Below are 115343 nucleotides of genomic sequence, written 5' to 3'. Positions count from 1 at the left end.
GGTTGTCGACCGTGCAGGCGCGCACCACCGGGCGGGAGCCGCCGCGCACCTCGATGCCCACCGCCGAGCGGGTGACGACCCGCAGCCCGGTCAGCTCGGGGGTGCCGTCCTCGATCAGCAGTGCGGGGGCGGCGGAGTCCTGGCCCTCGATGTGCAGGTCCTGGAGGATCGCGGAGGCGCGTACGGTGAGGGCGACACCGTCCGGCGGCGCGATCCGGACAGCGCCGCGGGAGCCCTCCGGGCCGCGCAGGGTGACGGCCCGCGTCACGACCAGGTTCTCCCGGTACGTCCCCGCGGCGACGGTCAGCACATCGCCGTCACCGGCGGCGTCCAGGGCCGCGCCGAGGGAGGCGTACTCGCCTGTGCGGCGCCGCCACCGCGAAGTGCCGGTGTGCGTCACCTGGACCGTGCCCTGTGGTGCCATGCTGCTGACGTGCCCCCACCTCGTGCGTGTGCTTCATCGCGTACGGCTGTACTGGCGCTCCACCGTAGCGTGCGCGGGGCGGGGCAGTTGACCGCTCAGCGGCCTGTGCCGGTCCTGCCCCAGTCCTGACCGGCTCGTTCCCACGCCTGGTCCCACCGGGTGTACCGCCGATGCATGAGACGCCATACGACGAGCCGTCGCACGGCCTCCACCAGAGCCGCCGTGGCGGCCGCGGCGCCGGCCCCGGCGAGCACCGCGTGCGAGGTGGCCGTGGACAGGTCCATCGGCCGGGGGACGATGCGCCCGCGGGCGTCCGTCCACAGCCGGAACCGGTCGCCGGGCGTCACCGCCCTGGGGGAGATCGACGGGCCGGTCCGGACCCTGCCGTCGGGGGCCCGCCAGGTGGCCACCACCCGGTGGTGCGCGTCCCGGGCCGAGGCGGTCTCCGGGTCGGGGTCGATCGGCGGATGCGGAACCCGGCGCACCACGGTCGCCGTCACCAGATGGCGGGCCTGGCGCTGGTCCTGCACCCACTGCGCCAGCCTGTCGTGGACACCGGTCCCCACGGCCACCCCGACCGCGGGCGCCCCGACGACGATCAGCACGGCCGCCAGCAGCGCGAACCAGGTCTCGGCGGTGTCGGTCCTCCGGCGCAGCGGGTTCCGCCGCCAGCGCCAGAGACCGGATATCACGCGCACGGTCATGCACCCCCTTCCGTGTCTGGAATGACCGCACACCCCACGGCAGATGTACGGGAAGGTCCAACGCAGAACGACATCCCCCGCCCTGTTACCCGGTCACCTCCACCGGGTCACCGATCCGGATCGTCCCGGTGTGCTCCGGGACCAGGTTCTGGCCGAAGACCAGCTGGTCGCCGGAGCGCCGGTGGCGGGCGAGGGTGCGCAGGGGCTCCTTGCCGCGGTCGCCGGTCCGCTGGTCGGTCGTGGTCATCACGCAGCGGCCGCAGGGCTTGGCGACGCGGAACGTCACCTCGCCGATCCGGACCCGGGACCAGCCGTCCTCCGCCCAGGGGGCGGTGCCGTCCACCACGACGCTGGGCCGGAAGCGGTTCATCGGCAGCGGCCCCTCGTCGGGGTGGTCGCCCTGCGCGATGAGCGAGTTGAGCGCGTCCAGGGAGGCCGTGGTGGTCAGCAGCAGCGGGAACCCGTCGGCGAAGCTCACGGTCTCGCCGGGCCGCCCGTACTCGGGGTCCACCGGGCGCCGGCGGGCCGGGTCGTCCAGATGCACCAGGCGAGCGTCGGTGCCGAGGTGGCTGCTGAACCACTCACCCGCGGCAGCGGCGGCGGGCACCGCCTTCACCGTGTCGCGCCAGACCTCCACAGCGGTCGGTGCGACGGGCTCCGGCACCTCCACCGTCAGCGGCTCCATGCCCGGCGCGGTGAGCCGGACGCCCCCGCCCGGCAGTGGCTCGGCGGCCACCAAGGCCAGGCGCGGGTGGGCCCGTTGCGTGATGAACCGGTCGGCGGTGTCGACCAGCATCCACCTGCGGTCCCCGGCGAGCCCCCACGGCTCCACGGCCGCCTCGTCGGGGTTGCAGCCCGCCACCGATTTGACCGGGTAGACGTGGACCGCTCGGAGCACTGGATTCGGCATGAGTCCAGTCTGCCAGCAGGATCGGACAAATGACCGATCGGTGGGGCCGTTCGGGGCAGGTCAGTAACCGCGCCCCTGGTACGGGCGGCCGTACTGGTCCTCGTACGGCGAGGGCGCGGGCCGGGGAGCCGCCGGACGCGGCGCGGCGGGACGCATCTGGTCGTAGCCGTTCCCGCCCGCCGGGGTCTGGTACTGCTGCGGCCCCGGATACCCGCGCGGCGCCCCCGCCTGCTGCGGAATGTACGGCGCCGGGGCGCTCTGCAGCGGCTGGGGCTGCGGAGCGGCGGCCGGATAGCCGTAGGACGGCGCCTGCTGCGAGGGGCCGGAGGGCAGCGCGGGCAGCGCCGACGGGAGAGCGGGCAACGAGCTTCCGCTGTCGTAGGCGGAAGGCACCCGGATCGGGGCGATCTGCGGGGTTCCCCGCTCTGCGACGAGGCTGTCGTAGATCGGAGTGTCCGGGAAGGAAGGCGCGGAGTAGTAACCGCCGCCATAGGTGGAGCGGGGGGAGGTCATGCTCCATAAGTTAAGCCCACGATGTGCTGATTGGGGAGACCGATCAGGGGGTTGTTTCACGAGTTCGGAGCGCGGATGGATCGCCAATGGGGATGAACTCGGGGAAAACGGGCTTCTTGTCGCGTTGAGATCCTGTAAAGGCCTTGCGCCCGGCGGGTTACCGCGGGTCGGAGGAGGTGTGGAAAGGGCTTGCTGTCGAGCGGCGCCGTACCGCACACGAACCGGCGGGCATAGGTTGTTCCCGGACATCACGGAGGCCGGACGTCCGGCACGGCGGCGAGGGGGAGAGCATGACGATGCGCAAGGGTGCGAACGTTCCGGTTCCGGCCGCGGCGGTGCGGGTCGAACTGGGCTGGCGCGCCGGGCCGGGCGTGCCCGACGCGGACGCCTCGGCGCTGCTGCTCCAGGGCTCGGGCAAGGTCCGCTCCGACGCCGACTTCGTCTTCTACAACCAGCCGGCGCACGCCTCCGGCGCGGTGCGGCACGAGGGCAAGCGCACCTCGGGGGAGGCGGTGACCGACACCCTCTCCGTCGACCTCGGCGCGGTCGAACCCGCCGTCGAGACCGTCGTGCTGGCCGCCTCCGCGGACGGCGGCGGCTTCGGCCGGGTGCCGGGGCTGCACATCCGGGTGCTGGACGCGGCGGACGGCGCCGAGCTGGCGCGGTTCGACAGCGCGGACGCGACGGTGGAGACGGCCTTCGTCCTCGGTGAGCTGTACCGCCGGCAGGGGGCCTGGAAGTTCCGTGCCGTGGGGCAGGGCTACGGCTCCGGACTGGCCGGGCTGGCCACGGACTTCGGGATCTCGGTGGACGACCCCGCGCCGCTGCCCGCAGCGCCGGCGGCCGCCGCTCCGCCTGCTGCCCCGGCGCCCGCGCCCGCCGCCGCGCCCCTCCCTCCGGCGCGGCCGGCGCCCGCTGCGGCGGTACCCGCCCCCGCCCCGCCCGCCGCTCCGGTACGCCTCAGCAAGGTCACGCTGACCAAGGACGCCCCGGCCGTGTCGCTGACCAAGCAGGGCGGCACCTCGGGCGCACTGCGGGTGAACCTCAACTGGGAGGTGCGGAAGCAGTTCAAGGGCTGGGGGAACAAGCTCGGCCGGGCCATGGCCCTGCACGCCGACCTCGACCTCGACCTGTGCGCGCTGTACGAGCTCACCGACGGCAGCAAGGGCGTCGTCCAGGCCCTGGGGAACTCCTTCGGGTCGCTGCACCACCCGCCGTTCATCCACCTCGACGGCGACGACCGGACCGGAGCCATGGCGTCCGGGGAGAACCTGACCGTCAGCCTCGACCACAAGGACCGCTTCCGGCGCATTCTGATCTTCGTCACGGTCTACGAGGGCGCGCGCAGCTTCGCCGACCTCCACGCCACCGTCACCCTGCAGCCGCAGCACGGCGCGCCGGTCGACTTCTCCCTCGACGAGTGCACCGTCCCCTCCACGGTCTGCGCCCTGGCGCTCATCACCAACACCGGCGGCGGCGAACTCGTCGTCCAGCGCGAGGCCCGCTACCTCGTCCCCGAGCGCGGGGTCAGCCCGCAGCGCACCGTCGACCGGGCCTACGGCTGGGGCATGAACTGGGCCCCCGGCCGCAAGTGACGCCTCACGGCCCCGCGCCCTCCTCGGCGGCGCCGGCGCTGGTGTGTGCGTCCGGTGTCCCGGGCCGGGCGGCGGTGTCCGGCGTCCCGGGCCGGGCGGGTGCGGCGTCGGCGCGGACGGGTGACGCCGTGGTGCCGGTCCGGGCGGGCGCCGGATACGTCCGCCCCTTCCAGGCCGCGCCGCGCCCCCGGTGGTGCTGCACCGCCGAGTCGACCGTCATCAGCAGATAGAGCGCGGCGGTGAACGGAAGCAGTGGTGCGTACCAGGGCGGTTGGCCGTAGCAGCGGAGCATCGGCAGATAGCTGCCCGCCATGACCGCCCACGCCCCCGCTCCGGTCACCGCCGCCACGAGGTTCCCGGACAGCGCTCCGCCGACGGCCGCGGCCGGCGGGGCCAGATACACCACGGCCAGCCCGCCGACCGTACCCGCCAGCAGCAGCGGACTGTGCCGCAGTTGGGCGTAGGCGGTGCGCGACACCATCCGCCACAGCTCGCCCAGGCGCGGATACGGACGCACGCTGGCCACCGGTCCGGCGAGGCCCAGCCAGATCCGGCCGCCGCGGCGCTTCACCGCCCGGGCCAGTGCCACGTCGTCGATGACGGCGTCCCGGATGCTCTCCGGGATCCCCGCCCGCGCGGCGGCGGCGTCCCGCAGCAGCACGCAGCCGCCCGCGGCCGCAGCCGTCCGCGCCCCCGGCCGGGCCACCCGGCGGAACGGGTAGAGCTGGGCGAAGAAGTAGACGAACGCCGGGACGACCAGCCGCTCCCAGAACGTCACCACCCGCAGCCGGGCCATCTGCGACACCAGGTCCAGCCCGGCGCCGTGCGCGGCGGCGACCAGCTCCCGCAGGCTGTCCCGGTCGTGCCGGATGTCGGCGTCCGTCAGCAGCAGATACTCCGGCGCGGGGGTGCGGGTGCGGGCCAGGGCGATGCCGTGGCGCAGCGCCCACAGCTTCCCGGTCCACCCCGGCCCCGGCTCACCGGGGGAGGACACCGTCAGCCGTGGGCCCCCGGCGCGTGCGGCGAGTTGCCGCGCCAGCTCTCCGGTGCCGTCCGAGCTGCCGTCGTCGACGAGGAAGATCTCCACCGGGCCCGGATAGTCCTGGGCGAGCAGCGAGCCGAGACTCGTCGGCAGGACCGCGGCCTCGTCCCGGGCGGGCACGATCACCGCCACGGCCGGCCACAGCGCCGGCGCCTCCCGCGCCGGCAGCCGCACGTCGGTGCGCCAGAACCACGCACGGCCCAGGAGCAGCCACATCCACACCGTGAGCGACCCCACGGCGACCCAGCTCAGCGCACTCACCCGGGCAGTCTGCCGGACCGTGCGCGGTGGCAGGGCGCGGCACCACGGCGGTTCGCCCCTTTGCCCCGCCCCGCTGTTCCGCCGGTCGTCCCCGCTCCCCGGGCGCCGGTTCGGCGGCCACCGGCTCCCGTTGTCCGGCGCCGGGGGCCAGGGCGCCGTGCCGTCACGCCGCTTCGCCCCCGTACGGGCCGGTGCGTGGCGGACCCGACGGCGGCGTTGCCCCGATCGGCCCATCGCATAAGGTTGCCGGGTGAAAATCGCGCTCATGGACTCCGGTATCGGGCTTCTGGCGGCCGCCGCCGCGGTGCGTCGGCTGCGCCCCGACGCCGCACTCGTGCTGTCCTCCGACCCTGATGGCATGCCATGGGGCCCCAGAACTCCGGAATATGCCACCGAGCACGCCCTGGCCTGTGCGGAGGCCGCCGCCGCCCACCGGCCCGACGCGCTGATCGTCGCCTGCAACACCGCAAGCGTCCAGGCCCTGCCCACGCTCCGCGCGGCACTGGAGCCCGGGCTGCCCGTGATCGGCACGGTGCCGGCCGTCAAGCCCGCGGCGGCGGGCGGCGGGCCGGTGGCCATCTGGGCCACCCCGGCCACCACCGGAAGTCCCTACCAGCGCGATCTGATCGCGGAGTTCGCCGACGGTGTGGCGACCACCGGCGTGCCCTGTCCGGGTCTCGCCGACGCCGTGCAGCGCGGCGACGAGGAGGCGATCGACGCCGCCATCGCCGCGGCGGCGGCCCTCACCCCCCGCGACGTACGGGCCGTCGTCCTGGGCTGCACCCACTACGAGCTGGTCGCCGAGCGCATCCGGGAGGCCGTGCAGCAGCCGTCCGGGCCCGCGATCGCGCTGCACGGCTCCGCCGGGGCCGTCGCCGCGCAGGCCCTGCGCCGGATCGGTGCCCGGCCGGCGCCCGCCGCGGACCCGTCCGACGACCTGACGGTGATCCTCAGCGGCCGGGAGAGCACCCTGCCCGAGGTCGCCCTGACCTACGCCGAGGGCCGGCTCCTCGCGGCCATGAGCCCCGCCGTGGGCTGACGCCCCACGGACCGCCCGGCGCCTGCCGCGCCGCTCCTCGGCCGGGACCTCCGCCGGGCCCGGATCCGCCGTCCCGCGGAGGTGCCGGCCGTCGGCGCGTGGCGGCTCCGGCGCGGATGCACCGCGGCGTGTGCGCCGTGGAGCGGCCCGGTCACGCTCTGCTGTCGCGGGGGAACGCGAGTACGCTCGCTTCATGAGGGACGACCTCCACCACGACGATCCGGGCGGCCGGGCCGAGCCCGTCCCCGCGGTGTGGACCGGGCGCGCGACCAACCGCGCGCAGTGGCCGCTCGCCGCCCTCGGCGTCGGCTGCATGGCCCTGGGGGTGGAACTCGCCGTCGAGGCCCCCTGGACGTCCGGCATCGTGCCCCTGCTCATGTCCGTGATCGGCTGCCTCGCCGTGGGCCTGCTGGTGCTCTACGGCACGCTCGCCTTCGTCCACGTCCATGTGCGGATCGAGGACGAGGTCCTGGAGGTCCGGTGCGGCCACGTCGGTCTGCCGCGCCGTCGCATCGCGCTGGAAAACGTTGTCGGCGCCGAGTACGTGCCCCGGGTGACCCCGCACGAGTGGGGTGGCTGGGGCTGCCGGTGGCGCCCCGAGAAGGGCACCGCCGTGGTCGTCCGCCGGGGCGAGGGCCTGCTGCTCCGGATGGGGGACGGCCGCCGGTTCACGGTCACGGTCGACGAGGCCGAGGTCGCGGTCCGGGTGATCCACGACCGGCTGCGCAGGATGACGTCGACCCACGATCCCGCCTGACTGCCTCCTGCCGCCCCACGATTCCGCCTGACGCCTGACGCCTGACGCCTGACGCCTGACGCCTGACGCCTGACGCCTGACGCCTGACGCCCGACGCCCGACGCCTGACACCTGGCGCCTGCCTGCCTCCCGAGCCGGGCGCCTGCGCGTGCCGCCGCCGGGCAGTACCGCACACCCGATCCGTACCGCACACCCGATCCGTACCGGGGAGCCGGCCGGTGAGCCGCCCGGGCCGGCTCCGCATCTGCCGGGTCGGCTCCGTCAGGGCGGAAAGGCGCCCTGGACCCGGGGCCAGGACCCGGTGGCGGGAGCCGCCGCGCCGCCGCCCTCGCTGAGCGGGCGCGCCGCGGCGAGGCCCGCGAGCAACCCCGCCGCCGCCGTCACCTGCACAAAACTCAACGCATTGGTGGCCACCGACAGCAGGGCCAGCACCGTCAGCGCGGCCCCCGCCGTGAGGGCGACCCCGGTGGACCGCTCCGACCGCCACAGCGAGTGGAGCACCCACCCGTAGGCCGCGGCCAGCAGCAGCACCCCGGGAACCCCCTGCTCCGCGGCCTGCTTCAGCACCGCCGAATGAGGCTTGCCGTCCGAGTTCGCCGTCTGCTGCACCGTCGCGCTGAGGTCGCCGAACCGGTCGGGGCCGGCGCCCAGCACCGGATGGTCCTCGGCGAGCCCCACCGCGTCCTGCCACAGCAGCATCCGGTGCTCGGTCAGACGCACCTCGGCCCGGGCCAACAGCCCGTCGGGGAGCCGGCCCTCCGCGAGCGCCCACGAACCGCCGGCCGCACAGGCCACCAGCACGGCCGCCCCGGCGAGGGCCGGCAGCCGGTGCCGGGCCGGCCCCGCCGCCAGCGAACAGACCAGGACCACCAGCGCCGCCACGCAGCCCGCCGCCGAACCGAGGACCAGCGCCGCCGCGGCGACCGCCAGCGCCAGCAGCCGCAGCGCGGGCCTGCGGGTGGCCCAGGCGGCGCAGCACGCGGCACCCGCGGCCAGCGCCAGCTGAGCGGCGGTGGCACCGGTGTGTCCGGGAGTGGGCCCCACGGCCGGGCCGGGCAGGTCGTACGGAGTGCCGGCGGCCAGGGCCACCCCGGCGAGCGCCGCGCCGACCGGGGCGGCGACCGGGAGCAGCGCTCCGCCGATCCGCCCGCAGGCGTACCCCGCCGCCACCGCGAGCAGCGCGAGCAGCATGCCCTCCGGGCGGGACTCACGGCCGGCCGCGCTGATCAGGGCCCAGGCCGCGCAGCACCCCAGGACGACGACGCCGGTCACATCGGCGGTGCTGCCGCGCTCCCGCGCGGCGGGTTCAGCGACAGACGGTGCCATCCCGTCGACCCCCCAGTTCTGACGGGCACCGCTCGCGGCACTACGGGTGCCGAGCGGGCACATGGTCGGCCTACCGTATCGGCTGGGATGCCGGGCTGTGGAGCCCTGTGCAGGAGCAATGCGGCGACGGCGGGGCGGAACGCGGGGTGACGGCGCCGGGCGCCGCCGGGGTGCCGGGCTCAAGATCGGGCCGACCGTTAGGCTCGTCGCATGGCAACGCCCGACTTCATCCTCGCCCTGCGCGAAACCGCCGGCCACCAGCTCCTCTGGCTCCCCGGCGTCAGTGCCATCGTCTTCGACGACGACGAGCGAGTGCTGCTCGGCAAGCGCGCCGACACCGGACGCTGGTCCATCATCGGCGGCATCTGCGAACCGGGGGAGCAGCCCGCCCGCACCGCCGTGCGCGAGGTCCTCGAGGAGACGGCGGTGGAGTGCGTACCGGAGCGGGTCGTGCTCGTCCAGGCCATGGACCCGATGGAGTACGCCAACGGCGACCGGTGCCAGTTCATGGACGTCACGCTGCGCTGCCGCGCGGTCGGCGGCGAGGCCCGGGTCAACGACGACGAGTCGCTGGAGGTGGGCTGGTTCTCCCTGGACAGCCTGCCCGAGCTGGAGGACTTCGCGCTGATGCGGATCAAGCAGGCTCTGGGGGACGGGCCTGCCTGGTTCGATCCTGCCGTCGGGGACTGACCGTTTCCCGGCCGGCCGTTCCCATGACTGACGGTCCCGCCGCTGACCGATTCCGCCGGTGACACGGGGCCGGGCCGGCCGGTGACCGGTGTCCGAGGTGCGAACCCGTGGTGCCTGCGGCAGCGTGGACGACGGACATCAGCATCCGCCGACAGGAAGGCGGCTCCCATGAGAGAGCGCACCGGCGGCGGCCGTCACGGCCCCGCGGACAAGTGGAAGGGCAAGGCCAAGGAGATGGTCGGCAAGGTCACCGGCGACGAACGTCTCCGTGGCGAGGGCCGGGCCGACCAGATGAAGGGCAGGGCCCGGGAGGCGATGCACGACGTCAAGGAGAACCTGGCGGGCGCCCGGGAATCCCTCAAGGACAGGAACCGGCGCAAGAAGAGCTGAGCGACCGACTCCGGCACCGCCGCGGCCCGTGACGGTGAGCGTTGCGGGACCGCGGTGCCGGGGCCTCGAGGGCCGTCCCGGCTTGGCGCGAGTCCGCCCGTCCACCGATGGCACGGCACGGGATCATTCGACGGCCTCGGGATGTCGACCGTCGCCCCGTGGATCGCGCAATTCTCCGGTGCTCGTCGGACTTCGGGGCGGAATGCGTCCACGCCCGGGCGGTGACGGCTGCGATTTCCCGAAATGCCACGTGCCGCGTCGATCAGTCGACGCATGGGAAGGACCGGTATTCCAGCGGGCGGGAGAGCGGACGGAGTTCGCGAAGCGGGAGTAGCTGGGAGCCTTCCCGGCTGTTGCTTGTGCTCCCCGCAGAGTTGCTTGTGCTCCCCGCAGAAAGAGGTGCAACCCCGGCGGTGAACAGCGCGCGGGTGCATGTCCTCCTGCCTGTTCGGGCGGGGTGCACCACTGGGATCGTCCTGTTGCATCGCACAGTGCGCAAGGGACAGAGACATGCTGACTTCGGCGCCGAAAGGTGCCCGGAGGCGGACGAGTCGAGGGGAGGAACAGCGAGGAAGGCAAGTGAAGACGGCAGAGGCTCCGGCGGCCGGTACAGAAGAGGAATCGTCGGTTGCCGGTAACCGGAATTCGCTATTCCAAGGCGTCGACGGCCGGCGAATCAACAATCTGGAGGGCCCTCTTGGCTGCCGATATGCTGTGGCCATGCTTCCCTCCGCCCCCCATGCGCCGGTGCCCGCGGGTGCCTCCCGGCTCGCCAACGTCGGTTCGTCGCCCGTCCGGGAGATCCTGGCGCTCACCGAGCGCCCCGAAGTGATCTCCTTCGCGGGCGGTCTGCCCGCGCCGGAACTCTTCGACACCGCGGGTATCAGGGCCGCCTACGACGGCGTGCTGGCGGAGGAGCCGCAGCGGGCCCTGCAGTACTCCACGACCGAGGGGGACGCGGAGCTCCGTACCGCGATCGCGGACCGGCTGACGGGGCGTGGCCTCTCCACCGGGCCCGACGACTTGCTGATCACCACCGGGTCGCAGCAGGCACTCACCCTCATCGCCACGGCGATGCTGGAACCGGGCGATGTGGTGCTGGTCGAGGACCCCTGCTACCTGGCCGCCCTGCAGTGCTTCGGCTTCTCCGGCGCACGCGTGGTCCCGGTGCCGACCGATGACGACGGCATCGTCCCCGCCGCCCTCGAGGAGATCGTGGCGCGCGAGCCGGCCAAGCTGCTCTACCTGGTGCCGACCTTTCAGAACCCCACCGGGCGGACCCTCCCGGCGGAACGCCGCACCGCGGTGGCCGAGGCGGCCGCCCGGCACGGCTTCTGGATCGTCGAGGACGACCCGTACGGGGACCTGCGGTACGACGGGGACCGGGTGCCGTGGATCTCCGGCGCCGAGGCCGCGGCCGACCGCACCGTGCTGCTCGGCTCCTTCTCCAAGATCATGGCGCCGGGGCTGCGGCTCGGCTACCTCCGCGCGCCCGCCGGTCTCCGCCGTTCCTGCGTCATAGCCAAGCAGGCGGCCGACCTGCACACCTCGACCGTCGACCAGGCCGCCGCGGCCCGCTATCTGCGGGACAGCGACCTCGACGCCCATGTCCGGACGATGTGCTCCGCCTACCGGGACCGCCGGGACGCCATGCTCGACGGACTCCCGGCGGCGCTGCCCGCGGGCAGCCGGTGGAACCGCCCGGAGGGCGGCATGTTCATCTGGGTCACCCTCCCCGAGGGGTACGACGCGACGGAGCTGTTGAAGGTCGCGGTCGGGCACGAGGTGGCGTACGTCCCGGGCGCGCCGTTCTTCGCAGGCACTCCCGATCCGGCAGCGATGCGGCTGTCGTTCACGACCCACTCGCCCGACGAGATCTCGGAGGGCCTGCGCCGTCTGGCGAAGACCTTCGTCTGAACCCTGGTCCGCTTCCCGGGGCGCTCCCGAGGGGCGGCAGGGTGCCCGGCGCGGCGGCATGCGCCGAACGGGGCAGGGCAGCCGCGGGCCGGTTGGCCGGGATTCGGCCGTCGTGGCGATGCCCGGCGGTGCCCGACGCGTTGGCCGGGTCCGAGGGCCCCTGTCTGGGACGATGCGCTCGCCACCGCCCGCCGACGAGCGCTCAGGGAGAGACCATGGCAGGAAAGTTCGAAGCGACCGTTGAGATCGACCGGCCCGTGGACGAGGTCTTCGCCTTCCTGGCCAACGGCGAGAACGACCCGAAGTTCAGTCCCCGGGTGCAGCGGATGGAGAAGACGACCGAGGGGGCGACGACGGTGGGCACCGTCTACCGCAGCACCGTCAAGGACGCCGGGATGACCACCCACCGGGAGTTCCGCATCAGCGAGTTCGAGCCGCCCCGGAGAATCCGCTGGACCGAGATCTCGAAGAACCTGGTGACGGCCCCCGAGGGCGGCTACGACCTGGAGCCCACCGTGGACGGCCGGACCAGGCTGCACGTCTTCAACGTCCTGGAAGGGCAGGGGCTCGGCAAGCTGGTCGCGGGCCTCGCGCTCGGCGCCGCGCGCAAGGACGCCGACGCGTTCGCCCACCGGATCAAGGCGGCCGTCGAGGCATCCTGACCCGCCGCGCCGGGCAACGGCCCCCGCACGCCGCGGGGGCGGGACGGACCCGGCACGGACCGGGCGACGCATGCGGTGCGCAGCCGCGGTGCGGTCGCGCTCGGCACGGGCCGCCGGAACCGGAAGCAAGCCAGGGGCCCGGTGCCGTCGCCGGCACCGGGCCCCTGCCCCGTCACGAGCCGTTCACCGGCCCGTTCCCCTCCCTCGGGTGACCCGTGTCAGCCCGTGGCCGGGCCGACCATGGCAGCCAGCACCGACCGCCAGTCCTCGCCCGGCCGTTCGGTGAGCACCGGCGCCAGCCGGTCCGCCCGGTACCGCCAGTGGTGGTCCAGGTCGCGGTGCGTCCCCGCCCCGAACGTCACCGCGCTGCCGCTGCCCAGCAGGGCGGCCAGCTCGGTGGCGAGGTCCGGCCAGGCCACATGGCCGCCGATCGCGTTGACCACCCCGTTCACCGGCTCGTCCAGGCAGGTGACCAGCGCGCGGGCGAGCGCGGCGGCGTGCACCCAGGGGGCGCCGTACCAGCCGTGCTCCCCGTTGCCCGGGTCCGGCAGGACGAGCGGGTCCCCCGCGAGCGCCGCCTGGTACAGCGCCCCGGTCGCACCCCAGCGCAGCTGGTCCCGGAGCCGGTCGTGCGCACCCCAGACGATGGGGGAGCGCACAGCGGACGCACCGCCGCGGCCCTCGCTCCCGGCCGCGTCCAGCAGCAGCCGTTCGCAGGTCACCTTGGCGCTGCCGTACGCGGTCAGCGGCTCGCGGGACGGCGCGCCTTCGGCCACCTCGGCCTCGGCCGGGTGCCCGTAGGCGTCCACGCTGCTGACGAACACGAACGGGCCCTGCCGCCAGGCGGCCACCAGCGCCTCCATCGCCGCGATGTCCACCTCCGGGCGGGTGAAGGTGCAGGCCGCGTGGATGACGGCGTCCGCTCCGGAGCAGGCGGCGCGCAGGCTGTCGAGATCGGTCAGGTCGCCCTCGACCACCTCCACGCCGTCCCCGCTGACCCGGTGTGCCGACTCGGGGCGGGCCAGCGCCCGTACGGGCCGCCCGCGCCGGACGAGCTCCCGCACCACGAACGCCCCCACGCCACCGGTGGCCCCGGTCACCAGGACGGTGCCGGTCCGGGTCGCGGACGGACGGCGGGCCGGGGCGGCCGCAGACGCCGCGGCCCGTTCGGCCTCCCGGGCGTCCAGCAGTGCCGCCAGGGCCCGGGGGGTGCGGCGCTCCATGACGTCCAGGCCGGTGAGCGGCAGCCGGAGCCGTTCCCGCAGCCGTTCGGCCAGCTGGACCGCGGTCAGGGAGTGGCCGCCGAGCACGAAGAAGTCGTCGTCCGGGGCCGGTTCCTGGGCCAGCAGCTCGGTGTAGGCGGCGAGGACGGCCCGTTCCCGCTCGCCGGTGAACGGCTTCTGCTCCGGTTCCGGCGCGGGCGCCGGGGCCATGGGCACCGCCGGCAGTCCGGGCAGCCGCGTCCGGTCCACCGTCCCGTCGGCCGTGAGGGGCAGCGTGTCGAGCAGGGTCACCGCCGCCGGGACCGCGGAGCGCTCCAGCCCCGCGCGCAGGTGCGACCGCAGCTGCGACGGGCTCGGCCCGCCGGCGCGGGCGAGGACCGCCCACGCCAGCGGCGGCCGGCCGGCGAACTCCACGACGACCGCGCTCGCAACGTCGGGGTGCGCCCGCAGACGCTCCTCGGCCGGATGGGCCGCCGCGGTCCCCGCCGCCCCGGTCCCCGCCGGCCCGGCGGCGTCCTGCCGGCCGGACGTCAGCAGCCCGCCGGGCAGCGCCGCCGCACGCAGCGCCGGGTCGGCGGCGACGGCCACCAGCAGCTCCCCGAACGCGTCCGCCAGCCGGGCGCCCGTTCCGTCGCCCAGGACGGCCGCGCTGTGCTGCACCAGGGAGGCGGCGCCCTCCGCCTCGGCGACACCGAAGGACAGGTCGAACTTGGCCGTGCCGAGGTCGAGTTCGACGGCCTCGGCCGTGGTGCCGGGCAGCAGGAGCGCCGTGGGCTCCTGGAGCAGATCCGCGGTGACCCGGACCAGCGCGGTCCCGTCGCCGCCGCGCGCGGCGGCGCCGAGGCGCTCCACCACCAGGTCGAACGGCACCTCGCGGTGCTCCTGGGCCTCCAGCAGCGCCGTGTGCACCCGGTCCACCAGCGTCCCGAAGGCGGGATCGCCGGACAGATCGACCCGGACGGGCAGCGTGTTGACGCACAGCCCGACGAGTCCGCGCATCGCCGCGCCCGTACGGTGACTGCTCGCACAGCCGATGACCAGGTCGTTCTCCCCGGTGGCCCGGTGCAGTGCGGCGAACGCCGCGGCCAGCACCACGGTGAACAGCGTGGTCCGCCGTTCCTGGGCCAGGGCCCGCAGCGCGGGCAGCACCTCGGCGCCCAGCGGCGCTTCATGGATCCGGCCGGAGCGGGCCGCCGGACCGGACGCGCCGGTCCCGTCCGCGGCCTCGGTGGCGGTTCCGTCCGCGGCCCGGTCCGGACCGGGCAGGACGAGCGGGGCGGCCCCGTCGAGCCGGCGCAGCCAGTGCTCCAGGCCGGGCGCGAGCCGTTCGGCGGACGCGTGCTCCCGGCGGGCGAAGTCCGCGTACTGCGGGGCCGGGGCCAGCCGGTCGGCACGGCCCTCGCACGCCGCGGCGTAGAGCTCCGCGATCTCCGTGGCGACCGTACCGAGCGAGCCGCCGTCCACCGCGATGTGGTGGAGGGTCAGCAGCACCGTGTGGTCCTGCTCGGCGTGCCGGACGACCAGCGCGCGCAGCATCGGCCCCGTGGCCAGGTCGAACGGGCGGGCCGCCTCCCGGAGCAGCTGCTCCGTGCCGTCGCCGGCCACGTCCACCACCGGGACGGGAACCGGCGCCGGGTCCATGACCTGCTGGAACGGTTCGTCCTCGCGGTGGCCGTACCGGGTCCGGAGGATCTCGTGCCGCCGGACCAGCCCGTCCAGGGCGGCGCCGAGCGCCGCGGTGTCCAGCGGGCCCCGGACGCGGGTGGCGAACGGCACGGCGTACAGGGCGCCGCCCTGGCCGAGCCGGTCCATCAGCCACATCCGCCGCTGCGCGCGGGAGAGCGGCACCGGACCGGAACGGTCGGCGGCGTCCGGGCCGGCGACGGCGCCGGGAACCGGTGCCGGGCCGCCGGTACGGGTGCGGGCCCGGGAACGGGCCCGGCGCAGCAGCGCTTCCTGCCGGGCGACGGAGGAGAGTGCGGGATCAGTGGCCATGGAGGTCCTCCGTCGGCAGGTCGTGGCGGGCGCCGTCGTGTCCGGCCGCGCCGGGGAGGCCGGAGCCGGCCTCCGGTGCTCCGGACGCCTCGGGTCCGTCGGTTTCGTCCCCGGGCCCGGCGTCGTCCCCGAGCTCGGCCAGCAGGGCGCGTTCCAGGACCGCCGCGTGGCCGGCCACGGTGGGGGCGGCGAAGAACTCCGCCAGGGGCAGCTCCACCCCGAGCTCCTCGTACAGGTCGTCGACGACGGCCAGCGCGAGCAGCGAGTGGCCGCCCAGCTCGATGAAGTCGGCGTCCCGCTCGGTGACCTCCCGCCCGAGGGAGAGGCTCCAGGCGCGGGCCACGGCCTGTTCGATGGGACCCAGCGCCGCATCGCCCACCGCCGGGGCGGCGGTGTCGAGCGCACCGGACCGGGAGCCGTCGAGCTCGGCCAGGGCACGCCGGTCCACCTTGCCGGAACTGGTCAGCGGCAGCCGGTCGACGACCGTCCACATGTCCGGAACCAGGTGCGCGGGCAACCGTCCGGCGAGCCGTGCCCGCAGCGTCTCGGCGCGCGGCACCGGCCCCGGAGCGGCCACGACGAACGCCGCCAGCCGGGCGTCGTCCGCGCTCGGCCGACGTACCGTCACCGCCGCGTCGTCCACCTCCGGCTCCTCGCGCAGCGCGTGCTCGATCTCGCCCGGCTCGATCCGGAAGCCCCGGACCTTCACCTGGTCGTCGGCGCGGCCGTGGAAGTCCAGCACCCCGTCCGGACGGACGGAGACCAGGTCGCCGGTGCGGTAGAGCCGCCCGTGCGCCGGATGGTCGACGAACCGCTCGGCCGTCAGCTCGGGCAGGCCGACGTAGCCGAGGGCCAGCCGCGTCCCGCCGACCCACAACTCGCCCTGCGTGCCCGGCACTACGGGGTTCCCGTCGGCATCCAGCACGTGCGTGGTGGCACCGGCGACGGCGCGCCCGATGGGCACCTGGCCGTCGCAGTCGGCGTCCGTGACGCGGTGGACGGTGGCGAAGGTCGTCGCCTCGGTCGGGCCGTAGGCGTTGACCAGCTCCAGCCAGGGGAAGGCCCGCAGCACCGCGCGGGCGTGGGCGGCGGCCAGTGCTTCGCCGCCGGTCACCACGGTGCGCACCACGCCGAACAGCCGCGAACGGCGCACGGCCAGCTGGTGGAAGAGCGCGGTGGTGAAGAAGGCGACCGTGACACCGTGCCGCTCCACCTGCTGCGCCAGATCCTCCAGCGAGGGCCGTTCGGCGGTGCAGACGGCGACGGACGCGCCGTTCGCCAGCGCCCCCCAGAGCTCGAAGGTCGACGCGTCGAAGGTGACCGGCGAGTGGAACAGGACCCGGTCCCGCGGGGTGACCGTGGCATAGCCCGGGTTCCGCACCAGGTCCGCGATCCCGCGGTGGGTCACCGCCACGCCCTTCGGGCGGCCGGTCGAGCCGGAGGTGAACAGCACCAGCGCGGCACCGTCCGGGCCGGCGGCGACGGGCTCCGCCACCGCTGCCGGCTCGGCGTCGGGCAGGGCCCCGTCGGCGGGCAGCACCAGGACCTTCTCGGGGCTCAGGTCCGAGGACTCCAGGAGCTTGCCGTCGGTCAGCGTCAGCACGGCCTCGGTGTCGGCGAGCATCCGGGCGGTACGGGCCGCCGGGTGCGCCGGGTCCAGCGGCACGCAGGTCGCGCCCGCCCACCACACCCCGAGCTGGGCGACGACCGTCCGCGCGGAACGCGGGACGAGCAGGGCGACCCGGTCACCCGGCCGCACCCCGCGGTCCCGCAGCCGGCCGGCCAGCGCCGCGGCCGAGGAGACGAGCTGCCGGTACGTCAGGGTGGTCCCGCCGTCCAGCACCGCCAGGTCGTCGGGGCGCCGGGCGGCGTGCCGGGCGATGAGGACGGGCAGCGAGCCGTCCCCGTCGGGTGTCCGCCCGTGCGGGGCGGTCCCGGAGACCGTCCCGGTGCCGGTGCTTCCGGTGGCAGTGGTGGTGACGGCGGTTCCGGTGACGGCGGACGCGGTCGCCGGGGTCCCGCCGTCGGAGGGCCGGCGGCTGTCGAGGAGCGCCGCCACCGCCCGCAGATCGGGCTGCCGCAGCACCTCGGGCGCCCGCAGCCGGACCCCGCTCTCCTCCCGCACCGCGGTCAGCAGCCGGGCCAGCGCCAGGGAATTGCCCCCGGCCTCGGTGAAGTTGTCCGTCAGCCGGATGTCCGGGGCGCCGAGCAGATCACGGCAGAGCCGCAGCACCAGCCGCTCACCGGCGCCGGCCCCCTCGTCCGCGCCGGCGCCGTCCGCCGTGCCGGTACCGTCCGCGGCTGCCGTGGCGGGCGCGGACTCCCCGGTGGCGAGCAGCGCCGCGCGGTCCACCTTGCCGTTGGCGTCCAGCGGAAAGCCGTCCACGATCGTCAGCGAGGCGGGCACCGCCTGCTCGGGCAGCCACGGCCGCACCCCGCTGAGCACCGCGCTCGGGGAGAGCCCGTGGCCCGGTGCGGCCTGGACGAACGCGGCGAGCCGCGCGTCACCCGCGGGGGTGCGGCGCACCGCGACCACGGCGGCGGCGACCCCGGGGTCGCGCTCCAGCGCCGCCGCGACCTCGGCGGGCTCGATCCGCACCCCGCTGATCTTCACCTGGTCGTCCAGCCGGCCCAGGAACTCCAGCTCGCCGTCCTCGCCCATCCGCACCCGGTCGCCGGTCCGGTAGACCCGGTCGGTCTCCGGCGCGCCGAGGCCGTCCGGAGCGGCGGTGAACCGCTGCGCGGTCAGTGCCTCGTCCAGGTAGCCGAGCGCCAGCAGCCGTCCGCCGATGCGCAGTTCACCGGCCTCGCCGCGGGGCAGCAGGACACCCTGCTCGTCGGTGACGCACACGGTCACCCCCGGAAGGGGCAGTCCGATGGGCGGAGCGCCCTCCGCACCGCCGGCCGCACCGGGACGCATCGCGTACGTCGTGGTGACGACCGTCGACTCGGCCGGGCCGTAGGCGTTGTGCACGGTCACCGGCAGACCGGCGGCCGGCCGGCGGCGCATCCGGTCCCCGCCGACGACCAGATGACGCAGCGCCAGACCCGACGGCCACGGCCGGTCCAGCACCGGCTCGGTCATCGGCGTGGCGGCGACGGCGACGGTGACCCGGGCGTCGCGCCACCAGTCGGTGAGCACCGCCGGGTCCCAGCGGACCGCGTCGGGGGCGGGGCAGAGGGCCGCACCGCTCGTCAGACCGGCCCACAGCTCCATCAGGTGCGGGTCGAACGCGACGCCGATCAGCAGGCTCTGCCGCTCACCGGGGCCGACCCCGGTCTCCGCGCGGTACCAGTCCAGCAGCGTGCCGAGCGCGGGCTCGGCGACGGCGACGGCCTTCGGCGTGCCGGTGGAACCCGAGGTCAGGACGGCGTAGAAGGCGCCCTCCGGGGCGGCCGACGCGCCCTCGGGCGGCGTGGTGAACGCGGCCACCGCCGCGGCCGGCGCGTTGGCACCCCGGCCGGGCAGGGCCAGCGCCAGCTGCTCACCGGTGCGGTGCGCCTCCGGCAGCAGGGCGGGCTCCCCGATGAGGCAGCCGACCCGGACGTTCTCGGTGACGGCGGCGATCCGCCGCTCCCCGGGCCGGGGTCCGAGCGGCAGATAGACGGCGCCGAGCCGGGCCAGGGCGACCGCGGTCACCACGAGCGCGGCGGACCGGTCCAGGCAGACGCCGACCAGGTCGCCGGGGCGCACCCGGTCCCGCAGCGCGGCGGCCACGTCCGCGGCGGCCGCGTCGATCTCGGCGTAGCTCCACCGGTCCTCGCCGTCCAGGACGGCGGGGGCGTCCGGCGTCCGGCGCACCCACTCCTCGTAGTGGGCGAGCACGGAGCCCGCCGCGGGGGAGGGAGCGTCCCCGTGGGCCACGCTGAGCGGGGGACGTGACGGTGCGGTGGCGTCGGACGGGGTGCTGGTGAGGTGCTCGCTCATATCGACTCCGAAGGCGCGGCCGTCGTGCCGACGGCGGTCAGGGCGCGGGCCTGGTCGGCCAGCACCGGGTTCTGGAAGAGGAGGCGCAGCGGCGGCCGGTCGCCCAGCCGGGGCTCCAGCCAGGCCGCGAGGTGCGCGGCGAGCAGCGAGTGCCCGCCGATCCGGAAGAAGTGGGAGGACTCGGAGAAGCGCGCGTGGCCCAGGACTTCGCGCCAGCCCTCGGCGAGCAGCGCCACCTCCGGGTCGGCGAACGCGGCCGGGGCCTCGTCCACCGGCTGCCGGACGGGCGTGAGGCCGGCGGCGGACCGGGCCAAAGCGGCCCGGTCGGGCTTGCCGCCGGGGAGCAGCGGCATCGCGTCCAGCCGCACCCAGCGGCCCGGTACCAGCGCCCCGGGCAGCCGCCCGCTCAGCGCCGTGTGCAGGGCCTCCTGATCGGGCTCGGTGGTGCCCTCGAGGAAGCCGATCAGCCGGGGACCGCCCGCCGCCTCACGGTCGAGCACGACCGCGCAGGACCGGCCGCCGAGCTCCGCCGACGCGGCGGCCTCGATCTCCTCCAGCTCGATGCGGTAGCCGCGCAGCTTGACCTGGTTGTCGCGGCGGCCGAGGAAGTGCAGCCGCCCGGACCGGTCGCGGTAGCCCAGGTCGCCGGTCAGATAGACCCGTTCGCCGCCCAGCGCCTCCGGGCGCACGAAGCGGGCGGCCGTGGTCTCCGCGTTGCCTACGTAGCCCTCCGCCAGGCCCGCGCCGCTGATGGCGAGTTCGCCCACCGCGCCGGCCGGCAGCGGCCGCAGCCCCGCGTCGAGGACGTGCACGCGCTCTCCGGGCAGCTCCGTGCCGAGCGGGACCTCGGCGCCGTCCACCAGGTCCGCGGCGGTGATCTCGTGCACCGTGGAGCTGACCGCGGCCTCGGTCACCCCGTACACGTTGAGCACGGTGGCGTCGGTGTCGCCGAGGAACTCCCGCAGCGCGTCGGCCGGGATCCGTTCACCGCCGAGCACCACCAGCCGCGGCGCCCAGCGCCGTTCCCGCAGCGCCGGCCGCAGTTCCGCGCGCGTGGCGAGGAAGTAACTCGTCGGCAGGTTGGCGACGGTGACCCCGGTGTCGGCGAGCATCCCCGCCAGTTCGGTGCCGGTGGGCACCTCGCGGTCCGGCACGACCAGACAGGCTCCGGCGTGCAGCGAGGGCAGCACCTCCTCCAGCGCCACGTCGAAGGAGGGCTGGGCGAACAGCAGCACCCGGTCGTCGGCCACCAGCCCGAACCGGTCCGCCGCGCCGGTCATGTGGTTCTCCAGCGCCGCCCGGCCGACGGCGACCGGCTTGGGAATGCCCGTCGAGCCGGAGGTGTGGATGATGTACGCGGCGCCGTCCACGGTCCGTGCCGGATGGGCGAGCGGGAACACACGGTCGCCGACCGGCGCCACCGGCAGGGCCGTCGACGGCAGTTCCGCACCGCCGTCGGTCAGCACCAGCGCCGGAGCGAGCCGCTCCAGCAGCAGGCCGAGCCGGGCCGCCGGGTCCTGCGGGGAGAGCGGGGCGTACACCGCTCCCGTCCGCAGACAGGCCAGCAGCGCCACCACGGAGTCGGTGCCCCGCGGGAGCACCGCCGCCACCGGCTGCCCCGCGGTCACGCCGCAGGCCCGCAGCCGTTCGGCGAGCTCCGCCACCCGCCGGTCCAGCTCCCCGTAGGTCAGCCGCAGTTCACCGGCGTGGACCGCGGGCCGCGCCGGGTCGTGCCGGGCGACCGGGTCCAGCAGGTCGCCCCGCGCGCCGGACACCGAAGGCGCGGCCTCCGGGCGGGAGTCCGTTCCGGCCCCTGCCAGCGCGGCCAGCGGCGCCTCGGGGTTCTCCAGGTAGGACCGGAGGAGGTCCAGCAGCCGTCCGGCGAGCAGCTCCGCCACGTCCTCGCCGAACAGGTCGGCGTCGTAGTCCCACACCAGCGTCATACCGGGGGCGCCCTGCCGCGGGCTCACCCCACGGCGGTCGTCCGGCAGCAGCACCACATCGAGGTCGAAGCGCGTGGTGCCGGTGTTGAACCCCTCGAACAGGGTTACGTCCAGACCCGGCACCTCGATCTCCGGGAGCGCCGCGTCATGGGCGCTGAACATCACGCTGAACAGCGGGTTGTCGGCCCCCGAGGTGTGCATCCCGAGCGCCCGGGTCAGCTCCTGCACCGGGACGTCCTGGTGCGGGAGCGCCCGGATCAGGGTGTCGGTCACCTCGTCCATCACCGCGTCGGCCGGGGCGTCCGGGTCCGGCGCCAGCCGCAGCGGGATCGTGTTGACGAACATCCCGACGGTCTCCTCGAAACCGCGCGGGCGGTTGCCCACCGCGGTGCCGATGACCATCTCCGACCGGCCGCTGTGCCGCCGCAGCAGCTCCGCGAACAGGCCGAGCAGCGCGGCGAACGGCGTGAGCCCCCGCTCCCGGGCGTGCTCCCGCAGCTTCCCGGCGAGGTCCGCGCCGATGGACTGGCGGAGCTGGCCGCCCCGGTGCCGGCGCCGCGCACCCGGCCGCGCCAGGCCGGGCAGCGGCATGTCGAAGGCGGCCGAGCGCAGTTCGTCCTGCCAGTGGGCGAGGCTGCGGTCGCGGGAGGCGACGGCGTCCGGCGCCGCCGCGGCCCGCACGTGCTCCTCGTAGGAGGGCGCGGGCCGCAGCGCGACCGGCTCGCCCAGGACATGGGCCCGGTAGACGCGGAACACGTCGTCGAGCAGGATCGCGAACGAGTGGCCGTCGTGGATCAGATGGTGCTCGACATGGATCAGCCGGTGCAGGTCCGGCGCGAGCCGCACCAGCGTCCAGCGCAGCAGCGGCGCCTCGCAGGTGTCCAGCGGGGTCTCGGCCTCGGTGCGCAGCAGCCGGGCGAACGCCTCCTCGGGGTCCGGCTGTCCGGAGAGGTCCACGGTGCGCAGCCGGGGCGGGCACGCCGGGGCGACCCGCTGGCCGGGGATCCCGTCGGTTCCGGGCACGAGCTCCAGGCGCAGTCCCGGATGCCGGTCGAGCGTCGCGGCCAGCCCGCGGCGCAGCGCCTCCTCGTCGAGCGCGCCCCACAGGTCGAGCGCTCCGGTGAAGTTGTAGGCGCGGCTGCCCGGCGTCACTTGCTCGTGCAGCCAGACGATCTCCTGCGACGAGGAGAGGGGGAACATCGGCCATCCCTGGGGTAGTCGGGGTTCGGTATCGGTGAAACGGTCGGCCGGGAGCCCGGTGTGCGGGCCCTGCCGAGCGGGCGGCCTCCGCGGGTCGCGCGGTGGGCCGCCGCAGTGGTACGGCGTGTTACGCAGTGGGGCTGTGCCCGGCCGCAGTGATGACCGGCCCGGCCGCTCCGGACGGCAGGCCGGAGCGCACCCGGGCGGCCAGCGCCCCGAAGGCGTCACGGGCCGCGGCGTCGTCGATCAGGGCGCGGTCCCAGACCATCCGCAGCTCCACGTCCGAGCCCTGGCTGACGGAGACGGCGAACGGGGAGCGCACGGGCCGCCCGTCCACGCTCACCTCCCGCCCGTCCACCCCGGCGAGCCGCAGGGGCGCGCGGCGGCTCCGGTCCTCGACGGTGAGCATGGCGTCCATCCGGCCCGACCAGGCCGCCGCGCCGGCGGCCCGCGCCGCGCGCACCACCTCGTCGAACGGCGTGTCGGCCCGGTCCAGGTCGTCCCACCAGGCGGTGGCCGCGTCCCCGGCGGGGTCCGCCGGGGCGCCGGTCGCCGCGGGGAAGACCACGGTGTTGAGGAAGCAGCCGAGCACCGGCTCCGCCGCGGCCGGCCGGCCACCCCACGGGTACCCGACGGGAACCACATGACCGGGGCCGTGCAGGGCGCCCACGGCGGCCCGGCACGCCTCCAGCAGGGCGGGGAACGGGAGCGCGGCGCCGTCACCGGCCGGGACCGGGATCCGGACCTCGGCCGCACCCGTGGGCAGCCCCGCGGGCACGGGACGTGCGCCCGCGGCGGGTGTCATGTCCTGTACGCCGCGGAGCCGTTCGGCCCAGTACGCGAGGGCGGCCGGTGCGCTCGCCCGCTCCTCGGCGGCGAGCTGCAGCAGCACGGCCTCCCGGTAGGCGCGCAGTTCGGCGGCCACCCGGCCCGGGTCCACGTCCGCCGGGCCGAGCCCGTCACGGTAGGCGGCCGTCAGCTCCTCGGTGATCCTGGCCAGCGACTGTCCGTCGCACGCGGCGTGGTCCAGGGCGACGGCCAGCACCTCCTCGGCCGCGTCCGGACCGTCGTCGGCGAGGTACAGCCGCAGCGGCGGGCCGTCCGGCGTCCACCGGCCGAGCGCCCGGCGCAGCGCGGCCTTCGCGTCCTCGCCCGGCGCGGACTCCACCCGCTCCGCCGGCACCTCGGCATCGCCGAGCCGCTGCACGGGAGTTCCCCGCAGCACGGCCGTCCGGGCGCGCAGCGCGGGGTGCAGGGCGGCCAGCGAACCGGCGGCCGCAGACAGCCGCGTCAGATCCACGGTGCCGCGCGGGAACGCGAAGAAGAGCGGCACGACATCCGGCCGTCCGGCCGGGTCGAGCGAGCGCACGAGGACGAACCGGCGCTGCGCCCCGGTGACGGGCAGCAGACCGCCGCTCTCGTCCAGCCGCTGATATCGGGTGAGGTACTGGCCCGTGATGCTGGAGTGCACCGGTTCCTCTCTGGTCGGCGTCCGGTCCGCGCGCGGCGGGCAGGACAGGGAGCGGGGGCGGAGAGCCCCCGTGCGGGCGGTGGTGCGGGGTGGTGCGGTGGTGGTTCAGGGGCCTGCGGGTGGTTCCGCGACAGGGTGTTCCTGCCGGGCCGCGGCGGCTGCGTGCGGGCGCTTCCGCCGACGCGGCGCGTGGAGGCCGGTCCTCCCGGAGGGCCCCCGGACGAACTGGCGGTGGCGCCGCTCCGTCGAGGGCCCATGAGGGCACGGCCGGGAGCGCTGCCGTGACCGGGCGAGGGGCGGACGGACGGTCCGCCGGCCGGTGTCCGGCCCTGGGCGGGCCGGTGCCGCCCCATGGTGCTCAGCCGACCGGCGTGGCCTCGGTACTGCCGCCGTCCGCGGCCGCTGGCACCGCGTCGGCCGCTTGCTCGTCGGGCACCGGCGCCGGCAGGTCGCGCATCCGGCGCAGCGGGGAGAACAGCAGCGGCAGCGGCACCAGGAGGAAGCCGACCGCGCAGACCCACACGGCGGCGCGCGGCCCGGCGGCGTCCGCCACCGCACCGCCCACCAAGGCGCCGAGGGGCATGGTGCCCCAGACCAGGAAGCGCATGGTGGCGTTCATCCGGCCCAGCAGCCGGGGCGGGCACAGAGTCTGCCGGAAGCTCACCTGCGCGACGTTGTAGACGACCGCCCCGAAGAAGACGACACCGGACCCGATGGCGAAGAGCGTGGCCGCGGCGCCGCTGCCGGCCAGCGGCCACAGCAGCGCGAACGGGCCCGTGACCAGCGAGGACAGCCAGATGATGCGGGCCTGTCCCAGGGCGCGGGCGAGCGGGCCCGCCGCGAGCGCGCCGGCCAGTCCACCGACCGCCGCCACCGACAGCATCAGCCCGACCGCGGCGGGGCTCAGACCGAGCACCCGCACCAGGAACACGGTCTGTACGGCCATCAGCAGCGCGGTGAAGAAGTTCCCGAGCCCGGTGGTCGCGGCGATGACCCGCAGCAGCGGACGCCCCAGCACGAACCGCAGTCCCTCGCCGATCTCCCGTCGCAGCGAGGCGTCGGGCACGGGCTCGGGTGCGGGCTCGGGGCGGCGGATGCCCAGCAGGAACAGGGCCGAGAGCGCATAGCCCACCGCGTCGGCGACGATCGCCAGGTGGGCGCCGACGAGCTGGACGAGCCCGCCGCCGAGTCCGGGACCGGCGATCTGCGCCGACGAACGGACCGTCTCCAGCGCCCCGTTCCCCGCCACCAGCTGTTCCTGGGGGAGCAGCCGGGGCAGGTAGCTCTGGTGGGCGACATCGAAGAAGACCGTGGCCACACCGGTGATCAGCGCCACGGCGTAGAGCTGCGCCATGGTCAGCACGTCCAGGGCCGCCGCGACCGGGATGCCGGCCATCGCCACGGCCCGCACCACATCGGCCCGGATGAGCAGCGGCAGCTTGCGCATCCGGTCGACCCAGGCCCCGGCGGGCAGCCCGACGAGCAGGAACGCGGCGGTCTCCGCGGCGGTGAGCAGCCCCACCTGGAAGGCGGAGGCGTGCAGTTCGAGCACCGCGACCAGGGGGAGGGCGACCAGGGTGACCTGGGCGCCGACCTGCCCGGCGGTGGCGCCTGCGAGCAGGAACCGGAAGTCGCGCATGCGCAACGGGCCGCCGGGCGCAGCCTGTTGGGAGGAGTCCATGCGCATGACATTCGCCAACAGTTGGTCAAGAGTCAAAGTGGGAAGACCATTTTCGGTCACTACTTGCTGCCGAATCCTCATTCGGCAGCAAATTTTTGATGATACGGGGTGGACAACCGCATGAATCACGGTGTGATCACAGGCTGTTCGCCCCTGTTTCCGCACGGTTGCGTACCGCGGAAGGCCATAACGGACCTGCATGGTGTGCTCTCAGTGCACGCTTGTCCGAAAAATGCTGGTGTAGCGGCGCGAGAACGCCATTTCGGATGGATCCGAATCGTCGGATGGCCTGCCCGACGCCGCCCGCCCGGTGGACCATGACTCCTGCGGCGACCCGTGACCCTGTCGTCGCCCCGCCGTGCCGCGCGCCGCTGGGATCCGGCCCGCCGTGCCGGGCGGAAGGGTGGTGCACGGGGAGGGTTCCGGCGCTACCGTCGCGTGGGTCGGGAGCCGTGCGCTTCGGGCGCTGTGCGCTGCGGGGCCGTCCGCTGCGAGGTGCCGGGCGCTTCAGGAGCGCGACGGCGTGCGGCGCGCCGATGGCGCCGTCGGGGTGCCGAATGCCTCGGGGCGTGCGCCGGCAGCACCGGGAGAGCGCCGCCGGGAGAGTGCCGGGAGAGCGCGAACGAGTACTGCGGGACCAACGGGAGAGGGAGAGCCGGATGCCGGTCGGGAGCCGACGAACAGTCACCGCCGCCGCCGTGGCGGTCGGGGTGGCGCTGCCCGCGCTGTACGAGGCGGCGGTGGGCGCCCTGGTGCGCCACAACGCGCGGCGGCTGGGCGAGGGGGACCTCGCACCACAACTGCGCACGTACGCCGACGACGTCCGGTTCGTCTTCCCCGGACGGAGCTCATGGGCCGGGGAGTTCCGCGGGAAGAAGGAGGTCGAGCGGTGGCTGCGGCGGTTCGTCGACGCCGGGCTGAAGATCGAGTTCGACGACGTCCTGGTGTCCGGACCGCCCTGGGCGACCCGGCTCTGTCTCCGCTTCCACGACTACTGCGAGGACGAGCACGGCGAGACCGTCTACGCCAACGAGGGCACGATCTACGGCCACGCCCGCTGGGGCAGGCTCACGCACTACGTGGTCTTCGAGGACACCCAGCGGGGCGAGGAGTTCGACACCTACCTCGCCACCGTGGGGAAGTGACTCCGGCGGGGGCCGGCCTTCAGGCGGGCCCGGACCCACCGGCCCCCGCCGTTGAGGCGGGCCCGGAGTGCCCGGAGCCCGGCGCCGCCCCGCGGCTCATCGCGGGCCGGCCCCGGTCTCCGGATGTCCCCGGTCACCCGGCCGCCGGATCCTCGTAGCGGACCGATTCCGGGGCGGGGCGAAGGCTCAGCGCCCCCAACGCAGGCCCGGCGTCGCCACGGGCGCGTCCCAGAGCCGCAGCAGCTCCTCGTCGATCTGGCACAGCGTCACCGAACAGCCGGCCATGTCGAGCGAGGTCACGTAGTTGCCGACGAGTGTCCGGGCGACGCTGACCTGACGCTCGGCCAGCACCCGGTGCACCTCGGCGTTGAAGCCGTACAGCTCCAGCAGCGGGGTCGCGCCCATGCCGTTGACCAGGAGCAGGACGGGCGCGTCCGGGCGCAGGTCGTCCAGGACGGCGTCGACGGCGAAGTCCGCGATCTCCCGGGACGTCATCATCGGGCGCCGCTCGCGGCCCGGTTCGCCGTGGATGCCGATGCCCAGCTCCAGTTCACCGGAGGGCAGGTCGAACGTGGGGCTGCCCTTGGCCGGGGTGGTGCAGGCGCTGAGCGCCACCCCGAAGCTCCGGGAGTTCTCGTTCACCTTCCGGGCGACGGCCTCCACCCGCTCCAGCGGAGCGCCCTCGTCCGCCGCGGCTCCGGCGATCTTCTCCACGAAGAGCGTCGCCCCGGTGCCGCGCCGGCCGGCGGTGAAGAGGCTGTCGGTGACGGCGACATCGTCGTTGACCAGCACGCTGGCGACCTGGATGCCCTCGTCCTCGGCCAGTTCGGCGGCCATGTTGAAGTTCATCACGTCGCCGGTGTAGTTCTTCACGATGAACAGCACGCCCTTGCCGCTGTCCACGGCAGCCGCGGCGCGGGCCATCTGATCGGGCACGGGCGAGGTGAAGACCTCCCCCGGGCAGGCGGCGTCGAGCATCCCGGGCCCCACGAACCCGCCGTGCAGCGGTTCATGCCCCGAGCCTCCGCCGGAGATCAGCCCCACCTTGTCGGTCACGGGTGCGTCCCGGCGTACGACGACCCGGTTCTCCACATCGACCGTGAGCTCCGGGTGGGCGACGGCGATCCCGCGGAGCGCATCGGCGACCACGGTGTCCGGAACGTTGATCAGCATCTTCACGGGTACCTCCTGATAAGGCTAAAAGCAAGCTTCTGGGCTGCGTTTCCGCAGGTCGCGGTGGCTGTGCCCAGCTCTCGATCTTGGCGGTCCTGACGGTCCGAAGCGGCCTCCGGCGGGTCTGATGCTGACTCGATGCTGACTTCCCTGACTGGGTGTCAGGATCGAACGGTACCCCTGAGCGAGCTCCACCGGAACGTCCGACTCCAGTATCTACCGAGCGGCCGTCGAGGTCACGGATCACGACGGAAGGTGTCCGCTGCGCGTGGGGCTGGTGGGTTTGGCGGGGGTGTGGTGGCAGATGGGGTGGGGGAGGCGTGTTCCCTCGCGGACGGACACCCGAAGGGCGCCCCGGGGCCCGGGCGCGGCCTCGGGCCGGACGGCTTGCCGGCTCGGCGTGGATGGTTCATGAGCAGGGCCGGAATGCCTTCGCGCCTCGGTCTCCGGAGGTTCTTGCCACTACAGCAACGACGTTTGCCGTCCCGGGTGCGGTGGTCGCAGCCTGATGCTCGGTCAAAGACCTGCGACAACAATGAGGAGACCACGCGATGACCACCCACGAAGCCGTCGGATCCGCCGTGAGCGCAGACGGCAGCGCGCCGCTGGGCAACCGCGTCCACCACGTTCGGGCCGGTGAGCTGGATGGCCATGCCGCCATCAGTGGCGGCACCGTCGGCTCGAAGAGGCTCTGGATGGGCCTGGTGGAGAATGCGCCGCTCAGTTCAACGGACAACCACCATCACGGCGAGTCCGAGGCGGGAATCTACGTGGTCAGCGGTCACCCCGTGTTCTTCTTCCACGACGGCGTACAGGAGGTTCGGATCGCCGCCGGTCCCGGCGACTTCCTGCTCGTCCCCCCGTTCGTCCCGCATCGCGAGGAGAATCCCGACCCCAGCGAGCCCGTGGTCGTCGTGATCGCACGGACCACTCAAGAGCCGATCAAGGTCTCCGTGCCCGAGCTGTACCACGTCAAGGAGACAGGCACGCGGTAGGAAGAAGACGTGGGCCGAGGTTCGCTGTTCATGTCCATGGGGCTTCCGCACCCCGCGACGTCAGGGCTCCCGGGGCCGGTCCTCTTCACGGCTCCCGGGGCGCTGCCCCGGTCGGCGGCTCGGCGACGTGGTCGGCGGCGTCCGACCGGAACGCGGACCTCCCCCGTGCGATCTGCCGGTATCGGTCCCGCCCCGGGGCGACGAGCGCGTCCACCGCCGACAGCAGATCCCGCGGCCCGGAGGCCAGGACCGACAGACCGGCCGCGGCCATCTCCCGTACGCCGTGGGCGCCGTGGCCGGCGAGGGGGCGGTACCCGATCACCGGGAGCCCCGCCGCCAGGGCCTGGACCGCCGTCTGGCCCGCCGCGTTGTCCACCAGCAGCCGGGCCGCCGCCATCAGCCCCGGGAGATCCGCCACCCAGCCCAGCGCCAGGACCCCCGGCAGCCGGGCCGCCCGGTGCCGCAGCCGCCGGTCGTGGCCGCAGAGCAGCACCGGGAGACACCCGTGGCCGGCCAGCGCTCCCGCCGTCTCCAGCAGCCCCGGGCCCACCCCCCAGGCGCCCGCCGAGAGCAGCACCGCCGGCCGGCCGTCGGCGCCCACCGGCGAGTCCCGCCACAGCGGGGAGGGCGCGGGAGCGTGGAAGCCCGGCGGCACCACCGGTCCGCACGCGACCGCGGGCCTGCCGGTGCCGGACCGCGCGGCCCGGGCGCCGGCCTCGGTCAGGCAGAGCTGGAGGTCGTTCCCCGGGTGCAGCCAGCCGCGGTGCAGGGCGAAGTCGGTCACCACGACCGTGCTGCGCACCCCGAGGGCCCCGCGCGCCCGCAGCCGTCCGGTGACCTGCGCCGCCAGATGGAAGGTGGACACCACCCCGTCCGGCCGCCACCGGTCCACCACCTCCCGCACCGGCCGCTCGGCGACGGCGGCCAGCGGGGAGACGTCCGGCCGCGGCCCCGGCCCGCCCGCGAGGAACGTCCGGTAGATCCCCGCATAGAGCCCGGGCAGCCGGCGGACGGCCGTGCGGTAGAAGGACCGCAGGGCCGGACCGGCCCCGGCGGGCAGCAGCGCGAGGAGGTCCTGCCGCAGCACTGTGTGCCCCCGGTCGCGGAGCCGCCGCGCCAGTTCGTCCGCCACCGCGTCGTGGCCCGCGCCCATGCTCGCGCTGATGAGCAGGTATCGCCGCTCCATGGGACCCACCATGCCCAAGGGACCGCGCCGGAGGGCCGAATGCCGCACCCGGATGGTGCGCGGTCGACCTGTTCGGGTGGATGAACCCGGCGACCGTGAACAGGCGGGCGGGACGGGTAGCCAGGATTCTGGAGGAGCCACTGCCCGGCCCTTCCGAGCCCCCGGAGGATCGACGATGCCCTACAGGTCCCGGCGCCCGTCCGCGGGCGGTGCGGTACGGCCGGTGGCGCTGATCACCGGGGCGTCCTCGGGCATCGGGGCCGCCGTGGCCGCGCGGATCGCCGCCGAGGGCGGCTGGCGGCTGCTGCTCAACGGCCGGGACGAGGAGCGGCTGACGGCCGTCGCGCAGGAGACCTCCGGCATCCCGCTGCCGACCGACCTCACCGACCCCCGGGGCCGGGAATGGCTCGCGGCGCGGGCGCTGCACCGGGAGGGCAGGGTGGACGCGCTGATCGCCGGGGCGGGGATCGGCTGGGCGGGCCCCTTCACCCGGATGCCCGCCGGTGCCCTCGACGCCGTCCTGTCGGTCAACCTGTCGGCCGCCCTGCACCTGGTACGGCTCGTGCTGCCCGGGATGGTCGCCCGGGGGACCGGCCACATCGTCCTCATCGGCTCCATGGCGGGCTGCGTGGGCGTCCGGGAGGAGGCCGTGTACGCGGCGGCCAAGGGCGGTCTGATGTCCTTCGCGGAGAGCCTCCGCTACGAGCTCGCGCGCACCGGGGTCCGGGTGTCGATGATCCTGCCCGGCGCCGTCGACACCCCGTTCTTCACCCGCAGAGGGGTCCCTTACCACCGCAACAGACCCCGGCCGGTCCCCGCATCCCGGGTCGCCGACGCCGTGTGGTCGGCCCTGGCCGCCGGGCGGGACGACGCGTTCGTCCCGCCGTGGCTGGCCCTCCCCGCCCGGGTCCACGGACTGGCCCCCGGGGTCTTCCGCGCACTGGCCCGACGCTTCGGCTGAGGAACGGGGCCACGGGGTGCTGACGGTGCTCTCGATCTGCCTGGCGCTGCTCGCCGCACTGGGCAACGCCGTGGCGTCGGTGCTCCAGCGCCGCGCCGCCGCCGACGAGAAGGCGGGCCGGCCCACCCCGAAGGTCTCCTGGCTGTTCCATCTGCTGCGCCGGCCGGTCTGGCTGTGGGGGGCCGGCGCGCTCGCGCTGTCCGGCGCGTGCCAGGCCGCCGCGCTCGCCACCGGTCCGCTGGCCGTGGTGCAGCCCGTGATGACCACGGAACTGCTGTTCACGCTGGTGGTGGGCAGTGTGGTGTTCCGCAGCCGGCCCGACCGGCGCACCCGGTGGGCGTTCGTGGCCATGGCCGCCGGGCTGGCCGCCTTCCTGGCGCTCGCCTCGCCCTCGGGCGGCCGGTCGACGGTGCCCGGGAACCGCTGGCTGGTGGTGGCGGCGTCGGTCTCCGCACTGGTGCTCGTCCTGGTGGTGACGGCACTGCGGCTGCCGTCCTCCCCGCGGGCCGCGGTGCTCGGCACCGCGACCGCCATCGGCTTCTCCTGCACCGCGGCGCTGATGAAGGACGCGATCGGCCGGCTCACCGACGGCGTCGGGGCGCTGCTGACGGCCTGGCAGACGTACGCCGCGCTGGGGGTCGGGCTGCTCAGCTTCCTGCTGCTCCAGGCCACCCTGCGGGCCGGCACCCTGGTCGCCTCCCAGCCCGCCCTGACCCTGGGCGACGCCCTCCTCAGCGTCGTCCTCGGCGCGGTGCTCTTCGACGAGGAACTCGCCCTCGGCCTGCGGATCGTCCCCGAGGCCGCGGCGCTGACCGTACTCGCCCTGGGCAGCGTGCAGCTGGCCCGGTCGCCCGTCGTGGCGGGCCAGGGAAAGGAAGACATGTGGTGAACGCGCCCCTGCTCCGCCGGGCGGCCGCCGGTACCGTCCTCGCCGCCGCGGCCTGGCACATCGGACCCGCGGCCACCTGGCTGCCCGCCGTCCGCAGGACCCTGGGTCCGGCGCTGGACGGACAGGGCGACCACGGCCATGTGGCCCTCACCTTCGACGACGGCCCGGACCCCCGGAGCACCCCGCTCTTCCTGCGGGAACTGGACCGGCTGTCGGTGCGGGCGACGTTCTTCGTCCTCGGCAGCGCCCTGGAGCGGCACCGCGCCCTCGGCCGGGAGATCGTCACCGAGGGCCATGAACTCGCCGTCCACGGCTGGCACCACGAGCACCCCTGGACCCCCCGCCCCCGGCGGGACGCCCACGAGCTGCGGCGCACCGTGGAGGCGGTCCGCCGGCTGGCGGGCCGACGGCCCCTCTGGTACCGCCCCCCGTACGGCATCCTCACCGCCGGGCGCTGGGCCGCGGCACGGCGGGCCGGGCTGCAGCCGGTGCTGTGGTCGGCCTGGGGCCGCGACTGGACCGCGCGGGCCAGCCCGGACACCGTGCTGGCCGAACTGAACCGGACCCTGCGCGGCGGCACGACGGTGCTGCTGCACGACTCGGACAGCACCGGCGCCCGCGGAGCCTGGCGCGCCCCGCTGGGCGCCCTGCCCGATCTGATCGCGGCCTGCCGCGAACACGGCCTCGCCGTCGGGCCGCTGGCCGAACACGGGGTGCGGGGACACCGCGGCCCGGTACGCCCGCCCGTGGCCCGCGCGGGTGGGATGCCGCTGCTGTGGCGATGACGAGGTGCGGCCCACCGGAGGGAGGCGTTCCGTGCAGCTGACGGCGAACGGCCGGGGCGCCGTACGGCTCCGTCCCGGCGGCCCGCTGCGGCGGCCGCGCCGCGGCCTGCGCCGGGGCGGGTCCCAGCTGATCTGCGCGCTCGCCGGGTTCTTCGGCGGTCTGTTCGCCCACCGGATCCCGGTGTCGCCCGAGGTGGACGGCGAACGGGTGGCCGGCCTGCTGTTCACCGTGGGCTTCGGGGTCGTCAGCCTGGTGAGCCTCCTGTTCTCGGTGCTGTATCTCGTCGTGCAGTGGGCGTACAGCAACCTCACCCCGCGCCTCGGGCTGTTCCGGAACGCCCCCATCGTCTGGCGCACCTTCGCCTTCGCCATCGGGGTGTTCGTCTTCTCCGTCACGGCCGGGCTGACCATCGGCGCCCGGGACCGGGTCACGGTCGCCGTACCGGCGATCGACATGCTCCTCGCCCTCGCCGCCCTGGCCCTGATGCGGACCCTCCAGGTGCGGGCGTTCGACTCGATCCAGCTGGCCCCGACCCTCGACGCGATCACCCAGCGGGCGTACGCCGTCCTGGAGGCCCGCCACCCGCATCCGTTCACCGGAGAGGAACCGCCTCCCGGCTTGCCGCCGGACCGCGAGCGGGCGGGGAGCGTCGGGACGGGGGGTGAGCGGGACGGTGGGGTGTGGACGGGTGGTGAAGGAGGGGGTGGTGACCGGCCGGCCGGTGAGCGCACGGACCTCTACTGGAACCGTCCGGGCGCCGTCCTCCAGCAGGTCGACGTGGAGCGGCTGCTGACGGCCGCCACCGCGCACGACAGTGTGGTCGTCCTCCGGCCCCGGACCGGCGGAACGGTCGGCCGCGGCACGGTCCTCGCCTCCGTCCACGGCGGCCCGCTGCCCGCCCATGAGGTGCTGCGGTCCGTCATCACCGGCCCGGAGCGGACGTTCGACCAGGACCCCGGTCTGGCGTTCCGGCTGCTGGCCGACATCGCGCTGCGCTCGCTCTCCCCGGCGGTCAACGACCCGGCCACCGCCGTCCAGGCGCTGGACCACACCGAGGAACTGCTGGCCCTGGCCGCCGTCCGGGACCTGGGAACCGGGCGGCTGGCGGACGCCCGCGGCCGGACGCGACTCGTCATGGACGTCCCGGACTGGCCGGACTGGCTCGGTACGGCCGTGGACGACGTCATGGTGGCGGCCGAGGGCTCGCCCATGGTGCTCCTGCGGCTGCGCGCCCTGTTCCACCGGCTCGCCCGCGAGTGCCCGGAGCCGCGCCGGGAAGCCGTGGCGGTGCGGCTGCGGCAGGTGGAGGCGGAGTGCTCCCGCCGTTACCCGCTGATCTGGAACTCCGCCACTGCTCGCTGAGCTGGAACGTCCGCACTGTTCCTGCTGTGCGGGGTCCGCACCCGTTCCCGCTGTGCGGGGTACCGCCCGGCGGAGTGTCGGAAGTCGGCCAACATCCGGACCCGCATCGCGTCTTCCGGATTTATGGAACGCGTTCTACTCTGTGCGCCGCCGCAGCGACAGGACTCCACGACAGCGACAGGACTCCGGGACAGGACTCCAGAACAGGGCTCCAAGACAACAGGGACAGGACTCCGGGAGGGGCCGTGCATCTCGAATACACCCCCGAACAACAGCAGCTCCGTACCGAGCTGCGCGGCTACTTCGCCGAGCTGGTGCCCGACAACGCGTACGCCCGGTACGGCGATCCGGCCGACCAGAAGCGCTTTTACCGCCGGACCGTGCGCCGCCTCGGAACCGACGGCTGGCTCGGCGTCGGCTGGCCCACCGAGTACGGCGGCCGCGGCATGAGCCCCATGGAGCAGTTCATCTTCTTCGACGAGGCCGCACAGGCCGGCGTCCCGCTGCCGCTCATGGCCCTCAACACCGTCGGGCCGACGATCATGCAGTTCGGCACCGAGGAGCAGAAGCGCTCCTTCCTGCCGAAGATCCTCGCCGGGGAGATCGACTTCGCCATCGGCTACAGCGAACCCGACGCCGGCACCGACCTCGCGTCGCTGAAGACCCGTGCCGTACGGGACGGGGACGACTACGTCGTCAACGGCCAGAAGATCTGGACCACCAACGGCGATACGGCGGACTGGGTGTGGCTCGCCGTCCGCACCACCCCCATCGAGCACGGAGTGCCGCCGCACAAGGGCATCAGCATCCTCCTCGTGCCGACCACCGACCCCGGCTACTCCTGCACCCTCATCCGGACCCTCGCCTCCCACGACACCACCGCCAGCCACTACGAGAACATCCGCGTGCCCGTCAGCCGCCGGGTGGGGGAGGAGAACCAGGGCTGGCGGCTCATCACCACCCAGCTCAACCACGAGCGCGTCACCCTCGCCGCCCACGGCACCATGGCGATCCGCGCCCTGCACAACGTCCAGCGCTGGGCCGCCGACACCAAGCTCACCGACGGCCGCCGGGTCATCGACCTGGGCTGGGTCCGCAGCCGGCTGGCCCGCACGCACACCCGCCTCGACGCCCTGAAGCTGCTCAACTGGCAGATGGTGGACGCCCTCCAGCGCGGCGCACTCACCCCGCAGGACGCCTCCGCCGTCAAGGTCTACGGCAGCGAGGCACGCCGGGACGCCTACGCCTGGCTGATGGAGGTGGTGGCCGCCGCCGGCCCGCTGAAGGAGGGCTCCGCGGGCGCCGTGCTCCACGGCGAACTGGAACGCGGCTACCGCAGCGCAGTGATCTTCACCTTCGGCGGCGGCAACAACGAGATCCAGCGGGAGATCATCTCCTGGATCGGCTTGGGAATGCCACGGGTGCGGCGGTAGGCCCCTCTGACTCTGCGTTCCGGTCTCCTGAGTCAGGAGACCAGCCGCCTGCTGCGTTCGCAGTTCAGGGCCAGTGCGAGCGGACTTGAGCAGCCGTCGTCAAGGAGGCTCGGGCGGGCTGTCCCTGTGCGTGTAGGGCGAGCACAGGGGCGACTAGGGTGCCCCTGGGGTGGCTGGGGCAGTCTTGAAGCGGGACCAGACGGCTTTGCCCGTCACTCCGCGATCTTCGATGCCCCAGTCATCGGAAAGCATGTCGACGATGTGCAGGCCGCGGCCGGAGGTGTCGTCGTCGGTGGGGCTTCGGCGCTTGGGCCGGTGGGGGCTGGAGTCCTGGACCTCGACGCGGACGATGTCGTCCTCGACGCTCATCGTGACGTGGAAGCCATGGCCGCAGCATGTGCCGTGCGTGAGGGCGTTGGTAGCCAGCTCGGAGACACAGAGGCGGACGTCTTCGGCCCTCCCTTCCAAGCCCCAGGCGGCGAGGGTGCGGAGGGCGAAGTCACGGACCTGACCCACGGATTCGGGGTCGGGCGCAAAGAATCTCTTGATGGCATCGGGCATGGCAGCCTCATGTCTCGGTGTCCACGGTAGGGGCAGAGCTGGGAGTGCTGCGGCGACAGCGATCCGATGTCCGGCGGATCGTCCTGTTGCCGCGGGCGAGTATCAGCCGCACTCCTGAGCCGGTGATCTGCAGTCGCCGCTCGACGGCTATCGGCTTGGGCCCCAGATGGGAGGCGGCAGGCAGAACCACGCCATAGACATCCGGCAGGTCGAGCACATCCAGCAGGCCGGTGAACGCCGTGCTGAAGGCAGTCGCGGTGCTGTCGCGTTCGATGAAGATGGCACCCAGCACCAGCTCGTGGCTGTGGCAGTACTCCACCAGGGCCCCGGTCAGGGCCGTCTGCCGGGCGGCAGCCTGCTGGGGGAGCCGGAGGAAGCCGTAGACGGTCGGGCCGTTCACCGTGCGATGCTCCGTGAGGGGATCCACTTGTGTGTCCTTTCGAAGGATGAATGGAGGCGGGAGGCGGGGTCGGCCCGACGGGACCGGGCCAGCACTCCGAGAGTGGCCCTGTTCCAACTCCTGGAAAATGACTCGTTGTTGTACTTCCGTTGCACTTGCGTGCCCCATCTGCCTGCATCGTGCTTCGATGCTGTGCGGAAGGGAGTGACGTGTGGCGACCGTGCACCACTGGAGTGGCCTGGAGGCTCATGCCCTGCAGCTCGCGCTACGGATGAGCGTCAGGGTCTTTGCCCAACACCTCGGGGTCGCTCAGCGCACTGTCGCCAAGTGGAACAAGCTCCTCGAGTCCACCGAGCCGAGGGCTGACACGCAGGCGATCCTGGACACCGCGCTGGCCCGTGCAGATGCCACGGTGCATCTGCGGTTCGAGACACTGCTGTCCGAAGCAGGTCGCTCCGCGGCCGGGCCGGGACGGCGGGTGACTGCGTCCGGCCCACGAGCCTGGGAATACGAGTCCTGGGCCGATGACCTGGACCGGGTTGTCGTTGCGCTGTCCCGCCAGAGTTTCGCGTTCGCCGACAACCTGCTGAGCCGCTGGCTGGGCCGCTTCGAACCGGTCGAGCTGGACGACAGAGGCCTGTATCTGTTCGCCCGCTCAACGGCCCTGCTCGGTGATCTGCAGCGTGATCAGGGCGCCGTGCTGGGGCCGCTGTCAGCCCAGCACTCGTATGTGGGCGCGCGCTCGGCGTTCACCCAGCTCGACATCCCCCGCCGCATCGCACAGCTCGACCTGTCGCTCGCCGTGGTAGCCGAGATGTCCGGCAAACTGGAGACCGCTGCCCGTCACTACGAAACTCTGGCGGTGGATGACCGGCTCTCCCGCCGAGACCGGGCCAGGGCCCGGCTGTGGGTGGGGACCGCGCTGAGCAAGGACGGCAACCATGACTATGCCGCTCGCGTCATGCTCGCCGCGACCCGTGACTTCGAGGACCTGGCCGAGCCCGACGACTGGTCCATCGCCCACCAGAAACTCGCCCTCGCCCATCGCGGCGCCGGCGACCTCACCAAAGCCCTGCAGTTCATCGACATCGCACGCAGCACCGCCACGACCGACTCACCGATGCAACGCGTGCGTCTGGACACCGCCCATGCTCACATCCTGCTCTCCGACCCGGCCACCCGGGATGATGGACTGCAGGTTCTCGACGGGGCCGCGAAGATGGCCGCGCAATACGGCATGAGCCACCAACTTCGCAGCATCGGGGGCATCCGGACCACGATCCAGGGGACACGACGTCCCAGGCAACGGTGAGCAGGGAGAAGCAGTGACGGAACAGCAGCGGGCCGTCTCCGAGGACCAGTGGCGCAACGCGAAACTGATCTGGGACTACCACCAGATGCATCACCAGCTGAAGCCTTGCGATGTGGCGATCGGGCTGGGCAGCCACGACCTGCGGGTCGCGGCCTTCACCGCCGACCTCTATCACCAGGGGTTCGTACCGACTCTCGTGTTCACCGGCGGCAACAGCCCCAACACCGCCGCCCGCTTCCCGCGCGGTGAGGCTGTTCACTTCCGTGACCACGCCATCGGCATCGGCGTCCCCGCCGACGCTGTCCTCATCGAGCCGGACGCCGCCAACACCGGGCAGAACATCGCCTTCACCCGTGAGGTGCTGGCCGCGGCCGGCATCATGCCGGCATCCGTGCTGTTGACGGCGATGCCCTATATGGAACGACGCGCCTATGCCACCTGCCGCAAGGTCTGGCCCGAGGTGGAGGTGATCTGCGCGTCCGAACCTCTGGAGTTCGACGACTACCTCAAGGCGATCGGCGACGAAGCCTTTGTCACTCACATGCTCGTCGGCGACATGCAGCGGGTCATCGAGTACCCCCGGCTCGGCTTCGCCATCGAGCAGGACGTCCCGGAGGACGTGCATGCCGCCTACGAATCCCTCATCCGCGATGGCTTCACCAGTCGCCTCCTCACCTGACCTGCCATTACCCGGCGGGCTGTGCGCGATCCACCAGCCCAATCTGTTCCCGCGGCTGACCACCCTGGCCAAGCTGTTCGCGGCGGACTGCTGGATCGTCCTGGACGACGTCCAGTTCACCCGCCGCGACTACCAGCATCGAACCCGCCTCGCCTCCCTGCCCGACGCGCAGGACCGCCGGTGGCTCACCATCCCCACCCACCTGCCCCACGGCCGTCGGACAGCCATCCGGGACGCACTGATCGTCGAACCTCTGCGGTCCCGGCGCAGAACCGCGCAGATGTTGCAGCAGTACTACGGAGCCAGCCCCCACTGGCCCGCCTTCCAGCAGGCCCTGACCTCGCTTCTCGACCTGTTCGACACCACCGAGAAGACCGCTGATCTAGCCGAGGCGTCCACCCGTATTCTTCTGAACCTGTTGGGCTGGACCGGCTGCGTCCTCCGCAGCAGCAGACTTCACGCCAGGATGGGCCGCTCAGAACGTCTCGCCGACCTTGCGGCCCTCACTGGTGCCAGGTCGTATCTGTGCGGAACTGGCGGCATGAGTTATCTGAACACCGCCCCCTTCCGCGCGCACGGTCTCACCGTCACTCCCTTCACCACCCCCGCCGCCGGCCTGTGGCAGACCGGTCGCGAGGCCAGTGCGGTCCGGGCGCTGATGCAGCTCGGGTGCAAGCCTCTGGCCGCCACTCTGCGAGCCGCCGCCGCCGGCCAATCAGGGCCCCAGCACGCACCATGAGCCCCCAGACCCCGATCCGTATGCCGATAGACCGCACCAGCGGGCCTGCATGTGCAGGGACGGCACGTACTCGGCCTGGTCACACCCTGCTCAGTTCTGCGTGACATTCCGAGCGCGACCCGTCGGCGACACCGGCGGACGTTCAGTGCGGCCGGCGGGCGTTGAGCCGGGCGGCCTGGCGGGTCAGGTGGTCGCGTTCGGCGAGGTTGGGTGCCTGGTGGGCCGCCTCGGCGTACAGCCGTGCCGCCGTCTCCAGGTCGCCGTCGCGCTCGTGGAGATAGGCCGCCACGGCGGTGTAGCGGGGCACGGGATGTCCCCTGCTCGAAGAGATCGGGTCGGAGTCCCTTCTGCTCGGTGAGCTCGGGGTGGGATCCCCCTTGCCCGACGTACCGGGGGAGGAGTCGCCCAGCTCCGCGAGTGCCGCCAGGCCGGCGCGTGGTCCGTCGGCCTCGCCGACGGCCACCGCGCGGTTGAGCCGGACGACCGGGCTGTCGGTCAGGCGCAGGAGTTCGTCGTACCACTCGACGATCTGCACCCAGTCGGTGTCCTCGGCGGTGGGCGCGTCGGCGTGGAGCGCCGCGATGGCGGCCTGGGCCTGGAACTCGCCCAGCCGGTCGCGGGCGAGGGCCGCCTGCAGGATCTCGATGCCTTCGGCGATCGCCGCGGTGTCCCACCGGCCGCGGTCCTGTTCGGCGAGCGGCACCAGGCTGCCGTCGGGCGCGGTCCGGGCGGCGCGACGGGCGTGGTGGAGCAGCATGAGGGCGAGCAGCCCCGCCACCTCGGGGTGGTCGTACGCGGTGGCGAGCTGCCGGGTGAGCCGGATGGCCTCGGCGGCCAGGTCGACATCGCCGGAGTAGCCCTCGTTGAAGACCAGGTAGAGGACGCGCAGCACGGTGGCGACGTCGCCGGGCCGGTCGAACCGTACGTCGGAGACGGTGCGCTTGGCCCGGCTGATGCGCTGCGCCATGGTCGCCTCGGGCACCAGGTACGCCTGGGCGATCTGGCGGGTGGTCAGCCCGCCGACAGCGCGCAGTGTGAGCGCGACGGCGGACGACGGCGTCAGCGACGGGTGGGCGCACAGGAAGTAGAGCTGGAGCGTGTCGTCCACCGCGGGCACGGGCCCGGACGCCGGCTCCTCGTCCAGACGGTTCTCGCGCCGGCGGCGGGCGGCGTCCGCGCGGGCGGCGTCGAGGAACCGGCGCCAGGCCACGGTGACCAGCCACCCCGTCGGGTCCCGCGGAGGGGTGGCCGGCCAGGCCCGGAGGGCCTCGACCAAGGCGTCCTGCACCGCGTCCTCGGCCGCCGCGAAGTCGGCTCCGCGGCGGACGAGGATCGCGAGGACGCTGGGCGTGAGGCTCCTCAGCAGGACCTCGTCCACCTCAGTGGCACTCCGTGACGGTGGGCGACGCGGTCAGGAACGGGCGCACCTCCAGCCACTCGTGGATCGGCTTCCCGCCCGCGCCGGGGGCGGCCGACAGTTCTCCGGCCAGCTCGACGGCCCGGTCGTAGCTGTCGACGTCGATCACCATCCAGCCGGCGATGAGGTCCTTGGTCTCGGCGAACGGGCCGTCGGTGACCGGCGGGCGCCCCTCACCGTCGTACCGGACCCACGCCCCCTCGGGGGCGAGCGCCTGACCGTCGACGAACTCGCCGGTCTTCTCCAGCCGGGCCGCGAAGTCCTGCATGTACTGCACGTGGGCCGTGATCTCCTCCGGCGCCCACTGGTCCATCGGCACGTCGTTGACCGCGGCCGGGGCGCCCCGGTAGTGCTTGAGCAGCAAGTACTTGGCCATGATGCTTCTCCTCGGTGCTGGTGCGACCCATTGTGGTCGCGTTCACCTCGGGGACGGAGCCGGCCACGGGTTCTCGACATCACCGAGCGAAGTTTTTTTCGGCGCCCTCGTGGATGCCCCGGATGAGCCGTCCCGCGGGCCCGGGTCGGGGCCCGTCGGGGTCCGACCCGGGCCCACGGCGCGGCGCGAGGGCCGGAACGAGGGACGAGGGCGGAACGGGCGCCGCCGAACCGGACCGCCTCACCGGCCGGACGGCGACCGCAGACACGGACGGCGACCGCAGACACGGACGGCGACCGGAGACCGGACGGCGACCGCAGACACGGACGAGACATGACCACGGCCTCCGGGACCGGGGTGGTCGGTCTCGGACGCCGTGGTGTCATGGGGGCGCGTGCAGCGAACTTCAGCTCGTCGGGCACTTCATCGGGCACTTCCGGTACTCGCCGGGTGGCATCCCGTAGACCGCCCTGAACGAGCGGTTGAAGTCCGACGCCCGTGAGAACCCCCACCGCGCCGCCACCGCATGCACCGGAACCTCCGTCAGCGCCGGATCCGTGAGATCGCGCCGGGCCGCCTCCAGCCTGCGCCGCCTGATCCACACGGCCACGGTCGTCTCCTCACCCTTGAACAGACGGTGCAGATAGGACACCGAGATGTGATGCGCGGCCGCGACGTCCCCCGGAGACAACTCCGGATCGTGGAGATGGGCCTGGATGAACTGCTTCACCTGCAATAACAGCGCCCGCTGCCGCGCCCCCTCCGGAAGGCACCGCTCCGCCTCCGCCGCGTGTGCGAAGAGCGCGGCCACCAGGTCCACCAGCACCGCCCCCAGCCGGGGCCCGTCCTCCGGCCGGTAGCGTGGCGCATCCGTGACGACCTGGGTCAGGAACTGCGTGGTCAGGGCCACCATCCCCGTGCCGGCCGGCGCCCGCCGCGGCACCCCGCGCCGGAGCAGCTTCGTCGGCAGCGGCAGCAGAGCCTTCGGGATCTCCACCCCCACCAGGGACACCGGCTCGTGCCCCGTGCGGATCTCCCATGGCACCGACGAGTCGTTGATGTGCAGGTCGGAGGGCCGGTAGACCGCCTCCTGGTCGTCCCAGCTCCCCACCCCGGAACCGTCGACGAGCACCGACAGGTGGAACAGTTCGGGATCCGACCGTCGCACCAGCCGCGGCGTGCGCCGGATCACCAACTGCTGGAACCTCGCCGGCCATAGGGTCACCGCGCCCAGATCCAGCACGCGCTGCACGGCCCGGAAGTCGTCCGCGTGCTCGCTCTCCATGCGCACCGGCGCGTGCGTCCGCCCGACCAGATCCGCCCAGTACGCCAACCGGTCCGGAGCCGCCACATCCTCGCTCCGGAGCAGAGTTTCGCTCAACATTCGTACCGACCCCCGTCTCACTCACGAATGGAACAGCACGACGGTAGTCCCGTCCGCGGACAGTCGGCGGGGCGGAGCGGATGCCGCACGGTCACGCCGTCCTCTCGCCGGGCGCTGCCGCGACGGCGATCACCGGGCGACGGGCATCGGCAGCCGCGCCGCGCCCGGCTCACCCGGCCTCCGGCGGACGAGCCGTTGCCGCGGCGCACGGGAGCACGCGCGCACCGCGCCTTGTCGACGTGCGCCCGCCGGCGCTCCGCCCCTCCGCCCCCCGGCCACGGCGACGGGACCCGGCAACCGCGGGCCGGGGGCCGGATCACGGCGGCCGGGAACCGGTGGTGCCGGCCGTCGCGGTCGGCGCTGCCGCCGGAGCCGTCGCGCGACCGGGGCCCGGCCACCCGCACGTCGCCCTACAAGCACCGCGAACCGGCCGCCATACTGGACGGACCGGGGAGAGCGCAGCGAACTGACGGGGGCGACGGCAGGCAATGGGGGACAGCAGGCTGATCCACGGCCGGTACCGGCTGCTCGACCGGATCGGGCGCGGCGGTATGGGCGAGGTCTGGGCCGCCCGTGACGAGTCGCTGGGGCGCCGGGTCGCCGTCAAGTGTCTGAAACCGCTGGGCTCGCCCCAGGACCAGTCCTTCACCCGGGTGCTGCGCGAGCGCTTCCGCCGCGAGGCGCGCGTCGCGGCCGCGCTCCAGCACCGCGGGGTGACCGTCGTCCACGACTTCGGGGACGACGACGGCGTTCTCTATCTCGTGATGGAGCTCCTCGACGGGCGCAATCTCAGCCAGCTGCTCCAGGACAACGGGCAGCGGCCGCTCGCCGTTCCCGAGGTCGTGGAGATCGCCGGCCAGGTGGCGGGCGCGCTCGCCTACACCCACCGGCAGGGGGTCGTGCACCGGGACCTCAAGCCCGCCAACATCATGCGGCTGGCCGACGGAACCGTGAAGATATGCGACTTCGGCATCGCCCGCCTCGGCGACGACATCGGGTTCAGCGGGCGGCTCACCGGCATCGGCATCGCCATGGGCACCCCGCATTACATGTCGCCCGAGCAGATCACCGGCGGTGGCGGTGTGGACCACCGCAGCGACCTCTACTCGCTGGGCTGCGTGCTGTACGAGGTCGCCACCGGGGCGCCGCCGTTCGACCTCGAGGACGCCTGGTCGGTGCTGGTGGGGCACCGCGACACCGTGCCCGAACCGCTCCGGGCGCACCGTCCGGAGATCCCCGAGTTCCTCGACCGCATCGTGCTGGAGCTGCTGGCCAAGGACCCCGAGCACCGGCCCCGGGACGCCGCCGTGCTGGAGGACCGGATCCTGTCCGCCGTCCACCCCCGGCCCGGTCCGGGGACGACCGCGCTGCTGGGCGCGCCCGGTCTCCTCCGGTCCGGGGTGCTGCCCCCGGAGGTGCGCCCCGCCCCGGCCGTCCGGGCACCCGCCCCCGACTACGCCGGCGTGGGCGCCGTGGCGACGGGAGCGCCGGGCGGGTGGGCCGCCGCCCCGGGCCTCCCCGGCTGGGCCCACGGCATGACCCTCGGCTCCCGGGCCCACGGCGGCCGCGGCACCGTCCTGCCCGCGGCGTGGACCGCGCTGACCGGGGAGTGGACCGCGCCCACCGACGCCCGCACCACCTCCCCGCCGGTGCCGGGCCGGTCGGCGCCGTCGCCGGAGCTGCTGGCGGGGCTCCGCGGCCGGCACAACGCGGGCCTCAGCCTGAGCCGGCTGGGCCGCTGGGAGGAGGCCGGGGAGGTGCACCGGGCGGTCGCCGCCGAGCGCGAGCACGTCCTCGGCCCGGACCACCCCGACACCCTGGCCAGCCGTTACGAGGTCGGCTACACCCTCAGCAGACTCGGCCGCCCCGGTGACGCGCTGCGCGAGTTCGGCCGGGTCGCCACCGGCCGCGATCGGACCCTCGGCGCCGAGCACCCGGACACGCTCGCCGCGCGCCAGGAGAGCGCGTACGCCCTCAGCCGGCTCGGCCGGCACTTCGAGGCCCACGAGCTGTACGGCGACGTGCTCGCCGCCCGGGAGCGCATCATGGGGGCCGACCACCCCGACACCCTGCGCTGCCGCCACAACCTCGCCTACAACCTGAGCCGGCTGGGCCGGCTGGAGGACTCGTACACGATGGCCCGTGAGGTGGCCGCCGCACGGGCCCGGGTGCTGGGGCCGCAGCACCCGGACACCCTGGTCACCCGGTACGAGGTGGCCTACGTCCTGGGCCGGCTCGGCCGCTGGGACGAGGCGCTGCTCACCTACCGCGAAGTGGCCGGGGCCCGCAGCGAGGCACTCGGCCCGGAGCACCCCGACACGCTCGCCGCCCGGTACGAGGTCGGCATCAGCCTGGGGCGGCTCGGCCGCAGCTCCGAGGCGCTGAAGCTCTATCACGCCCTGGTGGACGACCGCACCCGGGCGCACGGCCCGGAGGATCCCGAGACGCTGCGGGCCCGGCACGGCCGCGGCGTCAACCTCGGCCGCCTCGGCCGCTGGGAGGACGCGCTCGCCGAGGCCCGTGAAGTGTGCGCGGTGCGCGAGCGGGTGCTGGGCCCGGACCACCCGGACACGCTGGTCAGCCGTCGCGAAGTCGCCGTCGGCCTGGGCTGGCTGGGCCGCTGGGGCGACGCCCTGACGGTCTACCGCGAGGTCGCCGCCGCCCGGGAGCGGGTGCTGGGCTCCGACCACCACGATGCCCTGACCAGCAGGAACGACGAGGCCCACTGCCTGGAGCAACTCGGGCGCTCCGAGGAGGCGGTCGCCCTCTACCGCCGGGTCGCGGTGCTGCGGCAGCAGCGGGGCACCCCGGGTCTCTGAGCCGGCCCCCCCGCCCCGGCCCCGGCCCGAAACACTCTGCTCCGCCCCCACCCGGAACGCCCCGCTCCGCCCGACGGCGCCGGCCCCGCGCGCTCTGGCCGGGTACGGCGACGGCGTGGTACGCAGAGACATGGCTGCCAAGGACGCGTACGACGCAGTGATCATCGGCGGAGGCCACAACGGTCTCGTCGCCGCCGCCTATCTGGCCCGGGCCGGCCGCAGCGTGCTCGTGCTGGAGCGCCTGGACCGCACCGGCGGCGCCGCCGTCTCCACCCGCCCCTTCCCGGGGGTCGACGCCCGGCTCTCCCGATACTCGTACCTGGTCAGCCTGTTGCCGCAGAAGATCGTCCGGGAGCTGGGGCTGCGCTTCCGGGTCCGCAGGCGCAGCGTGTCGTCCTACACCCCTGCCGAGCGGGGCGGGCGTGCCACCGGCCTGCTGGTGCACAGCGGCGACCGGGAGCGCACCCGGGCCGCCTTCGCCCGGCTCACCGGCTCCGACCGGGAGTTCGCGGCCTGGGAGGACTTCTACGGCCGGACGGCGCGGCTCGCCGAGCGGGTCTTCCCCACCCTGACGGAGCCGCTGCCGGCCCGCGAGGCGCTGCGGGAGCGGATCGCGGACGAGCAGACCTGGCAGGCCCTGTTCGAGCAGCCGCTCGGCCGGGTGGTCGAGGAGACGTTCCGGGACGACCTGGTGCGCGGTGTCGTCCTCACCGACGCGCTGATCGGCACCTTCGTCGACGCGCACGACGCGTCCCTGCGGCAGAACCGCTGCTTCCTCTACCACGTCATCGGCGGCGGCACCGGCGACTGGGACGTCCCCGTAGGCGGCATGGGCGCCCTCACCGACGCGCTGGCCGACGCCGCCCGCGCCGCCGGAGCCGAGATCGTCACCGGACACGAGGCGACCGGCATCGCCACCGACGGCACCCGTGCGGAGGTGACGTACCGCGGGCCCGAGCGGGAGGGCACCGTGGCCGCGGCGCAGGTCCTGGTCAACGCGTCCCCGCGGACCCTGGCCGAGCTGCTCGGCGACGAACCCCCGGCCCCCCGCGCCGAGGGCGCGCAGCTGAAGGTGAACATGCTGCTGCGCCGGCTGCCCCGGCTGCGCGACCGGGACGTCGACCCCCGTGAGGCGTTCGCCGGCACCTTCCACATCGCCGAGGGGTACGAGCAGTTGGCGACGGCCTACCGGCAGGCCGCGGCCGGGGAGCCGCCGGCCGCCCCGCCGTCGGAGATCTACTGCCACTCCCTGACCGACCCCTCCATCCTGGGGCCGGAGCTGGCCGGCCGCGGCTACCAGACGCTCACCCTGTTCGGACTGCACACCCCGGCGGGCCTGTTCGAGCGGGACCACGACGCGGTGCGCGAGGACCTTCTGAAGTCCACCCTCGCCCAGCTCGACGCCTGCCTCGACGAGCCGGTCGCCGACTGCCTGGCCACCGATGCCGAGGGCCGGCCCTGTATCGAGGCGAAGACCCCGCTCGACCTGGAACGGGACCTCGGCCTGCCCCGCGGGAACATCTTCCACCGCGACCTCGCCTTCCCCTACGCCACCGGGGAGACCGGCCGGTGGGGCGTGGAGACCGGGCACGCCAATGTGCTGCTCTGCGGCGCGGGAGCGGTGCGCGGCGGCGGGGTCAGCGGGATCCCGGGGCACAACGCCGCCATGGCGGCGCTGGGGGAGTGACCCCGCCGGAACGCAGCCGGAGGGGTGCCCTCCGGCGGATCCGCCGCACCCGGCAAGAAAACTGACACTGCATCAGAAAATCTCTTCCCTCGGCCGTCGCCCTGCGGCATCCTGCGCCCCATGGAGACGGAGCTGAGCAAGAGACTGGGCGTGGAGCACGCCATCTTCGGCTTCACGCCGTTCCCCGCGGTGGCCGCCGCGATCACCCGCGCGGGAGGCCTCGGGGTGCTCGGCGTGGTCCGGTACGGCGCCCCGGACGAGCTCGCCCGCGACCTGGACTGGATGCAGAAGCACACCGACGGCAAGCCCTACGGCATCGACGTGGTCATGCCCGCCCGCGCGGTGGACGGCGTCACCGAGGCCGACATCGAGGACATGATCCCGGACACCCACCGCCGGTTCGTCCGGGACACCCTCGCCCAGCACGGCGTCCCCGAACTCCCCGAGGGCGAGGCGTCCGGCTGGCGGATCACCGGCTGGATGGAACACGTGGCCCGCTCCCAGCTGGACGTCGCCCTGGACTACCCGGTCCGGCTGCTCGCCAACGCCCTCGGCTCCCCGCCGCCCGACATCGTCCGCCGGGCGCACCAGCACGGGATTCTCGTGGCCGCGCTGGCGGGCAGCGCCCGGCACGCCGAACGCCACGCGGAAGCCGGCATCGACGTCGTCGTCGCCCAGGGGTACGAAGCGGGCGGCCACACCGGGGAGATCGCCTCGATGGTGCTCACCCCCGAGGTCGTCAAGGCGGTCGACCCGCTGCCCGTGCTCGCCGCCGGGGGCATCGGCACCGGCGAACAGATCGCCGCCGGACTGGCCCTCGGCGCCCAGGGGGTGTGGCTGGGCTCGATCTGGCTGACCACCCGGGAGGCCCGGCTCCGCTCCCGCGCCCTGACGCGCAAGCTGCTGGCCGCCGGATCCGGCGACACCGTCCGCTCCCGGGCGCTCACCGGGAAACCGGCCCGCCAGCTGCGCACCGAGTGGACCGACGCCTGGGACGACCCCACCGGCCCCGGGGCGCTCCCGATGCCGCTCCAGGGGCTGCTGGTCGCCGAGGCGGTCTCCCGTATCCAGCGGTACGAGGTCGAGTCGCTGCTCGGCACGCCCGTCGGCCAGATCGTCGGCCAGATGACCTCCGAGCGCCGGGTCCAGGCCGTCTTCGACGACCTCACCCGCGGATTCGAGCGTGCCGTCGACCGCGTCCAGCGCATCGCCGGACGCGCCTGACGCGCCGTCCGGCCCCGATCCCGGCAGGTATCCGTCCCGACCCGCGCCCTTTCCCCGGTGCGCAGCCCCGCCCGACGCGCACCCTCCCCACCGGCACGAGGCCCCCGGTACGAGACCTCGGCCCCGACGCAAGGCCCCGACCCGACGCGAGGAGGAGCACCATGACCCCGGCACCCCAGGGCTTCTGGGCCCAGGCCACCGCGGATCCGGACCGTACGGTCCTGGCCGCACCGGACGGCGCGGAGTGGACCGCGGCGGAGCTGCACGCGGCGGCGAACCGGCTGGTGCACGGGCTCCGCACGGCGGGGCTGCGCCGGGGTGACGCCTTCGCCGCCGTACTCCCCAACGGAGCCGAGCTGCTGACGGCTTTCCTCGCCGCCACCCAGGCCGGGCTGTACCTCGTTCCCGTCAACCACCACCTCGTCGGCCCGGAGATCGCCTGGATCGTCGCCGACTCCGGGGCCAAGGTCCTGATCGCCCACGAGCGGTTCGGGGAGCAGTCCTCGCGCGCCGCCGACGAGGCGGGACTGCCGGCCGGACAGCGCTACGCGGTCGGCACCGTCGACGGCTTCCGGCCGTACCGGGACCTCCTCGACGGGCAGTCGCCCGAGCCGCCCGCGGACCGCACCCTCGGCTGGGTCATGAACTACACCTCCGGCACCACCGGCCGCCCCCGCGGCATCCGCCGGCCCCTCCCGGGCCGGCCCCCCGAGGAGGCGTACCTCGGCGGATTCCTCGGCATCTTCGGCATCGAGCCCTTCGGCGACCACGTCCACCTGGTGTGCTCGCCGCTCTACCACACCGCCGTCCTGCAGTTCGCGGGCGCGTCGCTGCATCTCGGCCACCGGCTGGTGGTCATGGACGGCTGGCGGCCGGAGGAGATGCTGCGGCTCATCGACCGTCACCGGTGCACCCACACCCATATGGTGCCCACCCAGTTCCACCGGCTCCTCGCCCTGCCCGAGGAGGTCCGGAACGCCTACGACGTCTCCTCGATGCGGCACGCCATCCACGGGGCCGCGCCCTGCCCCGACCACGTCAAGCGGGCAATGATCGACTGGTGGGGGACCTGCGTCGAGGAGTACTACGCGGCGAGCGAGGGCGGCGGGGCCTTCGCCACCGCCGAGGACTGGCTCAAGAAGCCGGGCACCGTCGGCCGCGCCTGGCCCATCAGCGAGCTGGCGGTCTTCGACGACGACGGGAACCGGCTGGCGGCGGGGCAACTGGGCACCGTCTACATGCGGATGACCACCGGCGGCTTCAGCTACCACCGCGACGAGCAGAAGACGCGGAAGAACCGCATCGGCGATTTCTTCACCGTCGGCGACCTCGGCTACCTCGACGAGGACGGCTACCTCTACCTCCGCGACCGCAAGATCGACATGATCATCTCGGGCGGGGTCAACATCTACCCCGCGGAGATCGAGGCAGCCCTCCTCTCCCACCCGGCCGTCGCGGACGCCGCCGTCTTCGGCATCCCGCACGACGACTGGGGCGAGGAGGTCAAGGCGGTCGTCGAACCCGCGGACGGCCACCAGCCGGGGGAGGAGCTGGCCGCCTCCCTCCTCGCCCACTGCGAGGAGCGCCTCGCCCGCTACAAGCGCCCCCGCTCCGTGGACTTCGTCACCACGATGCCCCGCGACCCCAACGGCAAGCTGTACAAGCGGCGGCTGCGCGAGCCGTACTGGGAGGGGCGGGAACGGGCCGTCTGAGGGGCCGGTCCCCGCGCCTCGGAGTATCTCCGGCACCGTGGTCGAGGGCCCGGCCCGGTGCCGGAGCCGGGTACGCCCGAGGGCCGCATCTCCCGGCCTAAGGTGTGTCCATGATCAATGCAGCGGGTTCCCTCGCCCGGATCGTCGAACGGATACCGCCGCCCGTCGAAGCGGTCAACGGCCGCGGCGACTGGGACGACACGGAGCAGGCGCTGGGCACCCGGCTGCCGGACGACTACCAACAGCTGGTGGAGACGTGAATACAACGGCAGCCGACAGGACCATTTCATCGTCACCGGAACCGGCTGGCAGCTGACCTACGAGACGGCCTACACGCACCAACTCCGCGTCGCCTTCCCGCCCAGCGACAGCGAAGCGGCCCGGCACGCCGTCCTCACCGCCGTCGACCGCATGGGGTGCGCCGTACAGTCCGTCGGCACCGTCCACGGCACCTCGTCCTGGAACCCCGGCCCGGACCCCTCGGACCTGCTCTGACGCGGACCGGCCGGCTGCGGAGCCGGCCGGTGGACGACGGGGACCGAGCCCGCCCGATGGCTGAACCGTCCTGTGCCGCCCACCCGGTGTCCGTGCAGTGCCCTGACGGACACCGGACTCGCCGAACCTGCTCCCGACCCCGCCCGGTGCCTTGACCTCATACGGCGCGCGCCACAGGATCACGGAATGACCGGTGTACGCAGCAGCACAGTCGACGGCGTCCTGCGGCGCAGCGCCCGGCGCGTGCCGGACCGTACCGCCCTGCGGTACGGCGCCCGTTCCTGGACCTACCGCGAGCTGGACGAGGCGGTCTCGGCGGCGGCCGGCGTCCTGCGCGGGCACGGGCTCCGGACCGGCGACCGGGTCGCGTCCTACGGGCACAACTCCGACGCCTACCTGATCGGTTTTCTGGCCTGCGCCCGTGCCGGGCTGGTGCACGTACCGGTCAACCATCACCTCACCGGCGAGGATCTGCGGTACATCCTGCAGCAGTCGGGCAGTTCCCTGGTGCTGGCCGACCCCGGCACGGCCCCCGCCGTCCCCGACGGCTTCGCCGTGCTGCCGCTGCGCGACGCCGACGACTCCCTGCTCGCCCGGCTCCGCACGGCGCGGCCGTACCTCGCGGATCCGCCACCGGACACCGAGGACCTCGCCCAACTGCTCTACACCTCGGGCACCACGGCGCTGCCCAAGGGAGCGATGATGACGCACCGCGCCCTGGTCCACGCCTACGTCAGCGCGATCACCGCGCTCGATCTGCGCGAGACGGACCGGCCGGTGCACGCTCTGCCGCTCTACCACTCCGCGCAGATGCACGTGTTCCTGATGCCGTATCTGGCGGTCGGCGCGGAGAACACCGTCGTCGACGGACCGGATCCCGCCACGCTCCTCGGCCTGGTGGCGGCGGGTCGGGCGGACAGCCTGTTCGCGCCGCCCACCGTCTGGATCGCGCTCTCCGGGCACCCGGACTTCGCGGACCGCGAACTGTCGGCACTGCGCAAGGCGTACTACGGGGCGTCGATCATGCCCGTGCCGGTGCTGGAGCGGCTGCGCGACCGCCTCCCCGGGCTCGCCTTCTACAACTGCTTCGGGCAGAGCGAGATCGGTCCGCTCGCCACGGTGCTGCGGCCGGAGGAGCACGACGGCCGGATGGATTCCTGCGGCCGTCCGGTCCTGTTCGTGGAGGCCCGGGTGGTGGACGCGGCGGGGGACGACGCTCCCGACGGCACACCCGGTGAGGTCGTCTACCGCTCCCCGCAGCTCTGCGAGGGCTACTGGGAGAAGCCGGAGGAGACGGCCGAGGCCTTCCGGGACGGCTGGTTCCGCTCCGGCGACCTGGCCGTCCGGGACGCGGAGGGCTATCTGACCGTCGTCGACCGGGTGAAGGACGTGATCAACTCCGGGGGAGTGCTGGTCGCTTCGCGCCAGGTCGAGGACGTGCTGTACCAGCATCCGCAGGTCGCCGAGGTGGCGGTGATCGGACTCCCCGACGACCGCTGGATCGAGTGCGTCACGGCAGTGGTCGTCCCGCGCGGTGACATCGAGCCGCAGCGGCTCGTCGACCACGCCCGGGAGCGGCTCGCCCACTTCAAGGCGCCGAAACGGGTCTTCCTCGTGGACGAACTGCCCCGGAACGCCAGCGGCAAGATCCTCAAGCGCGAGCTGCGGGACCGGTTCGCCGCCGGCTGAACGACGCGGGCCGACGGGCGATACCGCCGTCGGCCTGCGGATTCCCGGCCTCGGGTGATCACCGGCCGGATTGCGGCGTCACCCGGCGGTGGGCCTTCCGGTTCGTGGGCAGAAGCGGCTTAATGGTTGAAGGGCCAATCAACCGCTGAGTCGCCAGGAGGACCAGGACATGCCTCAGCCCGAGGGAGCCGCGCTGGAACGGGTGCGCGCGCACCGTGAGGAACTGCGGGCCCGGTACCTCCACGGCCGCCGGAACCGGCCGGCCGCCACAGCGCGCGGCATCCACCACATCGCCTTCATCTGCCGGGACGTCGAGGAGACGATCCGCTTCCACCAGGAGTTCCTCGGCTTCCCCCTGGTCGAGATCGTGGAGAACCGCGACTACCGCGGCTCCACGCACTTCTTCTTCGACATCGGCCACGGCAATCTGCTCGGGTTCTTCGACTTCCCCGGGCACGACCACCCGCCGTTCACCGAGACCGTCGGCGGCGTCCAGCACCTCGCGCTCTCGGTCAGCGACGCCCAGTACACGGCGGCGCGGGAAGCGCTCGACGCCGCCGGCATCGAGTATCTCGGCCCGGACCGGGGCGTCGAGGACAGCCTCTACCTGCACGACCCGAACGGGGTGCCGATCGAGCTCTACCGGGAGCGGCTCGGCGTGTTCGAGGGTTCCACGCTGATCGACGACACCGACGACACCGACGACACCGACGACACCGACGACACCGACGACACCGACGACGCCGACGACGCCGACGACGCCGACGACGCCGACGGGGCCGGTGCGGCTGATGCGGACGGCCCGGACCGGACGGGCGGGGGCGCGGGCCCGGACCGGGGGTGATCCGGCGGGGACAGCGGGTGAGGCATCGGGCGTCCGGGTGCGGGCCCATGGCCGGCCGCGGCCGTGTCGCCGCTCACCGCGCGGGTTGTTTCATCCGGGTATGCCCGGGAAGTCGAGGGGGCGTGCGGCGACCGAGCCGAGCAGCCCGGCGCAGCACGACAAGCAGCGCGACAACCCGAGAGGACGTGACGAACGTGAAGGTCGCCTTCCTCGTGGCCCCCGAAGGCGTCGAGCAGGTCGAGCTGACCGAACCGTGGCAGGCCGTGACCGACGCGGGGGGCACCCCCGAACTCGTCTCCACCAGGACCGGCAGGATCCAGGCCTTCGACCACCTCGACAAGGCGGACACCTTCCCGGTCGACCGGACGGTCCCCGAGGTCACGGTCGCCGAGTACGACGGCCTGGTGCTCCCCGGCGGGGTCGCCAACCCCGACTTCCTGAGACTCGATCCGCAGGCCGTGGCGTTCGTGAAGGGCTTCTTCGACGGCCGCAAGCCGGTCGCGGCGATCTGTCACGCGCCGTGGGTCCTGGTCGAGGCCGATGTGGTGCGCGGGCGCACCCTCACCTCCTGGCCGAGCGTCCGGACCGACATCCGCAACGCCGGCGGCACCTGGGTCGACGAGGAGGCGCGGGTCTGCACCGACGGCCCGAACACGCTGGTCACCAGTCGGCGGCCGAGGGACCTGAAGGCCTTCGTGCGGGCCTTCACGGCGGAGTTCTCCAAGGTCGCGAGCTGAACCGGCCGGGCCCCTTCCCCGGCTGTCCGTTCAGCCGGCCCCGCCCGCCGCCACGGCGCGCGCCCACCGGTAGTCCGCCTTTCCGCTGGGTGACCGCTGTATCCGCGCCGTGACGACCAGGCCGCGCGGGATCTTGTACCCGGCCAGCCGGGTGCGGCAGTGCTGCTGGATCTCCTCCAGCGTCGGCTCCGCGGCCCCGTCCCGGAGTTCGACCACGGCCGCCACCCGGTGCCCCCACCGGGGGTCCGGTACGCCCGTGACCAGCGCGTCGTACACATCGGGGTGCGCCTTCAAGGCCTGCTCGACCTCTTCCGGATAGACCTTCTCGCCCCCGGTGTTGATGCACTGCGAGCCGCGGCCGAGGACCGTCAGCACCCCGTCCTCGTCCAGGGTCGCCATGTCCCCGAGCAGGACCCAGCGCGCCCCGTCCGCCTCGAAGAACGTCTCGGCCGTCTTCCGCGGGTCGTTGTGGTAGCCGAGCGGGACATGGCCGCGTTGGGCGATCCGTCCCGGCTCGCCCGGCGGCACCCGCTCGTGGGTGGCCGGGTCCACCACGGTGGTCGTCGGGCCGACCCGTAACCGGAAGCCCCTCTCCGGCCCCGCGTCCTCGGTGGCGGTGCCGTTGAAACCCGACTCCGACGAACCGAAGTTGTTGAGCAGCAGCGTGTGCGGCACCAGCTCCCGGAACCGGGCCCGCACCGTCTCGGACAGGATCGCGCCGGAGCTGCTGACGCTCAGCAGCGACGCGCAGTCGGTCCCCTTCAGCGGCCCGGACAGCGCGTCGACCAGCGGCCGCAGCATCGCGTCACCGACCAGGGAGACACTGGTGACGCGCTCCCGCTCCACCGTGCGCAGCACCTCCTCGGGTACGAACTTCCGGTGCAGCACCACCTTCTGGCCGAAGTGGAACGCGATGAAGGCCGTGAGGGTGGACGTGCCGTGCATCAGCGGCGCGGTCGGGAAGAACACCAGCCCCGCACCGCCCGCCGCGACCCGCTCGGCCAGCTCCTCCGGCCGGGACACCGGCTCGCCGGTCGGCGCGCCGCCGCCCATGCCGGCGAAGAAGAGGTCCTCCTGACGCCACAGCACGCCCTTGGGCATGCCGGTGGTGCCGCCGGTGTAGATGATGAACCGGTCGTCCCCGGACCGCGGCCCGAAGCCCCGCTCCGGATTCCCGGACGCCACGGCCTCGGCGAACGGCACCGGCGGACCGCCCGGCCAGTCGGCCTCCTCGGCGCTCCCGCCGACCCGGATCCGGTGGCGCAGCGACGGCGTCCGCGGCAGTGCGGCCACCACCCGCGCACCGAACTCCCCGTCGAAGACGAGGGCCGCCAGACCGGCATCCCGGTAGAGGTAGACCAACTCCTCCTCGACGTACCGGTAGTTGACGTTCACCGGCACCGCGCGGATCTTCAGGCAGGCCAGCAGCGTCTGGACGTAGGCCACGCCGTTGTACAGGTGCAGGCCGACATGGTCGCCGGGGCCGATCCCCCGGTCCAGGAGATGGTGGCCGAGCCGGTTGGCGGCGGCGTCCAGCTCGGCGTAGGTCAGGCGCCGCTCCGCGCCGGTGCCGGGGTGGTCCACGTACACCAGCGCCTCGCGGTCCGGGACGGCGTCCACGACCGACTCGAACAGGTCGGCAAGGTTGTACTCCACATCTCCTCCTCGCCCCGGCGGCGACGTTCGGGCCCGCGGCCCGGCGGTCATTAGAGCGCCCGGCGCCGGAGGGGGGAAGGGCACCGGCCAAGAAATCTGACTGTTAGTCAGAAAACTCTTGAACTGGCTCTCCGCTTCCTGCACCCTGTTCCGGTGCCGCGCCGGCGCGGCGGGGCGGACGGTCCCCGCCGGTGCCGGACACCACCCGCGGACCCGGTCCGCAGCGCTGCGCCGGCCCGCCGCACCACGTCCGGCGAGCGACCGGCCGGCGCGCCCCGACCCCGGCCCGGCCACGGGCCGACGACAGGAGGAAGCCGTGGGCGTGAAGACGGAACACCTCACCGAGCGGCGCGAAGGCGCCACCCTGGTGCTCACCCTGAACCGGCCGGAGGCCCGGAACGCCCTGTCGCTCCCCATGCTGGTCGGCCTGTACGACGGCTGGCTGGCCGCGGACGCGGACGACGCCATCCGGTCCGTGGTGCTGACCGGCGCGGGCGGAGCATTCTGCTCCGGCATGGACCTCAAGTCCCTGGCGGGCGACGGCTCCGGCGGGGAGCAGTACCGGGACCGGATGAAGGCCGATCCCGATCTCCACTGGAAGGCCCTGCTCCGGCACCACCGCCCCCGCAAACCGGTCATCGCCGCGGTGGAGGGCCCCTGCGTCGCCGGCGGCACCGAGATCCTCCAGGGCACCGACATCCGGATCGCGGGCGAGAGCGCCACCTTCGGCCTGTTCGAGGTCCGGCGCGGGCTCTTCCCGATCGGCGGCTCCACGGTCCGCCTGCCGCGGCAGATCCCCCGCACCCACGCCCTGGAGATGCTGCTCACCGGCCGCCCGTACAGCGCCGCCGAGGCCGAGCGGATCGGCCTGATCGGCCATGTCGTCCCGGACGGCACCGCGCTGGAACGGGCCCTGGAGACCGCCGAACTGATCAACGCCAACGGCCCGCTCGCCGTGGAGGCCGTCAAGGCGTCCGTCCACGAGGCCGCGGAGCTCGGCGAGACCGAGGCCCTGCGGCGCGAATTCGAGCTCGGCTGGCCCGTCTTCGGCACCGCCGACGCGAAGGAGGGCTCCCGGGCCTTCGCCGAGAAGCGGCCCCCCGTCTTCCGGCGTGCCTGACGACCGGCCCACCGGCACCGGCCCCTGGAAGGAGCCACGCCATGCCGTCCACCCCCGGCCCCGAGGTGCTGAGCGCCCCGCTGGTCCTCGAGTTCCCCTTCACCCGCTCCCTCGGCCCCGTCCGCGGCGCGTTCCTCACCGGCCTCCGCGAGCGCACCGTCCTCGGGGCGCGCACGGCGGACGGCCGGGTTCTCGTCCCGCCGGCCGAGTACGACCCCGTCACCGCCGCCGAGCTGCGCGAACTCGTCGAGGTCGGCACCACCGGAACCGTCACCACCTGGGCCTGGAACCCGCAGCCGCGCCGCGCCGGCCCCCTCGACCGGCCCTTCGCCTGGGTGCTCGTCCGGCTCGACGGCGCCGACACCGCGCTGCTGCACGCCCTCGACGTCCCGGGGCCGGAGCACGTCCGCACCGGACTGCGGGTCCGTATCCGCTGGGCCGCGGAGCGCACCGGCGCCATCACCGACATCGCCTGCTTCGAACCCGCCCCGGACACCGCCGGAACCGACCCGGAAGCGGCCGAACCCGCCCCGCACGACGGTGTGTTCGACGACCCGGTCACCGGCATCGTCGCCCCCGCCCGGCTCGACTACACCTACGCGCCCGGCCGCGCGCAGAGCCGCCATCTGGCCGCGCTCGCCGGCCGGCGCATCGTCGGGGAGCGGTGCCCGGCCTGCCGGAAGGTCTACGTCCCGCCCCGCGGAGCCTGCCCCACCTGCGGCGTCGCCACCGGCGAACAGGTCGAGGTCGGCCCCCGCGGCACCGTCACCACCTTCTGCATCGTCAACATCAAGGCGAAGAACCTCGACATCGAGGTGCCCTACGTCTACGCCCACATCGCCCTGGACGGCGCCGACCTCGCCCTCCACGGCCGCATCGGCGGCATCCCCTACGACCGGGTGCGGATGGGGCTGCGCGTCGAACCCGTCTGGACCGAGGGCAGCCGGCACCCCGACCACTACCGCCCCACCGGCGAACCCGACGCCGCCTACGAGACCTACCGGGAGCTGCTGTGACGCGGGACGTGGCCATCGTCGCCTTCGCCCAGACCGACCACCGGCGCAGCACCGCCGACGTCTCCGAGGTGGAGATGCTGATCCCCGTCCTGGAGGACGTCCTGCGCCAGGTGGACCTGCGCACCGGGGAGATCGACTTCACCTGCTCCGGCTCCAGCGACTACCTCGCCGGGCGGGCCTTCTCGTTCACCATGGCCCTCGACGGGGTCGGCGCCTGGCCGCCGATCTCCGAGTCGCACGTCGAGACGGACGGCGCCTGGGCCCTGTACGAGGCCTGGGTCCGGCTGCTCACCGGCGAGGCGGACACCGCACTCGTCTACGCCTGGGGGAAGTCCTCCCCGGGCGAGCTCCGGGACGTGCTCACCCGTCAGCTCGACCCCTACTACGTGGCACCGCTCTGGCCGGACGCCGTCTCCCTGGCCGCCCTCCAGGCCCAGGCGCTGATCGACGCCGGCGACACCGACGAGCGGGCCCTCGCCGGTATCGCCGCCCGCAGCCGCACCGCGGCCCGGGGCAACCCGCACGCCCAGGTCACCGGTTCGGCGCCGCCGGAGGGACTGCTCACCGAGGAGTACCTGGTGCGGCCGCTGCGCCGGCACGACGTGCCCCCGGTGAGCGACGGCGCGGCCGCCGTCGTCCTCGCCGCCGGAGCCACCGCGCGCCGGCTGTGCCCCCGCCCCGCCTGGATCCGCGGCATGGACCACCGCATCGAGGCCCACAGCCTCGGGGTCCGCGACCTGACCGACTCGCCCTCCGCCCGGCTCGCCGCCGAGCGGGCCGGAGCCTTCGAACGGCCCGTCGACACCGCCGAGATCCACGCCCCCTTCACCTCCCAGGAGGTCGTGCTCCGCAAGGCCCTGCGGCTGGACGACACGGTGACCGTGAACCCCTCCGGCGGCGCGCTCGCCGCCCACCCGGTGATGGCCGCCGGCCTGATCCGCCTCGGCGAGGCCGCCGCCCGCATCCACCGCGGGGCGTCCGACCGCGCCCTGGCCCACGCCACCTCCGGCCCCTGCCTCCAGCAGAACCTGGTCGCCGTCCTCGAAGGAGCCGAGCGATGACCCGAGAACCCGTGGCCGTCGTCGGCATCGGCCAGACGAAACACGTCGCGGCCCGGCACGACGTGTCGCTGGCCGGACTGGTCCGGGAGGCCGCCGTCCGCGCCCTCGCCGACGCCGGGCTGGACTGGGCCGACATCGACGCCGTCGTCATCGGCAAGGCCCCCGACTTCTTCGAGGGCGTCATGATGCCGGAGCTGTTCCTCGCCGACGCCCTCGGCGCCGTGGGCAAGCCGATGCTCCGGGTGCACACCGCGGGCTCCGTGGGCGGCTCCACGGCACTCGTGGCCGGCGGGCTCGTCGCCGCCCGCGTCCACCGGACCGTCCTGACCCTCGCCTTCGAGAAGCAGTCCGAATCCAACGCCATGTGGGGACTGTCGCTCCCGATCCCCTTCCAGCAGCCGCTGCTGGCGGGGGCGGGCGGCTTCTTCGCCCCGCACGTGCGGGCGTACATGCGCCGCTCCGGCGCGCCGTCCACCGTCGGTGCGCTGGTGGCCTACAAGGACCGGCGCAACGCGCTGAAGAACCCCTACGCGCACCTCCACGAGACCGGGCTCACCCTGGAGAAGGTCCAGTCCTCCCCGATGCTCTGGGACCCCGTCCGCTACTCCGAGACCTGCCCCTCCTCGGACGGCGCCTGCGCCATGGTCCTCACCGACCGGGCCGGCGCCCGGCGCGCCCCGCACCCGCCGGCCTGGGTGCACGGCGGGGCGATGCGCAGCGAGCCCACCATGTTCGCCGGGAAGGACTTCGTCTCCCCGCAGGCCGGCAAGGACTGCGCGGCGGACGTCTACCGGCAGGCGGGCATCACCGACCCGCGCCGGGAGATCGACGCGGTCGAGATGTACGTGCCGTTCTCCTGGTACGAGCCCATGTGGCTGGAGAACCTCGGCTTCGCCGCCGAGGGGGAGGGCTGGAAGCTCACCGAGTCGGGCGCCACCGAACTCGACGGCGACCTGCCGGTCAACCCCTCGGGCGGGGTGCTCTCCACCAACCCCATCGGGGCCTCCGGAATGATCCGCTTCGCCGAGGCGGCGCTCCAGGTCCGCGGCCGGGCGGGGGAGCATCAAGTGGCGGGCGCGCGCACAGCGCTCGGACACGCGTACGGCGGCGGCTCCCAGTTCTTCGCCATGTGGCTGGTCGGCTCCGAGCCGCCCCGGTCCTGATGTGCGCACGGCCTGTGCGCCACCGGTGACGATCGCTAGGCTGACCGGGCAGACGAACCGGGAGGAGCACGGACGTGGCCGACAGCACCACACAGCAGGCGCCGGCAGGATTCAAGAAGCCTCAGCTCGACCTGAGCAACGCCGAGTGGCAGTCCAGCAGCCAGGGGACGGGTGATGTCCAGATCGCCTTCATCGAGGGCTACATCGCGATGCGGGACGGCCGCAACCCGGAGGGCCCGGCGCTGATCTTCACCCCGGCGGAGTGGCGCGCGTTCGTCCTCGGCGCCCGGGACGGCGAGTTCGACCTCACCTGAGCGTCCACGGCGGGGCCGCGGGCCGGTAACGCCCGGGGCCCCGCTTCCGCGCCGCGGCCGCCGACGAGGCGCCGCGGCGCGGCGGCCGCCCCCCCCCCCGGGGGGGGGGGCCGGCGGCGACCCCCCGGGAGGGGCCCCGCCCGGGTCCCGGGGGCGGCCCCCGCGCCCCGGCGCCCCGGCCCCCCCCGGCCCCCCCCCCCCCGCCCCGCGCGGCGACCCCCCCCGCGCCCCGCTGCCCGGCGGCCCGGGCGGGGGGCGGGCGGCCCCGCGCCCCCCCCCCCCCCCCGGCGCCGGCCCACCCGCCGGGGCGGGCGGACCGGCGCATCCCGACGGTCAGGGCCACGGCCGGAGTCCGGGGAGCGGCCCCGGCTCCGCGTCGACCGGGCCCTCCGGGACCCGGCCCGCCAGCCACGCCGTCAGATCGGCCAGCGCCCCGCGCACGGTGACCGGCCGCTCGCCCGCCCCCAGCCCGCGCACCTCGGGACCGTCGGCCGCCACCAGCGTCAGACCGCCCTCGGGCGCCCGCGGCGCGAGGAAGTCCAGCGCGTGCGCACAGAACGCACGGGACCAGCCACGCGCCGAACACGCGCGGCGCCGGGACAGGACCGTTCCCGTTCCTGAGGCCGGCCCGGAGGAGTGAGCCCGCACGCGGAAGCCGGAACCGCGCCGTGGTGAACCACCGGAAGAGGGGCGGCACGTCGACGCGGCACCCGGCAGCAGGCCGTACCGCACGGAAGCGCCGACTCCGCCCAACGGCCCCCGGTCTGGCTCTTCAGGGGGAGGTGCCGCCTCCCGGCACGGACGTACTGTTCCGGCGTGCAGACGATGATGCGACCGCTGTTCGGCGGTGCCGTGTACCGAAGTTGGCTCCATGCGTGCCTCGGGGCGGCGTTGAGCCTGCCGCCCCTGACCGCCGTCCTGGCGGCGGCCGGCCACCCCACTCCGGCAGGAGTGGCGGGCGGCTGCCTCGCCACGGTCGTGGTGATCGTGGCCATGGGCGCGCCCGCCGCCGCCCGGCGGGGGAGCGTGCGACTGGCCAACGGCCTGCTGGGAACCGGACTCCCCGCCCCGGCCGCGGCCCCGCGGTCCCGCTGGGCCGACCGGCTGCGGACCTCGGCCTGGCTGCTGCCGCACATGGCGCTCGGCGCCGCGGTGACCGCGGTGACCGGGCTGCTGCTCTTCGCGGCCGTCGCCTTCGTCACGGTCTGGCTCGGCGGCGGAGGCGCCATCGACATCCACCGCACCGAAGTCCGGGTGGCGGCGGGCCCGCAGGGCCTGTGGACCCTGGGCGTCGCCGCCGCGTGCCTGGTGGCGGCCTGCGGCGTCACCGCCGGAGGAGCGGCGCTGCTGCGGCTGCTCGCCCCGGCTCTGTTGGACCTCCGGCCCGCCGAGCGGCTGGCCGCCGCCGAGGAGCGGATGCGTCAGGAGGCCCAGCGCAACCGGCTTGCCCAGGAGTTGCACGACTCGATCGGGCACACCCTCACCGCGGCCACCATTCAGGCCGCCGTCGCCAAGGAACTCCTGGGCAGCGACCCGCAGGCCGCCCTCAGCGCCCTGAGCAGCATCGAGGAGACCTCGCGCGCCGCGATGGACGACCTCGACCACGTCCTCGGCGTCCTCCGCGCGGAACCGTCCCCCACGGCACCCCGGCGCACGCTGACCGACCTCGGAGCTCTCACCGGCACCGTCCGCCGGGCGGGCGCCGAGCTGACCGTGGAGACCACCGGCGACCTCGGCCACGTCCCCGCCACCGTGTCGCGGGAGGCGTACCGGATCATCCAGGAGGGCCTGACCAACGCGTTACGGCACGGCGGGCAGACCGGACTCACCCTGCGGGTCGCCGTCCGCGACGGCCTGCTGGAGGTGGAGCTCACCAACCCCGTCGCCACCGCGGCGAGCCGCCCCTCCGGACGGCACAGGCACGGGCTCACCGGGATCACCGAACGGGTCCGGCTGCTGCGCGGCGAGGTGACCGCAGGCCCCGCGGACGACCCGGCCCGGCCCGGCGGAGGCGGGCGCTGGCGGCTCGTCGCACGGCTGCCGCTGCGGCCCGCGCCATGAGCGGCACCCCCGCGGCCCACGCTGCCGCCGAGGAACGGCCGGTCACCGTCCTCATCGTCGACGACGAGGAACTCACCCGCACCGGGCTGCGCACCCTGCTGTCCGCCAAGCCCGACCTGGACGTCGTGGGCGAGGCGGCCGACGGCGACGAGGTGCTCCCGCTCGTCACCGAGCTGCGCCCCGACGTGGTGCTGATGGACCTCCGGATGCCGCGGGTCGACGGCATCGAGGCCACCCGCCGGCTGCACGCGGAGCTGCCCCGTCCGCCCAAGGTCGTCGTGATCACCACCTTCGAGAACGACGAGCACGTCCACGACGCCCTGCGGGCCGGCGCCAGCGGGTTCATCCGCAAGCGCGCCCCGTCGCAGCAGATCGCGCACGCCATCCGGCTGGTCGCCACCGGTGACTCCGTGCTGTTCCCCGGCGCCGTCCGGCCACCGGCCCCCGGGCGGCTCGTCCGCCGGGACCCGGCCACCGGAGGTGCCGCGACGCTCACCAACCGTGAGACCGAGATCGTCCGCCTGATGGCCCAGGGGCTGTCCAACCAGCAGATCTCCACCCGGCTGACCGTGACCGTGGAGACGGTCAAGACCCACGTGGGGAACCTGCTGGCCAAGCTCAATGCGAACAACCGTACGCATGCGGTGATCCTCGCCTACGAAGCCGGACTCGTGGGTCCGGTGACGGAGGAACACCGGCCACCGGCCGCGCCACCACCACGGCGGTCCGGCTGACGGGCCGCCGGGCTGTTCGGGCGGTCCGTTCGGACGGCCGCGGCCCCGGCGCCGCCGCTCCCCGGCGTGCGGCCCCGCACCGGGCCGGTCGACCGCCGGTGCGCGCTCCCCGGAGCACCACGGCACGCTCCCGGCGGCGCCCCGGTGCGGATCGCGCTCGGTCGGCGGGCACGTACCATGTCGGCATGTCCTTCCTCCGCCGCCGCAGCGCAGCCACGCCCACCGGGCCGGACTTCGATGTCCTCGCGATGGATCCCAGTGACTGGCCGGGCAACCTCGGCGCGGGCCTGCTGCCTGCCCCGGACGGCAGCTGCCAGGGCGTCTTCCTCCGCTACGACCTGTTCGGCGGCCGCGGCCCGGCGATGATCATCGGCAATCTGCCCGAGGGCTCCCCGGCCCGTGAACTCGGTGAGGACCAGGCCCCCTTCGAGGTGGCCCAGCTCCTCGCCGCCCTGGGCAACGAGGAGCCGGTGCACGTCGTCGAGACCGAGGACACCCCGGTCATGCACGAGGACAACCTGCTGATCGTGCGGCGGATCAAGCTCTCGGAGAGCCGGATCTCCTGCGCCCAGTTCGACCGCAGCGACGGCGTGCTCGTCACCATCGCCAGCTGGGACCGACCGATCACCGACGACCTGTACCAGCTGCTCAAGCCGCTGCCCGCGGAGATGTTCCAGCAGAGCTGACCGCCCGGCCGTCCACGCGGAGCGGGGCAAGGGCCGTCACACGGAGCCGGCCCCGGCCGTCCGCGCCGAGCCCACAGCGGTGCCGCCGCCCCGCTGGTGGCGGAGCGGTGGCACGGACGATGCAGGCCGTCTCCCGGGTGGGCCGCACCCGAGCCCGCCGGAGCCGGATCTACTGGTCCGACTGGCGCACGGTCACGTCCTCGGCCTTCACGAACGCCACCCGGTGGCCGGCCTGGATCTGGTAGTACTTCTGCTTCCCCCGGACCACCCGGTGGCCCTTGGTGTCGAAGGTCGGCGCGTAGTAGTACTCACCGGTGATCTTCGGGCCCACGGCGTACTTCTCGCCGGCCCCCAGCTTGTACGGCAGCGGGGACAGCGGCTGGACGGGGATGTCCTTCGGGTAGGCGGCCGCCTCCGGGTACGCGCGCCCGAAGACCTCGACGGTCTTCCGGCCCGCCTTCGGGGTGGCGACCCGGCCCTTGGCGTTCACCGCGGTCGGTTGCTTGGCCGGGTTGTGGAACCAGGCCTTCTGTCCCAGGTACCAGACCGCCGTCCAGTCGCCCTTCCGCTCGGCGACCGCGAACTGCTGGCCGGTGGAGGCCCGCGCACCGAGATCGTTGACCCCGGTCGTCGAGTCGTCACCGTTCGGCGGATGCAGCCCGATGTCCTTGACCAGCGGCGCGTCCGCCCGCGGCGCGGTGTGCAGCCGGACGGCGCCGGAGCCGTGCGACGGGCACTTCTCCTTGCTGTCCTTCTTGCAGCCGGTGTAGACGGGCTTGTTCCGGGCGTAGTCGGGCCGGATCGTCACCAGACCGCCCTTCGCGTCCGCGGTCGACCGCAGCGGGGCGCCCAGCAGCTCGAAGTAGTGTGCCCAGTCCCAGTAGGGACCGGGGTCGGTGTGCATCCCGGGAATCGTCGCCGCCGTCGTGCCCGGGACGTTGTCGTGGCCCAGGATGTGCTGCCGGTCCAGCGGGATGTCGAATCGTTTCGCCAGATGCTGCACCAGCCGGGCCGAGGCGCGGTACATCGCCTCCGTGTACCAGGCGTCCGGCGCGGTGAGGAAGCCTTCGTGCTCCAGCCCGATGGACTTGGAGTTCACGAACCAGTTCCCCGAGTGCCAGGCGACGTCCTTGAGCGGAACGTGCTGGGCGACATGGCCGTCCGAGGACCGCAGGCTGTACTGCCAGGAGACGTACGTCGGATCCTTGATCAGATCGATCGTCACGTCCCACGGACCCTCGGTGTCGTGCACGATGATGTACTCGATCTTCTGGCTGCGGGGCCGGTCGGCCTTGTCGTGGTTGCCGTAGTCCCGCTCGCTCCCCTCGCCGAACTCCTTGTACGGAGCCGGAATCCACTCGCACGCCACCGCGGCCGGACACTCCGCCTTGCCCGCGGCCGTGGCCCGCAGACCCAGCCGCGGTGCCTGCTCGGTGGCCGGCTCCAGCCCGGGCGCACCGGGCAGCGCGACCGCCTGCCCGCTGTCGGTGGTGCGGCGCTCGCCGTGCCGGATCACCTCGAACACATCGTCGGCGTAGCCGGCCGCCGTGGCACGGTCGTCGGCGCCGGAGTACCGGGCCACGGCCGCGTACCACTGCGCAGGATCAGCGCTGAGCGGCAGACCGAGCGACTCCTGGGCGGCCGCGAGCAGCGCCGCGCCACCGCTGATGTTGGCCGCGTCGTCCTCCCGGAGCCGGTGCGGGGCGAGATCCGTCAGCTCGGCGGCCCGCTGGAGCGTCCGCAGCCGGGCCGGCACCTCCGACGGCTCCGGAACCTCGGCCGGCTGCTCGGGAACGGCCCGGCGCGACCGGGAACCGTCCCCGCGCGGATCCTCCTCGCCACCGTGCGCCAGGGGAGGGGCCTCCGCCAGCGCGGTCCGGGCGTCCGTCAGATGCATGGGGCCGTAGCCGGCGGAGACCGACGGCTCCCCGTGGTGGCTGTCCCACCGGGACTGCAGATAGGAGACCCCGAGCAGCACACTCCGGGGCACCTGGTACCGCTGCGCCGCGTCGGTGAACGCCTGCTCGAGTGAGTACGGGTCGGGCCGGGCGGCGGTGGCGGACGGCGCGGCCGCGACCAGGGGGATCAGCAGAGCGGCGCCGGCTGTCGCGACGACCGCCCGCCCCCCGAGCCGCCGGGTGCTTCTCGCGCCTTCGTGAGCGGATCCTCGCATGCAGCAGCCTCCTCGGGCTGGACCGTGCCAGGTGATGCGCAGACGGGATGGGGATGGCGTGGAACCCGACTACAGCTATCGCTAGTCAGACGATCCGTCAATCACGCTGCGGCGGAGGAGTGTGCACGTCATGGAGGTGGCGCCAGGGGCACGGAACACAAGGCCGAGAGGCTGTTGCGGGCCTGCGGAGTGGACCGGGGCGGGCCGCGGAGCGCCAGGTAATTTCGACCGATCGGCCCAGAGGGTTCACCCCGCGCCCATACGTCGCGTCCTCGGAGCACGCTGGATCCGTGGGGCGGGGTTAGGGCCTGGGGACGGTGTCGGGTGCGGGGTGCGGGATACAGGGGGCAGGGTTTCGGAGCGGGGAACGTGGTCCCGGAGTGGGGGGGGGGGGGGGGCCCCCGGGGGGGGGGGCCCCCCCCCCCCCCCCCCCCCCCCCGCCCCCCCCCCCCCCACTCCGGTCAGCGCGTGCCGACCGCCGCCCGTACGGCCCGGCGGGCCATGGCGCAGTCGTCGTGCAGCCGGCGGAGCAGCAGCCGCTGCTCCTCACCTGTCGCGCCGGCAGCCTGCATGGCCGGCGCCGGGTCGCGCATGGTCCGCTGCACGGCGGTCTCGTAGGTGCGGATCTCCCGCGTCAGCACCAGCATCAGATTCACCAGGAAGGCGTCCCGAGCGGCCGGGCCGGCGGCCTGGGCCAGCTGGCTGATCTGCCGACGGGCGACCGGTGCGTCACCGAGGACCGACCAGAGCGTCGCCAGGTCGTAGCCCGGGAGATACCAGCCGGCGTGCTCCCAGTCGACGAGGACGGCGCCCGCGGGGGACAGCAGCACATTGGAGAGCTGCGCGTCGCCGTGGCAGAACTGCGACGGGATGTGCTTCCCGGCGCCGTGCGCCAGCCCGTGCAGCAGCTTCTGCAGGTCGCCCATGTCGCGGTCGGTGAGCAGCCCCAGCTCGTGGTACCGCGTCATCCGGCTGGCGTAGTCGACCGGGGCCTCGAACAGGCCGGCCGGGGGCCGCCACTGGTTGACGCGACAGATCGCGCCCAGCGCCGCCCGTACGTCGGCGCGCGGCGGTGTCTCGGCCGGGTGCCTTTGCAGGGACGCCACCCGCCCGGGCATGCGCTCGATCACCAGCGTGCAGTTGTCCGGGTCCGCCGCGATCAGCCGGGGCACCCGCACGGGCGGGCGGTGCCGGACGAACGCGCGGTATGCCGCTATTTCCTGCCGGAAGCGCTCCGCCCAGGCGGGGGAGTGGTCGAGTAAGCACTTGGCGACGGCGCTGCTGCGGCCCGTCGTCCCGACCAGAAGTACGGACCGCCCGCTGCGCCGGAGCACCTGCACCGGATTGAACTCCGGACAGATGCGGTGCACCGCAGCGATCACCGTGCGCAGCTGAGCGCCCTGGGGGCCGGACAAGTCGATTCTCCCGCTGAGCGGTTGGGTGCCCAGCCCCGGCGCCCGCCGTGGCCGACCGCCGCCGACCGTCGCGGCGTGGGCCGGGTCGAGATACGGCCCGCTGCCGGTCGGCTGCGGGCGGTAGGGGCGGGGCGGGGCGGACACGGAGGACGATGCTGCGTACATGGGCGTGACAGATCCCTTCGTGTGCCGACGATGTGTTGCGCTCCCGGCCCCGAGGGCGGCCGGCACCCTGGGGAATGCGGGCCGCCCGCCAGGCCGGGGAGGCGCGTTCCTACAGGACACCCGGCCGCGGGTGGCACACCATCTGGCGCACCCTGGCGAACCCTGGCGAATAGTCGCCCGGCCCATGACGGCCGGTTACTGTCAACTCAGCCGAGGAACCTGGGGGCTTGACGTGACCAAGGAACCCAACACCCGACTCGCGGACCTGTTCGGCCTGGCCGGCTGGTCCAAGGGGGAGCTCGCGAGGCTGGTGAACCGGCATGCGGCGGCCATGGGCCATCCGCAGCTGGCCACCGACACCTCGCGGGTGCGGCGTTGGATCGACACCGGCGAAGTGCCGCGCGATCCCGTGCCGAAGGTATTGGCATCCCTGTTCACCGAGCGACTCGGTCGTGTCGTGACCATCGAGGATCTCGGGCTCGACCGACAGGGACGCGCAGGGAAACGGCAGTCCGCCGAGGGACTGCCGTGGGCGCCCGAACGGACCGCCGCGGTCCTCACCGAATTCACGGGAATGGACCTCATGCTCAACCGACGCGGCTTGGTGGGCGCGGGCGCCGCGCTCGCCGCAGGCTCAGCACTCACCGGCGCCATGCACGACTGGCTCCACACCGACCCGTCCCTCGCCGCCGACGGCGTCCGGGGCGGCACGTCCACTGTCGATCCGGCGGCCTTCGACCGGTACGAGGCGGCCCCCGTGGGGTCGCAGGAGATCGAGGCGCTGGAGCACTCGGTCGAAGTCTTCCGGGCCTGGGACGCCGCCCGGGGCGGCGGACTGCAGCGCAAGGCGGTGGTCGGCCAGCTCAACGAGGTGGGCGGCATGCTCGCCTACCGGCACCCCGACCATCTCCAGCGCCGGCTGTGGGGGGTGGCGGCCAATCTCGCCGTCCTCGCCGGCTGGATGTCCCACGACGTGGGTCTGGAACCCACGGCGCAGAAGTACTTCGTGATCGCGGCCCACGCCGCCCGCGAGGGCGGCGACCGGCCGCGGGCGGGCGAGGCGCTCTCCCGCGCCGCCCGGCAGATGGTGCACCTGGGCCGGCCGGACGACGCCCTGGATCTGATGAAGCTGGCCAAGTCCGGCTCCGGGGAGGAGACTCTCCCGCGCACCCGCGCGATGCTGCACACCATCGAGGCGTGGGCCCAGGCGTCGATGGGGCGCGGTCAGGCCATGCGCCGCACGCTGGGCGAGGCCGAGGAGCTCTTCGTCTCGGACAAGGGCGATGTCCCGGCGCCGAGTTGGATGCAGATGTTCGACGAGGCGGACCTCCACGGCATGCAGGCACTCGCCTTCCGCACCTTCGCCGAGCACGACCCATCCGCCGCCGTCATCGCCCAGCGGCACGCCAAGGAGGCGCTGCGGCTGCGGGAGAACGGCCGCCAGCGGTCGAAGATCTTCGACTACATCTCCCTCGCCTCGGCCTGCTTCATCGCCGACGACCCGGAACAGGCCGACCGCTACGCCCGGCTCGCGCTGGTGTCGATGGGGGAGACCTCCTCGCACCGCACCTGGGACCGGCTCCGCGAGATGTACCGGCTGACCGGGCAGTACGCCGGATACGGCAGGATCGAGGACCTGCGCGAGGAGATCCAGCAGGCCTTGCCGAAGGGCCCCGCCAAGGGCAGGAGCTCGACGGTGTGACGGGGCCCGCTCGGGACGGCGGGGCTCCCGTCCCTGATGCCCCCTGACGCGACGACAGCTCGGTAACAGACGCTTGAGCTTCAGAGACCCCCTTGAACTTCAGAGACCGAGGCTTCGCCGAGCTCCGGAGGAGGTCTCTGTCGCGGAGGTCGGTGCGGTAGAGGGCGTTGGGAAGGACATCGGCGCTGTGGTCGCCGGTGCCGGTGCTACGCGTCGATCCGGGCGATCATCACGCATGCGTCGTCCTCACGGTCCGTCTCACCGAACTCCTCGGCCACGATCCGCACGCACTCCTGCGCGCTGCGGGCGGCCGAGAGCCGGGGGCCGAGGGCCAGCAGCCGCTGGACCGCCGCGTCGCCGTCCGGGCCGGTGGGGTCGGAGAAGGAGGGTGCGAGGCCGCCGGTGTGCAGGACCAGCACGTCACCGGGGGCGAGCTGTTCCTCGGCCTGCCCGTACGAGGCTCCGGAGGTGGCGCCGAGGAGGACTCCGTCCGGCTGCGGCAGGGGGCGCCCCACCCCGTCGCGGAACAGCAGTGGTGCGGAGTGTCCCGCCTGCGACCAGGACAGAGCGCCGCTGCGGGAGTCGTAGCGGCAGCAGAGGGCGCTGCCCAGAGCGGGCTGGGCCGAGGCGTCGAGCAGCTGGTTGAGCCAGCCCATCAGCGCTCCGGGCGCCACGCCCGCGACCGCCATACCGCGCAGCGCGCCGAGCAGCATGGCCATCCCGGAGGTGGCGGCCACACCGTGTCCGGTGAGGTCTCCGACGCTGAGCAGGGTCTGCCCGTCGGGCAGGTGCAGGGCGTCGTACCAGTTGCCGCCGATGAGGGCGCCGGTGCCGGAGGGGAGGTAGTGGGCGGCCAGGTCGAGCGAGGCCTGACCGCCCTGCGGGAACCGCAGGGAGCCGCGCCAGGGAGGCAGCACGGCTTCCTGCAGCTCGACCGCAAGCCGGCGCTCGGTCTGCGCGATGTGCCGCTGGCGCTGCAGCGAGTCACGGGTCTCGCGCACCGCCCGCTGGCTGCGTCGCAGTTCGCTGACGTCGCGCAGCACGGCCCACATGGAGGCCGTGCAGCCGTCGGCGTCGAGCACCGGCTCGCCCATCATGTGGAGAGTGCGGACGGAGCCGTCGGCACGCACGATGCGGAACTCGCCGTCGATGGGCTTCCCGTCCACCAGGCAGTCCGTGACCATGGCGGTCAACAGCCCCTGGTCCTCCGCGAACAGCCAGGACGGCAGCTCGTCGAGGGAGAGCGGGCCGTCCTCGGGGGTGCGCCCGAAGATCCGGAACAGCTCGTCCGACCAGTCCACTTCGTCGGTGAGCAGATTCCACTCGGCGCTGCCCACCCGGCTGAGCAGGGAACCCCGCTCGGCGGGGGACGGCGCCCCGGCGGGCGGCGCGGGGACGACGGTGTCCGGCGCGGCATCGGCGGGGACGAGGTCGGGCGGCAGTCCCTCGCGCAGCTGCCCGAGCTGCTGGCCCAGGTCGTCGAGGTGGTGCACCGCGAGGTCGCAGAGCGCCCGCTGCCAGCGGAACCGGGGATCGTCCTCGGCCGATGCGGTGTCCCGCCGTACGGCGTCGACGCCTCCGCGTAAGCGGCGGGTCTGGGAGATGAGGGCGTCCACCGCGCCGCGCTCCGGCGGCTGAGCGGCTGGACGGTCCGCGAACGAGTGGGGCGGCATCACGTACTCCGATATAAGCGCGGCCGAGTCTGAGGGAAGGCCGGTTACGACTGTTGCACAGGGAGCGACGGCCCGTAAGGGATTTGGCAACACCCGATTCGGTGGTGCTTCCGGCATATGCCAGGGGCCTTGAAGGGCGGTTTCTCCGGTTCGTCGCCCCGGCTCGGCGGAATCATACGGTCCGGGTAGGCTGCGGCGCTCGGGTACGGAAATCCGCGCTGCTCATCAGGCGTAGATCCCGTGGTCACCGGCAAGAATGCCGGTCGGCGGAAATCCCGTTGCCAGCGAACCCACCGCACCGGATGCTGACCTCATGTTCGATCCAGACATAGCGCCCAGTGGCACCCTCCTCGGCCTCCTGCAGCGAGGCCGCGGCGACGGGACTCTGCATGCCCTCGCGGCGCCGCGGGCCGAGGCGCTCGCCGCGCTGCACCACTGTGTGCTGCACGACCCCCGGCACGACTGGCAGATCGAGAACCGCTCCCTCTACTACGCGCGGCTCCACCTCGAGCTCGACGGCGGGCTCGACCCGATCGAACAGCATCTGTTCCATCCCGACGACCTGGTGGACGGCTCCGAACAGCGCACCGGGCTCGCCCTCGCCGTCCTCGGCCACCTCGCCAGCTACGGGCGCACGGACGCCCTGCTGCTCCTCCGCCGCTACGCCGTCGCCGGCAGCAACTGGGCCTGGGCCCTGGACGAGCTGGCCCTCCGCGACGAGGACGACGCGCTGAAGGCCCTCGGCCGGGCGGTCGTCGCCCGGTTCCCCCGCACCCCGGAGGGCGAGGCGGACCTCGCCGCGGCCGTCCGGGACGCCTTCGAGCCCCGGCCGTGGCGGCTGTGGGCGGACGACCAGGACGACCCGGACACCGCGGCCCGGGTGCGCGCCGCCCGGGAACAGGGCAGCTTCGACCGCTGGCAGCGGCAGCTCAGGCCGAGCGGACCGCGGCCCGGGTGGAGCGTCGGGGAAGTCCTGGACTGGGCGCAGCAGGGTCTCGACCAGCACCCCTCCCAGCCGCGCCACGCGGCTGCCGCCCGCTGCATGACCGCCGTGGCCGGCCCCGAGGACCGCCCGGAGATCGTCGAAGCCGCCCGCTCGGGCCCGGACGGGGCCCGCTGCACCGCCCTGCGCCACCTCGCGGAACAGCAGGACCCCGAGGCCCTCGACCTGCTGGACGCCGCCGCGGCGAGCCCGTCGGCCGTCGTGGCGGAGGTCGCCATCGCCTCCTTCGAACGCATGCGCAGCACGGCCGCGCTGGAACGGGCCCGTGGCTGGGCCCGCCGGCCGGACGCGGTGGGCCGGGCGGCGGCGGGGATGCTCGCCTGCCGGGGCGGCCGTCAGGACTCCGAGCTCGTGCTCGCCGCCCTGCGCACGACCGTCCGCACCGAGGGCGCGGACGCCGCCGAGCTGTGGACGCTGGTCGACGGCGCCGGCCGGCTGTCGATCGCCTGCGCCGCCCCCGTGTTGCGCCACATCTACCGCGAGACCTCCTCCTCGCAGCTGCGCGGGCGCGCGGCCCGTGCGCTGGCCGCCACCGACCCGTCGTTCGCCGCGGGCTTCGCCGTGGAGTGCCTGTGGGACTGCGAGGAGACCACCCGCGAGCTGGCGGCCCGGCACGCCGCGATCGGCGACACCCGCGTCGTCGACCAGCTCCGCCGGCTCGCCGCGGACCCGGCGGAGGAGGCGGAGGTCCAGACGGCCGTCCGCAGCCGGTTCGGGCCGGACATGCCCGCCGTGTGACGCCTGCGGGCGGCATGGCCGCGCAAACGCTCATGGGACGTTCCCCCGGCGGAAAGGTGCCCGTGGCCGGGGGCACGTCCCGGCGGCCGACAACACCCGTATGCGTGTCGTCATCGTCACCGAGTCCTTTCCCCCCGATGTCAACGGCGTGGCCCACTGCGCCCTGCAGACCGCCCGGCACCTCGTCCGGCGCGGTCACGAACCCCTGGTGATCGCGCCGGCCGGGCCGCACGACGGCCCGGCCGTCCCCGACATCTCCGCCGCCGATCCCTGCCCGGTGGTCCGGGTGCCCTCGCTGCCGCTCCCCGGCTATCCCCAGGTGCGGGTGGCGCTGCCCAGCCGGCGGGTCGCCGCCTCACTGGCCGCGCACCGCGCCGACCTCGTGCACCTGGCCGGCCCCTTCGTCCTCGGGGTCCGCGGGATGACCGCCGCCGCACGTCTCGGCATCCCCGCCGTCGCCGTCTACCAGACGGATCTCGGCGGCTACGCCCGCACCTACGTCGGCGCCGGTGAGAACGCCGCATGGCGGCGGATACGCTCCGTGCACACCGCCGCCGACCGCACCCTCGCCCCGTCCTCGGCGGCCGTCCGCGACCTCGTGGAGCACGGCGTTCCGCGGGTGCGGCTCTGGCCCCGGGGCGTGGACACCGAGCGGTTCCGCCCCGCGCTGCGCGACCCCGGACTGCGCCGTTCCCTCGCCCCGGGCGGCGAACTGCTCGTCGGCTACGTCGGCCGCCTCGCGCCCGAGAAGCAGGTGGACCTGCTGGCGGGGACCGCCCTGCTCCCGGGGGTGCGGCTGGTCGTCGTCGGGGACGGCCCCAGCGCCCCGGGACTCCGCGCGGCGCTGCCCGGAGCCCGCTTCCTCGGCCGTCGCACCGGCAGTGAACTCGCGCGCATCTTCGCCTCGCTGGACCTGTTCGTGCACACCGGGCCGTACGAGACGTTCTGCCAGACGGTGCAGGAGGCGATGGCCAGCGGGGTTCCCGTGGTCGCGCCGGCGGCCGGCGGGCCCCTCGACCTGGTCGACCACGGCCGCACGGGGCTGCTCGTGCCGCCGCGGGACGCCGCCGCCCTGACCCGCGCCGTCCGGTCCCTGCTGGTCGATCCGGAGCGGCGGGCCCGGTTCGGGCGGGCCGGCCGCGCGGCTGTGGCGGAGCGCACCTGGGAGTCGGTCGGCGACCGGCTCCTCGGCCACTACGCCGAGATCCTCACGGCCCGGACGGCGGTGGCGGCATGACCGGCGCCATGACACGTGAGGGGCCGCTGCGGATCGTCCGGCTGGCCAACTTCGTCACCCCCTCCTCCGGCGGACTGCGCACCGCACTGGCCGAACTGGGCGCGGGCTACCGGGCGGCGGGGCATGAGCCCGTCCTGGTCGTCCCCGGTGAGTCCTGCCGCGACGAACGGACCGGCCAGGGGCGGGTGATCACGCTTCCGGGCACCCCGCTCCCGGCCACCGGGGGCTACCGGGTGCTGGCCGACCGCCGCCGGACCGCCCGGCTGCTGGAGAGCCTCGCCCCCGACCGGCTGGAGGTGTCGGACCGCACCACCCTGCGCTGGACGGGGGAGTGGGCCCGGCGTGCCCGCGTCCCCGCCGTGATGGTCTCCCACGAGTCGGTGGACGGCGTTCTGGGCACCTGGGGCGTTCCGGACGGCGCGGCACGGAAGGTGGCGGACCGGCTCAACCGGCGCACCGCGCTGTCCTATTCGCGGGTCGTCTGCACCACCGCGTGGGCGGAGCGCGAGTTCACCAGGATCGGCGCCCGTAATGTCGTACGCGCTCCTTTGGGGGTCGACCTCGACCGGCGCCGGCCCGGCCTCGGCGGAGCCGCGCTGCGCGCCCGCTGGGCAGCCCCCGGCGAGACGCTGCTCGCCCTCTGCTCCCGGCTGTCCGTCGAGAAGGGGGCGGGGACGGCGCTGGACGCGCTCGCCGCTCTCCGCCGCCGCGGGGAACCGGCCGTCCTGGTGGTCGCCGGGGACGGCCCGCTGCGCTCCCGGCTGGCCGAACGAGCCCGCGCGGAACGGCTCCCCGTCACCTTCCTCGGCCATCTCGCCGACCCCGATGAGGTGGCCGCGCTCCAGGCCACCGCCGACCTCTGCCTCGCCCCCGGCCCCGTGGAGACCTTCGGTCTCGCCGCGCTGGAAGCGCTGGCCTGCGGTACTCCGGTGGTGGCGCACGCCGGTTCCGCGCTCCCCGCGATCGTCGGTGCGGGCGGGGCGGTCGCGGCCGGTGACGGCGCGGCGTTCGCCGACGCGGCGCGGGCGCTGCTGGCCCGGCCGGAGGCGGCGCGGCGGGCGGCGGCCCGGGCCCGCGCCGAACGGTTCGGCTGGGCACCGGCCGTCGAGGCGTTCCTCGCCGCGCACGGTGCCGAGGTCCTGACGGCGGCCACCCGGCCGTGGCCCCGGGGCGCCGCCGCGTGAGCCGTTCCGTCCCCGGCGTCACGGCCGTGCGGCCCGCAACCGGAAGGTGTCCCGCTTCGCCCGTGAACTGATCGACTCTGCATAAGATGTGCTGTTTCATGGTGACCTTTGGTGGGATCGGGTAACCCCAACGGGCCGCACCGGCAGCGCGAACGGGCCCGCCCCATCCGCGCCGTTTCGGTCGTTGTCGGTCCGAGGATCTACTCTGTCCGTCGTGACTTCGCACGCCTCGGAACTCGCTCCGTCCCAGCTCAGCGCGGGGACCCGTGCTGCCCCGGGGCCCGCCGCCGACGAGGGGCTGGCCCGGCGGCTGCGCGCGCTCGCCTGCACCGCGCCGCTGCACGACCTCGACGTGCGCAAGGCCAACCTCGCCGGGGCGTACACGGTCTACGCGATGGCCGAGGTCGCACTCGCCGCCATCGATCTCGTCACGCTCAACATGGACTTCGACACCGGTGCCGACCACGAGCAGATAGTGGCCAGGCTGCTGCCGCGGGTCGCGGCCCAGGCACCGGAGCGTCCCGCGGGCGAGCACGAGCGGGTCGCCCGCTGGGTGCTGGAGAACCTCATCAACGTCGGCAGCGTGGACCGCGGATTCCGCGCCGTCTACGGCACGTTCGGCCCGGACGGCGCCTACGTCCGGCGCGACTACGACTTCAAGCTGGTCGAGGAGGTGCCCGGGCCCGGCGGCAGCGTGTACCTGCGCACCACCGACGAAGCCGTCAACGTCCTGGTCGGCGCCCTCGACACCGATGTGACCAGCGCCCAGATCGCCGCCGAGGTGAAGCTGGAGGTGCTGATCAGCCGCGGCCGGCTCGCCGACGCGCAACTCGCCGCCGAACAGGCCCGCTACCGCACGGTCCAGTACGCCGAGACGCTCCGCCGGACCCTCGACGCCACCCGGCGCAACGTCCGCGCCGTCGACTGGCTGCGCACCGTCCCCGACATGATCGCCGAGGCGCTCGACCACGTCGCGGACCGCTACCGTCACGAGAACGCCATCCTCACCAACATCCGCCGTGCCCGCGACGAAGCGGAGGAGCCGGAGCACAAGCGCCGGGCCGCCGAGCTGGTGGACATCGTCAAGGACTGCATCCGCCGCCACACCCAGCTCCAGTCGAGGCTGCTGGAGGCCGGGCCGCTGTTCCGCGCCGAGCAGGACCGGCAGGCGTTCGCCGCCCCCGCGGCCCGCGCCGGCCTCGACCTCTACGGGCAGCTGGTGGCCCCCGTGCTGCCCCTGGCGGTCGAGCGGGCGACCCGGGTCACCGACGCCTTCTTCGCCCGGGGAACCGGTCTGCGCACCCCGTCGGCCGTACGCCTCGGCGACCTGGTGGACCTGCTGTTCACCCCGCCCGTCGAACGCGACCACCTGGGCGCCGAGATGCCGGAGCCCGACCTGGTCGCGACGCCCGACGACAGCCGGTTCAGCGAGGAGCAGCTCGCCCGGGCCATGGAACTCCTCGACCTCCCGGCCGACGCCCCGCGGCGCCTCTCCGGGCTGCTCGCCGACGCCCGCCGCCGGGACCCCGAACTCCCGTACCTCGTGGCGCTGCTCGCCGTGCACGCCGCCAGCCCCCCGGTCGGCACCGCCTACCGGCAGGGCGAGCAGCGGCTGCTGTTCGCCGTCGACGACGGCACCGACCTCGACGACCCGGAGTTCGGCGGCGCCGACCTCATCGTCGGCACCGCCCTCCTCGACGCGGCCGGGATGGCCGCGGACCGTACGGAGGCGGCGTGACCGTCCCGTCCCCCGACCCCGCCGCCCACCGCAAGGAGCAGCAGCCGTGACCACGTACCGCCCCGACGGCGGCCCGCCCGGCGAACCCGCCAAGGCCGGAGCCGACTTCACCCGTGGCACGGAGGCCGCAGCCGAGGGGTCCCCGCCCGCCGGGGCGCAGGCGCCCTCCGCGGCCCGCGCACCCGCGTCCGGATGCACCCCGGCCGATGCCGCCGACGCCGCGCGGCTCGTCGCCTTCGGGCTGCAGCCCAAGCTGCAGCCCGCCCGCGACGCCGACTACACCGAGCTGCTGCGCCGGCACCGCGACGACCCGGCCTTCGCGCGGCTCGCCGACGCCGTCGCCACCGGGCTGGGGCTGGTGGTCCTGGAGGTGTCCACCCGCGCCGGCATGGCCGTGGCCGCCGCCGAGGACTCCGTCTTCGCGGTCCGCATGGGCGACTACGCCCGCCGCGCGTCCTCGGACTCCGCCGACCGGTTCCTGCACGGGCTCGCGCATCTCGCGGTCGCCGCCATGGCCTTTCCCCGCCCCGAGGACCTCGCCGACGACGGCTACATCGGCCGGATCACCGTCAACGGGGTCGAGGCCTTCGTCCGCCAGGCCTGCCGCCGGCTCGAGGAGCGCGCCGACGAGCAGGGCGAGAACACCGACCCCACCAGCGGCGCCCCCGGCCTGGAGGCCGCCTGGCGCGTCTACGCCCGGCGCAGCGCCACCGGGGCCACCAAGGACGCGCGCCGGCTCGCCGGTTCGACCACCGGCATCGTCGGCAAGGCCGTCGCCTTCCTCACCGACTCGGGCTTCCTGCAGCGCACCGGGGACGACGCCGGCGGCGCCTACCGCACCACCGCCCGCTACCAGTTGCAGGTCCGCGACCTCGCGGGCAGCGCCGCCATGGCCGAACTCCTGGAGCTCGGTGTGGTCCCGCTGAGCGACGGCACCGCCACCCTGCTCCCGCCGGACGACACCGACGACCTCGACCTGGCGGCCGACGCGGGCCTGCCGTTCCACTCCTGACCGCTCCACGCCACCCCACCACCCACCAGCACACCAACGAGAGTCCGCCATGTACGAGCTGTCCCGGGTCCGCCTCTACTCCATCGGGCCTGCCGGTGCGCGCTACGCCGACACCGTGCTCGACCTGCGCGGTGTCGGCGAGCCGGTGAGCCGCCCGGCACCCACCCAGGCGGACTTCTTCGAGGACGAGCCCACCGGCCCGCCGCGCCGCCCGGCCCCCGCGGGCGTGCTCTTCCTGGAGAACGGCGGCGGCAAGTCCGTCCTCCTCAAGCTCATCTTCTCGGTCATGCTGCCCGGCCACCGCAACACCCTCGGCGGCGCGAGCTCCGGTGTGCTGCGGAAGTTCCTGCTGGCGGACGACTGCGGGCACGTCGCCCTGGAGTGGCAGCACACGGTCACCGGCGAGTCCGTGGTCGTCGGCAAGGTCAGCGAGTGGCGGGGCCGCCAGGTCTCGAACGACCCCCGGAAGTTCGCCGAGGCCTGGTACTCCTTCCGGCCCGGCCCCGGGATGAGCCTGGACTCGCTGCCGGTCGCGGAGTCCGCGACGGTGCGCGCCCCGGCCGAGGGCGCCTCCGGGGCCCGGGGCCGGCGGCGCACGATGAAGGGCTTCCGGGACGCCGTCACCGAGGCCGGCAAGGCGTACCCCAACCTGGACGTCGTCTGGGAGGAGATCCACGAACGCTGGAACGAGCACCTCGGTGACCTCGGCCTCGACCCGGAACTCTTCCGCTACCAGCGGGAGATGAACGCCGACGAGGGCGAGGCGGCGGGCCTCTTCGCCGTCAAGAACGACTCGGACTTCACCGATCTGCTGCTGCGCGCCGTCACCGACACCCGCGACACCGACGGGCTCGCCGACCTCGTCCACGGCTTCGCGCACAAGCTCGGCCGGCGTGCCGAGCTGATGGCCGAACGTGACTTCACCGCCGGTTCCGTGGACCTGCTCGGCCGCATCGTCGACGCCACCGCGGAACGCGAGCGGGCCCGCGAGGTGCACACCGGCGCGGAGCGCCGCACCCGGACGCTCGCCCGCCGGCTGTCCGTCCGGGCCCGCCTGGAGCGGGGCCGCGCCGCGGACCTCACCCGGCAGGTCACCGACGCGGCGCAGACCGTCGCGGACGCCGAGGAGGCCCGCGCCCACAGTTCGCTCATCGGGGCCGAACTCGCCTACCGGCACGCCTCGCTGGCCCTGTCCGCCGCGGAGAAGGCCGCGGCTGCCCAGCGCCGCGAGCTCGGCGACGCCCGTACCCTGCTCTCCGCCTGGCAGGCCGCCGAGGCGGTGCTCCGCCACCGGGCCGCCGCCGACCGCTCCGCCCGGGTCGCCGTCGCGATCCGGGAGGCCGAGCGGGACGCCGCGCCCGCGCTCGCCGCCCGCGCGACGGCCGCCGCCGACCTGGTACGCGCCCTGCAGGCCGCCGCGGAGGACGGCGAACGGCTCGCCCAGGAGGAAGAAGAGCGCTCCGCCGCCCTCCAGGAGGCGGGAGAGGCGGCACACCGCGACGCCACGGCCGCCGCCACCGGGGCCCAGCGTGCCCGCAGCGAGACCGAGCACCTGCGCCAGCGGCTCGCCGAGGTCGAACAGGAGACCGCGGAGGCCGTCCGGGCGGGCTGGCTCGACGACACCACGCCGGACGCCGACCCGGCCCGGGCCGCGCTCGCCGCCAGCGATGCCGAGAAGACCGCGGTCGCCGCCTGGGAGACGGCCCGCGCGACCGCCGGGAGCACCGCCGAGCGGGCCAAGGACACCGCGGCCGCGGAGTCCCGCGCCGAACTCGCCGCCGCCCGCGCCGTGGACGCCGCGCAGGCCGCCGAGTCCCGCTACGACGCCGAGCGCCGCCAGGCGGAGTCCATCGGCGCCGACCCGCGGCTGGCCGAACTGCTCAGCCTGCCGCACGTCTCGGTGCCCGGCATCCCCCGGCCCCGCCGGAGCACACCCGCCCCCGGGGAGGCGCATCCGGGTGCCGCGGCGGACCCGTCGGCCGGTGCCGCGGAGTCCGGCGACGCCGGAGCCACGGCCGGTCCGCTCACCGCCGAGGACGTGGACCGCGGCGCCGACGGCCTCCGCGAGATGCTGGAGGAGAACATCGCCTCCGCCGAGCGGCAGCTCTTCGACCTGCGCACCGCCGCCGCGGACGACGCCCGGATCCTCGGGGCGCTCGGCGACGGCGGGCTGCTCCCGCCGGGGCCCGACGTCCTGGCGGCGGTGGAGTTCCTCGGCGAACACGGCATTCCGGCGCTCCCCGGCTGGCGCTACCTCGCCCAGGCCGTCGACCCGGCCGACCACGCCACCGTGGTCGCGGCCCGCCCCGAACTCGTCGACGGCGTCGTCATCACCGACCCCGCCACCCACGCCCGCGCCCGCGACGTGCTCGCCGGGGCGGCGCTGCTGCCCCGGTCCACCGTCGCCGTCGGCACCGCGGCCGCCCTGCTGGCGCCCGCCCCCGCACCCGGCGCGGACAGCGGCTCCGAGGTGTTCCTCGTCCCGCCCAACCCGGCCATGCACGACGAGCGCGCCGCCGACGACGAACGGCAGGCGCTGCGGGCCCGCGCGACGGCCCGCGAGGAGGAGATCCGGCAGCTCGCCGCCCGGCTCTCCGGCGACCGCGCCCTGGCCGCCCGGATCGTCTCCTGGCGCACCGGCTGCCCGGCCGGCCGGCTCGCCGAACTCGCCGACGCCGCCCGCACCGCACGGGAGGCCGCCGACACCGCGCGCCAGGGGCTGGCCACGGCCCGGGCGGCCCGTACCGAAGCCGACGAGGCCGCCGCCGAGGCGGCCCGGGCCCGGGACGAACGGCAGGAGGCCGCCCAGCGCGCCCGCCGCGCCGCCGACATCCTCGCCGGGCTGGCACACCGGCTCCGGGAGCGGGCCGGCTGGCAGAGCCGGGTCCGCGAACTCACCGAGGAGGCGGCCGAGTCCGAGGCCCGGGCCACCGCCTGTCTGGACCGGGCCCGGGCGGCGGACGAGGACCGCCGCGCCGCCCAGCGCGCCGCCGACGACGCCCGGCGCACCGCCCGCGCCCTGCGCGCCGAGCGGGCCGAGATCGCGGGCGCCCCCGACGACATCGGCGAGGACACCGCGCAGTCCCGGGCCGCGCTGCCCGCGCTGCGCGAGGCGTACCGCGCGGCCTCGCAGCTCTACGAGAAGGTCGGTGTCGGCGCCGACCTCCGCGCCGAGCAGGCCCGGGCCGAGAGCGACGAGAGCGCCGCCCGCGCCGAACTCGACCGGCTCACCAACAAGGTGCGCAACCGCGCCGCCCAGCTCCTGGAGGGCACCGACGGGGCCGACGGCCCCTCCCGCCAGGCCGCCGCGGCCCGCGCCGAGTCGCTCGTCCAGAAGCTGGAGTCGCGGGCCTCGTCCGCCAGTGAGCAGCTGGGCCGGCTGCGGGGCGACGCCGAACGCCTCGCGCCCGAGGACGGGGAGGCCCACACCGAGCTGCCCGAGGAGCTGGTGCCGGCCGACGCCGAGCAGGCCCAGACCCTGCTGCGCACCGCCACCGGCGAACTCGCCGCCCGTACCGACGCCTGGGAGACGGCCCGGGCCCGGCACACCGAACTGCTGCACGCCCACCGGACGGCCGAGGACGCCGCCGGCGGCTTCGAGGAGACCGCCGCGCTGCTGCGGGACCTGCTTCGCGACCCGGTGCCCACCGCCGACCAGGGGGACGGCGCCGAGCAGGAGCCCGAGGCGTACCCCGGCGGGCTCGACGAGGCCCGGCAGGCCGCCGCCGAGGCCCGCCGCTCGCTGCGCGGCTGCGCCACCGATCTCTCGGCCGCCGAGTCGACCGTGCGGGAGGCCTCGGACGTCCTGGTCCGGCACGCCAACTCCAGCCGCTACGAACAGGTCCGGACCCCGGCCCGGCAGCAGATCCGGGAGCTGCCGGCCTCCGCGCTCCCCGAGCACGCGGCGGCCTGGGCCGACGCGTTCGCGCCCCGGCTGCGGGTCCTCACCGACGAGCTGGAGCAGCTGGAGCGCAACCGCGACAGCATCGTCGACCGGCTCCGCGGGCTCGTGGAGTCCTCGCTGGCCACGCTCCGCTCCGCCCAGCGGCTCTCCCGGCTCCCGGAGGGCCTGGGGGAGTGGTCGGGCCAGGAGTTCCTGCGCATCCGGTTCGACGACCCGGACCACGCCACGCTCACCGAGAGGCTCGGCGAGGTCATCGACGAGGCGACCCGGGCCGCCGTGCGGAAGAACTCCGACCTGCGCCGGGACGGCATGTCGCTGCTGCTGCGCGGGGTCGCCGCGGCACTGCAGCCCCGCGGCATCGCCGTCGAGATCCTCAAGCCCGACGCGGTGCTGCGCGCCGAGCGGGTGCCGGTGGGGCAGATGGGCGACGTGTTCTCCGGCGGACAGCTGCTCACCGCGGCCATCGCCCTGTACTGCACCATGGCGGCGCTGCGCAGCAACGACCGCGGGCGGGACCGGCACCGGCACGCGGGCACGCTGTTCCTGGACAACCCGATCGGCCGGGCCAACGCCACCTACCTGCTGGAGCTCCAGCGGGCCGTGGCCGACGCGCTCGGGGTCCAGCTGCTCTACACCACGGGCCTGTTCGACACCACGGCCCTCGCCGAGTTCCCGCTCGTCATCCGGCTGCGGAACGACGCGGACCTGCGGGCCGGGCTGAAGTACATCAGCGTGGAGGAGCACCTGCGTCCCGGTCTGCCGCAGCAGAACGCGGGGGAGGAGACGGTGCACGGGGAGATCACCGCGACCCGGATGTACAAGCGCCCGCCGGCCCAGGAGACAGCACCGGCCCAGGAGACAGCGTCGGCCCAGGAGCCACCCGAGGTCCAGGAGACTGCGCCGGCCCAGGAGGCAACGGCTGCCCGGAAGGCACCTGCGGCTCAGGAGACGGCGGCGGAGTGAGGCCGCTCCGTCCGGCGCCGGTTCACTCCTCGGCGCCGGACGCAGCGCGCAGCTCCCGCAGGCGCTCGGCCACGCCGTCCTCCCGCCCGTACCGGCGCCGCAGCAGCTCCTCGATCCGGTCCCGGATGGCCCGGGCCCGGTGCAGATGGCCGTTCTCCCGGCGCAGGTCGCGGTCCACGCGCAGCAGTTCGGCGCTGTTGGCCTCCACGACGAAGCTCCGCAGCTCGGCGAGGTCCAGCCGGCGGTTGAGCTCGTGGACGGTGTCGCGCCACTCGTGCAGCAGGCCCACCAGCTCGCTGTGGCCGGGTTCGGCCAGCACCCCCGACACCAGCGCCGCATCCGTCGCCGAGAGCACCGGGCGCGGGAAGACCCGGTGCACCGGACGCGCGGGGTCGAGCGGCCCGAACCGCGGGTCGGCCAGGATCCCGGTGTTCTTCACCAGTTCGTCGGTGACGGCGTCCAGGGCCTGCCGCTCCCGCTCCTGGGCCGCCGCCCGGCGCTCGGCGAACACCCCGCTGATGGCTGCCACCAGTGCCAGCGTCTGGATCAGCGGCTCCCACTTCTGCCGGAACGGCGCGGCGGCCAGCCAGCTCACGCAGACGCCCAGGGCGAGCGCGAGCGCGCCGAAGGTCAGCACCGACCAGCCGGACCGCCGCATCGGACGGAGCGCCACGGTCAGCCGAACGGGTTCGGGGCGGGCGGCCGGTGCGATCCGTTCGGGGCGGGCGGAGAACCGGCCTGGAGCAGCACCAGATCCATCCCGAACCTCGGCTCCCCGATCGCCGCGTTGAACCCGGAGCGGGTGCGCCCCACCTCCACGGCCCCGGCGTCCGCGAGCATCTTCTCCAGCCCGGCCGGTGAGTACTTCCGGGTGATCAGCAACCGGATGGTGTCCTCGTCCGGGAACTCGACGCTGCTGCGGTCCGGGAGGGTGAGCCGCACCTGGCCGCCCGTGCGGTTCCGGTAGACCACCTTCACCAGCAGGGCACGGTCCTCCTCCACGACCGCCCCGAAGGACACGCTGTCCATGTCGATCCGCAGGTCCGTGTACTGCATGACGGCGCTGGTCACGAACTCGCCGAAGCGCGGGCTCGCCCGGTACTCGCGCGCCGCCGCCCGGGCGCCGGCCTCGTCCAGCTGCTCGGTGCTGGCCACTTCCAGCATGAAGCGGTCCTGCGGGCGCAGCAACTGCCCCATCAGCAGGGCCAGCAGCGCGGTGTCGTCCTCGAAGTTGGCGAGGGTGTTGCCGAGGAGTGAGTAGACCACCGGCTCGTCGCCCACCAGCCGCTCCACCAGCCGGCGCAGCCCCAGGACGTTCCGGGCGGAGGAGAAGTCGAGCTGGACGGGGACCACGCTGCCCGCCGGGATGTCCAGATTGCGCAGCGCCTCCCGCTGGCCGAGCCGCAGCATCTCCGGGCTGACGTCCACGGGTATGTAGCGGAGTTCGGGATGGCCGCGGCGCAGCCGCTCCAGCACGGCGTGGTCCTTGTGCCCGGTACCGGTGCCCAGGCTCACGTAGTGGAAGCGCTGTCCCTCCAGCGCGGTGCCGATCCGCTGCCACCGGCGGGTGAAGGACTCGATGCTCTCCCGCATCACCGGATAGAAGAGGTCGGAACAGGCGTGCACCCACGCCACGGTCGACTCCACGCCCCAGTACGAGAAGCCGGAGGAGATGCGCTTCCCGTCGCCCGTGCGCGAGAACGGTGCCCGCAGTTCACCCGTCAACTGGGAGAACTTCTGGGACTGGTCCTCGCCCACCATGCACAGGGTCCAGGAGAACCCCGGATCGGTGAGCGCTCCTTCGAGCCGTTGGACTGCCGGTTCCCGCAAGGCCATGGACGGCGCACCCCCCGCTGTGTGGTCCGACCCGTGTCATCCGAACGGACGGTGCGGTCACGGCCGTTGCCGTGTGCACCGTCCGTTTCCGAACCTACACGTTCGCGCCCGGTGAGGGGATGGATCAGGCCTGCGAGAGCCGCCGCCGGTCGGCGGGCCGGGACCGGGACCTGGCGGCCGTGCGGGCCGCGCGCCGGGCACGGCGCCGCTCGCGCCGCAGTGCCCGTGCCGTGCTGCTGGGCGCGGAGACCACGCCGTACCGCTGGTTCCACACCTGCCGGGTCACCCAGACATCGACGACGCTCCAGGTGGCGACGACGGTGCCGCCCACCGTGGCGAGCACGGCGGGGAAGGCGAACCACGACCCGGCCAGGGTGCACAGAAACGCGATCATGGCCAGAATCAGGGTGACCGAGCCGATGATGACCGCCCGCACCGCGGATGTCCGGACCGGATCGGGGAGCCGGGGCCGGGGCGCTGACTCCACCGTCCACAGCGGACGGTGGCCGCCGTCCTGACGGGTCTCGGCGGCAGTGGTGCGATGCGGTGCCTCACCGGAGGGCTCGGCGGTGTGCGCGGACGCTGGGCGACGTCGTTGGGTGTCCATCTGACCTTCACTCCCCCCACGTGGCGGACTGCTCGACGGCCGGGTGCGAGGTTCCCCGGCTCCGGGGCGGGTGCCCGGCAGGCGCCGTTCGAAAAGCGGGGTGATCGGGAAATCCCGTCCCATCCCCACTCAGGATCACGAACGCCGGAGGCGGGAGGTTCCACCGAGGCGGAACTTTTCAGCCAAATACCCGGTCGAACTGTGGCGATCCCCCTGGGTGGCGTGAGCCACAGCGAGGGAGGTGATGTCCGGGAATCGCCCGGACAACTGCGGACGCAACGCCTGCGCGTACAGCCATGGGCGTACGGACTGGTCTTCGAGTTGTCCCCGTCCAGTAGTAGGCTCGCGCCGTTTATTGACGGAACACCACCCCCGCGAACCGGGGTTGACATAGGGGAGGCCATGCGCTTTCGCGGGAAGTCCATCCGCAGGAAGATCGTGGGGCTGCTTCTGGTACCGCTGGTGTCCCTCACCTCCATCTGGTCCTTCGCCGTGGTCATCACCGGCCGGGAGGCGCAGCGGCTGCTGGACTTCGCCGCACTCGTCGAGTCGGTCGGCTATCCGGCCGAGAACACCGTCCACATGCTCCAGGACGAGCGCCGGCAGGCCCTGGTCCACCTCGCCGACCCCCGCAGCTCGGACGGGCTCGCCCGGCTGCACCGCCGGGAACGCGCCACCGACGCCGTCGTGGAGCGGCTGCGCGCCAGCGCCGCCGACCAGGAGATGCACGACGACGGACAGGCGGACGAGCAGCTCACCACCCTCCTGGACGGCCTGGACGGCCTCGACTCCCTGCGCCGCAAGGTCGAGGAGGGCACGGTCTCCCGCAACTACGCGTTCGCCGCGTACAACGCGCTGATCGACCCCACCTACGACTTCCTCGCGGCCGTGCACGCGCTCGAGGACGTCCAGATGGACAAGCAGGCCCGCGCGCTGATCGGCGTCACCCGCGCCCGCGAGGCGGTCTCCCGCGAGGACGCGCTGTTCGCCTCCGCGCTGGCCGCCGGGCATCTCAGCCGCCACGACCTGCGGCTCTTCTCCGACCGGGTCGCCGACCGCAAGCTGCTGTACTCCACCAGCCTGCCGGTGCTCCCCGCCGAGGAGAGCGCCGTCTACGCGAAGTACTGGAACAGCCCCGACACCGTCGATCTGCGGTCCGCCGAGGAGCGGATCCTCTCCGCGGGGCCCGGCCGGGCGGCCCTGGACACCACTGACGCCGCACGCTGGCAGGCCGCCGTCGGCACGGTCCTCGCGGACCTCGACCGGATGAACACCGCCGCCGGACACCGCTATCAGGACCGGGTCGAACCCGTCGCCATCGGCGTGCTCGTCAAGGCCGGTGTCGCGGGCGTCCTGGGATTCGCCGCCGTCCTGGTCTCCCTCGTCGTCTCCGTCCGCATCGGCCGCGGCCTGGTCCGCGACCTGACCCGGCTGCGCAAGGAGGCCCACGAGGCCTCCGGCGTACGGCTGCCGAGCGTGATGCGCCGGCTGGCCGCCGGGGAGCAGATCGACGTGGAGACCGAGGCGCCCCGCCTGGAGTACGGCCCCGACGAGACGGGTCAGGTCGGCCAGGCCCTCAACACCCTCCAGCGGGCCGCCGTGGAGGCCGCCGTCAAGCAGGCGGAGCTGCGCCGCGGCGTCTCCGAGGTCTTCGTCAACCTGGCCCGCCGCAGCCAGGTCCTGCTGCACCGGCAGCTCAGTCTCCTCGACACCATGGAACGCCGCACCGAGGACACCGACGAGCTGGCCGACCTCTTCCGGCTCGACCACCTCACCACCCGGATGCGGCGGCACGCCGAGGGCCTGGTGATCCTCTCCGGGGCGGCGCCGTCCCGGCAGTGGCGCAAGCCCGTCCAGCTGATGGACGTCGTCCGCGCGGCCGTCGCCGAGGTGGAGGACTACGAACGCGTCGAGGTGCGGCGGCTGCCGCGGCTCGCCGTCACCGGGACCGCCGTCGCCGACCTCACCCACCTGGTGGCCGAACTCCTGGAGAACGCCACGGTGTTCTCGCCGCCGCACACCGCGGTCCAGGTGCACGGGGAGCGGGTGGCGAACGGCTTCACGCTGGAGATCCACGACCGTGGCCTCGGGATGACCGCCGAAGCGCTGCTCGACGCCAATCTGCGGCTCGCCGAGACCCCCGAGTTCGAGCTCTCCGACACCGACCGGCTCGGCCTGTTCGTGGTCAGCCGGCTCGCCCGCCGCCAGGGGGTCCGGGTGTCGCTGCAGACCTCTCCGTACGGCGGCACCACCGCCGTCGTCTTCATCCCCGCCCCGCTCCTCACCGACCCGGCCGGGGACGGCGGCCCGGACGCGGCCGGCCGGACGGGCGACCGGGAGTCGGCGGGCAGCCGGGTGGTGGCGCTGGCCACGGCCCCGGTGTCGCTGCCGCCGGCCCGGCGGGGTCAGACGCCGGTCCTCGACGGACCGGTCGAACTCGAGGCGCCGCTGGGGTCCCTGGAGGAGGACGAGGAAGGGCTGGCCTTCCACCGGGGCCCGGCCGCCGAGGAGGAGCACCAGCAGGCCCACGACAGCGGCCCCGACGACCACCGGGCCGCCCCCGGCCGGTCCGCGGAGCCGCAGCACGACCGGGCCCCCCTGCCCCGCCGCCGCTCACCCGTCCTGGTCTCCGACCGTGGCCGGCGGGTGGAGGGGCGGGGAGAGCGCGGGACCGCCCGGCCGGAGGAGAGGACGCGCCCCGAGACGGCGGACGGTGCCGGGCAGGCCGGAGGGGGACTGCCCCGCAGGGTGCGGCAGGCCAGCCTCGCCCCGCAGCTCAGGACCGTCCCGCCGCCGCGGGGCAGCAAGGACGACGCGCCCGCCGGAACCGAACCCGAGCGGGACGCCGAGGAAGTGAGGGCCAGGATGGCCTCGCTTCAGCGGGGGTGGCAGCGGGGCCGTGCGCAGAACGGCGAGTACACGGCCCCCGCCGAGGACGCAGCACCAGGAACGAGAACTGAGGGAGACGGTCGATGACCGCACCGAACGCCACGGCACACAACGGTTCGAGCGGCGGGGCAGGTGAGCTCAACTGGCTTCTCGACGAACTCGTCGGACGCGTGCGCAGCATCCGCAAGGCGCTGGTGCTGTCCAGTGACGGCCTGGCCACCGGCTCGTCGCAGGACCTGACCCGCGAGGACGGCGAGCACCTGGCCGCGGTCGCGTCCGGCTTCCACAGCCTCGCCAAGGGCGTGGGCCGCCACTTCGACGCGGGCCGGGTGCGGCAGACCGTGGTGGAGCTGGACGACGCGTTCCTGTTCGTCACCGCCGCCGGGGACGGCAGCTGCCTGGCGGTGCTGGCCGACGCCGACTCCGACGTCGGCCAGGTGGCGTACGAGATGACACTGATGGTGAAGCGCGTGGGCGTGCACCTGGGCAGCGCGCCGAGGTCCGGTCCCGGCGCCGGAGGGTGACGGGACGTCTTGAGTGGAGACGGGGGGTCTCATGAACGGAGAGAGTCAGGACGCGGCACGGTGGTTCGACGACGCGGCGGGACCGGTCGTCCGGCCCTACGCCATGACCCGCGGCCGGACCCGCGGCGGGACCGATGACCTGGACCTGATCGCCGTGGTGGTCGTGCAGAGCAGCGCGCAGGACCCGGACGGCAGCGCGTCGGCCGAGGCCGCGGACCGGACACTGTCGCCCGAACACCTCGACATCGTCGACCGGTGCCGCGAGGAACCGCAGTCCGTCGCGGAGCTGGCGACCGGACTCGACCTCCCGGTCGGGGTGGTCCGGGTGTTCATCGGCGACCTGATCGACGCCGATCTGGTGCGGATCTCCCGTCCGGTGCCTCCCGCGGACCTCCCCGACGAGGAGATCCTGCGCGAGGTGATCACCGGTCTCCGGGCGCTCTGAGCACGTCCCGTCGCCTGCGGCAGCCGGTCCCGGCCGGGACCGGCCGCCGCAGACCTGGAGGAGGCCACGACGCCGCCGGCGTCGTGGCCTCCTCCGGTGACGACGGCGCGCAGCGCCGATGTCCGGACGTCCCTCGGTGGGACCTCCTCCCGGTCCGGACGTCAGCGCAGCGGCCGGCACAGCAGCGCGTCCGGCGTCCCCCGGGACCCCACGCGGGTGGTGAACGCGATCCCGGCCGCGTACTCCCCGGATCCGCACTGGCCCTTGTACCGGCCGTGCGCGAACTCCCCGCCCGCGGCGTCCGCCGGACGGTTGTCGCCGCGGTCGAACCACACGGTGCGGCCGTTCCCCGGCCGGGCGCCCGCCGCCGTGCACAGTGCCGCGGACACCGTCGCGCCACGGACGCTGTAACCCGTCAGCCAATGTCCCTTCGGGCACTGGAGTTTGGTGTATCCGGTGGCCCAGTCCCCGCCCGGCTCGACATGGCGTTCGTCGCGGACCACCTCGTACCCGCCGTCCGCGGGAGCACCGTCGCGCGCGGCGGTGTCCGTGCACAGGCCCCGGGCGCCGGTGTGGCTCAGCCCGATGAGCCGCTGGCCGTCCGGGCACGCCGCCTTGCGCGCCCCGCGGTCCCAGTCGCCCGCCGCGCGCATCCGCAGCGACTGGTCGAAGTCGCCGTGGTCCGGGCTGAGCATCGACCAGCGGTCCACGGGGGCGATCCGGCCGGTCCGGCCCTCTGTGCCGATCAGGTGCTTCCACGGCCCGGCGCGCCAGTCGTCACCGTCGAACAGGCCCATCCGGCGGCCCGCCGCATCCCAGTGCAGCAGGGCCCAGCCGTTGCCCCGGCGGTTCTGGTGATGGCCCACCAGCGGCCAGTAGGCGAAGTCGGCGTCCGCCTCGACGAGGAGGTCGACGAAGGCCCGGAACCAGGCCCGTGGCTTCTCGCCGGTCTCCTCCCGGCCCCCGACCCCGAACTCGCTGATCCAGACGGGGGCGGTGAAGTGCCGGTCCCGTCCGGCGCTGACGTAGAACGCCTGCCGGTGCAGCACGTCGGCCAGCTCCGCACGGCTCAGATCCTGGTAGCGGGGGTCGGAGGTCTCGCCGAGGCCGGTGGCGCCGCTGTGCCGGGGGCCCGTGTAACCGTAGAAGTGGGCCGAGTAGACGAGTTTCCCGGACCGCACGAGGGTGTGCGACAGCCGCTCGACCGGCTCCAGGGCGGGCCGTCCGTGGGCGAACCCGTCCACCGGGATCCCCGTCCAGTTGATGCCCTCGACGATCACCAGCAGGTCCGGGTTGCCCTCCTCAAGGATGCGGTCGCCCATCCGCTGGGAGGCGCGGAACCAGTCGTGGCGGTCGCCGAGCCCCCAGTTGGGGTCGTCGAGGACGTCCCGGCGCACCTCGTTGTAGAGATCGGCCCCCACCACCCGCGGGTTGTGCCGGTACCGGCGGACCATGAACAGCCAGTCGTCCTCCCAGGCCTCGGTGGAACGGCTGGAGTTCCACCGCTCGTTGCCGTCCACCCCGCAGCACCAGCGCGTCGTGCCGGTGTGGTTGTTCAGGATCACCGCGAGACCGGCGTCGGTCAGCGCGGTGACCACCGCGTCGTAGACCTGGAGCGGGGTCCGGCCGCGCAGCCGCGGCTCGGCCGCCACGGCATCGTCCGGGACGGGCTGCCGCTCGTGGATCATGGCGTTGGAGAAGGGCAGCCGCACGCTGTTCAGGCCGAGTTCGCGGAAGCCTTGGACGATCTCCCGCAGGGAGGCGCGGTCCAGGCCGAGGGGAACGCCGCCGGACTTCTCCCCGGCGTGGTGGTTGCCGGGGTCGGCGGGGTCGCCGGAGCCGTTCCAGGTGCCGCTCGCCCCGTGCCAGTTGCCCGACTTCAGCTTGAACCGGTCGCCGTCGGCGTCCACGATCCAGCGGCCCCGGGTGCTCAGCGGCGGGGTCCAGTCGGCTGCGGGCGGGGCGGGCGCCGGATCCGCGCGCGCGGTCGTCGCCGTGGTCGCGGGCGAGTCGGCCGCCGCGCCCGGCGCCACCGTGCCGGCCACCAGGACGAGTAACAGCGCGCCGATCAGCGCCGGTCCGATGTGGATCCTGTGCACCGGGTACCCCGATCTCATGATTGGCAGGTATGCGTCAGATGTGCGGCCCATGATGACGGCCGCCGAGAGGCGTGACCAGAAGGCCGGGTGCCGTGGCACCGGCCGTTCACTCGCCGAGGAACTGGGAGCAGCGGTACGGTCCGACCGGCGCGCCGTTGTCCGGCCGGAGCGTGACCTGGACATCGTCGGGGCGCACCCGCTTGTCGAGGAGCGACTGCGCGCGGGCGAGCGAACAGACGAGCTGCCCGGTCCCCATGCTCTTCGGGTCGATCTCGTCGGTCTCCGCCAGCGAGAGCACCACCCGGCTGCCGTCCGCCGTCGCGGAGTACGCGAGGTCCCGCGGCACCAGATTGGTCAGCCCGGTCCGCTGTTCCTCCTCCGTCGGGCCCGCCGAGAGGAGTTTCAACGGATCCCCGACGCTGCGCAGCTCGGTCTCCGGACGGGGGACCCCGCGCAGGCCCTGATCGGAGGCGAAGTACACCCGCATGCCCCGGGTGAGGCCGGTGGCGGGTTCGCCCGCGTCGATGACACCGGTCGGCTGGATACCGCAGCCCGCGAGCACCAGCAGCAGGGGAGCGAGAGAACCGATCCGGCGCCGCGTGACGGAGGTGGTCCGGCGCGGGGTGTAGGCGGCGGTGCGGCTCATTCCGGGTCCTCCGCGGGGTGGGTGGGCAGCCACAGGGTGAACAGCGCGCCGCCGCCCGGCCGGTCCCCGACCTCGAGGGTGCCGCCGTGCAGCCGGGCGTTCTCCAGAGCGATGGCCATGCCGAGTCCGCTGCCTTCCGATCGGGTACGGGCCGTGTCGGCCTTGTAGAAGCGGTCGAACACCTGCCTGCGCACCTCGGGAGGGAGGCCGGGGCCGTGGTCGGAGACCTCGACGGTCAGCCCGTCCGCCGTCGCCGCCAGCACGACGGCGACCGGGGGCGCGCCGTGCCGCAGCGCGTTGCCGACCAGGTTGGCGACGACGACATCGATCCGGCGCCGGTCGATGCGGGCCCGCAGCCCCGTCGGCAGCTCGGCCTGCACCGTGTCCGTCCAGCCGCGCACCGCCAGCGTGGCCCGGACCGTCTCGCCCACATCGGTGTCCCCGAGGTTGAGAGCGGCGGCACCGGCGTCGAAGCGGGAGATCTCGATGAGGTCGTCCACCAGCCGCGCCAGTTTGGCGGTCTCCGCGCTGACCGCACGGGCGGCCTGCGTGGTGTCCGGGGGCAGCCGCTCGGCGTCCTCGTCGAGGACGCTGGAGACGATGGTCATCGCGGCGAGCGGGGTGCGCAGCTCATGGGAGACATCGGCGACGAAGCGCTTGGCCTTCGCCTCCTGGTCGCGCAGCTCGGCGACGGACGACTGCAGGGCGGCGGCCGTCTCGTTGAAGGTCCGTGCCAGGCGGGAGAGCTCGTCCCGCCCCTTCACCGCCACCCGGGCCCCCAGCTCGCCGTGGGCCAGGTCGCGGGTCGCGAGGCCCAGTTTCCGTACCGGCCGCAGCACGGTGCCGGCGGCGGCCAGGGCCAGCAGGACCGCGAGGCCCACCACCGGGACGACACCGGCCCGCACGGTGCTCAGCAGCGCCTCGGTGTCCGCCTGCTCGTCGGCGAGGGACATGATCGTGAAGACCTCGACACCGGAGGAGAGGCCGTTCTCGGCGAAGGTGACCGGAGTACCGATGACCAGCCAGGGCTCCCCCCGCGCTTCCACGCGCTGGAAGGCGAGCCGGTTCGTGGACCGGACGGTGGAGCGCAGCCCGCTGGATATCCGGGTGCGGTCGGCGAGCGCGTCGGACGTGACCTCCAGGTTGCGGTAGCGGGCGACGACGACCGCGGACTGGAGTCGGGTGGAGACCTCCCCGGCGAACCGGGTCAGCGAGTCCCGGTCGGGGGGTACGTCGGTCTCGGCGGCCACGTCGCCGACGCGGGAGCGGAAGTCCTGCAAGGCGGACGTCTGCGCGCGGTCGAGGACGGAGGTGCGGGCCTCCCGGTAGGCGAGCGCGGTCGAGGTGACCGCGCTGATCAGGGCGACGAGGACAAAGGCGATCACGAGCCGGCCGCGCAGTCCGCCGACCCCGTGCACCAGCCGCCGCAGCAGCGGGCTCACAGCGGACCGAACCGGTAGCCGAAGCCGCGCACCGTCTGGATGTACCGGGGCCTGGCGGCGACGGTCTCTATCTTGGCGCGCAGCCGGCCGACCGCCGCGTCGACCAGCCGGGAGTCCCCCAGGAAGTCGTGCTCCCAGACGAGTTCGAGCAGCTGCTCCCGGCTGAAGACCCGGCCGGGGGCGGCCGAGAGCTCCAGCAGCAGCCGCAGTTCGGTGGGCGGCAGCCGCAGAGTGGTGCCGTTCCTGGCGACGGTCAGCCCGGCCCGGTCGATGACCAGCCCCTCGTACGTCTCCACGGGGTCGGTCCGCGGCGCGGGTTCCGCCCGCCGCAGCGCGGCCCGGATCCGGGCCTCCAGGACCCGTGCCGTGACGGGCTTGACCACATAGTCGTCCGCCCCCGCCTCCAGACCGCTCACCACGTCGAGATCGTCGCCGCGCGCCGTCAGCATGATGATCGGCATCGTGCTCCGCGCGCGGATGCGCCGGCACACCTCGAAGCCGTCCAGGCCGGGCAGCATCAGGTCCAGCACCACGATCTCGATCCGGCCGCCGTCCCGGTGCGCGAGAAGGCCCAGGCCCTCCTCGCCGGTGCCCGCCGCGTCGACCCGGTGGCCGTGGCGGCGCAGCACCAGCTCCATCCCGTCGCGTACGGAACGGTCGTCCTCGATGAGCAGCACATGGGGCATGCGAACGATTATGCGTGAGGGTTTGCCCAGTTCAACGGGGGTTCCGAAGGTCGTCAGGGGAGCGACGGGCATTGTTACGTTCTCATCATGTGGCCATCGAGTGCTCACCATGTGCCGCTTGGAGAGTTCTGGCCATGAGCACACAGACCACAGCCCGTACCTCCCGTTCCCTCCGCCTCGCGGCCGTGATCGCCGTCCCCGTCATGCTCTTCTCGTCGGCCTGCGGGGGCGGTGGGGAGAAGGACATCCGCAACGAGGGTGTCGCCTCCGCCGGTGACGCTCCGGCCGGCTCCGATTCCGGCTCCGATTCCGGCTCGGGCTCCGGGAAGGCCGGGAGCGGCGGCAAGGCGGGCAAGTCGGCGTTCTACGACGCGCAGCTGAAGTACACCCAGTGCATGCGCAAGGAGGGCATGACCGAGTGGCCCGACCCCAAGCTGAGCGGCTACGCGGACTGGCCGAGGATCGAGAAGATCCAGGAAGACGCCTCGAAGCAGGACGGCCAGAAGAAGTACCAGGCGGCGGCCAAGGACTGCGCCGACCCCATGCGGAAGGCCATGGAGCTCGAACCGAAGGTGGACAAGCAGAAGGTCTACGAATCGATGCTCGCGCACGCCCAGTGCATGCGGAGCCACGGCGTCTCGAAGTTCGCCAACCCGAAGATGAACTCCGCCGGCAATGTCGAGGGCGGCGGTGACCCCAACCCGGTCTCCCCGGAGATCGACCAGGACTCGCCCTCGTACCAGCGGGCCCGCACCGCGTGTGAGAGCAAGCTCATCGACGCCGCTGCGGGGCAGCAGTGAAGCGCAGCACCGTGTGGATCCTGCTCGCCGCCGCGACCGTCGCGGCGGCGGGCGGGTCCGGCTGGGTGCTCCTGGGCGACGGCGGCGGCGAGGCCTCCGCGAGCTCCGCGAACCCCCGCAAGCCACCGGCCACCACCGAGATCACCCGTGAGGACCTGGTCAAGAGCAAGACCCTCGACGGCCGGCTCGACTACGCCGGGCGCCGTCCCCTCAAGGCCGCGGTGGAGGGCACGGTCACCAAGGCCGCGGAGAAGGGCGCAACCGTCCGGACGGGACAGCGGCTGTACGAGATCGACGCCCGGCCCGTCATCCTGATGTACGGCTCGACGCCCATGTTCCGCGGCATGAAGGTGGGCACCCTCGGCCCGGATGTGCTCCAGCTGGAGCGCAACCTCCGTGATCTGGGCTTCGGAGCGGGCATCGTCATCGACAACAAGTACGACAACGCCACCAAGGCGGCCGTCAAGTCCTGGCAGCGCTCGCTCGGCAACAGCGCCCCCGACGGCAAGGTCGGCCAGGGCGACATCGTCTTCCAGTCGCGGCAGGTGCGGGTGGTCTCCGCGGACGCCGCCGTCGCCGACCGGGTCGGCCCCGAGAAGCCGGTGCTGACCATCGCCTCGAGCACGCCGGTCGTCCGCGTCGGCCTCGACGAGACCGATCAGGAACTGGCGAAGAAGGGCACCAAGGCGGAGATCGAGCTGCCCGACGGAAAGCGGATCACGGGCCGGGTCTCCGGTACGGTCCGGCCGGAGGACGCCGCAGCCGGAGGGGACTCCGGCGAGGAGAGCGCCGACGGCCTGCAAGTGGAGATCGGACTCGACAAGAAGGACGAGGTCTCCGGAGGCCGGTCGGGCACCCTCAGCGTCACCTTCGTCCAGGAGAGCGCCGAGGACGTCCTCACCGTGCCCGTCGAGGCCGTCGTGGCCCTGCGGGAGGGCGGCTACGGCCTGGAGGTCGTCCGCGGCCGGACCACGAGAACGGTGCGCGTGGAGACCGGCATGACCGCCGACGGCCGGATCGAGGTCTCCGGCGACGGCCTGGCGGAGGGCCTGACCGTGGGGACGGCGAAGCCATGACCGTGAGCACCACCCCGGTGATCGAGCTGCGCGGGGCCGGCAAGTCCTACCCCGGAGGCGTCCACGCCCTGCGCGGCGTGGACCTCCGGGTGGACCGGGGCGAACTGGTCGCCATCGTCGGCCCGTCCGGGTCGGGCAAGTCGACCCTGCTGAACCTCATCGGCACCCTCGACCGGGTGAGCGAGGGCGAGGTGCGGGTCGCCGGGTACGACATCGGGAGCCTCTCCGACACCAGGCTCTCCGCCCTCCGCGCCCGCCACATCGGCTTCGTCTTCCAGCACTTCCACCTGGCACCCGGCCGGGACGCGGTCGACAACGTGGCGGACGGACTCCTCTACGCGGGGGTGCCGGCGAAGGAGCGCCGCGCCCGCGCCCGCAGCGCCCTGGAACGGGTCCGGCTGGGCCACCGGCTGAGTCACCGGCCCAACGAGCTCTCCGGCGGCGAGAAGCAGCGGGTCGCCATCGCCCGCGCCCTGGTCGGCGACCCCGACCTGCTGCTGGCGGACGAGCCGACCGGCGCGCTCGACACCGCCTCCGGCGAGGTCGTCATGGAGCTGCTGCACGAGCTGAACGCCGCCGGAACCACCATCTGCGTCATCACCCATGACAACGAGATCGCCGACTCGCTGCCCCGGCGCGTCCGGTTCCGCGACGGCGAGATCGTCTCCGACTCCCGAACGACGTCCGGAGCGGCTGCCGCCGCGGATCCGGATCCGGATGCCCACCCCACCCCGTGTACCGACCCCGACCCGACCCCGGAGGTGCCCGCGTCATGAGCTCCCGCAGCCTCAGGCCCTCCCGGCTCTCCGCCGCCGACATCCTGCGGACCGGGGCCGTCGGCCTGCGCGCCCGGCGGGCCCGGGTGGTGCTCTCCGCACTCGGCATCGCGATCGGGATCGCCACCATGGTGGCGGTCGTCGGGCTGTCCACCTCCAGCCGTGCCCATCTCATGGCCCAGCTCGACCGGCTCGGCACCAACCTCCTCACCGCCGAGGCGAACGAGGCACCCGACGGCGGTCCGGCGAAGCTGCCCAGGAACGCCGTGGCGATGGTCGAGCGGATCGGCCCGGTGCAACAGGCCACCGCCACCGGGCAGATCAGCGCCCAGGTCCGGCGCAGCGATGCCGTCCCCCTGGACTACGCCGCCGGTGTCGGCACCCAGGCCGCCCGCCCCGACCTGCTGCGCACCCTGGGCGCCCGGATGGGGGAGGGCCGGTGGCTGGACCGGGCGGGCGAGCGGCTGCCGGTGGTCGTCCTCGGCCCGGTCGCCGCGGACCGGCTCGGCGTCACCGGCCCCGGCGAGAAGATCATGATCAAGGACACCTGGTTCGTGGTCACCGGCATCCTCGAACCGGTCGAGCTGGTGCCGGCCCTGGACCGGGTCGCGCTGGTCGGATACCCGGCGGCGGAGAAGTACCTCGGCTTCGACGGACACCCCACGACCATCTTCGAGCGGTCCTCGGACGATTCGGTGGAGGACGTGCAGGGCGTCCTCGCCCGCTCGGTCGATCCGGGCCACCCGGGCTCGGTCAGTGTCTCCCGGCCCTCCGACGCACTCGCCGCCAAGGCCACCACGGACGAGGGGCTCACCACGCTGATGCTCGGCCTGGGGGCGGTCGCCCTGCTGGTCGGTGGCGTGGGCGTGGCCAACACGATGGTGATCTCGGTGCTGGAACGCCGTCAGGAGATCGGTCTGCGGCGGGCGATCGGCGCGACCCGGGGTGCCATCCGTACCCAGTTCCTCACCGAGTCACTGCTGCTGTCGGCCCTCGGCGGGGTGGCGGGAGCGGCGCTCGGCGCCGCCGCCACCTGGGGCTTCGCCCGGGCCCAGGGCTGGCTCGTGGTGATACCGCCGTGGGCGCTGGCCGGCGGTCTGGGCGCCACCCTCGTCATCGGGGTGATCGCGGGCCTCTACCCGGCGGTACGGGCCTCCCGGCTGCACCCCACGGTGGCGCTCAACGCCACCTGACCTCCGGGACGAACGGCCGGCCCACCCCTCGGCCTTCCGGAGCCGCTTCCCCGACTTCCCCTCGGGAGCGGATTCCGGCCCGTCGGCACCGTTCCCGCCCCCGTGGGAGCCGCGTGCCCCGCTCGCCCCTGCCGGACACCCGCACCGGCAGGGGCGAGCCCGTTGCCCCGTTCGTCAGCGGCGCCTCAGGGGATGAGCAGCACCTTGCCCACGGTGTCGCGGCCCGCCAGCGCGGTGTGGGCGGCCGGTGCCATCTCCAGCGGGAACCGGTGCCCGATCACCGGGGTCACCCGTCCGATCGCCGCCTCGGCCAGCACACCGGCCTGCAACGCGTGGAAGCGTTGCGGATCCACCCCCGGATTGGCCCCGCCGAAGCCGATGACGGTCAGCCCCCGGCCGTAGGCCAGCCCGCCCGGGATCTCCGTCCCCGTGCCGGACGCGATCCCGTAGATGACGAACCGTCCGCCGGGCGCGAGGGTGTCGACCGCCTGTCGGCCGATCTCCCCGCCGACCGAGTCCAGCACGACGTTCACCCCGCGCCCGCCCGCGGCCTTGCGCACCTCCTGCACCCATCCGGGCCTGCCGTAGTCCACGGCGTGATCCGCGCCCAGCTTCCGGACCAGCTCCAGCTTGTGCTCGCCCCGGGCGGCGCCGATCACCGTCGCCCGAGCGACCTTGGCCAACTGCACCAGCAGACTGCCCACACCGCCGGCCGCCGCCTCCACCAGCACCGTCTCGTCCTCCCGGAGCCGGGAGATCTCGATGAGCGCGGCCGCGGTGAGCCCCTGGCCGAGCAGCCCGGCCGCGTCCTCCGTGGACACGCTGTCCGGCAGCACATGGAGGGCCCGGCGGGACAGCACCGCCCGTTCCGCGTACCCGCCGGCGTTCCCGGTCTGGCCGGAGACCCGCTTGCCGATCAGCCCCGCGTCCACCCCGTCGCCGACCATGCACACCACCCCCGCGACATCCCGCCCCGGCGTGTAGGGCCGTGGAACGGCGGCCGACTTCCCGGCGCGCACCAGCGTCTCCACGAACTGGACCCCGGCCGCGGCGACATCGACGAGCACCTCGCCGTATCCCGGCTCCGGGTCCGCCACGTGTTCCACTCGCATGACCTCCGGCGGACCGAACTCGGCGACACGGACAGCGCGCATGCTGGCTCCCTCGTATGTCCTGTTACCCGTTGGCTCGGACGGCCGCCTCCTCGGTGGGCTCCGTCCCCATCGCGGATTACGCGACTGACGTGCGTTTTCCTCAAGTGGCCGAGAACAGGGTGCGCAGACCGGCCAATCGGCGGGGCGGCCGGAGCGGGGGAGAAGGGCGGGCCGGCGGGGAGACACGCGGTATCCGGAGCGGACGGAAGGGCCGGGCCCTGGGCCGGCCCCGGGACATGCGCCGCCCGCCTCGTCCGCGGAACGGACGGCCTCCGCACCCCGGCAGGGACTCCGCACCCCTTCACGGGCCTCCGCACCCCTTCACGGGCCTCCGCAGTCCTTCAAGGGGCAATGACCCGAGACCGCCGGGCAGGTACACGACGACTCCGTTGTACTGTTCCTTGCCGAGGCCGACCGTTTGCTGACTGCCTGTGATCAGGGAGGCCTCCATCCCTCATCAGCCGCACACCGGGAGAAGAGATCCCATGGTCTTCGGGCGCTCTCAGCGACGCCGCAAGCCCGCCGTCGATCCGGTAACCCTCAAGATCCTTGTGGCGGGCGGCTTCGGGGTCGGGAAAACGACACTCGTCGGCGCGGTGAGCGAGATCAGACCCCTGCGCACCGAGGAACTGCTGACCGAGGCGGGCCGGCCGGTGGACTCCACCGAGGGCGTCGAAGCCAAGCGGACCACCACCGTGGCCATGGACTTCGGCCGGATTTCGGTCCGCGAGGACCTCATCCTGTACCTCTTCGGCACGCCGGGACAGGACCGGTTCTGGTTCCTCTGGGACGAACTCGCGCAGGGCGCCCTCGGCGCGGTCGTCCTCGCCGACACCCGCCGGCTCAGCGACTGCTTCGCCGCGGTGGACTACTTCGAGCGGCGCGACATCCCCTTCACGCTCGCCGTCAACTGCTTCGACGGGGCCGAGCGGTTCGCCGCCGAAACGGTGCGCGAGGCCCTCGACCTCGACCCGGAGGTGCCGGTGATCCTCTGCGACGCACGGGACCGGGACTCCGCCAAGGAGGTCCTGATCTCCGTCGTCGAGCACGCCATGGAGGCCGGCGCGGACCGTGCCCGGCACGCCACCACCTGACGGAGCCGCAGACCACCACCTGGTGCGGCCCAGGAGGCCGCACCAGCTCTCCCGGACGGTCCGGCCACCGGCCGACGCCGCCCCGCCGCACCACGGAAGGGGGCGGAACCGGGGCAGGCGACGGCTGCGGGCCGCCCTGCCGGGAACCGGCCGGCCCGGCGCGCACCGCGACGCTCGGCGAACCGCGCCTCTCAGCGGACCACGACCACCGAGGAGGCGTGTCCGAACAGCCCCTGGTTCGCCGTGATTCCGGCCCGGGCCCCCGGGATCTGCCGGTCGCCCGCCCGGCCGCGCACCTGCTGCACCAGCTCGTACACCTGGGCGATGGCCTGCGCGGGAACGGCCTCCCCGAACGAGGCGAGACCGCCGCTCGGATTGACCGGAATCCGGCCACCGAGCGCGGTGGCCCCCTCCCGCAGCAGCTTCGCGCCCTCCCCGGCCGCACAGAGCCCCAGGTCCTCGTACCAGTCGAGTTCCAGGGCGGTCGACAGGTCGTACACCTCCGCCAGCGACAGATCCTCCGGCCCGAGCGCGGCCTCCTCGTACGCGGCCCGGACGACCGAGGCCCGGAAACCGAGTGCGGGCGGCTCCACCGCGGCCGCCGAATCGGTCGCGATGTCCGGCAGATCCGGCACGGTCCGGGGGTACTGCGGGGTCACCGTGGACACCGCCCGGATCCGGACCGCGTCCTTCACCCCCTGCCGCCGGGCGAATGCGGTGCTCGTCAGGACCAGCGCGGCGGCCCCGTCGGAGGTGGCGCAGATGTCCAGGAGCCGCAGCGGATCGGCGACGACGGGGGAGGCCGCCACCTGCTCGGCCGAGATCTCGGTGCGGTACCGGGCGTGCGGATTGGCAGCCCCGGCAGCGGCGTTCTTCACCTTGACCCGGGCGAAGTCCTCGACGGTGTCACCGTGCAGATGCATCCGGCGGCGGGCCGCGAGCGCGAAGTACGCCGGGTTGGTGGCACCGAGTACCCGGAACCGCAGCCAGTCCGGGTCGTCCGGACGCTCACCGCCCGCGGGTGCGAAGAAGCCCTTCGGCGCCGCGTCCGCGCCGACCACCAGCACCACCTCGGCCAGCCCCGCCAGGATCTGCGCCCGGGCGGCGTCCACCGCCTGCGCCCCGGAGGCGCACGCCGCGTACACGCTGGTCACCCGCGTCCCCTGCCGGCCCAGCGCCTGCGCGAAGGTCGCGCCCGCGACATGGCCGGGGTAGCCGCACCGCACCGTGTTGGCACCGACCACCGACGCGACGTCCGTCCAGTCGAGCCCGGCGTCGGCGAGCGCGGCACGGGCCGCCACGGTGCCGTACTCCACGAAGCTGCGGCCCCACTTCCCCCAGGGGTGCAGGCCCGCGCCGAGGACCGCCACCTCCCGGGTCACGGACGCTCACCTCCGGTCTCCCGCCCGTCGGCCCCACCGCTCACCGGCCGGAAGTGCCAGGTGGTCCAGGTGCGTTCGGCGTCCTCGTTCAGCACCCCGGGAACGACCTCGACCTCCATGCCGACGGCGAGGTCCGCCACCGACACCCCGGGAGCGGCCTGACCGAGCACGATCATGCGCTCGGCCGCCAGCTCCACCGCGACCAGGGTGTACGGCACCCACTCCCGGTCCGGGTCGGAGACGTACGGGGCCGGTGGCCGGTAGCGGCCGTCGGTGTAGGACCACACCCGGCCCCTCGGGGAGAGCGGGACCTCGGTCAATTCCGTTCCGGCGCAGCGGGGGTTGCGGCAGAAGTGGTCCTCGCGGGGGAAGAAGACCGAGCCGCAGGCGGTGCAGCGGGTGCCCAGCAGCCGGAAGCCCCCCTCGCCCGTCACCCCGCCAGGCCCCTCGTCCGGGCCGTCCTCGCGGAACCAGCCGGCCACCACAGGTGTACGGATGCGCGACACGGCAGCCCTCCCATATATCTGACGCTATGTCAGAAGCTTGCCACGGTACGGGCGTTCCTCGCGAGACCGCGTCAGGAGTGCTCCGCGAGCCATGCCGCGGCGATCTCCGCCAGCTCCCGGTCGCGGCCCGCCAGCATCATCCGGATCATCCGCGCGTCCCCCCGCAGGGACCAGGCCGGGTGCCCGAAGGTGGCGGGGTTGTTCCCCTCGACGAGGAAGTGCGCGGGCCACGCGGTCCCGTAGCCGATCACCGGCAGCGCCGCGAGAAGCCGCCGACGGCCGCTCACCAGCCCGTAGGTGCTCAGCGCGAGCCCGGTCAGGGTGCCGGTCAGATGGATCCAGCGCGTGGCCGCCCGGGAGTGCATGGCCACGTAGTACGGCCAGAACTCCTCGTACGAGGTGAAGGTCCGCTGCGTCATCCCCGCACCGTAGTGCGCACCGGACCCGCACGGGGAGCCCGGGTACGGGCGTGCGCGCCAGGGCTTGTGCCAGGCTCGGCCCCTCGTTCCGGCTGCCCCGGACGTCGTCCGCCCGGTGCTCCCGGAAGCTCCCCGTCCGGCTCCCTTCCGCCGCCCCGGACCCTTCCGCTTCCGCCCGGTCCCAGCCGCGCGACGCCGTCCCGGCCGCATGTCACCGGAACCGACAGCACTCGTCAGGCCGGGGAGGCAACCTGCGCGGCCGAACGCCGGTCCTGCTGACGGGCCGGAATCGGCGAACTCCGGTTCCACGGGCTCCGGTACGCGTCCCCGACCACGGGTGGGGCGGCGCGGCGGAGCCGGACGCACGACAAGAACGGAAGGAATCCGCATGGAGGATCCACAGATACCCGGCCGCACCCCGTACCGGGTGCCCGCCGCGGTGGTCGCCGGGTCACTGGTCGCGGCGCTCGCCGCCGCCGGCCCGGCCGCGGCGGCGAGCCCGAGGGCGCCGCAGGCCGACAAGGCGCCAAAGGTCTCCTGCACCTCGCAGCAGCAGGGGCTGGCGACCAAGCTGTCCCAGCACATCAGGAAGGCGGTCGACGGCCGCAAGGGCACGATCGCCCTCGCCCTCCACGACCGCCGCACCGGCACCCGGTGCACGCTCGACGCCAACCGGAAGTTCGACTCCGCGAGCGTCGTCAAGGTCACCGTCCTCGGCGCCCTGCTGCGCCGGGCGATGGAGGAGAACCGGGAACTCACCAGGAAGGAGGTGAAACTGACCACTTCCATGATCACCAAGTCGGACAACGAGGCCACCAGCACGCTCTGGCGGCAGCTCGGCGTCCGCGGCATCCAGCACTTCCTGACCCTGGCCGGCATGACCCGCACGGTGCCGGGCGCGGACGGCTACTGGGGCCTCACCCAGGTCACCGCCGGTGACCAGATGAAGCTGCTCGACCTGCTGACGTCCGACAACGACGTGCTCGACCGGGACGCGCGGAGCTACGCCCGCGGCCTGATGCAGCGGGTCGTGGCCGGCCAGCGCTGGGGCACCCCCGCGGGCGCGCCGGACGCGGCGACCATCGGCGTCAAGAACGGCTGGCTGAGCCGCTCCACCCACGGCTGGCGGGTGCACAGCGTCGGCACGTTCACCGGCGGTGGGCACGACTACGGCATCGTGGTCCTCTCCCACGGCAACCGCACCATGGACTACGGCATCGCGAGCATCCAGGGCGCCGCCCGCCGGATCCACCAGGACCTCGCCCCGGCCGCCTCGTCCGCCGAGCGGTTCGTCCCCGCGACACCGCGCAAGGGCACCCTCGACCGGGCCGTCCCGCAGGTGCCGGGCGCCGAGTAGCCCGACGGGGCCGGACCGTGTCGCCGCACGGTCCGGCCCTGTTTCGTCCCCACGCTGTCCGGGACGGCGGCCGGCACCGCCGGAACCGGGGTCCGCGCCACGGGCGTCCGGCGAACGGTCCCCGGCATCCGGCTCCCCGCCCCGGAACCGGTCACCCCACGGCACCCGGTCACCCCATGGCACCGACCGCCACCGGCCTCACCGACGGGAGGTCAGCGAACCTCTGAGGCCAGGGGCCACCTGAGGCCAGTGAACCTCAGAGGTCAGCGCCCCCCCGGAGGTCAGCGAACGCCGGTGGACCGGAAAGTCGAAGTAGGTGTCCGGGAACGTCTCCGGCTTGAAGGTGAAGTGCCACCACTCCTCGGGGAGGTTCACGAACCCCTGGCCTTCCAGGGTCCGCTTCAGCAGCGTCCGGTGGGCCCGCTGCACCCCGCCGACCCGTGGATCCTCGGTGTGCGACAGCGTGTCGAAGCAGTCGAAGCCCGTCCCCATGTCCACGGAGTTGTCCGGGAACCGGTCCTCCCGCGGCGCATGGCACGGCACCAGCGGCTCACCCGGCACATACGGGCGGGTCGGCCACCCGGGCAGCCTCACCAGCGTCACATCGACCGTGCTGCCCCGGCTGTGCCCGGACTTCTCGGCGATGTAACCGTCCTCGAACAGCCGGGTCTTGTCGACCCTCGGATAGAACTCCCCCTTCATGGTCTGATCGTCGAGCCGCTTCGCCCAGTCGACGAAGTGGTTCACCGCGCGCTGGGGCCGGTAGCAGTCGTACACCTTGAGCGTGTAGCCCTTGCGGAGCAGAGTCCGCTGCGCCCGGTGCAGGGCCCGCGCCGCGGGAGCGGTGAGGATGCACAGCGGCTGCCGGTAGCCGTCGATCCGTTCGCCCACGAAGTTGTGCCGGGTGACGTACCGCATCTCCTGCCGGACCGTCGGGTCGACGTCCCGCAGTGCCACGAACTCCTCGGGAGCCTTCGGCTCCGGCTGCGCCAGTCCCACCGGGGGAGCGGCGGTCGTGACGGCCAGAGCGGCGACGGACAGGGCCAGTACGCGCAGTGCGGCGGCAAATCGTGTCATGTCCACGGGATTTACCGGGGCTCTTGCGGAAAGCCCCGGCGTTCACGCCGGGGATGAGTGCATCTCAAGGCTGCTCTGACGTGCACGTCAGAGCGGGCGTTGTTGCTGCTCGATGTACTGGCGGATGATCGCCAACGGTGCTCCGCCGCAGGATGCGGCGAAGTATGAGGGCGACCACAGGTGACCGTGCATGATCGCGCGGTTGACCCGGCCGGTGAATTCTTGGCGGATCCGGCGGGCGGAGACGCCTTTGAGGCTGTTGACCAGTTTGGAGACGGCGACCTTGGGCGGGTAGTTGATCAGGAGGTGGACGTGATCGCGTTTGCCGTTGAACTCCTTCAGCTCCGCCTCGAAGTCCTCACACACCTTCCGCATGACCTCTTCGCAGCGCGTCAGCATCTCATCGTCGAACACTCCATGCCGGTATTTGGTCACAAAGACCAAGTGAACGTGCATCGCCGAAACCACATGCCTGCCACGCCTGTAGTCATTCTCCTGATTCACGAGACCAATCATAGTAGCGTCGCGGTCATGCAGCTCCGCTACAACTTCCGGGCCTACCCGGACGCCTCCCAGCGCCGCGCTTTGGCGCAGGCGTTCGGGTGCGCGCGTGTGGTGTGGAACGACTGCCTGCGTGACCGGAAGGAGGCGCAGGCGGCGGGGCTGCCGTATGTGACGTCGGGGGAGTTGTCCCGGCGTCGCATCACCCAGGCCAAACGCACCGAGGAGCGTGCCTGGCTTGCTGAGGTGTCGGCGGTCGTCCTGCAACAGTCCCTGCGCGACCTGGATGCCGCCTACAAGAGCTTTTTCGACTCGGTCAAGGGCAAGCGGCGGGGCCGCAAGGTCGGGCCGCCGCGGTACAAGTCGAAGAAGGACACCCGGCAGTCGATCCGCCTCAACACCAACGCCTTCTCCCTCCAGGAAGACGGCACGGTGTACGTGGCCAAGGTCGGCAACCTCAAGGTCAGGTGGTCGCGGCGGCTTCCGGCCGAACCCACATCCCTGACCGTCACCCTGGACAGCTCCGGCCGGTACTTCCTCAGCTTCGTCGTCGACACCGAGCCCGACATCCTCCCCGAGGCGGAGACCGACACCGGCATCGACCTCGGCCTGTCCGCGTTCGCTGTCCTGTCCGACGGGACGAAGATCGGCAGTCCGCGTTTCCTGCGTCGGGCGGAGAAGAAGCTCAGGCGTCTTCAGCGGGAGCTGTCCCGTAAGGCCAGGGGGTCGAGGAACCGGGCCAAGGCGCGGATCAGGGTCGCACGCCAGCATGCGCGGGTTGCGGACCGGCGCCGGGACTTCCACCACAAGGCGTCCACACAGATCATCCGCGACAACCAAGCGGTGTATGTGGAAGACCTCGCGGTGGCCGGCCTCGGGCGTACCCGGCTGGCCAAGTCCGTGCACGACGCGGGATGGGCTGCCTTCGTCGGCATGCTGGAGTACAAGGCCGCCAAGCACGGCCGCATCTTCGCCAGGGTGGACCGGGCCTTCCCCTCCTCCCAGCTCTGCTCGGCCTGCGGATTCCGGGACGGCCCCAAGCCCCTGCACGTCCGGGAGTGGACGTGCGGCCGGTGTGGGGCCGTGCATGAGCGTGATCACAACGCAGCTTGCAACGTCCTGGCCGAAGGACGTCGTATCGTCGCCGCCGGGCGGGTGGAGACGTCAAACGCCTGTGGAGCGCGGGTAAGACGGGTACATGTGCCCGCACAGCGCGGTGAAGCAGGAAGCCCCCGGAAGGGTCAACCGACCCAGGCCGGAATCCCTGGACTTCAGGCCAGGGAGCACGTCAACAGTGGACCCGTGCCTCGGGGAAGGGGGCGGGCGGACCCGTCGGCGGATACAGTGCGCGAATGGCCGATCGGGAACCCTTCTCCCACTGCTCCTCCTGCGGTGCCGCCCACGCGCCCGGCGCGGGTTGGCCCCGGCAGTGCCCGGCGTGCGGCACCGTCGCCTACCGTAATCCGCTGCCGGTGGCCGTCGCCCTGCTGCCCGTCCGCGGAGCCGACGGCACCGCCCTGACCGTCATCCGCCGCACCATCGACCCCGGCCGCGGCCGGATCGCCCTCCCCGGCGGCTTCATCGACCACGGCGAGGACTGGCGGGACGCCGTCGTCCGCGAACTGTACGAGGAGACCGGCATCGCCGCCGAGGCGGGCCGGGTGGACCTCGCCGATGTGCTCAGCTCGCCCGGCGGACACCTGCTGGTCTTCGGTCTGCTCCCCGAACGCCCCGTCGAGAGCCTGCCGCCCTCGGTCGGCACGGACGAGACCGAGGGCTGGGAACTCCTGGCGCAGCCGCGGGAACTGGCCTTCCCGCTCCACACGGAGGCGGCCGCAGCCTGGTTCGCCGGCCGGTACCCCCACCGGCCCACGCGCTGACCGCCGGCGAGGACCACCCCTCTGCTGTGTGACTCCGCGCCGGAGACACCGCGTGGTCCTGCTGCACAACCCGTTCCGCTGCGCCCCACGGGCGGGCCGATCGTCCGCCCGGACCCCGCCGTCCGTCCCGCCGGCCCATCACCAACGCTTCCCGTCGTACGTCCACTGCGCTCACCCCCTCAGCCCCGCACCCGCACCGCGTACCCCGGCTCCCCGCCATCCGCCCGTTCCACCACGACCCGGCCCTCCTCGGCCCGGGACACGAAGTGTTCGACCGTCGTCCGCGCCCAGCCGTCCCCGCCGTCGGCGACGACCGCCCCGCCGCCCCGGCTCCCCGGAGCCGGCGCCCACACCTCCAGCTCCACCCCGCCGTCCTCCGCGGCGACCGGCAGCACCGAACCCGCCCGCGCCAGCACCGGGATCCGCGACAGCGGGGCGTCCACCCACACCCGTCCCGGCCCGTCGAACACCTCCCCGGTGGCGGTGTCGTACCACCGTCCCCGGGGCAGTCGCACCGCCCGCCGGTCCGCGCCCGGTTCGAGCACCGGAGCGACCAGCAGCGCGTCCCCCAGCAGAAAGGCGTCCTCGCAGTCCCGCAGCGCCCGGTCGCGCGGCGTCGCCCACCACACCGGACGCACGTACGGCGCGCCGGACCGCCGGGACAGCTGCGCCAGGGTGACGAAGTACGGCAGCAGCCGCTCCCGTTCGAGCAGCGCCGCCCGCGCGTACGCCGGCACCCCCGGTCCGGACTCCCAGGGCTCCCGCTGCCCGGCCGGGACCGCCGCCCGGGTGCGGAACAGCGGCAGCCACGCCCCCAGCTGGAACCACCGGGTGCAGAGCTCCGGCGACGGCGCCCCGGTGAACCCGCCGATGTCCGGCCCCGAGTACGGCACCCCGCACAGCCCGAGCCCCAGCACCAGCGCCAGCGACGCCCGCAGCCCGGGCCAGCCGGTGGCGGCGTCCCCCGACGAGGTCCCGCCGTAGCGCTGCAGCCCCGCCCAGCCGGAGCGGGAGAACACGAACGGGCGCTCCTCCGGCCGCAGCCGGCACAGGCCCTCGTAGCCCGCCCGGGCCATCTGCAGCCCGTAGACGTTGTGGGCCTCCCGGTGGTCGCCGCCCCGGCCCTCCAGGGCGTGCCGCGCCGAACGCGGCAGCGTCGGCTCACCGAAGGCCGCGAAGGTCACCGGCTCGTTCCTGTCGTGCCACACCCCCGCGAAGCCCTCGGCCAGCCGCTCCGCGTACAGACCGCCCCACCAGGAGCGCACCGCCGGGTCGGTGAAGTCCGGGAACACCGACTCGCCCGCCCACACCTCGCCGCGCACCTCCCGGCCGCGCGCGTCGCGGACGAACGCGTCCGCCGCCGCGCCGCTGTCGTACACCGCGTACCCCGGCTCCGCCTTCACCGCCGGGTCGACGACCGACACCAGGCGCACCCCGTCGGCGCGCAACTCCTCCGCCAGCTCCGGCAGCCCGGCGAAGCGGTCCCGGTCCACCGTGAAGACGCGGTGCCCCCGGTGGTGGTCGATGTCCAGGTGCACGGCGGACAGCGGAAGCCCCCGCTCCCGGTAGCCGGCCGCGATCCGCCGCACCTCCCGCGTACTGCCGAAGCCGTTGCGGGCGTGCTGGTGGCCGAGCGCCCACCGCGGCGGCACCGCGGGGGCGCCCGTCAGCGAGGTCCAGCCGTGCAGCACCCGCGCCGGGGTGCCGACCACGGTCCAGGAGCGCACCGGCCCGCCGTCCATCCGCACCTCGCTGGAGCCCGGCCGGTCGTGCCCGGACCCGGCGCCCTCCTCGCCCTCCCGCAGCCGCACCCGGCCGTCCCAGGAGTTGTCGTGGAAGACCAGGTGCGTACCGGCGTCGGCCACCACCAGCTGCACCGGCATGGCCAGGTGGAGCGGGTCGTCACCGGGCCCGGAGCTCCCGCCCGGGTCGGTGTTCCACAGCCGGTACACGCCGTCCCGCAGCCGCGGCCCGGCCGCCCGCCCGCCGAGCCCGAAGAACCGCGCGTCGGCCGGCACCTCGGACCGCTGCACCCAGCGCGCCCCGCCCGGCGCCGGCCCGGACACCGGGTCCCACCAGCGCGGCGGCAGATCCCGCCGCAGCACCTTCCCGCCCGGCGTACGGATCTCCACCGCCCCATACCGGGACACCGTCACCGTCACCCGCTCCGAGACGACCCGCCAGCCGCCGTCCTTGTCCGGCTCCAGCTCCGCCCGGGCATCCGCGTCCGGACAGCCGTCCGCCAGCGCGTACGACGGTTCCGGTGTGCTGCCGTCCCAGCCGCAGAACACCGCTCCGCCCGCAGCGACCCGCACCCGGAGCGAGGACCGCGCGAACCGCACCACCCCGCCGCCCGGCTGCGGTTCGGCGTCCCGGGCGGGCCCCGGCACCCGCGCCCGCTCGGCACCGCGTCTCGGCAGCCCCACCGCGTCGGCCCGCTGCCGCCGCCACGCCGACCGCACGGAGCGCCGCCCCTGCGTCGTACCGACCACCTTCACCGACCGCACCAGGTCCCGCCCGTCCATGCCGCTCACCCTGCCATCGACCGGGCACCGCGAGCCGCCCGTTCAACAGCCGTTCACCCACGGCGGACGCCCGTTGCCGTCCGCGGATTCCGGGTGGGCCGCCCTGGTGCCCGAGCCGATCACGTGGCATCGTCCTGCTCAGCCGTTTCGCACCGGCGCTCCCGCCCCCGCGGGGGAGCGCGGCCCGGGCCGTGGAGCACCGCAGGAGCCCCACGGAACCGGGCGGACGCCGACCGGACCGTACGGGACGGACCGGTCGTGGCCCACCGGAGCGAACCGGACCGAAACCCAGACCGACCACACCCACAGGTGTACAGCCGGGAGCCGTGCCATGACGTCAGCGCCCATCGAACCGACCCCCGCCCCGCGGCCGGAGGCGCTGTGGCGGCCGGGCGCCGATCGCGTCGCCGGGGCGCAGATCACCGCGTTCCAGGAGTGGGCCGCCGACCGCCACGGTGCTCCGCGCGCCGTGCCCGGCGACCCGGCCGCCTCCTACGCCGCGCTGCACCGCTGGTCGGTCGACGAGCTCGAACGCTTCTGGCAGGCCGTGGCCGAGTGGTTCGACGTGCGCTTCGGGACCCCGTACGAGCGCGTCCTCGCCGACCCGGCCATGCCCGGCGCCCGCTGGTTCCCCGGCGCCACCGTCAACTACGCCGAGCACGCGCTGCGCGCCGCCGCCGACCCCGCCCGCGCCGACGCACCGGCCCTGCTCCACGTGGACGAGACCCACGACCCCCGGCCGGTGAGCTGGGCCGAACTCCGCCGTGAAGTCGGCTCCCTCGCCGCCGAGTTGCGCCGCCTCGGCGTGCGCCCCGGCGACCGGGTCAGCGGCTACGTGCCCAACGTCCCCCAGGCTGTCGTCGCCCTCCTCGCCACCGCCGCCGTGGGCGCCGTCTGGACCTCCTGCGCCCCCGACTTCGGCGCCCGCAGCGTCCTCGACCGCTTCCAGCAGGTCGAGCCGGTCGTCCTGTTCGCCGTCGACGGCTACCGCTACGGCGGCAAGGAGCACACCCGCGCGGAGACCGTCGCCGAACTCCGCCGTGAACTGCCCACGCTGCGCGCCGTCGTGCACATCCCGCTGCTCGGCAGCCCCGCCCCCGAGGGCGCCCTCTCCTGGGACGACCTGGTCGCCGGGGACACCGAGCCGGTCTTCGAGCAGGTCCCCTTCGACCACCCGCTCTGGGTGCTCTATTCCTCGGGGACCACCGGCCTGCCCAAGGCGATCGTGCAGTCCCAGGGCGGCATCCTCCTCGAACACCTCAAGCAGCTGGGCCTGCACACCGACCTCGGCCCCGGGGACCGCTTCTTCTGGTACACCTCCACCGGCTGGATGATGTGGAACTTCCTCGTCTCCGGCCTGCTCGCCGGCACCACCGTCGTCCTCTACGACGGCAGCCCCGGGTACCCCGAGACCGGCGCCCAGTGGCGGATCGCCGAGCGCACCGGGGCCACCGTCTTCGGCACCTCCGCCGCGTACGTCATGGCCTGCCGCAAGGCCGACGTCCACCCGGGCCGCGACCACGACCTCTCCCGCGTCAAGTGCGTCGCCACCACCGGATCCCCGCTGCCGCCCGACGGCTTCCGGTGGATCCACGACGAGGTCGCCGAGGACATGTGGATCGCCTCCGTCAGCGGCGGCACCGATGTCTGCAGCTGCTTCGCCGGGGCCGTTCCCACCCTCCCCGTCTACATCGGCGAGCTCCAGGCCCCCTGCCTCGGCACCGACCTCCAGGCCTGGGACCCGCACGGCAAGCCGGTCGTCGACGAGGTCGGCGAGCTGGTCGTCGCGGGCCCCATGCCGTCGATGCCCATCCGGTTCTGGAACGACCCCGAGGGCCACCGCTACCGGGAGAGCTACTTCGAGATGTTCCCCGGCGTCTGGCGGCACGGGGACTGGATCACCCTCACCTCCCGCGGCACCGTCGTCATCCACGGCCGCTCCGACTCCACCCTCAACCGGCAGGGCGTCCGCATGGGCTCCTCCGACATCTACGAAGCGGTGGAACGCCTCCCCGAGATCCGCGAATCCCTGGTCATCGGCGTCGAGGAGCGGGACGGCGGCTACTGGATGCCGCTCTTCGTCCACCTCGCCGAGGGCGCCGTCCTCGACGACGCGCTCCGCGACCGCATCAAGCGAACCATCCGCGAACAGCTCTCGCCCCGCCACGTCCCCGACGAGATCATCCAGGTGCCGGGCGTCCCGCACACCCTCACCGGCAAGCGGATCGAGGTCCCCGTCAAACGGCTCCTCCAGGGCACCCCGCTCGACAAGGCGGTCAACCCCGGCTCGGTCGACGACATCGAACTCCTCCGGCACTACGAGACCGTCGCCCGCGATCACTCCGCGTAGCACCAGGACCCCATTGTCCGACCCCTCGGTTACGTTGAGTGAGCACTCATCGACGTACCGAGGGGGAGTCATGGCACGGAAGACCACCACTACGTACCGCCGGACCGCACGGCACACCCTGCGCCGGGAGGTACCGGGCACGGTCGCCCTGCTCGCCGATCCCGGCGACTTCGCGGCCATGCGGCGCTACCCCGGCTTCGCCTTCGCCGACCACACCGCCTACCTCCGGGAGATGGAGGCGCTGCTGCGGGAGCTGGCGGCCGAAGGGCTGCACACCAGCGTGGCCCTCTTCGACCCCGAGGAGTACGAGGCGTTCTGCGCGGAGGCCGGCCTCGACCCGGCACGGCCGGACAGCCGCGTCCGCTACACCGCCATGGCCTCCGGCGGCGCCACCGTCCCCTACCGGGGCCAGCCCGTCGACCGGCTCCTCCCCGAAGTGGTCGCCGAAGCCGAGCGGCACGCCACGTTCACCTGGGCCACCGCCCTGCTGGCAGCGGCGGACGGCTGCGCCCACTGCGACCGGGGCGCCGGCCGCGCCGCCTACGCCCGCGCCTCACGGGCGGTGAGCGGGCTCCTCGAAGCCGTCGGCCCCGGCGACCACCACCTGGTGTGCAGCGTGCCGGCCGACGGGGCATCGCTCATCGCGGTCTGCCAGGCGGAATGCGAGGAGGAGGGCCGGGTCCGGGTACTGGAGGCGGAGGCCCTGATCCTGTGCACCGTCCTGGCCGCGGGCATCGCCACCGGCAGCCGCGGCGGCATCGTCGTCCGCAGCAGCGCTCCCGCCCGGCGTGCTGCGCCCGGCCGGGAGGTGGTCCGGGGATGGGCACTGCGCGACGGCTGGCCCCGGCCCCTCACCGAGGCCGAGGTGTTCGCGGCCTACTGCACCGACGCCGACACCGGTGAACCGGTCCCCCCGGAGCACGGAGTGGAGTACCGCCCCGGCATCCCCCTCCCGCCCCCGGAGGACGACCGCTGAACACACCGGTGGCCGCCCCGCACCTGCGGAGCGGCCACCGGCCGCGCACCTGAAGCCGCCCCGCGCTCACCGTGGGCGCGGTGTGCGGACGGCTCGGGCTCACTCCCCGGAGAGCACCGCCTGGGCGGCCAGCCGAGCTTCCTCCGCCGTGTCGGCCGCCCGCGCGGCGGCCGCCGCACGCTCGCACTGGGCGAACGTGTGCTTGGCCAGCGTGGCCCGCACATAGGGAATGGACGCGGCACCCATGGACAGGCTGGTCACCCCGAGACCGGTGAGCACACAGGCCAGCAGCGGATCGGCCGCCGCCTCACCGCACACCCCGCAGCTCTTGCCCTCGGCCTTGGCAGCCTCCGCGGAGAACGCCACGAGGTCGAGCAGCGCCGGCTGCCACGGATCCTGCAACCGGGACACCGCACCCACCTGGCGGTCCGCGGCGAAGGTGTACTGCGCGAGGTCATTGGTGCCCAGCGACAGGAACTCCACCTCCTGCAGCACCGAGCGGGCCCGCAGCGCGGCGGACGGAATCTCCACCATCGCGCCGAACTTCGCCTGCAGACCGGCCTCCCGGCAGGCGTCGGCGAACGCCTTGGCATCCGTGCGGTCGGCCACCATCGGCGCCATGACCTCCAGGTACACCGGAAGCCCCTCGGCCGCCCGCGCGAGCGCCGTCAGCTGCGTCCGCAGCACCTCCGGGTGGTCCAGCAGACTCCGCAGGCCGCGCACACCCAGCGCCGGGTTCGGCTCGTCGGACGGCGTGAGGAAGTCCAGCGGCTTGTCGGCCCCCGCGTCCAGCACCCGCACGACGACCCGGCCCTGCGGGAACGCCTCCAGCACCTGCCGGTACGCCTCGACCTGCTTGTCCTCCGACGGAGCCCGCGTGCTGTCGTCGAGGAACAGGAACTCCGTGCGGAACAGGCCGACGCCCTCGGCGCCCGCCTCCACCGCCGCCGGAACGTCCGCCGGCCCGCCCACGTTGGCCAGCAACGGCACCTTGTGCCCGTCGGACGTCGCCCCCGGCCCCGTGGCGGCGGCCAGCGCGGCGCGCCGCTCGGCAGCGGCGGCCTCCATCGCGGCCCGCTTGTCCGCCCCCGGCTCGACGAAGATCTCGCCGGTGCTGCCGTCCACCCCGATCACCGTGCCCTCGGCCAGCTCGCCCGCGCCCGGCAGCGCCACCACCGCGGGCACCCCCAGAGCACGCGCCAGGATGGCGCTGTGGCTGGTCGGCCCGCCCTCCTCGGTGACGAAGCCGAGCACCAGAGCCGGGTCGAGCAGCGCGGTGTCCGCCGGAGCGAGATCACGGGCGATCAGCACATACGGCTCGTCGCTGTCCGGCACTCCGGGCATCGGCACGCCGAGCAGCCGCGCCACGATCCGGTTGCGCACGTCGTCCAGGTCGGCCACCCGGCCCGCCAGGTACTCCCCGGCACCGGCGAGCAGCGCCCGGTAGGAGGCGAAGGCGTCGTACACGGCCCGCTCGGCCGTGCTGCCCACCGCGATCCGGCGCTCGACATCGGCCATCAGCTCCGGGTCCTGGGCCATCATGGCCTGGGCCTCCAGCACGGCCTGCGCCTCACCGCCGGCCAGATTGCCGCGGGCGATCAGATCGGCGGAGACGGCCTCCACGGCCTGCCGGGCCCGCCCCTGTTCACGCGGCGCCTCGTCGGTGGGAATCTGCTTCGCCGGCGGCTCCAGCACCGCCGTCCCCATGTGCCTGACCTCGCCGATCGCCACCCCGTGGCTCACTCCGACGCCTCGCAGCGTTGTCTCCATTGCACCCGTCTCCGGTTGATGCGGCGAGTCCTTCGCCCCTGCTGTGGATGTCGTTTGCGCCGGCCCCCGGCGCGGGGCTCACTTCCAGTGGAAGAGAGTGTCGCCCGGCTTGAGATCGGTGCCGTCGGCGAGGTCGGAGAGTGCCTCGGCCGAGGCCTCGAGCGCCACCACCGGGCACACCGGGGACTTCCCGGTGGCCTCGACCGCGGCAGGGTTCCACCGCACCACGGGGTCGCCGCGGCGCACGGTGTCGCCCTTGCTGACGAGCAGTTCGAAGCCTTCCCCATTGAGCTGCACGGTGTCGATGCCCAGATGGGTCAGCACCCCGCGCCCTTCCCCGTCGACCACGACGAAGGCGTGCGGATGCAGGGAGACGACGATCCCCTCCACCGGCGCGACCACCTCCGAGGGCTCGCGGACGGGGTCGATCGCGGTACCGGGTCCCACCATCGCGCCGGAGAACACCGGGTCGGGCACGGCCGCGAGTCCGATGGCGCGCCCGGCAAGTGGTGAGGTCACGGTGGTCATGGGGGGCCTCCCGGGGGCGGAGATGCAACAGGTGTCGCCAGTGGTCTGGACGACTTGACCAGAAGAGTAAGTCATAGGAAGAGACGATTCCGTGCACCCGACGGCGGCCGGATCGAGGGGGTGAGGCGGCGAATCGATTTGCCTCGCCCAGGGGGAGGCTGTAAGGTCTTGCACCTGCCCTCGACCGAGCACCGCGTAAACATCCGCGGATTCGGCAGGGGCGGCAACCACACCTATCGAACCTGATCCCTTCTCGGATCCGATTCCGCATGCCTGCGGAAAGCTGGTCGGAGACACGGAAAAGGCCTGATAGAGTTCGGAGCAGCCGAAAGGCAAAAGGCCCCCAACGGCCACTGGATTCGAAACTCGGACCGGAAACGGAACGAAAAAGAGTCTGGTAAGGTTGGAAAC

Annotated in this window: 91 protein-coding genes and 1 pseudogene (1 of these 92 running past the window's edge); 53 read left to right on the top strand and 39 right to left on the bottom strand. The window is 74.0% G+C overall.

From position 1 onward, the window contains the following. The 4 genes from ACFYYR_RS29920 to ACFYYR_RS29905 all read right to left on the bottom strand — a co-directional run. A protein-coding gene (locus tag ACFYYR_RS29920) for a right-handed parallel beta-helix repeat-containing protein (protein WP_388860444.1) crosses the window boundary here: on the bottom strand, positions 1-424 show its beginning. It extends 2030 nt beyond the left edge of the window; only the first 424 of its 2454 coding nucleotides appear in the window; its start codon is at positions 422-424; the stop codon falls past the left edge of the window. Positions 425-519: 95 nt separating this feature from the next. Continuing rightward, the gene (locus ACFYYR_RS29915) at positions 520-1128 is read right to left on the bottom strand and encodes a hypothetical protein (RefSeq protein WP_388860441.1); all 609 of its coding nucleotides are present in this window, start codon (positions 1126-1128) and stop codon (positions 520-522) included. 85 nt (positions 1129-1213) lie between these two features. Next, positions 1214-2038 (bottom strand): MOSC domain-containing protein, encoded by an 825-nt coding sequence (locus ACFYYR_RS29910; RefSeq protein ID WP_388860438.1) that lies wholly within the window; start codon positions 2036-2038, stop codon positions 1214-1216. A 60-nt stretch (positions 2039-2098) separates the two neighbouring features. Further along, on the bottom strand, positions 2099-2551 hold the full coding sequence (locus ACFYYR_RS29905) for a DUF6643 family protein (RefSeq protein WP_351506998.1): 453 nt from the start codon (positions 2549-2551) through the stop codon (positions 2099-2101). Positions 2552-2841: 290 nt separating this feature from the next. Here ACFYYR_RS29905 and ACFYYR_RS29900 point away from each other — a divergent pair, with 290 nt between their 5' ends. Continuing rightward, entirely contained in the window at positions 2842-4146 is a 1305-nt protein-coding gene (locus tag ACFYYR_RS29900; protein WP_388860434.1) for a TerD family protein, read from the top strand. Between the two features lie 4 nt (positions 4147-4150). Here ACFYYR_RS29900 and ACFYYR_RS29895 read toward each other — a convergent pair whose 3' ends face one another. Further along, positions 4151-5449: a glycosyltransferase gene (locus tag ACFYYR_RS29895; protein ID WP_388860431.1), complete on the bottom strand. Its 1299-nt coding sequence runs from the start codon at positions 5447-5449 to the stop codon at positions 4151-4153. A 250-nt stretch (positions 5450-5699) separates the two neighbouring features. On the opposite strand from ACFYYR_RS29895, the gene ACFYYR_RS29890 reads away from it, so the two are divergent. Beyond that, positions 5700-6488, top strand: coding sequence for a glutamate racemase (locus tag ACFYYR_RS29890; RefSeq protein WP_388860428.1), 789 nt, complete (start codon positions 5700-5702; stop codon positions 6486-6488). Between the two features lie 193 nt (positions 6489-6681). Beyond that, the gene (locus ACFYYR_RS29885; RefSeq protein ID WP_388860426.1) at positions 6682-7245 is read left to right on the top strand and encodes a hypothetical protein; all 564 of its coding nucleotides are present in this window, start codon (positions 6682-6684) and stop codon (positions 7243-7245) included. A gap of 261 nt (positions 7246-7506) precedes the next feature. Here the strand turns inward: ACFYYR_RS29885 and ACFYYR_RS29880 are convergent, their stop codons facing one another. Beyond that, positions 7507-8571 carry an O-antigen ligase family protein gene (locus tag ACFYYR_RS29880; RefSeq protein WP_388860423.1) on the bottom strand — a complete coding sequence of 355 codons (1065 nt, stop codon included), beginning with the start codon at positions 8569-8571 and terminating at the stop codon, positions 7507-7509. A gap of 210 nt (positions 8572-8781) precedes the next feature. Here ACFYYR_RS29880 and ACFYYR_RS29875 point away from each other — a divergent pair, with 210 nt between their 5' ends. From ACFYYR_RS29875 to ACFYYR_RS29860, 4 genes are all read left to right on the top strand, one after another. After that, a complete protein-coding gene (locus ACFYYR_RS29875; protein WP_388860419.1) occupies positions 8782-9261 on the top strand; it encodes an NUDIX domain-containing protein in 480 nt (159 codons plus the stop codon). Positions 9262-9429: 168 nt separating this feature from the next. Beyond that, positions 9430-9651, top strand: a complete 222-nt coding sequence (locus ACFYYR_RS29870) for a CsbD family protein (RefSeq protein WP_388860416.1) — start codon at positions 9430-9432, stop codon at positions 9649-9651. Between the two features lie 720 nt (positions 9652-10371). Next, the gene (locus tag ACFYYR_RS29865) at positions 10372-11568 is read left to right on the top strand and encodes a PLP-dependent aminotransferase family protein (RefSeq protein ID WP_388860413.1); all 1197 of its coding nucleotides are present in this window, start codon (positions 10372-10374) and stop codon (positions 11566-11568) included. A gap of 215 nt (positions 11569-11783) precedes the next feature. Then, entirely contained in the window at positions 11784-12230 is a 447-nt protein-coding gene (locus tag ACFYYR_RS29860) for an SRPBCC family protein (RefSeq protein WP_388860410.1), read from the top strand. 218 nt (positions 12231-12448) lie between these two features. On the opposite strand, the gene ACFYYR_RS29855 is transcribed toward ACFYYR_RS29860, so the two are convergent. The 5 genes from ACFYYR_RS29855 to ACFYYR_RS29835 form a co-directional block, all read right to left on the bottom strand. After that, positions 12449-15448: a condensation domain-containing protein gene (locus ACFYYR_RS29855; RefSeq protein WP_388860407.1), complete on the bottom strand. Its 3000-nt coding sequence runs from the start codon at positions 15446-15448 to the stop codon at positions 12449-12451. Next, positions 15438-19376, bottom strand: a complete 3939-nt coding sequence (locus tag ACFYYR_RS29850; RefSeq protein WP_388860404.1) for an amino acid adenylation domain-containing protein — start codon at positions 19374-19376, stop codon at positions 15438-15440. The genes ACFYYR_RS29855 and ACFYYR_RS29850 overlap by 11 nt, the downstream gene beginning before the upstream one ends. Beyond that, the gene (locus tag ACFYYR_RS29845) at positions 19373-22519 is read right to left on the bottom strand and encodes an amino acid adenylation domain-containing protein (RefSeq protein WP_388860401.1); all 3147 of its coding nucleotides are present in this window, start codon (positions 22517-22519) and stop codon (positions 19373-19375) included. Before ACFYYR_RS29845 ends, ACFYYR_RS29850 begins: the two co-directional genes overlap by 4 nt. A 127-nt stretch (positions 22520-22646) precedes the next feature. Then, positions 22647-23990, bottom strand: coding sequence for a non-ribosomal peptide synthetase (locus ACFYYR_RS29840; RefSeq protein ID WP_388860397.1), 1344 nt, complete (start codon positions 23988-23990; stop codon positions 22647-22649). A 358-nt stretch (positions 23991-24348) separates the two neighbouring features. Beyond that, positions 24349-25671, bottom strand: coding sequence for an MFS transporter (locus ACFYYR_RS29835; protein WP_388860394.1), 1323 nt, complete (start codon positions 25669-25671; stop codon positions 24349-24351). A 659-nt stretch (positions 25672-26330) separates the two neighbouring features. Here ACFYYR_RS29835 and ACFYYR_RS29830 point away from each other — a divergent pair. Next, entirely contained in the window at positions 26331-26816 is a 486-nt protein-coding gene (locus tag ACFYYR_RS29830; RefSeq protein ID WP_388860391.1) for a nuclear transport factor 2 family protein, read from the top strand. A 186-nt stretch (positions 26817-27002) separates the two neighbouring features. Here ACFYYR_RS29830 and dhaK read toward each other — a convergent pair whose 3' ends face one another. After that, complete coding sequence (gene dhaK, locus ACFYYR_RS29825) at positions 27003-27995, bottom strand: dihydroxyacetone kinase subunit DhaK (protein WP_388860388.1); 993 nt, start codon at positions 27993-27995, stop codon at positions 27003-27005. A gap of 545 nt (positions 27996-28540) precedes the next feature. Here dhaK and ACFYYR_RS29820 point away from each other — a divergent pair. Then, complete coding sequence (locus tag ACFYYR_RS29820; RefSeq protein ID WP_388860385.1) at positions 28541-28984, top strand: cupin domain-containing protein; 444 nt, start codon at positions 28541-28543, stop codon at positions 28982-28984. 85 nt (positions 28985-29069) lie between these two features. Here ACFYYR_RS29820 and ACFYYR_RS29815 read toward each other — a convergent pair whose 3' ends face one another. After that, positions 29070-30170, bottom strand: coding sequence for a galactosyldiacylglycerol synthase (locus ACFYYR_RS29815; protein WP_388860382.1), 1101 nt, complete (start codon positions 30168-30170; stop codon positions 29070-29072). 175 nt (positions 30171-30345) lie between these two features. Between ACFYYR_RS29815 and ACFYYR_RS29810 the strand changes: the two genes are divergently transcribed. The 5 genes from ACFYYR_RS29810 (at position 30346) to ACFYYR_RS29790 (ending at position 35601) form a co-directional block, all read left to right on the top strand. Then, complete coding sequence (locus ACFYYR_RS29810; RefSeq protein ID WP_388860378.1) at positions 30346-31131, top strand: SDR family NAD(P)-dependent oxidoreductase; 786 nt, start codon at positions 30346-30348, stop codon at positions 31129-31131. A gap of 19 nt (positions 31132-31150) precedes the next feature. Beyond that, entirely contained in the window at positions 31151-32020 is an 870-nt protein-coding gene (locus tag ACFYYR_RS29805; protein ID WP_388860471.1) for a DMT family transporter, read from the top strand. After that, the gene (locus tag ACFYYR_RS29800; RefSeq protein ID WP_388860375.1) at positions 32014-32805 is read left to right on the top strand and encodes a polysaccharide deacetylase family protein; all 792 of its coding nucleotides are present in this window, start codon (positions 32014-32016) and stop codon (positions 32803-32805) included. Before ACFYYR_RS29805 ends, ACFYYR_RS29800 begins: the two co-directional genes overlap by 7 nt. Positions 32806-32836: 31 nt before the next feature. Continuing rightward, entirely contained in the window at positions 32837-34168 is a 1332-nt protein-coding gene (locus ACFYYR_RS29795; RefSeq protein ID WP_388860372.1) for a DUF2254 family protein, read from the top strand. A 245-nt stretch (positions 34169-34413) separates the two neighbouring features. Next, positions 34414-35601, top strand: coding sequence for an acyl-CoA dehydrogenase family protein (locus tag ACFYYR_RS29790; protein ID WP_388860369.1), 1188 nt, complete (start codon positions 34414-34416; stop codon positions 35599-35601). Between the two features lie 153 nt (positions 35602-35754). Here the strand turns inward: ACFYYR_RS29790 and ACFYYR_RS29785 are convergent, their stop codons facing one another. Both ACFYYR_RS29785 and ACFYYR_RS29780 read right to left on the bottom strand, forming a co-directional pair. Then, positions 35755-36162, bottom strand: a complete 408-nt coding sequence (locus tag ACFYYR_RS29785) for an ATP-binding protein (protein WP_388860366.1) — start codon at positions 36160-36162, stop codon at positions 35755-35757. A gap of 7 nt (positions 36163-36169) precedes the next feature. Next, complete coding sequence (locus tag ACFYYR_RS29780; RefSeq protein ID WP_388860363.1) at positions 36170-36589, bottom strand: hypothetical protein; 420 nt, start codon at positions 36587-36589, stop codon at positions 36170-36172. A 184-nt stretch (positions 36590-36773) separates the two neighbouring features. Between ACFYYR_RS29780 and ACFYYR_RS29775 the strand changes: the two genes are divergently transcribed. The 3 genes from ACFYYR_RS29775 to ACFYYR_RS29765 are packed head-to-tail and all read left to right on the top strand — an operon-like array spanning position 36774 to position 39292. Next, positions 36774-37874: a hypothetical protein gene (locus tag ACFYYR_RS29775; protein WP_388860360.1), complete on the top strand. Its 1101-nt coding sequence runs from the start codon at positions 36774-36776 to the stop codon at positions 37872-37874. 13 nt (positions 37875-37887) lie between these two features. Continuing rightward, positions 37888-38553, top strand: coding sequence for a YdcF family protein (locus ACFYYR_RS29770; protein ID WP_388860357.1), 666 nt, complete (start codon positions 37888-37890; stop codon positions 38551-38553). Continuing rightward, a complete protein-coding gene (locus ACFYYR_RS29765) occupies positions 38525-39292 on the top strand; it encodes a WbqC family protein (RefSeq protein ID WP_388860354.1) in 768 nt (255 codons plus the stop codon). Before ACFYYR_RS29770 ends, ACFYYR_RS29765 begins: the two co-directional genes overlap by 29 nt. A 142-nt stretch (positions 39293-39434) precedes the next feature. Here the strand turns inward: ACFYYR_RS29765 and ACFYYR_RS29760 are convergent, their stop codons facing one another. The 3 genes from ACFYYR_RS29760 to ACFYYR_RS29750 all read right to left on the bottom strand — a co-directional run bounded on the left by ACFYYR_RS29760 (position 39435) and on the right by ACFYYR_RS29750 (position 42469). Then, entirely contained in the window at positions 39435-40670 is a 1236-nt protein-coding gene (locus ACFYYR_RS29760; protein WP_388860351.1) for an RNA polymerase sigma factor, read from the bottom strand. A 1-nt stretch (position 40671) separates the two neighbouring features. Next, positions 40672-41085 (bottom strand): YciI family protein, encoded by a 414-nt coding sequence (locus tag ACFYYR_RS29755; protein WP_388860348.1) that lies wholly within the window; start codon positions 41083-41085, stop codon positions 40672-40674. 406 nt (positions 41086-41491) lie between these two features. Continuing rightward, positions 41492-42469 carry a helix-turn-helix domain-containing protein gene (locus ACFYYR_RS29750; RefSeq protein WP_388860345.1) on the bottom strand — a complete coding sequence of 326 codons (978 nt, stop codon included), beginning with the start codon at positions 42467-42469 and terminating at the stop codon, positions 41492-41494. Between the two features lie 488 nt (positions 42470-42957). Between ACFYYR_RS29750 and ACFYYR_RS29745 the strand changes: the two genes are divergently transcribed. The 8 genes from ACFYYR_RS29745 (at position 42958) to ACFYYR_RS29710 (ending at position 53676) form a co-directional block, all read left to right on the top strand. Continuing rightward, on the top strand, positions 42958-45288 hold the full coding sequence (locus tag ACFYYR_RS29745) for a tetratricopeptide repeat protein (protein ID WP_388860342.1): 2331 nt from the start codon (positions 42958-42960) through the stop codon (positions 45286-45288). A 130-nt stretch (positions 45289-45418) separates the two neighbouring features. After that, entirely contained in the window at positions 45419-46975 is a 1557-nt protein-coding gene (locus tag ACFYYR_RS29740; protein ID WP_388860338.1) for a phytoene desaturase family protein, read from the top strand. 120 nt (positions 46976-47095) lie between these two features. Then, the gene (locus ACFYYR_RS29735) at positions 47096-48199 is read left to right on the top strand and encodes a nitronate monooxygenase (RefSeq protein WP_388860335.1); all 1104 of its coding nucleotides are present in this window, start codon (positions 47096-47098) and stop codon (positions 48197-48199) included. 161 nt (positions 48200-48360) lie between these two features. Beyond that, positions 48361-49911 (top strand): acyl-CoA synthetase, encoded by a 1551-nt coding sequence (locus ACFYYR_RS29730; protein ID WP_388860332.1) that lies wholly within the window; start codon positions 48361-48363, stop codon positions 49909-49911. Between the two features lie 110 nt (positions 49912-50021). Continuing rightward, positions 50022-50171, top strand: a complete 150-nt coding sequence (locus tag ACFYYR_RS29725; RefSeq protein WP_388860329.1) for a hypothetical protein — start codon at positions 50022-50024, stop codon at positions 50169-50171. A gap of 421 nt (positions 50172-50592) precedes the next feature. After that, the gene (locus ACFYYR_RS29720) at positions 50593-52095 is read left to right on the top strand and encodes an acyl-CoA synthetase (RefSeq protein WP_388860326.1); all 1503 of its coding nucleotides are present in this window, start codon (positions 50593-50595) and stop codon (positions 52093-52095) included. A gap of 169 nt (positions 52096-52264) precedes the next feature. After that, positions 52265-52939 carry a VOC family protein gene (locus ACFYYR_RS29715; protein ID WP_388860323.1) on the top strand — a complete coding sequence of 225 codons (675 nt, stop codon included), beginning with the start codon at positions 52265-52267 and terminating at the stop codon, positions 52937-52939. 194 nt (positions 52940-53133) lie between these two features. After that, complete coding sequence (locus tag ACFYYR_RS29710) at positions 53134-53676, top strand: type 1 glutamine amidotransferase domain-containing protein (RefSeq protein WP_388860468.1); 543 nt, start codon at positions 53134-53136, stop codon at positions 53674-53676. A gap of 30 nt (positions 53677-53706) precedes the next feature. Here the strand turns inward: ACFYYR_RS29710 and ACFYYR_RS29705 are convergent, their stop codons facing one another. Continuing rightward, on the bottom strand, positions 53707-55332 hold the full coding sequence (locus ACFYYR_RS29705; RefSeq protein ID WP_388860320.1) for an acyl-CoA synthetase: 1626 nt from the start codon (positions 55330-55332) through the stop codon (positions 53707-53709). A 316-nt stretch (positions 55333-55648) separates the two neighbouring features. On the opposite strand from ACFYYR_RS29705, the gene ACFYYR_RS29700 reads away from it, so the two are divergent. The 5 genes from ACFYYR_RS29700 (at position 55649) to ACFYYR_RS29680 (ending at position 60006) form a co-directional block, all read left to right on the top strand. Further along, the gene (locus ACFYYR_RS29700; RefSeq protein ID WP_388860317.1) at positions 55649-56452 is read left to right on the top strand and encodes a crotonase/enoyl-CoA hydratase family protein; all 804 of its coding nucleotides are present in this window, start codon (positions 55649-55651) and stop codon (positions 56450-56452) included. 41 nt (positions 56453-56493) lie between these two features. Continuing rightward, positions 56494-57468 carry an OB-fold domain-containing protein gene (locus ACFYYR_RS29695; protein ID WP_388860314.1) on the top strand — a complete coding sequence of 325 codons (975 nt, stop codon included), beginning with the start codon at positions 56494-56496 and terminating at the stop codon, positions 57466-57468. Further along, positions 57465-58529, top strand: a complete 1065-nt coding sequence (locus ACFYYR_RS29690) for a thiolase domain-containing protein (protein ID WP_388860311.1) — start codon at positions 57465-57467, stop codon at positions 58527-58529. Before ACFYYR_RS29695 ends, ACFYYR_RS29690 begins: the two co-directional genes overlap by 4 nt. After that, positions 58526-59692, top strand: coding sequence for a thiolase domain-containing protein (locus ACFYYR_RS29685; RefSeq protein ID WP_388860307.1), 1167 nt, complete (start codon positions 58526-58528; stop codon positions 59690-59692). The genes ACFYYR_RS29690 and ACFYYR_RS29685 overlap by 4 nt, the downstream gene beginning before the upstream one ends. A 74-nt stretch (positions 59693-59766) precedes the next feature. Beyond that, on the top strand, positions 59767-60006 hold the full coding sequence (locus ACFYYR_RS29680) for a DUF397 domain-containing protein (RefSeq protein ID WP_351506911.1): 240 nt from the start codon (positions 59767-59769) through the stop codon (positions 60004-60006). 333 nt (positions 60007-60339) lie between these two features. On the opposite strand, the gene ACFYYR_RS29675 is transcribed toward ACFYYR_RS29680, so the two are convergent. Continuing rightward, positions 60340-60654, bottom strand: coding sequence for a hypothetical protein (locus ACFYYR_RS29675; protein WP_388860304.1), 315 nt, complete (start codon positions 60652-60654; stop codon positions 60340-60342). A gap of 177 nt (positions 60655-60831) precedes the next feature. On the opposite strand from ACFYYR_RS29675, the gene ACFYYR_RS29670 reads away from it, so the two are divergent. The 3 genes from ACFYYR_RS29670 (at position 60832) to ACFYYR_RS29660 (ending at position 63487) form a co-directional block, all read left to right on the top strand. Beyond that, positions 60832-62067 carry a sensor histidine kinase gene (locus ACFYYR_RS29670; protein WP_388860465.1) on the top strand — a complete coding sequence of 412 codons (1236 nt, stop codon included), beginning with the start codon at positions 60832-60834 and terminating at the stop codon, positions 62065-62067. Then, positions 62064-62801: a response regulator gene (locus tag ACFYYR_RS29665; protein ID WP_388860301.1), complete on the top strand. Its 738-nt coding sequence runs from the start codon at positions 62064-62066 to the stop codon at positions 62799-62801. The genes ACFYYR_RS29670 and ACFYYR_RS29665 overlap by 4 nt, the downstream gene beginning before the upstream one ends. 185 nt (positions 62802-62986) lie before the next feature. Further along, entirely contained in the window at positions 62987-63487 is a 501-nt protein-coding gene (locus ACFYYR_RS29660; RefSeq protein WP_388860298.1) for a hypothetical protein, read from the top strand. A gap of 169 nt (positions 63488-63656) precedes the next feature. Here the strand turns inward: ACFYYR_RS29660 and ACFYYR_RS29655 are convergent, their stop codons facing one another. Next, the gene (locus ACFYYR_RS29655) at positions 63657-65660 is read right to left on the bottom strand and encodes an N-acetylmuramoyl-L-alanine amidase (protein WP_388860295.1); all 2004 of its coding nucleotides are present in this window, start codon (positions 65658-65660) and stop codon (positions 63657-63659) included. Between the two features lie 461 nt (positions 65661-66121). Next, on the bottom strand, positions 66122-67240 hold the full coding sequence (locus ACFYYR_RS29650; protein WP_388860292.1) for an aminoglycoside phosphotransferase family protein: 1119 nt from the start codon (positions 67238-67240) through the stop codon (positions 66122-66124). 232 nt (positions 67241-67472) lie between these two features. On the opposite strand from ACFYYR_RS29650, the gene ACFYYR_RS29645 reads away from it, so the two are divergent. Next, complete coding sequence (locus ACFYYR_RS29645) at positions 67473-68942, top strand: hypothetical protein (RefSeq protein WP_388860289.1); 1470 nt, start codon at positions 67473-67475, stop codon at positions 68940-68942. Between the two features lie 206 nt (positions 68943-69148). Here ACFYYR_RS29645 and ACFYYR_RS29640 read toward each other — a convergent pair whose 3' ends face one another. Then, a complete protein-coding gene (locus ACFYYR_RS29640; RefSeq protein ID WP_388860286.1) occupies positions 69149-70615 on the bottom strand; it encodes a PP2C family protein-serine/threonine phosphatase in 1467 nt (488 codons plus the stop codon). A 313-nt stretch (positions 70616-70928) separates the two neighbouring features. On the opposite strand from ACFYYR_RS29640, the gene ACFYYR_RS29635 reads away from it, so the two are divergent. From ACFYYR_RS29635 to ACFYYR_RS29610, 6 genes are all read left to right on the top strand, one after another. Next, the gene (locus ACFYYR_RS29635) at positions 70929-72356 is read left to right on the top strand and encodes a HEAT repeat domain-containing protein (protein ID WP_388860283.1); all 1428 of its coding nucleotides are present in this window, start codon (positions 70929-70931) and stop codon (positions 72354-72356) included. 100 nt (positions 72357-72456) lie between these two features. Continuing rightward, positions 72457-73593 (top strand): glycosyltransferase family 4 protein, encoded by a 1137-nt coding sequence (locus ACFYYR_RS29630; protein ID WP_388860280.1) that lies wholly within the window; start codon positions 72457-72459, stop codon positions 73591-73593. A gap of 8 nt (positions 73594-73601) precedes the next feature. After that, positions 73602-74777, top strand: a complete 1176-nt coding sequence (locus tag ACFYYR_RS29625; protein WP_388860277.1) for a glycosyltransferase — start codon at positions 73602-73604, stop codon at positions 74775-74777. Positions 74778-74991: 214 nt separating this feature from the next. Next, positions 74992-76515 carry a hypothetical protein gene (locus tag ACFYYR_RS29620; RefSeq protein ID WP_351506886.1) on the top strand — a complete coding sequence of 508 codons (1524 nt, stop codon included), beginning with the start codon at positions 74992-74994 and terminating at the stop codon, positions 76513-76515. A 46-nt stretch (positions 76516-76561) separates the two neighbouring features. Continuing rightward, the gene (locus ACFYYR_RS29615) at positions 76562-77527 is read left to right on the top strand and encodes a hypothetical protein (RefSeq protein ID WP_388860274.1); all 966 of its coding nucleotides are present in this window, start codon (positions 76562-76564) and stop codon (positions 77525-77527) included. Positions 77528-77576: 49 nt separating this feature from the next. Beyond that, the gene (locus ACFYYR_RS29610; protein ID WP_388860271.1) at positions 77577-82394 is read left to right on the top strand and encodes a hypothetical protein; all 4818 of its coding nucleotides are present in this window, start codon (positions 77577-77579) and stop codon (positions 82392-82394) included. Positions 82395-82416: 22 nt separating this feature from the next. Here ACFYYR_RS29610 and ACFYYR_RS29605 read toward each other — a convergent pair whose 3' ends face one another. From ACFYYR_RS29605 to ACFYYR_RS29595, 3 genes are all read right to left on the bottom strand, one after another. After that, positions 82417-83067 carry a hypothetical protein gene (locus tag ACFYYR_RS29605; protein WP_388860268.1) on the bottom strand — a complete coding sequence of 217 codons (651 nt, stop codon included), beginning with the start codon at positions 83065-83067 and terminating at the stop codon, positions 82417-82419. Positions 83068-83069: 2 nt separating this feature from the next. Continuing rightward, positions 83070-84230 carry an L-histidine N(alpha)-methyltransferase gene (locus ACFYYR_RS29600; RefSeq protein ID WP_388860265.1) on the bottom strand — a complete coding sequence of 387 codons (1161 nt, stop codon included), beginning with the start codon at positions 84228-84230 and terminating at the stop codon, positions 83070-83072. A gap of 124 nt (positions 84231-84354) precedes the next feature. After that, positions 84355-84837 (bottom strand): hypothetical protein, encoded by a 483-nt coding sequence (locus tag ACFYYR_RS29595; RefSeq protein ID WP_388860262.1) that lies wholly within the window; start codon positions 84835-84837, stop codon positions 84355-84357. A gap of 402 nt (positions 84838-85239) precedes the next feature. Between ACFYYR_RS29595 and ACFYYR_RS29590 the strand changes: the two genes are divergently transcribed. The 3 genes from ACFYYR_RS29590 to ACFYYR_RS29580 are packed head-to-tail and all read left to right on the top strand — an operon-like array spanning position 85240 to position 88695. Beyond that, positions 85240-87813, top strand: a complete 2574-nt coding sequence (locus tag ACFYYR_RS29590; protein WP_388860259.1) for a nitrate- and nitrite sensing domain-containing protein — start codon at positions 85240-85242, stop codon at positions 87811-87813. Then, a complete protein-coding gene (locus tag ACFYYR_RS29585) occupies positions 87810-88250 on the top strand; it encodes a roadblock/LC7 domain-containing protein (protein WP_351506873.1) in 441 nt (146 codons plus the stop codon). Before ACFYYR_RS29590 ends, ACFYYR_RS29585 begins: the two co-directional genes overlap by 4 nt. 31 nt (positions 88251-88281) lie before the next feature. Beyond that, positions 88282-88695, top strand: a complete 414-nt coding sequence (locus ACFYYR_RS29580) for a DUF742 domain-containing protein (RefSeq protein ID WP_388860255.1) — start codon at positions 88282-88284, stop codon at positions 88693-88695. A 161-nt stretch (positions 88696-88856) separates the two neighbouring features. Here ACFYYR_RS29580 and ACFYYR_RS29575 read toward each other — a convergent pair whose 3' ends face one another. The 4 genes from ACFYYR_RS29575 to ACFYYR_RS29560 all read right to left on the bottom strand — a co-directional run bounded on the left by ACFYYR_RS29575 (position 88857) and on the right by ACFYYR_RS29560 (position 93568). After that, positions 88857-90812 (bottom strand): glycoside hydrolase family 5 protein, encoded by a 1956-nt coding sequence (locus tag ACFYYR_RS29575; RefSeq protein ID WP_388860252.1) that lies wholly within the window; start codon positions 90810-90812, stop codon positions 88857-88859. An 88-nt stretch (positions 90813-90900) separates the two neighbouring features. Continuing rightward, complete coding sequence (locus ACFYYR_RS29570; protein WP_388860249.1) at positions 90901-91440, bottom strand: hypothetical protein; 540 nt, start codon at positions 91438-91440, stop codon at positions 90901-90903. Beyond that, entirely contained in the window at positions 91437-92882 is a 1446-nt protein-coding gene (locus tag ACFYYR_RS29565; RefSeq protein ID WP_388860246.1) for an ATP-binding protein, read from the bottom strand. The genes ACFYYR_RS29570 and ACFYYR_RS29565 overlap by 4 nt, the downstream gene beginning before the upstream one ends. Further along, a complete protein-coding gene (locus tag ACFYYR_RS29560) occupies positions 92879-93568 on the bottom strand; it encodes a response regulator (RefSeq protein WP_388860243.1) in 690 nt (229 codons plus the stop codon). The genes ACFYYR_RS29565 and ACFYYR_RS29560 overlap by 4 nt, the downstream gene beginning before the upstream one ends. Before the next feature lie 134 nt (positions 93569-93702). Between ACFYYR_RS29560 and ACFYYR_RS29555 the strand changes: the two genes are divergently transcribed. Genes ACFYYR_RS29555 through ACFYYR_RS29540 form a run of 4 tightly spaced genes read left to right on the top strand, consistent with a single transcriptional unit; the run spans position 93703 to position 97413 of the window. Next, complete coding sequence (locus ACFYYR_RS29555) at positions 93703-94368, top strand: hypothetical protein (RefSeq protein WP_388860240.1); 666 nt, start codon at positions 93703-93705, stop codon at positions 94366-94368. Beyond that, positions 94365-95444 (top strand): efflux RND transporter periplasmic adaptor subunit, encoded by a 1080-nt coding sequence (locus ACFYYR_RS29550; protein WP_388860237.1) that lies wholly within the window; start codon positions 94365-94367, stop codon positions 95442-95444. The genes ACFYYR_RS29555 and ACFYYR_RS29550 overlap by 4 nt, the downstream gene beginning before the upstream one ends. Then, positions 95441-96220, top strand: a complete 780-nt coding sequence (locus ACFYYR_RS29545) for an ABC transporter ATP-binding protein (RefSeq protein ID WP_388860234.1) — start codon at positions 95441-95443, stop codon at positions 96218-96220. The genes ACFYYR_RS29550 and ACFYYR_RS29545 overlap by 4 nt, the downstream gene beginning before the upstream one ends. Further along, positions 96217-97413 (top strand): ABC transporter permease, encoded by a 1197-nt coding sequence (locus tag ACFYYR_RS29540; protein ID WP_388860231.1) that lies wholly within the window; start codon positions 96217-96219, stop codon positions 97411-97413. The genes ACFYYR_RS29545 and ACFYYR_RS29540 overlap by 4 nt, the downstream gene beginning before the upstream one ends. Before the next feature lie 185 nt (positions 97414-97598). On the opposite strand, the gene ACFYYR_RS29535 is transcribed toward ACFYYR_RS29540, so the two are convergent. Beyond that, complete coding sequence (locus tag ACFYYR_RS29535) at positions 97599-98567, bottom strand: zinc-binding dehydrogenase (RefSeq protein WP_351506854.1); 969 nt, start codon at positions 98565-98567, stop codon at positions 97599-97601. A 485-nt stretch (positions 98568-99052) separates the two neighbouring features. Here ACFYYR_RS29535 and ACFYYR_RS29530 point away from each other — a divergent pair, with 485 nt between their 5' ends. Beyond that, on the top strand, positions 99053-99661 hold the full coding sequence (locus ACFYYR_RS29530) for an ATP/GTP-binding protein (RefSeq protein ID WP_388860228.1): 609 nt from the start codon (positions 99053-99055) through the stop codon (positions 99659-99661). 191 nt (positions 99662-99852) lie between these two features. Here the strand turns inward: ACFYYR_RS29530 and ACFYYR_RS29525 are convergent, their stop codons facing one another. From ACFYYR_RS29525 to ACFYYR_RS29515, 3 genes are all read right to left on the bottom strand, one after another. Beyond that, the gene (locus tag ACFYYR_RS29525; protein WP_388860225.1) at positions 99853-101043 is read right to left on the bottom strand and encodes a lipid-transfer protein; all 1191 of its coding nucleotides are present in this window, start codon (positions 101041-101043) and stop codon (positions 99853-99855) included. Further along, positions 101040-101549: a Zn-ribbon domain-containing OB-fold protein gene (locus ACFYYR_RS29520; RefSeq protein ID WP_388860222.1), complete on the bottom strand. Its 510-nt coding sequence runs from the start codon at positions 101547-101549 to the stop codon at positions 101040-101042. Before ACFYYR_RS29520 ends, ACFYYR_RS29525 begins: the two co-directional genes overlap by 4 nt. A gap of 71 nt (positions 101550-101620) precedes the next feature. Beyond that, positions 101621-101968, bottom strand: coding sequence for an Mpo1-like protein (locus tag ACFYYR_RS29515; RefSeq protein WP_388860219.1), 348 nt, complete (start codon positions 101966-101968; stop codon positions 101621-101623). 388 nt (positions 101969-102356) lie between these two features. Here ACFYYR_RS29515 and ACFYYR_RS29510 point away from each other — a divergent pair, with 388 nt between their 5' ends. Continuing rightward, positions 102357-103325, top strand: coding sequence for a serine hydrolase (locus ACFYYR_RS29510; RefSeq protein WP_388860216.1), 969 nt, complete (start codon positions 102357-102359; stop codon positions 103323-103325). Positions 103326-103523: 198 nt separating this feature from the next. On the opposite strand, the gene ACFYYR_RS29505 is transcribed toward ACFYYR_RS29510, so the two are convergent. Together ACFYYR_RS29505 and tnpA are read right to left on the bottom strand one after the other, a co-directional pair. Beyond that, positions 103524-104402 (bottom strand): M15 family metallopeptidase, encoded by an 879-nt coding sequence (locus ACFYYR_RS29505; protein ID WP_388860213.1) that lies wholly within the window; start codon positions 104400-104402, stop codon positions 103524-103526. A gap of 87 nt (positions 104403-104489) precedes the next feature. Further along, positions 104490-104918, bottom strand: a complete 429-nt coding sequence (gene tnpA / locus ACFYYR_RS29500; RefSeq protein WP_388860210.1) for an IS200/IS605 family transposase — start codon at positions 104916-104918, stop codon at positions 104490-104492. 15 nt (positions 104919-104933) lie between these two features. Here tnpA and ACFYYR_RS29495 point away from each other — a divergent pair. Together ACFYYR_RS29495 and ACFYYR_RS29490 are read left to right on the top strand one after the other, a co-directional pair. After that, a pseudogene (locus ACFYYR_RS29495) lies at positions 104934-106175 on the top strand (RNA-guided endonuclease InsQ/TnpB family protein); the annotation flags it as partial. A gap of 80 nt (positions 106176-106255) precedes the next feature. Then, positions 106256-106783 (top strand): NUDIX domain-containing protein, encoded by a 528-nt coding sequence (locus ACFYYR_RS29490; protein WP_388860207.1) that lies wholly within the window; start codon positions 106256-106258, stop codon positions 106781-106783. A 179-nt stretch (positions 106784-106962) separates the two neighbouring features. Here ACFYYR_RS29490 and ACFYYR_RS29485 read toward each other — a convergent pair whose 3' ends face one another. Continuing rightward, positions 106963-109308 carry a glycoside hydrolase family 31 protein gene (locus ACFYYR_RS29485; protein ID WP_388860204.1) on the bottom strand — a complete coding sequence of 782 codons (2346 nt, stop codon included), beginning with the start codon at positions 109306-109308 and terminating at the stop codon, positions 106963-106965. Between the two features lie 331 nt (positions 109309-109639). Between ACFYYR_RS29485 and ACFYYR_RS29480 the strand changes: the two genes are divergently transcribed. Both ACFYYR_RS29480 and ACFYYR_RS29475 read left to right on the top strand, forming a co-directional pair. Beyond that, positions 109640-111658 carry an acetoacetate--CoA ligase gene (locus ACFYYR_RS29480; protein ID WP_388860201.1) on the top strand — a complete coding sequence of 673 codons (2019 nt, stop codon included), beginning with the start codon at positions 109640-109642 and terminating at the stop codon, positions 111656-111658. A 70-nt stretch (positions 111659-111728) separates the two neighbouring features. Next, positions 111729-112634 carry a hypothetical protein gene (locus ACFYYR_RS29475; RefSeq protein ID WP_388860198.1) on the top strand — a complete coding sequence of 302 codons (906 nt, stop codon included), beginning with the start codon at positions 111729-111731 and terminating at the stop codon, positions 112632-112634. 99 nt (positions 112635-112733) lie between these two features. On the opposite strand, the gene ptsP is transcribed toward ACFYYR_RS29475, so the two are convergent. Both ptsP and ACFYYR_RS29465 read right to left on the bottom strand, forming a co-directional pair. Next, positions 112734-114404: a phosphoenolpyruvate--protein phosphotransferase gene (gene ptsP / locus ACFYYR_RS29470; protein ID WP_388860196.1), complete on the bottom strand. Its 1671-nt coding sequence runs from the start codon at positions 114402-114404 to the stop codon at positions 112734-112736. Between the two features lie 78 nt (positions 114405-114482). Then, positions 114483-114932, bottom strand: a complete 450-nt coding sequence (locus ACFYYR_RS29465; RefSeq protein WP_388860192.1) for a PTS glucose transporter subunit IIA — start codon at positions 114930-114932, stop codon at positions 114483-114485. Between the last annotated feature and the right edge of the window lie 411 nt (positions 114933-115343).

Origin of the sequence: Streptomyces sp. NPDC001922 (assembly GCF_042891165.1) — a bacterium.
Lineage (GTDB): Bacteria > Actinomycetota > Actinomycetes > Streptomycetales > Streptomycetaceae > Streptomyces.
Note: the sequence above shows the minus strand (reverse complement) of the source record. Positions and strands in the feature narration are given on the sequence as shown.

Coding starts and splice junctions, on each gene's coding strand:
- ACFYYR_RS29915 (WP_388860441.1), bottom strand. CDS start 1,128: ATGACCGTGCGCGTGATATCCGGTCTCTGGCGCTGGCGGCGGAACCCG.
- ACFYYR_RS29910 (WP_388860438.1), bottom strand. CDS start 2,038: ATGCCGAATCCAGTGCTCCGAGCGGTCCACGTCTACCCGGTCAAATCG.
- ACFYYR_RS29905 (WP_351506998.1), bottom strand. CDS start 2,551: ATGACCTCCCCCCGCTCCACCTATGGCGGCGGTTACTACTCCGCGCCT.
- ACFYYR_RS29900 (WP_388860434.1), top strand. CDS start 2,842: ATGACGATGCGCAAGGGTGCGAACGTTCCGGTTCCGGCCGCGGCGGTG.
- ACFYYR_RS29885 (WP_388860426.1), top strand. CDS start 6,682: ATGAGGGACGACCTCCACCACGACGATCCGGGCGGCCGGGCCGAGCCC.
- ACFYYR_RS29880 (WP_388860423.1), bottom strand. CDS start 8,571: ATGGCACCGTCTGTCGCTGAACCCGCCGCGCGGGAGCGCGGCAGCACC.
- ACFYYR_RS29875 (WP_388860419.1), top strand. CDS start 8,782: ATGGCAACGCCCGACTTCATCCTCGCCCTGCGCGAAACCGCCGGCCAC.
- ACFYYR_RS29870 (WP_388860416.1), top strand. CDS start 9,430: ATGAGAGAGCGCACCGGCGGCGGCCGTCACGGCCCCGCGGACAAGTGG.
- ACFYYR_RS29865 (WP_388860413.1), top strand. CDS start 10,372: ATGCTTCCCTCCGCCCCCCATGCGCCGGTGCCCGCGGGTGCCTCCCGG.
- ACFYYR_RS29860 (WP_388860410.1), top strand. CDS start 11,784: ATGGCAGGAAAGTTCGAAGCGACCGTTGAGATCGACCGGCCCGTGGAC.
- ACFYYR_RS29855 (WP_388860407.1), bottom strand. CDS start 15,448: ATGGCCACTGATCCCGCACTCTCCTCCGTCGCCCGGCAGGAAGCGCTG.
- ACFYYR_RS29850 (WP_388860404.1), bottom strand. CDS start 19,376: ATGAGCGAGCACCTCACCAGCACCCCGTCCGACGCCACCGCACCGTCA.
- ACFYYR_RS29845 (WP_388860401.1), bottom strand. CDS start 22,519: ATGTTCCCCCTCTCCTCGTCGCAGGAGATCGTCTGGCTGCACGAGCAA.
- ACFYYR_RS29835 (WP_388860394.1), bottom strand. CDS start 25,671: ATGGACTCCTCCCAACAGGCTGCGCCCGGCGGCCCGTTGCGCATGCGC.
- ACFYYR_RS29830 (WP_388860391.1), top strand. CDS start 26,331: ATGCCGGTCGGGAGCCGACGAACAGTCACCGCCGCCGCCGTGGCGGTC.
- ACFYYR_RS29820 (WP_388860385.1), top strand. CDS start 28,541: ATGACCACCCACGAAGCCGTCGGATCCGCCGTGAGCGCAGACGGCAGC.
- ACFYYR_RS29815 (WP_388860382.1), bottom strand. CDS start 30,170: ATGGAGCGGCGATACCTGCTCATCAGCGCGAGCATGGGCGCGGGCCAC.
- ACFYYR_RS29810 (WP_388860378.1), top strand. CDS start 30,346: ATGCCCTACAGGTCCCGGCGCCCGTCCGCGGGCGGTGCGGTACGGCCG.
- ACFYYR_RS29785 (WP_388860366.1), bottom strand. CDS start 36,162: ATGCCCGATGCCATCAAGAGATTCTTTGCGCCCGACCCCGAATCCGTG.
- ACFYYR_RS29765 (WP_388860354.1), top strand. CDS start 38,525: ATGGCTTCACCAGTCGCCTCCTCACCTGACCTGCCATTACCCGGCGGG.
- ACFYYR_RS29755 (WP_388860348.1), bottom strand. CDS start 41,085: ATGGCCAAGTACTTGCTGCTCAAGCACTACCGGGGCGCCCCGGCCGCG.
- ACFYYR_RS29750 (WP_388860345.1), bottom strand. CDS start 42,469: ATGTTGAGCGAAACTCTGCTCCGGAGCGAGGATGTGGCGGCTCCGGAC.
- ACFYYR_RS29745 (WP_388860342.1), top strand. CDS start 42,958: ATGGGGGACAGCAGGCTGATCCACGGCCGGTACCGGCTGCTCGACCGG.
- ACFYYR_RS29740 (WP_388860338.1), top strand. CDS start 45,419: ATGGCTGCCAAGGACGCGTACGACGCAGTGATCATCGGCGGAGGCCAC.
- ACFYYR_RS29735 (WP_388860335.1), top strand. CDS start 47,096: ATGGAGACGGAGCTGAGCAAGAGACTGGGCGTGGAGCACGCCATCTTC.
- ACFYYR_RS29730 (WP_388860332.1), top strand. CDS start 48,361: ATGACCCCGGCACCCCAGGGCTTCTGGGCCCAGGCCACCGCGGATCCG.
- ACFYYR_RS29725 (WP_388860329.1), top strand. CDS start 50,022: ATGATCAATGCAGCGGGTTCCCTCGCCCGGATCGTCGAACGGATACCG.
- ACFYYR_RS29720 (WP_388860326.1), top strand. CDS start 50,593: ATGACCGGTGTACGCAGCAGCACAGTCGACGGCGTCCTGCGGCGCAGC.
- ACFYYR_RS29715 (WP_388860323.1), top strand. CDS start 52,265: ATGCCTCAGCCCGAGGGAGCCGCGCTGGAACGGGTGCGCGCGCACCGT.
- ACFYYR_RS29695 (WP_388860314.1), top strand. CDS start 56,494: ATGCCGTCCACCCCCGGCCCCGAGGTGCTGAGCGCCCCGCTGGTCCTC.
- ACFYYR_RS29685 (WP_388860307.1), top strand. CDS start 58,526: ATGACCCGAGAACCCGTGGCCGTCGTCGGCATCGGCCAGACGAAACAC.
- ACFYYR_RS29670 (WP_388860465.1), top strand. CDS start 60,832: ATGATGCGACCGCTGTTCGGCGGTGCCGTGTACCGAAGTTGGCTCCAT.
- ACFYYR_RS29665 (WP_388860301.1), top strand. CDS start 62,064: ATGAGCGGCACCCCCGCGGCCCACGCTGCCGCCGAGGAACGGCCGGTC.
- ACFYYR_RS29660 (WP_388860298.1), top strand. CDS start 62,987: ATGTCCTTCCTCCGCCGCCGCAGCGCAGCCACGCCCACCGGGCCGGAC.
- ACFYYR_RS29655 (WP_388860295.1), bottom strand. CDS start 65,660: ATGCGAGGATCCGCTCACGAAGGCGCGAGAAGCACCCGGCGGCTCGGG.
- ACFYYR_RS29650 (WP_388860292.1), bottom strand. CDS start 67,240: ATGTACGCAGCATCGTCCTCCGTGTCCGCCCCGCCCCGCCCCTACCGC.
- ACFYYR_RS29640 (WP_388860286.1), bottom strand. CDS start 70,615: ATGCCGCCCCACTCGTTCGCGGACCGTCCAGCCGCTCAGCCGCCGGAG.
- ACFYYR_RS29635 (WP_388860283.1), top strand. CDS start 70,929: ATGTTCGATCCAGACATAGCGCCCAGTGGCACCCTCCTCGGCCTCCTG.
- ACFYYR_RS29630 (WP_388860280.1), top strand. CDS start 72,457: ATGCGTGTCGTCATCGTCACCGAGTCCTTTCCCCCCGATGTCAACGGC.
- ACFYYR_RS29625 (WP_388860277.1), top strand. CDS start 73,602: ATGACACGTGAGGGGCCGCTGCGGATCGTCCGGCTGGCCAACTTCGTC.
- ACFYYR_RS29610 (WP_388860271.1), top strand. CDS start 77,577: ATGTACGAGCTGTCCCGGGTCCGCCTCTACTCCATCGGGCCTGCCGGT.
- ACFYYR_RS29600 (WP_388860265.1), bottom strand. CDS start 84,230: ATGGCCTTGCGGGAACCGGCAGTCCAACGGCTCGAAGGAGCGCTCACC.
- ACFYYR_RS29595 (WP_388860262.1), bottom strand. CDS start 84,837: ATGGACACCCAACGACGTCGCCCAGCGTCCGCGCACACCGCCGAGCCC.
- ACFYYR_RS29590 (WP_388860259.1), top strand. CDS start 85,240: ATGCGCTTTCGCGGGAAGTCCATCCGCAGGAAGATCGTGGGGCTGCTT.
- ACFYYR_RS29585 (WP_351506873.1), top strand. CDS start 87,810: ATGACCGCACCGAACGCCACGGCACACAACGGTTCGAGCGGCGGGGCA.
- ACFYYR_RS29580 (WP_388860255.1), top strand. CDS start 88,282: ATGAACGGAGAGAGTCAGGACGCGGCACGGTGGTTCGACGACGCGGCG.
- ACFYYR_RS29575 (WP_388860252.1), bottom strand. CDS start 90,812: ATGAGATCGGGGTACCCGGTGCACAGGATCCACATCGGACCGGCGCTG.
- ACFYYR_RS29570 (WP_388860249.1), bottom strand. CDS start 91,440: ATGAGCCGCACCGCCGCCTACACCCCGCGCCGGACCACCTCCGTCACG.
- ACFYYR_RS29560 (WP_388860243.1), bottom strand. CDS start 93,568: ATGCCCCATGTGCTGCTCATCGAGGACGACCGTTCCGTACGCGACGGG.
- ACFYYR_RS29555 (WP_388860240.1), top strand. CDS start 93,703: ATGAGCACACAGACCACAGCCCGTACCTCCCGTTCCCTCCGCCTCGCG.
- ACFYYR_RS29545 (WP_388860234.1), top strand. CDS start 95,441: ATGACCGTGAGCACCACCCCGGTGATCGAGCTGCGCGGGGCCGGCAAG.
- ACFYYR_RS29540 (WP_388860231.1), top strand. CDS start 96,217: ATGAGCTCCCGCAGCCTCAGGCCCTCCCGGCTCTCCGCCGCCGACATC.
- ACFYYR_RS29535 (WP_351506854.1), bottom strand. CDS start 98,567: ATGCGCGCTGTCCGTGTCGCCGAGTTCGGTCCGCCGGAGGTCATGCGA.
- ACFYYR_RS29530 (WP_388860228.1), top strand. CDS start 99,053: ATGGTCTTCGGGCGCTCTCAGCGACGCCGCAAGCCCGCCGTCGATCCG.
- ACFYYR_RS29515 (WP_388860219.1), bottom strand. CDS start 101,968: ATGACGCAGCGGACCTTCACCTCGTACGAGGAGTTCTGGCCGTACTAC.
- ACFYYR_RS29510 (WP_388860216.1), top strand. CDS start 102,357: ATGGAGGATCCACAGATACCCGGCCGCACCCCGTACCGGGTGCCCGCC.
- ACFYYR_RS29505 (WP_388860213.1), bottom strand. CDS start 104,402: ATGACACGATTTGCCGCCGCACTGCGCGTACTGGCCCTGTCCGTCGCC.
- tnpA (WP_388860210.1), bottom strand. CDS start 104,918: ATGATTGGTCTCGTGAATCAGGAGAATGACTACAGGCGTGGCAGGCAT.
- ACFYYR_RS29490 (WP_388860207.1), top strand. CDS start 106,256: ATGGCCGATCGGGAACCCTTCTCCCACTGCTCCTCCTGCGGTGCCGCC.
- ACFYYR_RS29485 (WP_388860204.1), bottom strand. CDS start 109,308: ATGGACGGGCGGGACCTGGTGCGGTCGGTGAAGGTGGTCGGTACGACG.
- ACFYYR_RS29480 (WP_388860201.1), top strand. CDS start 109,640: ATGACGTCAGCGCCCATCGAACCGACCCCCGCCCCGCGGCCGGAGGCG.
- ACFYYR_RS29475 (WP_388860198.1), top strand. CDS start 111,729: ATGGCACGGAAGACCACCACTACGTACCGCCGGACCGCACGGCACACC.
- ptsP (WP_388860196.1), bottom strand. CDS start 114,404: ATGGAGACAACGCTGCGAGGCGTCGGAGTGAGCCACGGGGTGGCGATC.
- ACFYYR_RS29465 (WP_388860192.1), bottom strand. CDS start 114,932: ATGACCACCGTGACCTCACCACTTGCCGGGCGCGCCATCGGACTCGCG.